The sequence below is a fragment of the Pseudoglutamicibacter albus genome (assembly GCF_031458175.1).
Lineage (GTDB): Bacteria > Actinomycetota > Actinomycetes > Actinomycetales > Micrococcaceae > Pseudoglutamicibacter > Pseudoglutamicibacter albus.
On record NZ_JAVDXX010000001.1, the window covers coordinates 1153428 to 1268770 of the forward strand.

94 protein-coding genes, 1 tRNA gene, 1 other RNA gene and 2 pseudogenes (2 of these 98 cut by a window edge) are annotated in these 115343 nt (G+C 60.3%); 38 read left to right on the forward strand and 60 right to left on the reverse strand.

Translation table 11 applies throughout. The annotated features are described in order from the left end of the window. From atpD to argS, 19 genes are all read right to left on the reverse strand, one after another. Positions 1-222 carry the 5' end (the start) of a F0F1 ATP synthase subunit beta gene (gene atpD / locus J2S67_RS05050; protein ID WP_035754601.1) on the reverse strand. Its footprint begins 1236 nt before the window's first position, so only the first 222 of its 1458 coding nucleotides appear in the window; it begins with the start codon at positions 220-222; the stop codon falls past the left edge of the window. A gap of 48 nt (positions 223-270) precedes the next feature. Beyond that, a complete protein-coding gene (locus J2S67_RS05055; RefSeq protein WP_310246881.1) occupies positions 271-1161 on the reverse strand; it encodes a F0F1 ATP synthase subunit gamma in 891 nt (296 codons plus the stop codon). Between the two features lie 84 nt (positions 1162-1245). Next, the gene (atpA, locus tag J2S67_RS05060) at positions 1246-2883 is read right to left on the reverse strand and encodes a F0F1 ATP synthase subunit alpha (RefSeq protein ID WP_035754597.1); all 1638 of its coding nucleotides are present in this window, start codon (positions 2881-2883) and stop codon (positions 1246-1248) included. A gap of 91 nt (positions 2884-2974) precedes the next feature. Beyond that, complete coding sequence (locus tag J2S67_RS05065; protein ID WP_310246883.1) at positions 2975-3787, reverse strand: F0F1 ATP synthase subunit delta; 813 nt, start codon at positions 3785-3787, stop codon at positions 2975-2977. Then, positions 3787-4332, reverse strand: coding sequence for a F0F1 ATP synthase subunit B (locus tag J2S67_RS05070; protein ID WP_070490414.1), 546 nt, complete (start codon positions 4330-4332; stop codon positions 3787-3789). The genes J2S67_RS05065 and J2S67_RS05070 overlap by 1 nt, the downstream gene beginning before the upstream one ends. Before the next feature lie 82 nt (positions 4333-4414). Beyond that, positions 4415-4627 carry an ATP synthase F0 subunit C gene (atpE, locus tag J2S67_RS05075; RefSeq protein ID WP_035754591.1) on the reverse strand — a complete coding sequence of 71 codons (213 nt, stop codon included), beginning with the start codon at positions 4625-4627 and terminating at the stop codon, positions 4415-4417. A gap of 110 nt (positions 4628-4737) precedes the next feature. After that, positions 4738-5547, reverse strand: a complete 810-nt coding sequence (gene atpB, locus J2S67_RS05080) for a F0F1 ATP synthase subunit A (RefSeq protein WP_035754589.1) — start codon at positions 5545-5547, stop codon at positions 4738-4740. 95 nt (positions 5548-5642) lie between these two features. Then, a complete protein-coding gene (locus J2S67_RS05085) occupies positions 5643-5897 on the reverse strand; it encodes a hypothetical protein (protein ID WP_310246891.1) in 255 nt (84 codons plus the stop codon). A gap of 13 nt (positions 5898-5910) precedes the next feature. Continuing rightward, a complete protein-coding gene (locus tag J2S67_RS05090; protein ID WP_310246893.1) occupies positions 5911-6345 on the reverse strand; it encodes a hypothetical protein in 435 nt (144 codons plus the stop codon). Continuing rightward, positions 6346-7494, reverse strand: a complete 1149-nt coding sequence (locus J2S67_RS05095) for an MraY family glycosyltransferase (RefSeq protein ID WP_035754586.1) — start codon at positions 7492-7494, stop codon at positions 6346-6348. Continuing rightward, positions 7491-8273: an L-threonylcarbamoyladenylate synthase gene (locus J2S67_RS05100; RefSeq protein ID WP_310246895.1), complete on the reverse strand. Its 783-nt coding sequence runs from the start codon at positions 8271-8273 to the stop codon at positions 7491-7493. The genes J2S67_RS05095 and J2S67_RS05100 overlap by 4 nt, the downstream gene beginning before the upstream one ends. Before the next feature lie 33 nt (positions 8274-8306). After that, a complete protein-coding gene (locus J2S67_RS05105; protein ID WP_310246898.1) occupies positions 8307-9317 on the reverse strand; it encodes a N5-glutamine methyltransferase family protein in 1011 nt (336 codons plus the stop codon). Positions 9318-9335: 18 nt separating this feature from the next. Continuing rightward, on the reverse strand, positions 9336-10427 hold the full coding sequence (gene prfA, locus J2S67_RS05110; RefSeq protein ID WP_083285372.1) for a peptide chain release factor 1: 1092 nt from the start codon (positions 10425-10427) through the stop codon (positions 9336-9338). 157 nt (positions 10428-10584) lie between these two features. Beyond that, positions 10585-12738, reverse strand: coding sequence for a transcription termination factor Rho (gene rho, locus J2S67_RS05115; RefSeq protein ID WP_407682065.1), 2154 nt, complete (start codon positions 12736-12738; stop codon positions 10585-10587). Positions 12739-13082: 344 nt separating this feature from the next. Further along, entirely contained in the window at positions 13083-14141 is a 1059-nt protein-coding gene (gene thrB, locus J2S67_RS05120) for a homoserine kinase (protein WP_310246903.1), read from the reverse strand. A gap of 44 nt (positions 14142-14185) precedes the next feature. Then, a complete protein-coding gene (thrC, locus tag J2S67_RS05125) occupies positions 14186-15352 on the reverse strand; it encodes a threonine synthase (RefSeq protein WP_310246906.1) in 1167 nt (388 codons plus the stop codon). Continuing rightward, entirely contained in the window at positions 15353-16663 is a 1311-nt protein-coding gene (locus J2S67_RS05130; protein WP_310246909.1) for a homoserine dehydrogenase, read from the reverse strand. A gap of 106 nt (positions 16664-16769) precedes the next feature. Further along, on the reverse strand, positions 16770-18221 hold the full coding sequence (gene lysA / locus J2S67_RS05135; RefSeq protein WP_310246913.1) for a diaminopimelate decarboxylase: 1452 nt from the start codon (positions 18219-18221) through the stop codon (positions 16770-16772). A gap of 58 nt (positions 18222-18279) precedes the next feature. After that, positions 18280-19920, reverse strand: coding sequence for an arginine--tRNA ligase (gene argS, locus J2S67_RS05140; protein ID WP_310246916.1), 1641 nt, complete (start codon positions 19918-19920; stop codon positions 18280-18282). 154 nt (positions 19921-20074) lie between these two features. On the opposite strand from argS, the gene J2S67_RS05145 reads away from it, so the two are divergent. The 3 genes from J2S67_RS05145 to J2S67_RS05155 all read left to right on the forward strand — a co-directional run bounded on the left by J2S67_RS05145 (position 20075) and on the right by J2S67_RS05155 (position 25208). Further along, positions 20075-20147, forward strand: a tRNA-Arg gene (locus J2S67_RS05145). Positions 20148-20194: 47 nt separating this feature from the next. Further along, complete coding sequence (locus J2S67_RS05150; protein WP_310246919.1) at positions 20195-20989, forward strand: NAD(P)-binding domain-containing protein; 795 nt, start codon at positions 20195-20197, stop codon at positions 20987-20989. 73 nt (positions 20990-21062) lie between these two features. Continuing rightward, positions 21063-25208, forward strand: a complete 4146-nt coding sequence (locus J2S67_RS05155; protein WP_310246922.1) for a DUF3418 domain-containing protein — start codon at positions 21063-21065, stop codon at positions 25206-25208. 51 nt (positions 25209-25259) lie between these two features. Here the strand turns inward: J2S67_RS05155 and J2S67_RS05160 are convergent, their stop codons facing one another. Further along, the gene (locus tag J2S67_RS05160; protein ID WP_310246925.1) at positions 25260-25685 is read right to left on the reverse strand and encodes an HIT family protein; all 426 of its coding nucleotides are present in this window, start codon (positions 25683-25685) and stop codon (positions 25260-25262) included. A gap of 89 nt (positions 25686-25774) precedes the next feature. Beyond that, on the reverse strand, positions 25775-27133 hold the full coding sequence (locus J2S67_RS05165; RefSeq protein WP_310246927.1) for an NAD(P)-dependent alcohol dehydrogenase: 1359 nt from the start codon (positions 27131-27133) through the stop codon (positions 25775-25777). Positions 27134-27351: 218 nt separating this feature from the next. Here J2S67_RS05165 and efeU point away from each other — a divergent pair, with 218 nt between their 5' ends. The 5 genes from efeU (at position 27352) to J2S67_RS05190 (ending at position 32510) form a co-directional block, all read left to right on the forward strand. Then, entirely contained in the window at positions 27352-28329 is a 978-nt protein-coding gene (gene efeU / locus J2S67_RS05170; protein WP_035754572.1) for an iron uptake transporter permease EfeU, read from the forward strand. Continuing rightward, entirely contained in the window at positions 28326-29576 is a 1251-nt protein-coding gene (gene efeO, locus J2S67_RS05175) for an iron uptake system protein EfeO (protein ID WP_310246932.1), read from the forward strand. Before efeU ends, efeO begins: the two co-directional genes overlap by 4 nt. Further along, positions 29576-30883: an iron uptake transporter deferrochelatase/peroxidase subunit gene (efeB, locus tag J2S67_RS05180; protein ID WP_310246935.1), complete on the forward strand. Its 1308-nt coding sequence runs from the start codon at positions 29576-29578 to the stop codon at positions 30881-30883. Before efeO ends, efeB begins: the two co-directional genes overlap by 1 nt. Before the next feature lie 95 nt (positions 30884-30978). Then, positions 30979-31947 carry an IS481 family transposase gene (locus tag J2S67_RS05185; RefSeq protein WP_310245531.1) on the forward strand — a complete coding sequence of 323 codons (969 nt, stop codon included), beginning with the start codon at positions 30979-30981 and terminating at the stop codon, positions 31945-31947. A 149-nt stretch (positions 31948-32096) separates the two neighbouring features. After that, positions 32097-32510: a Fur family transcriptional regulator gene (locus tag J2S67_RS05190; protein WP_070490436.1), complete on the forward strand. Its 414-nt coding sequence runs from the start codon at positions 32097-32099 to the stop codon at positions 32508-32510. A 69-nt stretch (positions 32511-32579) separates the two neighbouring features. On the opposite strand, the gene J2S67_RS05195 is transcribed toward J2S67_RS05190, so the two are convergent. From J2S67_RS05195 to J2S67_RS05215, 5 genes are all read right to left on the reverse strand, one after another. After that, positions 32580-33455, reverse strand: a complete 876-nt coding sequence (locus J2S67_RS05195) for a metal ABC transporter permease (protein WP_070490438.1) — start codon at positions 33453-33455, stop codon at positions 32580-32582. Further along, positions 33418-34269, reverse strand: a complete 852-nt coding sequence (locus J2S67_RS05200; RefSeq protein ID WP_310246942.1) for a metal ABC transporter ATP-binding protein — start codon at positions 34267-34269, stop codon at positions 33418-33420. Before J2S67_RS05200 ends, J2S67_RS05195 begins: the two co-directional genes overlap by 38 nt. A 66-nt stretch (positions 34270-34335) precedes the next feature. Continuing rightward, the gene (locus J2S67_RS05205; protein ID WP_310246944.1) at positions 34336-35454 is read right to left on the reverse strand and encodes a metal ABC transporter solute-binding protein, Zn/Mn family; all 1119 of its coding nucleotides are present in this window, start codon (positions 35452-35454) and stop codon (positions 34336-34338) included. A 147-nt stretch (positions 35455-35601) separates the two neighbouring features. Next, a complete protein-coding gene (locus tag J2S67_RS05210) occupies positions 35602-36690 on the reverse strand; it encodes a hemolysin family protein (protein WP_310246946.1) in 1089 nt (362 codons plus the stop codon). Then, a complete protein-coding gene (locus tag J2S67_RS05215) occupies positions 36690-38033 on the reverse strand; it encodes a hemolysin family protein (protein ID WP_035754564.1) in 1344 nt (447 codons plus the stop codon). The genes J2S67_RS05210 and J2S67_RS05215 overlap by 1 nt, the downstream gene beginning before the upstream one ends. A 424-nt stretch (positions 38034-38457) precedes the next feature. On the opposite strand from J2S67_RS05215, the gene J2S67_RS05220 reads away from it, so the two are divergent. From J2S67_RS05220 to J2S67_RS09850, 3 genes are all read left to right on the forward strand, one after another. Beyond that, positions 38458-42201 (forward strand): multifunctional oxoglutarate decarboxylase/oxoglutarate dehydrogenase thiamine pyrophosphate-binding subunit/dihydrolipoyllysine-residue succinyltransferase subunit, encoded by a 3744-nt coding sequence (locus J2S67_RS05220; protein ID WP_310246950.1) that lies wholly within the window; start codon positions 38458-38460, stop codon positions 42199-42201. A gap of 383 nt (positions 42202-42584) precedes the next feature. Beyond that, a complete protein-coding gene (locus J2S67_RS05225) occupies positions 42585-43187 on the forward strand; it encodes a GDSL-type esterase/lipase family protein (protein ID WP_176744689.1) in 603 nt (200 codons plus the stop codon). A gap of 152 nt (positions 43188-43339) precedes the next feature. After that, on the forward strand, positions 43340-43417 hold the full coding sequence (locus J2S67_RS09850) for a 50S ribosomal protein bL37 (protein ID WP_370977432.1): 78 nt from the start codon (positions 43340-43342) through the stop codon (positions 43415-43417). 124 nt (positions 43418-43541) lie between these two features. Here J2S67_RS09850 and rsrA read toward each other — a convergent pair whose 3' ends face one another. Together rsrA and J2S67_RS05235 are read right to left on the reverse strand one after the other, a co-directional pair. Further along, complete coding sequence (gene rsrA / locus J2S67_RS05230; RefSeq protein ID WP_035754558.1) at positions 43542-43829, reverse strand: mycothiol system anti-sigma-R factor; 288 nt, start codon at positions 43827-43829, stop codon at positions 43542-43544. Continuing rightward, positions 43826-44485, reverse strand: a complete 660-nt coding sequence (locus J2S67_RS05235; RefSeq protein ID WP_310248738.1) for a sigma-70 family RNA polymerase sigma factor — start codon at positions 44483-44485, stop codon at positions 43826-43828. Before J2S67_RS05235 ends, rsrA begins: the two co-directional genes overlap by 4 nt. Positions 44486-44992: 507 nt before the next feature. Here J2S67_RS05235 and J2S67_RS05240 point away from each other — a divergent pair. The 6 genes from J2S67_RS05240 to J2S67_RS05265 all read left to right on the forward strand — a co-directional run bounded on the left by J2S67_RS05240 (position 44993) and on the right by J2S67_RS05265 (position 50023). After that, entirely contained in the window at positions 44993-45487 is a 495-nt protein-coding gene (locus J2S67_RS05240) for a DoxX family protein (protein ID WP_035754556.1), read from the forward strand. Between the two features lie 75 nt (positions 45488-45562). Beyond that, positions 45563-46942: a 3-phosphoshikimate 1-carboxyvinyltransferase gene (gene aroA / locus J2S67_RS05245; RefSeq protein WP_310248741.1), complete on the forward strand. Its 1380-nt coding sequence runs from the start codon at positions 45563-45565 to the stop codon at positions 46940-46942. Beyond that, positions 46942-48096, forward strand: a complete 1155-nt coding sequence (gene rsgA / locus J2S67_RS05250; RefSeq protein ID WP_310246955.1) for a ribosome small subunit-dependent GTPase A — start codon at positions 46942-46944, stop codon at positions 48094-48096. Before aroA ends, rsgA begins: the two co-directional genes overlap by 1 nt. A 9-nt stretch (positions 48097-48105) precedes the next feature. Continuing rightward, on the forward strand, positions 48106-49032 hold the full coding sequence (hisN, locus tag J2S67_RS05255) for a histidinol-phosphatase (RefSeq protein ID WP_310246958.1): 927 nt from the start codon (positions 48106-48108) through the stop codon (positions 49030-49032). Between the two features lie 146 nt (positions 49033-49178). Beyond that, positions 49179-49637, forward strand: a complete 459-nt coding sequence (locus tag J2S67_RS05260; RefSeq protein WP_141742440.1) for a fluoride efflux transporter FluC — start codon at positions 49179-49181, stop codon at positions 49635-49637. Next, on the forward strand, positions 49634-50023 hold the full coding sequence (locus tag J2S67_RS05265) for a CrcB family protein (protein ID WP_070490452.1): 390 nt from the start codon (positions 49634-49636) through the stop codon (positions 50021-50023). The genes J2S67_RS05260 and J2S67_RS05265 overlap by 4 nt, the downstream gene beginning before the upstream one ends. A gap of 104 nt (positions 50024-50127) precedes the next feature. On the opposite strand, the gene J2S67_RS05270 is transcribed toward J2S67_RS05265, so the two are convergent. After that, positions 50128-50448, reverse strand: coding sequence for a putative quinol monooxygenase (locus tag J2S67_RS05270; protein ID WP_035754549.1), 321 nt, complete (start codon positions 50446-50448; stop codon positions 50128-50130). Positions 50449-50453: 5 nt separating this feature from the next. After that, positions 50454-52058, reverse strand: a complete 1605-nt coding sequence (putP, locus tag J2S67_RS05275; protein WP_070507073.1) for a sodium/proline symporter PutP — start codon at positions 52056-52058, stop codon at positions 50454-50456. 811 nt (positions 52059-52869) lie between these two features. Here putP and J2S67_RS05280 point away from each other — a divergent pair. The 4 genes and pseudogenes from J2S67_RS05280 to J2S67_RS05295 all read left to right on the forward strand — a co-directional run. Next, positions 52870-53868 (forward strand): annotated as a pseudogene (locus J2S67_RS05280) (IS256 family transposase); the annotation flags it as partial. Between the two features lie 140 nt (positions 53869-54008). Beyond that, positions 54009-54362: pseudogene (locus tag J2S67_RS05285) on the forward strand (chromate transporter); the annotation flags it as partial. Positions 54363-54542: 180 nt separating this feature from the next. Next, the gene (relB, locus tag J2S67_RS05290) at positions 54543-54734 is read left to right on the forward strand and encodes a type II toxin-antitoxin system RelB family antitoxin (RefSeq protein WP_035754725.1); all 192 of its coding nucleotides are present in this window, start codon (positions 54543-54545) and stop codon (positions 54732-54734) included. Continuing rightward, positions 54715-55203, forward strand: coding sequence for a GNAT family N-acetyltransferase (locus J2S67_RS05295; protein ID WP_035754547.1), 489 nt, complete (start codon positions 54715-54717; stop codon positions 55201-55203). Before relB ends, J2S67_RS05295 begins: the two co-directional genes overlap by 20 nt. Before the next feature lie 111 nt (positions 55204-55314). On the opposite strand, the gene ssrA is transcribed toward J2S67_RS05295, so the two are convergent. The 11 genes from ssrA to J2S67_RS05350 all read right to left on the reverse strand — a co-directional run bounded on the left by ssrA (position 55315) and on the right by J2S67_RS05350 (position 69744). Then, positions 55315-55702: a transfer-messenger RNA gene (gene ssrA / locus J2S67_RS05300) on the reverse strand. A gap of 127 nt (positions 55703-55829) precedes the next feature. Next, complete coding sequence (smpB, locus tag J2S67_RS05305; protein ID WP_035754546.1) at positions 55830-56327, reverse strand: SsrA-binding protein SmpB; 498 nt, start codon at positions 56325-56327, stop codon at positions 55830-55832. Between the two features lie 96 nt (positions 56328-56423). After that, positions 56424-57869 (reverse strand): peptidoglycan DD-metalloendopeptidase family protein, encoded by a 1446-nt coding sequence (locus tag J2S67_RS05310; RefSeq protein WP_310246969.1) that lies wholly within the window; start codon positions 57867-57869, stop codon positions 56424-56426. A 96-nt stretch (positions 57870-57965) separates the two neighbouring features. Next, entirely contained in the window at positions 57966-58898 is a 933-nt protein-coding gene (gene ftsX / locus J2S67_RS05315) for a permease-like cell division protein FtsX (RefSeq protein ID WP_310246972.1), read from the reverse strand. Continuing rightward, entirely contained in the window at positions 58895-59656 is a 762-nt protein-coding gene (gene ftsE, locus J2S67_RS05320; protein WP_070490585.1) for a cell division ATP-binding protein FtsE, read from the reverse strand. Before ftsE ends, ftsX begins: the two co-directional genes overlap by 4 nt. Positions 59657-59875: 219 nt before the next feature. Then, positions 59876-60412, reverse strand: coding sequence for a hypothetical protein (locus J2S67_RS05325; protein ID WP_035754540.1), 537 nt, complete (start codon positions 60410-60412; stop codon positions 59876-59878). Positions 60413-60428: 16 nt separating this feature from the next. Beyond that, entirely contained in the window at positions 60429-61013 is a 585-nt protein-coding gene (locus tag J2S67_RS05330) for a DUF402 domain-containing protein (RefSeq protein ID WP_310246977.1), read from the reverse strand. Beyond that, the gene (gene dxs, locus J2S67_RS05335; protein WP_310246980.1) at positions 61010-63010 is read right to left on the reverse strand and encodes a 1-deoxy-D-xylulose-5-phosphate synthase; all 2001 of its coding nucleotides are present in this window, start codon (positions 63008-63010) and stop codon (positions 61010-61012) included. The genes J2S67_RS05330 and dxs overlap by 4 nt, the downstream gene beginning before the upstream one ends. A gap of 277 nt (positions 63011-63287) precedes the next feature. Further along, on the reverse strand, positions 63288-65993 hold the full coding sequence (gene acnA, locus J2S67_RS05340) for an aconitate hydratase AcnA (protein WP_239447077.1): 2706 nt from the start codon (positions 65991-65993) through the stop codon (positions 63288-63290). Between the two features lie 155 nt (positions 65994-66148). Continuing rightward, positions 66149-67720, reverse strand: coding sequence for a class I SAM-dependent RNA methyltransferase (locus J2S67_RS05345; protein WP_310246983.1), 1572 nt, complete (start codon positions 67718-67720; stop codon positions 66149-66151). Next, complete coding sequence (locus J2S67_RS05350; protein WP_310246986.1) at positions 67717-69744, reverse strand: APC family permease; 2028 nt, start codon at positions 69742-69744, stop codon at positions 67717-67719. Before J2S67_RS05350 ends, J2S67_RS05345 begins: the two co-directional genes overlap by 4 nt. Positions 69745-69806: 62 nt before the next feature. On the opposite strand from J2S67_RS05350, the gene J2S67_RS05355 reads away from it, so the two are divergent. Together J2S67_RS05355 and J2S67_RS05360 are read left to right on the forward strand one after the other, a co-directional pair. Next, positions 69807-70526, forward strand: coding sequence for a potassium channel family protein (locus tag J2S67_RS05355; RefSeq protein ID WP_052048230.1), 720 nt, complete (start codon positions 69807-69809; stop codon positions 70524-70526). Then, positions 70523-71215: a potassium channel family protein gene (locus tag J2S67_RS05360; RefSeq protein ID WP_035754532.1), complete on the forward strand. Its 693-nt coding sequence runs from the start codon at positions 70523-70525 to the stop codon at positions 71213-71215. The genes J2S67_RS05355 and J2S67_RS05360 overlap by 4 nt, the downstream gene beginning before the upstream one ends. Here the strand turns inward: J2S67_RS05360 and J2S67_RS05365 are convergent. The 4 genes from J2S67_RS05365 to dut form a co-directional block, all read right to left on the reverse strand. Continuing rightward, positions 71194-71997 carry a DUF3159 domain-containing protein gene (locus J2S67_RS05365; RefSeq protein WP_083285404.1) on the reverse strand — a complete coding sequence of 268 codons (804 nt, stop codon included), beginning with the start codon at positions 71995-71997 and terminating at the stop codon, positions 71194-71196. The genes J2S67_RS05360 and J2S67_RS05365 overlap by 22 nt on opposite strands. 140 nt (positions 71998-72137) lie before the next feature. Then, the gene (locus J2S67_RS05370) at positions 72138-72494 is read right to left on the reverse strand and encodes a single stranded DNA-binding domain-containing protein (RefSeq protein ID WP_310246991.1); all 357 of its coding nucleotides are present in this window, start codon (positions 72492-72494) and stop codon (positions 72138-72140) included. A 2-nt stretch (positions 72495-72496) separates the two neighbouring features. After that, positions 72497-73234: a DUF3710 domain-containing protein gene (locus J2S67_RS05375; RefSeq protein WP_310246993.1), complete on the reverse strand. Its 738-nt coding sequence runs from the start codon at positions 73232-73234 to the stop codon at positions 72497-72499. A 289-nt stretch (positions 73235-73523) separates the two neighbouring features. After that, positions 73524-73988, reverse strand: coding sequence for a dUTP diphosphatase (gene dut / locus J2S67_RS05380; RefSeq protein WP_035754526.1), 465 nt, complete (start codon positions 73986-73988; stop codon positions 73524-73526). Positions 73989-74159: 171 nt separating this feature from the next. Between dut and J2S67_RS05385 the strand changes: the two genes are divergently transcribed. After that, positions 74160-74735, forward strand: coding sequence for a DUF3093 domain-containing protein (locus J2S67_RS05385; RefSeq protein WP_083285384.1), 576 nt, complete (start codon positions 74160-74162; stop codon positions 74733-74735). A gap of 129 nt (positions 74736-74864) precedes the next feature. Here J2S67_RS05385 and J2S67_RS05390 read toward each other — a convergent pair whose 3' ends face one another. Beyond that, entirely contained in the window at positions 74865-75164 is a 300-nt protein-coding gene (locus tag J2S67_RS05390; protein WP_035754525.1) for a DUF4193 domain-containing protein, read from the reverse strand. Between the two features lie 308 nt (positions 75165-75472). Here J2S67_RS05390 and sepH point away from each other — a divergent pair, with 308 nt between their 5' ends. Then, positions 75473-77059, forward strand: a complete 1587-nt coding sequence (gene sepH / locus J2S67_RS05395; protein ID WP_310246994.1) for a septation protein SepH — start codon at positions 75473-75475, stop codon at positions 77057-77059. Positions 77060-77107: 48 nt separating this feature from the next. On the opposite strand, the gene J2S67_RS05400 is transcribed toward sepH, so the two are convergent. From J2S67_RS05400 to J2S67_RS05410, 3 genes are read right to left on the reverse strand one after another with little or no spacing between them, the layout of a single operon-like run. Next, positions 77108-78391, reverse strand: coding sequence for an alkaline phosphatase family protein (locus J2S67_RS05400; protein ID WP_310246996.1), 1284 nt, complete (start codon positions 78389-78391; stop codon positions 77108-77110). Positions 78392-78396: 5 nt separating this feature from the next. Then, a complete protein-coding gene (locus tag J2S67_RS05405) occupies positions 78397-79002 on the reverse strand; it encodes a DUF5998 family protein (protein WP_052048227.1) in 606 nt (201 codons plus the stop codon). A 41-nt stretch (positions 79003-79043) separates the two neighbouring features. Beyond that, positions 79044-81782: a bifunctional acetate--CoA ligase family protein/GNAT family N-acetyltransferase gene (locus tag J2S67_RS05410; RefSeq protein WP_070507081.1), complete on the reverse strand. Its 2739-nt coding sequence runs from the start codon at positions 81780-81782 to the stop codon at positions 79044-79046. A 126-nt stretch (positions 81783-81908) separates the two neighbouring features. Between J2S67_RS05410 and J2S67_RS05415 the strand changes: the two genes are divergently transcribed. Next, positions 81909-84701, forward strand: coding sequence for a DNA gyrase/topoisomerase IV subunit A (locus J2S67_RS05415; protein WP_084590313.1), 2793 nt, complete (start codon positions 81909-81911; stop codon positions 84699-84701). A 16-nt stretch (positions 84702-84717) separates the two neighbouring features. On the opposite strand, the gene cydC is transcribed toward J2S67_RS05415, so the two are convergent. The 3 genes from cydC to J2S67_RS05430 are packed head-to-tail and all read right to left on the reverse strand — an operon-like array spanning position 84718 to position 91129. Then, positions 84718-88434: a thiol reductant ABC exporter subunit CydC gene (gene cydC, locus J2S67_RS05420; protein ID WP_310247001.1), complete on the reverse strand. Its 3717-nt coding sequence runs from the start codon at positions 88432-88434 to the stop codon at positions 84718-84720. Positions 88435-88449: 15 nt separating this feature from the next. Beyond that, positions 88450-89472, reverse strand: coding sequence for a cytochrome d ubiquinol oxidase subunit II (cydB, locus tag J2S67_RS05425; protein WP_310247002.1), 1023 nt, complete (start codon positions 89470-89472; stop codon positions 88450-88452). Between the two features lie 43 nt (positions 89473-89515). After that, a complete protein-coding gene (locus J2S67_RS05430; protein WP_310247005.1) occupies positions 89516-91129 on the reverse strand; it encodes a cytochrome ubiquinol oxidase subunit I in 1614 nt (537 codons plus the stop codon). Between the two features lie 384 nt (positions 91130-91513). On the opposite strand from J2S67_RS05430, the gene J2S67_RS05435 reads away from it, so the two are divergent. Beyond that, on the forward strand, positions 91514-92704 hold the full coding sequence (locus J2S67_RS05435; protein ID WP_310247006.1) for a glycosyltransferase family 4 protein: 1191 nt from the start codon (positions 91514-91516) through the stop codon (positions 92702-92704). A gap of 63 nt (positions 92705-92767) precedes the next feature. On the opposite strand, the gene J2S67_RS05440 is transcribed toward J2S67_RS05435, so the two are convergent. Together J2S67_RS05440 and J2S67_RS05445 are read right to left on the reverse strand one after the other, a co-directional pair. Further along, complete coding sequence (locus tag J2S67_RS05440; RefSeq protein WP_310247007.1) at positions 92768-94711, reverse strand: glycosyltransferase; 1944 nt, start codon at positions 94709-94711, stop codon at positions 92768-92770. Then, positions 94708-96816 carry a DNA gyrase/topoisomerase IV subunit B gene (locus J2S67_RS05445; protein WP_310247009.1) on the reverse strand — a complete coding sequence of 703 codons (2109 nt, stop codon included), beginning with the start codon at positions 96814-96816 and terminating at the stop codon, positions 94708-94710. Before J2S67_RS05445 ends, J2S67_RS05440 begins: the two co-directional genes overlap by 4 nt. Before the next feature lie 263 nt (positions 96817-97079). Here J2S67_RS05445 and J2S67_RS05450 point away from each other — a divergent pair, with 263 nt between their 5' ends. Continuing rightward, the gene (locus J2S67_RS05450) at positions 97080-97280 is read left to right on the forward strand and encodes a DUF7455 domain-containing protein (protein ID WP_035754512.1); all 201 of its coding nucleotides are present in this window, start codon (positions 97080-97082) and stop codon (positions 97278-97280) included. A gap of 93 nt (positions 97281-97373) precedes the next feature. Further along, the gene (locus tag J2S67_RS05455) at positions 97374-97730 is read left to right on the forward strand and encodes a DUF2218 domain-containing protein (RefSeq protein ID WP_070490494.1); all 357 of its coding nucleotides are present in this window, start codon (positions 97374-97376) and stop codon (positions 97728-97730) included. A gap of 89 nt (positions 97731-97819) precedes the next feature. Here J2S67_RS05455 and J2S67_RS05460 read toward each other — a convergent pair whose 3' ends face one another. The 4 genes from J2S67_RS05460 to J2S67_RS05475 form a co-directional block, all read right to left on the reverse strand. After that, positions 97820-99529: an RNA polymerase sigma factor gene (locus J2S67_RS05460; protein WP_310247012.1), complete on the reverse strand. Its 1710-nt coding sequence runs from the start codon at positions 99527-99529 to the stop codon at positions 97820-97822. Between the two features lie 252 nt (positions 99530-99781). Continuing rightward, the gene (locus J2S67_RS05465; RefSeq protein ID WP_310247014.1) at positions 99782-100957 is read right to left on the reverse strand and encodes a hypothetical protein; all 1176 of its coding nucleotides are present in this window, start codon (positions 100955-100957) and stop codon (positions 99782-99784) included. A gap of 200 nt (positions 100958-101157) precedes the next feature. Further along, positions 101158-102492, reverse strand: coding sequence for an MFS transporter (locus tag J2S67_RS05470; RefSeq protein WP_310247016.1), 1335 nt, complete (start codon positions 102490-102492; stop codon positions 101158-101160). After that, entirely contained in the window at positions 102482-103543 is a 1062-nt protein-coding gene (locus J2S67_RS05475) for a PAC2 family protein (protein WP_070507092.1), read from the reverse strand. Before J2S67_RS05475 ends, J2S67_RS05470 begins: the two co-directional genes overlap by 11 nt. 202 nt (positions 103544-103745) lie before the next feature. On the opposite strand from J2S67_RS05475, the gene J2S67_RS05480 reads away from it, so the two are divergent. The 4 genes from J2S67_RS05480 (at position 103746) to J2S67_RS05495 (ending at position 109333) form a co-directional block, all read left to right on the forward strand. After that, a complete protein-coding gene (locus J2S67_RS05480; protein ID WP_310247018.1) occupies positions 103746-105242 on the forward strand; it encodes a leucyl aminopeptidase in 1497 nt (498 codons plus the stop codon). Positions 105243-105462: 220 nt separating this feature from the next. Further along, positions 105463-106839: a dihydrolipoyl dehydrogenase gene (gene lpdA / locus J2S67_RS05485; protein ID WP_035754504.1), complete on the forward strand. Its 1377-nt coding sequence runs from the start codon at positions 105463-105465 to the stop codon at positions 106837-106839. 206 nt (positions 106840-107045) lie between these two features. Beyond that, positions 107046-108851, forward strand: a complete 1806-nt coding sequence (sucB, locus tag J2S67_RS05490; RefSeq protein ID WP_310247021.1) for a 2-oxoglutarate dehydrogenase, E2 component, dihydrolipoamide succinyltransferase — start codon at positions 107046-107048, stop codon at positions 108849-108851. Positions 108852-108982: 131 nt separating this feature from the next. Then, a complete protein-coding gene (locus J2S67_RS05495; protein WP_035754502.1) occupies positions 108983-109333 on the forward strand; it encodes a hypothetical protein in 351 nt (116 codons plus the stop codon). Between the two features lie 4 nt (positions 109334-109337). On the opposite strand, the gene J2S67_RS05500 is transcribed toward J2S67_RS05495, so the two are convergent. Next, positions 109338-110963 carry a protein kinase domain-containing protein gene (locus J2S67_RS05500; RefSeq protein ID WP_239446413.1) on the reverse strand — a complete coding sequence of 542 codons (1626 nt, stop codon included), beginning with the start codon at positions 110961-110963 and terminating at the stop codon, positions 109338-109340. A 186-nt stretch (positions 110964-111149) separates the two neighbouring features. Here J2S67_RS05500 and lipB point away from each other — a divergent pair, with 186 nt between their 5' ends. From lipB to J2S67_RS05520, 4 genes are all read left to right on the forward strand, one after another. Then, on the forward strand, positions 111150-111857 hold the full coding sequence (gene lipB / locus J2S67_RS05505) for a lipoyl(octanoyl) transferase LipB (RefSeq protein ID WP_275435963.1): 708 nt from the start codon (positions 111150-111152) through the stop codon (positions 111855-111857). Next, a complete protein-coding gene (gene lipA, locus J2S67_RS05510) occupies positions 111854-112852 on the forward strand; it encodes a lipoyl synthase (protein WP_035754501.1) in 999 nt (332 codons plus the stop codon). The genes lipB and lipA overlap by 4 nt, the downstream gene beginning before the upstream one ends. Before the next feature lie 124 nt (positions 112853-112976). After that, positions 112977-113678, forward strand: coding sequence for a hypothetical protein (locus J2S67_RS05515; protein WP_070507096.1), 702 nt, complete (start codon positions 112977-112979; stop codon positions 113676-113678). Between the two features lie 57 nt (positions 113679-113735). After that, positions 113736-114521, forward strand: a complete 786-nt coding sequence (locus tag J2S67_RS05520; RefSeq protein WP_035754499.1) for a DUF4191 domain-containing protein — start codon at positions 113736-113738, stop codon at positions 114519-114521. Positions 114522-114618: 97 nt separating this feature from the next. Here J2S67_RS05520 and J2S67_RS05525 read toward each other — a convergent pair whose 3' ends face one another. Further along, on the reverse strand, positions 114619-115125 hold the full coding sequence (locus J2S67_RS05525) for an RDD family protein (protein ID WP_070490512.1): 507 nt from the start codon (positions 115123-115125) through the stop codon (positions 114619-114621). Between the two features lie 200 nt (positions 115126-115325). On the opposite strand from J2S67_RS05525, the gene glnA reads away from it, so the two are divergent. Then, positions 115326-115343: the 5' end (the start) of a type I glutamate--ammonia ligase gene (gene glnA, locus J2S67_RS05530; RefSeq protein ID WP_310247037.1), read on the forward strand. The gene runs 1407 nt beyond the window's last position; 18 of the gene's 1425 nt are visible here — the first part of the coding sequence; its start codon is at positions 115326-115328; its stop codon lies beyond the right edge, outside the window.

Sequence of the window (115343 nt, forward strand, 5' to 3'; positions counted from 1 at the left end):
GGAAATTGCACGAACGAGGTTGTCGCCCAGGTGCTGGGAGGTCTCGAACGTGATCTTACGGGTCTCGCCTGCGAGGGTGACCTCACAGGTCAGTGCGTTGTAGATCGCTGGGATCGCGTCAGCCGGGAACTCGACGTCCACGACCGGACCGATCACGCGAGCGATGCGGCCGGTTGCGCCCGGCGTCGCGGTCGCTGCCGCTTCGGTAACTTGAGCAGTCATGTCTCTCACTTCGCTGTTATAGCTGGGGTGGTCTTCGGTTGAGGGGTCTTAGCCGCCGAGCGAGTCGGCGCCTGCGACGATCTCCGTGAGCTCCTGCGTAATTTCTGCCTGGCGGGCGTTGTTACGCAGTCGCGTGTACTTCTCAATCAGTTCTTCTGCGTTGTCGCCTGCGTTCTTCATTGCACGCTGGCGAGCTGCAAGCTCGGATGCTGCAGCCTGCAACATGGCTGCGAAGATACGAGCGTCCAGGTAGCGCGGGAGCAGTGCGTCAAGCACCTGCTCTGGTTCCGGCTCGTAGTCGTAGAGCGGATGGAGTTCGGATTCGTCCTGAACTTCCTCTTCAACGACTTCGAGTGGAAGCAAACGGGTCACGTTTGGTTCCTGCGTCACCATGGACTTGAACTGGGTGTACACGAGGTGGATCTCGTCTACCCCACCGTTTTCGTATTCACGCTCGAAAGCTTCGAGCACGGCGGCGCCAATTTCTTGAGCAGTATCGAATTCAGGTGCGTCAGTGTTACCTGTCCACACTCGCTTATACTCGCGTCCGCGGAAGTCGTAGTACTGCTGAGCTTTGCGGCCCACCAGATATGCGTCTACTTCCTTGCCTTCTTCCTTCAGAGCTGTGATGAGCTCTTCCGCTTCCTTCATGATGGATGCGGAGTAGGAACCAGCCAGACCACGGTCGGAGGTGAACACCACTACAGCGGAACGCTTAGCGGTTTCCTTCTCACGGGTCAGTACGTGGTCGATTTCGGACTGCGAGGATACGGCAGATACAGCGCGAGTGATCGCATTGGCATAAGGCAGGGCTGCAGTAACGGCGTTACGCGCCTTGGTAATGCGCGAGGTCGCGATCAGCTCCATCGCCTTGAAGATCTTCTTCATCGAAGATGTCGATGCGATCTTCTGGCGGTAAACCCGGATTTGGGCTCCCATGGATGTCCTTTCATGCCCCGCTGGTGGTGGGCGGCGAACCTTCGAGGTTTCGCTGGTTCGCCGCCACCTTCAGCGGATGTGCGATCAGCGCTTCTGCTTGACGATCTGCTCCTGGTTGACGTCTTCGGCAGCCAGAGCGTCATGCTCTTCGTTGCCGGCAGTCACCAGGGTGTCGTGGCCTTCACCGAAGAAGCCACGCTTGAACTCGGTCACTGCAGATTCGAGCTCTGCAACAGTCGAGTCCTCGAGCTTGCCCGATTCTGCGATCGTGGTCAGGATCGAGGTGCGGTGGCGCAGGTTCTCCAGGAACTCGGTTTCGAAACGGTTGATGTCTTCAACCGGGACGTCGTCGAGGTAGCCGTTGGTACCTGCCCAGATGGAAGCGACCTGCTCTGGGACCGAGTACGGCTGGTACTGGCCCTGCTTGAGCAGCTCCATGAGGCGTGCACCGCGGGTCAGCTGCTGGCGGGATGCGGCATCGAGGTCCGATGCGAACATCGCGAACGCCTGCATGTCGCGGTACTGTGCCAGATCGAGCTTCAAGGTACCGGAAACCTTCTTCATAGCCTTGACCTGTGCGGCACCACCAACGCGAGAGACGGAGACACCCACGTCGACAGCTGGACGCTGGTTGGCGTTGAAGAGGTCGGACTGCAAGAAGATCTGACCGTCGGTAATGGAAATAACGTTCGTTGGAATGAACGCGGAAACGTCGTTTGCCTTGGTTTCGATGATCGGCAGGCCGGTCATCGAGCCGGCACCCATCTCGTCCGAGAGCTTCGCGCAACGCTCGAGCAAGCGGGAGTGCAGGTAGAAGACGTCACCTGGGTATGCTTCACGGCCCGGTGGGCGGCGCAGCAAGAGGGACACGGAACGGTAGGCTTCAGCCTGCTTCGAGAGGTCATCAAAGATGATGAGGACGTGCTTGCCGCCGTACATCCAGTGCTGACCGATTGCGGAACCCGCGTATGGTGCGAGGTACTTGAAGCCTGCGGAGTCGGATGCTGGGGAAGCAACGATGGTGGTGTATTCCATCGCACCGTGCTCTTCCAGGGTGGACTTCACAGCTGCGATCGTGGACGCCTTCTGGCCGATTGCGACGTAGACGCAACGGACCTGCTTGGTGACGTCACCGGATGCCCAGTTTTCACGCTGGTTCAAGATGGTGTCGATCGCGATGGCGGTCTTACCGGTCTGGCGGTCACCAATGATCAGCTGACGCTGGCCACGGCCGACAGGGATCATCGCGTCGATCGCCTTCAGGCCGGTCTGCAGCGGCTCATTAACCGACTGACGCTGAGTCACGGTTGGGGCCTGCAGTTCGAGCGCGCGGCGGCCTTCAGCCTTGATCTCGCCCTGATCGTCAATTGGCTGACCCAGCGGGTCAACTACACGGCCCAGGAATTCGTCACCGACTGGCACGGAGAGAATCTCTCCGGTGCGGTGGACCTCCTGGCCCTCTTCAATACCTTCAAAGTCACCCAGGACAACAACACCGATTTCACGGCGGTCCAGGTTCTGGGCCAGGCCCAGGGTTCCGTCTTCAAAACGAACCAGTTCGTTCGCCATCACGGAGGGAAGACCCTCTACGTGGGCAATGCCGTCAGCTGCCGAGACAACGTGTCCGACCTCTACACGCTCTGCGGAATCCGGGGTGTAGGACTCTGCGAAGCTGTTGAGTGCGTTACGGACTTCCTCGGCATTGATGGTCAGCTCGGCCATCTGCCTCTCCCTGCTCTCTAGATTGGTGGTCCCTACCGGTTTCCGACCGGTCGCTGGGACGTCATGCTTTTAAAACTACTCGGTTGCGGACTTAGCTTGCGAGCTTGCGGCGCAAATCTGCCAGGCGGCTTGCAGCGGTTGCGTCAACCACTTCGTCGCCTACAACAATCCGGACGCCACCTACGACACTTGGGTCGATCACTTCGTTGAGGCGAAGTTCGCGACCGTACATCGAGTTCAGCCCGGCCTGCAGTCGCTCGCGTTGCGAATCGGTCAGCGGACGGGTCACACTCACCGTAGCGATGAAACGCTGCTGCCGGTGTGCCGCGATTTCAGCGAAACGCTCTACCAGTGCGGTAGGTCGCAAGCCGCGAGGATGAGATACCGCCTGCGCTAGCAGTGCGCGGGCCACATCAGAGGCTTGTGGTGCAAGCTTCTGTGCGAGCTCAACCTTCGCGTCGACTGGTGCTTGTGGATCAGTCAGAGCCCACTGGAGCTCGTGATCGGAAGCGACCAGGTCAACGAAACCGAGCAGCTCGGTCTGGAGTTTGTCCAGTCCGGCGGCGCCGTCTACCTTTTCGGCAACGGTCGTCGCGGTGATGGCGGCGACGAGTTCGAGGGTGTCGCCTAGGTCCCGTTCGGTGGAGAAGCGCGAGCGCGCCAGCCCCTCGAGGACCTCGCGAGCCTTATCACCGATACGTTCCCCGAACAGGGAGCGCACCAGGGCGGCACGGGCTTCCGGCTCCCGTGAAGGATCCGTCAGCGCACGACGCAAAGCTGCATTCTCGTCGATGACGTTCAGAGCGCCAAACAGGTCGGTCGCCCACGAAAGCTCGGCAGTGGATGCCGAAGACTCGAGTGCTGCCAGCGCGTTCGCCAGCGCCTCGTTCGTCGCAGTTGCCATTAGTTCGACGCCCCCTGCTGCTGTGCTTCAAGATCAGCCAGGAAGCGGTCAACAACGCGCTGCGAGCGTGCGTCATCTTCAAGGGCTTCGCCGACAATCTTCGAAGCGAGGTCGGTTGCCAGCGAGCCAACCTCAGTGCGGAGGGAGGCCTGTGCTGCAACACGCTCTGCCTGGATGCTGGCTTGCGCCTGCTCGGTGATGCGTGCTGCATCCTCAGCGGCCTTAGCCTTCATCTCAGCAAGGATCTGTGCACCTTCTGCGCGCGCTTCCTCACGGATGCGGTTTGCTTCGGTGCGGGCTTCCTGCAGTTGCTGCTGGTATTCAGCCTTGGCAGCTTCAGCTTCAGCCTGTGCGGCCTCAGCCTTCTGGATGCCACCTTCGATAGCGGCGGTGCGCTCCTCGAAGGTCTTCTCGAACATCGGGGTCGCTACCTTGCCGACGATGATCAGCAGAACCAGGAAGCCGACGAGGGTGACGAGCACCTCCCACCAGTTCGGCAGCAGCGGATTAGCGGCACCTGCCGCGAGGATCACTGCGTTATCCATGTTTCACCCGTCTTTCTTGCGTAATGGTCCATCAGCGTGGTTTTCCCTCACCCCTTAAGGGTTGGAAGGGGAATTCACGCGATTAGTTCCAGACGAACGCGAAGACGAGACCCAGAATTGCAAGTGCCTCGGTGAACGCCAGGCCCATGAAGGCGAGTGGCTGCAGCTTGTTCTGGAGTTCCGGCTGGCGTGCGACACCCTGGATGAAGGCAGCGAACACGAGGCCCACGCCAATACCACCACCGATGGCGGAGAGACCGTAGCCGATGGCGTTGAGGTTTCCGGAGATCTGCATGATTTTCCTTTCACGGTGTCCGCGGTTTGTGAACTGGTTTGTGGATCCACGGACAAGGGCGGATGGTTGTCCCTCTAGCGTCTCGCTACAGGGCAGTTTGTTGGATAGTGCTAGTGGGCTTCCGCGATCGAGCTCTGGATATACACCGCGGTCAGCAGGGCAAAGACATAAGCCTGCAGAACCATGATGAAGATCTCGAACAGGAACATACCTACTGCACCGATGAAGACGAGCACACCGAGTGGATATCCATACCACTCACCCATCTTCAGGAACATGAAGTTCATCGCTGAGCCAGCAAGCGCAACGATCATGTGACCCGAAAGCATGGTTGCGAACAGACGCAGCGAGTGCGTCATTGGACGAACCAAGAACGTCGAAACGATCTCGATCGGAATCACAAGGAAATAGAAAGGCCACGGCACACCCGATGGCATGAGTGCGACCTTGAAGTAGCCAATCCCGTGGGTCTTGAAACCCAGGTAGATCCAGTAGACGTACACGATGCCGGCTAGCGCGTACGCTGTACCGACGTGTGACGTGGTGGGCAGTTGGATGAAGGGCACAGCGCCCATCAGGTTGCTGACAAGGACAAATGCAAACAACGCCACCAAAAGTGGGGTGTATTTGCGGAATTCCTTTTCGCCGAGCATGTCACGGCCCACTGAGTTCCGGACGAAGGAGTAGAACCCTTCACCGAAGAACTGGAAGCGGCCTGGAATCATTTGACGCTTGCGTGCTGCAGCGACAAAGAACCACGAGAGGAGCAAAACAGTAAGCAGTACGACAAGCATCTGCTTGCCGAACCCGGTGCCGTATTCGGCGCCCCACGGGATGATCTCCGGAAGGTGGAGGTCATCGATGGTTGGTGGGATGAAACCGTCGGAACCGGCGGCTGTGGAAAGCGCAAGCGCGATCAACGCGTTTCCTCTCTAGAAGCTGTACGGCTGTCACCGCACGAAGAAACATCGGAATGATCTTCGTGATATTCGGAGACTCGTGCTGGGGTGTGGCTTTATTTCAGGCGTCCGGCTTCCCTACGACGGTCAACGTGATGACGCCAAGCGATATAGAGCCCGGCCACGGCACCGAATCCGGCTCCTACAAAAAGTAGCCATGAACGGTCCAGGGCCATACCCGCCAACCATCCTATCAAACCGAAGGCGATGATCCCGCCGAGCAGATAGGTCACGTATTCACGCACCGGATGTTCTGCGGCATCTGATGGACCATAGCCACGCTGGGTCGAATTAAGCTTCTTTTTTGTCATTGTCACCACTTCGTTAGTTGTAGATCCGGAGACGGATTTTCATCATCGCCCACATCTCTGCAGCCTGCCAGGCGATGAACGCCCCCACTGCACCTGCGATGGCCCATCCGCGTGAGAACCAGCTTTCATCGGGTTGGATGAGAAGCAAGAAACCGAAAGCTATCACCTTGATCACGTAGGTGATCATGAATGCGGCAAGAACCGCATCGGGCTTTGTCTTGCCCACCACGTGAGCTACGAGCAAGGAGATAGCGAAGAACACCATGACGACGGCCGCCGCGGCGAACGCTGAGAACGCGCCCGGGAAGCCCGCGAAGACCGCCCCGAGGACAGTGATCACTACCGCTACAGCTGAGCCGGCAGCCGCGGAGTAAGCCAGCACTCTCAGCCACGGAAAGGAAATGGAATCCGAGGCTTCGGTGATGAGGTGCGGCTGTTGTTGCGACATCTAGACTCGGCCCTTCCTACGTATATGTAGCTTCTTGTGTTCAGCTTCAGTGCGGTGGGCGAGCTTGCGACGGATCCACGGGTGGATCGTCAAGATCCCCGCCCCAAGCAACAGAAGGCCCCAGATCGGCAAGATGATCGGTGCGGGGACCCGGTTGATCAGGATGGCGCCGAACGCGACGATCGCGCTCCACAAATACAGCAACAAGACCGCGCCGCGATGCGTGTAGCCGCCGTCGATCAGCCGGTGATGCAGGTGTCCACGGTCTGCTGTGAAAGGTGAGCGTCCGCGTGCGGCACGCCGCAAAACCGAGAGGAACAAATCGACCAAAGGCAAGGCGATCACCGCGATCGGGAGCACGATCGGCATATATGCGGGGATGTTCCTGAAACGTTCACCATCAAGGGCACGCAAGTCTGCCGTGACAACAATCGTGGCAACAGCCATGACCAGCCCGATCATCATCGCACCGGACTCCCCCATGAAAATCTTGGCGGGGTTGAAATTATGGATCAAGAACCCAAGGGATGAACCCAACAGGATCGCCATCAGCAGCGCACCAAGGTTCGCGTGATCGTACTGATTGACCTGACGGGCAAGCGTATAGCAGTAGATGAAAAACGCGCTCGCGCCAATCGCTGCGATGCCGGCGGCGAGGCCGTCGAGACCGTCAACAAAGTTGATCGCGTTCATCATCATGATCATGAGGAACATCGCCGCACCGATCTGCCACACCGATGAATCGATCTGAACCCAACCGACCGGCAAAACCTCAAGCCTCACCCCGGAAACCGCCATGATGAATGAAGCCAACAGCTGACCTAGCAGCTTGTAGTACCACCGCAGTTCATACAGATCATCGGCGACCCCGACCACCAGGATCACGATGAGCGCCAGAACCAAGCCCGCCACCACATCGGGCCGGATGAACACGCCGGTCAGAAACGGTGCCTGAGCCGAGGCCGCCAACGCAACCAGGAACGCAACGATCATGGACACGCCACCGAGCTTAGGGATCTTCTCGGAATGGACGTCACGGGCACGGACCGGGATATCGGCCATAGTGCGTTTACCTATGGCCCTCAGAACCGGAGTCAGCGTTGTAGACACCACGAACGCTAGAGCCGCGAGCAGAAGATAGACCCTCATGGTTCGGGCGTCTCCTCTGCCACGGTGTTTGTTGCCGGTTCGGTGTTCGGTGCGGGGTTTCCGTCGATGTCGAGTATGCTCGGGTCCGCCTCACGCAGCTGTTCAACGCTCAACGCCCCGGCGCGCACAACCTTGGGTGGTGTGACCGTGTAGTCGACAATGGTCGATGGCGGAGCCGGCTCGGACTCGGACGGCGCGGATTCGGACAGCTCAGACTCGGCCGGCTCATCCTCGTTGAATGCGGCGTCTTCTTTCGTTGCAGCACCCTCAAGGTAGACGGCTACCGAGTCCCCCAGCATCTCGTGTGCCTTCTGCGCGCTCATCGCGGCCGGCATCCCGGAACGGTTAGCGCTTGAGACCGCCAACGGGCCGGTCTGCGACAACAGTTCGAGCGCATCCTTGTGATCAGGCATCCGTAACGCAACAGTGCCCCGGGTCTCTCCGAGGTCCCACGTCAGGGAGGGTTGCGCCATCAAAATGAGGGTCAGTGCGCCCGGCCAGAACTTCTCGGCAACCGCGCTCGCCCCCTCTGGGATGTCCGTGGCAAGCCCCTGAAGTGTCTCGGGGCGTGGAATGAGCACGGGCGGTGGCATGTGACGCCCCCGCCCTTTAGCGGCCAGAAGGGTCGCGACAGCTTGTGGGCTGAAAGCGTCCGCTGCGACACCATAGACGGTGTCAGTGGGCATGACGACCAGACCCCTAGCGCCAAGGGCCTCGGTTGCTCGCGCGATACCGTCAGCGCGCGCTTCAGGGTCGGTCAGATCATATGTAGTGCTCACTCTTCTATTCTTTCATTCCCACGACTGGTTTATTTACACAGCCGCTTCTGCCTCATTGCGCCACATGATCGTGACGCGGTCCCGGCCCGTCAGGTCAGTGCTCGTTTGGGTGCGGTTGAATGCCCCGGTGGCGCACGCCGCATGCCGCAAGGGTGAGCCTTGCTCTTCTGCATGCTCCATCAGTATCACTCCGCCCGGTCGCAAGGTGTGGCCAGCGAGCTCGATCAAAGCGAACGGGATGCTCAAGCCGTCTCCCCCTCCCCCATATAACGCGGTGTGAGGGTCAAAGAACTGGGTCTCAACATCACGGATCGGCGTGGCATCGGGAACATAAGGTGGGTTCACGCACACCATATCCAAGCACCCGGGCTTGGCCGCATAATGGGTGAAAACATCTTCCTCGATCAGCTCCACGCCGGTCCTGGCGAGGTTCCGGCGTGCGAAGCTCGCGGCCTCGCCGCTGGCCTCCACCGCCTCGATATGAACAGGCGCCTGCCCCTTCGCTTCTGTGACATGAGACGCGAGCGCGGCCGCGATCGCCCCGGAACCTGCGCACCAGTCAGCGATCCGCACCTGCCGCGAAGCAGCTTGTGCATCGTAGGTAGCTGGCACATCGTTCTCAGGCGCAGGTTCACGCGCCACCAACCCGTGCAAGATCTCCAAGGCCTGTTCAACGAGCGTTTCGGTTTCCGGCCGAGGCACGAAAACGCCCGGCCCCACCTCAAGCTCAAGCCCATAGAAACCGGCAGTCCCGAGGATATGCTGCAATGGCTCGCGGTGTGCCCGCCGCTCAACAAGGCGCTCGAACCCCTCTGGTGTGGGGGCACCCCGAAGCGAAGCCGCCATCAACTCACCGCGCGAAACACCCATCGCGTGCGCGGCAATCCATTGGGCATCGGCTGCCGGTGAGGCAACCCCCGCCTCAGCAAGACGGGCACTCGCCCACCCGAGCGCAGCCTTTAGATCTGAAGGCGCTGCCGATAAATCTGGAGGCGATGCTCCTGGGTTCGAAGGCGCCCGGCCGTCATCGGAAGGAAGAGACATCTCGGTACAACCTATGTTTTAGTTGCCCTCACCTACGTGGGCGAGGCGCTCGGCTTCATCCATCTCGATGCAGGAGTCGATCACAGCCTGGAGGTCGCCATCAAGCACGGCGTCGAGGTTGTAGGCCTTATAGCCGGTGCGGTGATCCGCGATGCGGTTCTCCGGGAAGTTGTAGGTGCGGATGCGCTCGGAACGGTCCATAGTTCGCACCTGCGAACGGCGCTGATCAGCCTGTTCCGCCTCGATCTGCTCCTGCTGGTGGGCGAGCAAACGCGAGCGTAGAACGCGCATCGCGGCGGCACGGTTCTGGATTTGTGACTTCTCGTTCTGCATCGCAACCACAATGCCGGTCGGCAAGTGCGTGATGCGCACCGCAGAGTCGGTCGTGTTCACGGACTGTCCACCCGGGCCGGAGGAACGGTAGACGTCGATTTTGAGGTCGTTGTCGTGGATCTCGATCTCTTCCGGCTCATCGACTTCCGGGAACACCAAGACGCCAGCGGCCGACGTGTGGACGCGGCCTTGGGACTCCGTGACAGGAACACGCTGGACCCGGTGGACGCCACCTTCGAACTTCAACGCGGCGTAGACGCCCTCGGCGGGTTCGCTGCCGGTCCCCTTGATCGCAACCTGGGCGTCCTTATAGCCGCCCAGGTCGGATTCGGTAGCCGAGAGCATTTCGGTCTTCCAGCCGCGGTTCTCCGCGTAGCGGATGTACATGCGCAACAAGTCTCCAGCGAACAACGCGGCTTCCTCACCGCCTTCACCGCCTTTGACTTCGAGGATCGCATCGCGGCCATCGTTAGGGTCACGCGGGATCAACAAACGACGCAGCTTCTCTTCAAGCTCCGGGATCTGGGCTTCGAGCTCTTTGGCTTCTGCCGCGAACTCTTCATCAAGTTCTGCCATCTCGGCAGCGGCCTCGTGGTCTTCACGCGCCTGCACCAGCTTGTTGTGCGTCTCCACGATCGGACGCAATTCGGCGGAACGGCGGCCTAGCTTGCGCGCCATCCCCTGATCTGAATACACGTCCGGATCAGAAAGCCTGGTCTGTAGTTGCTCGTATTCGTCCAGGATCGCTTGGATCGGATCGTTCGTTTCACTCATCATGTTTCCTACGTAGGTCGGCTCACGGTGATCGGCTCTTAAAACACCGGGTCTTAGAACACCCAGTCTCAAAACGCCAGGTCTTAGAACACCAGGGTAGAACAAACGCTCCTTATGGCAGGCCCTTCACGTGCCTGCCATAAGGAGCGTTGTTACGCGGCTACTTGCCGTCCAGCGTGGTGCGGTTGACCACCATCAAGAACTCCGCATTCGATTCGGTTTCCTTGATCTTGGTCGTCAAAAGTTCGAGCGCCTGCTGCGGTTCGAGGCTTGAGAGCACCCGGCGCAGACGCCACATGATCTTCAATTCCTCAGGCGAGAGCAGGTTCTCTTCGCGGCGGGTCGAGGACGCGTTGACGTCCACTGCCGGGAAGATGCGCTTCTCAGCGAGGCTGCGTGAGAGACGCAGCTCCATGTTGCCGGTACCCTTGAACTCTTCGAAGATGACCTCGTCCATCTTGGACCCGGTCTCGACCAGTGCTGTCGCAAGAATCGTGAGCGAACCACCATTTTCGATGTTGCGGGCAGCACCGAAGAAACGCTTTGGCGGGTAGAGCGCTGCAGCATCGACACCACCGGAGAGGATACGGCCCGATGCCGGGGCGGCCTGGTTGTAGGCGCGGCCCAAGCGGGTCATCGAGTCCAGCAGAACCACGACGTCGCGGCCCTGCTCAACGAGGCGTTTAGCGCGTTCAATCGCTAGCTCTGCAACAGTGGTGTGATCCTCAGCCGGGCGGTCGAACGTGGAAGCGATGACTTCGCCGTCCACCGTGCGTTGCATGTCGGTGACTTCCTCAGGACGCTCATCAACAAGAACCATCATGAGGTGAACCTCAGGGTTGTTCTTCTTGATCGAATCAGCGATCGACTGCAGGATCATCGTCTTACCGGCCTTCGGCGGGGAAACGATGAGGCCGCGCTGGCCCTTACCGATCGGGGCAACAAGGTCGATGATGCGCGGACCAACCGACTTAGCGCCGGCTTCAAGACGCAAACGCTCTTCCGGGTAGAGCGGAACGAGCTTATTGAAGTTCACTCGGTCCTTGTTCTCATCAGCCGGAAGACCGTTCACGGTCGCGAGCTTGATCAGCGGCGTGTAGCGGTTACGTTTGCCGTTGTTGGAGTGGTTGTTGTTCTCGTCCTCACGCGGAGCACGAATCGCACCAACAACAGCGTCACCCTTGCGCAGGTTGTACTGGCGAACCTGCTTCATCGTCACATAGACGTCGTTCGGGCCAGGCAAGTAACCGGACGTGCGGATGAACGCGTAGTTATCCATCACATCGAGGATGCCCGCGACTGGTGCGAGCACATCATCCTCGGTCAGCTCGGTATCTTCAACCTCGATCTGGTTACGGCCCCGGTTACGGCGGTTGTTGCGCTGACGTTCGCGGCGGTTACCACGCGAATCGTCGTTGTTGTTGTCACGATTACGGTTGCGGCGGTTGCGCTGGTTACGCGAACCACGATCATCCGAGTCCTCGTGAGAGTCCTCATTGGAGTCGTTGTGATCACGGTCGCGCCCACGCCGGTTACGGCGGTTGCGCTGATTACGGGTCTCGCGGCGGTTACGGCCCCCTTCGTTGTGCGAATCCTCGGAAGAGTCCTCACCGGATTCGTTCTCGGAGCGGTCGTTCTCGCCGTTGTTCTTCTCAGCGCTGTTTTTATCGCGGTGCTTCTTCTCAGCGTTGTTCTTATCGCCGCGGTGCTTATCACTTTCGTGCTTGCCGCCACGGTTTGTGTCGTGGCTGTGATTTTTATCGCTGTTGTTCTTGTTCTCGTCGCGGTTCTTATCATCTGCGTGCGCAGAGGATTCTTCCCCGGCGTGCTGATCGTTCTTCGACGGTGCACCGGCTGCAGCGGAGGAAGAGCGACGACGGCGGCCACGGCCCGAGCGTGAAGATTCATCCGCCGCATCGGCGGTCTTATCTGTTGCGTCAGAGCTCTTAGCGGAAGCGGAATCACCCTCAGCCGCCCCAGCCTTATCAGCCGGAGCCTTGTCGGCGTCCTTCTTCTGAGCGCCCTTGCGCGCTTGGCTCTGCGCGTCTTTCTGGGCCTTCTGAGCTTCATCCTTCTTCTTAGCGGCCTCACGATCAGCGACGGCACCACCACGCTGATGGTCCTGAATCTTGGCCACCAAATCAGCCTTACGGAGGCGACGAGCGCCGGTGATACCCAGCTGCGAAGCCAATTCCTGAAGCTGAGCGAGCTTCAACGATGCCAAACCCCCTGAAGCTTTCTTAGCTGGAGCTTTAGCTTTCGTCTCAGTCTGCTCAACAGATGCGCCGGTGTTCTCGGCGGTGGATTGGGACACGAAGGTTCCTTCCCTCGTCACATGCACACTTCACACATGAAACATTTTCGAAGCTGTGCTTATTGGGAAAAATTTGGTCATACTGCACCCCGGAACGGTGGTCACAGCAACGGGATTCTTGCCAGGAGCACCGTGACAGTAGGCCTGGAAACCAAACCAGTTACAGAAACCAAAGTATTTCCAGCAACCGCTGACGGTGGCCTCACGCCGACTCGCTTGATACCTCGACCGGTATCGAAGCCGGGATAGAGCAAGACTCCCATCCATCCGATGTACATTTCTACACACGTCAACGCACATGCGCCTTAGACACGATACTTCGGTGGAACGTGCATCTCATACGCTCAACAAGCGTTCCGATGCACCTCTACCATAGCACCTCGTTCGTCAAGACCTGGCATGAAGACATCCCAGCCGCCTCCCGATGTGACGTCTTTCAAAACCTCAAGTGCGGCATCGGCATGGTTTTCACCGTTGGCAAGCACCAACACCGTTGGACCGGCGCCCGAGATCACAGCCGCACACCCCGCGGCTCGGGCAGCACGCACCAGCCGGGCTGACTCCGGCATCGCCTCAGCACGGAAACGTTGATGCAACCAATCCCGCGTGGCCCGCATCAGATGGCGCGGATCCTTCGTGAGCGCGTATGTCAGCAGTGCTGCACGGCCAGCATCCGCGGCGGCATCCGCGTGATCCACGACCGCCGGCAACAGGCTACGGGCGGCGTGGGTGGACAACGTGGTTTGAGGAACCGCGACCACAGGCGTCAATTGCGGATGAACTCTGGCAACCACCGTGGAGAACTCAACCCCAGCGACTGGGGTCAGCGTCGCACCGCACGCAGTAACCGCTCTGTGGTCTTCACTGTCTTCTTCCCGGGCCGCATCCACGCTCACCGGTTCTGATGCATCCACCGCGTCTTCGGCAAGCGAGATCGTGTAGCCGCCGTACACGGCCGGCGCAACGTTATCCGGATGCCCTTCATAGTGGGCTGCGAGCTGGAACAAAACGTCACGTTCCCGGTCAACATCCAGCCCCAACAGGCCAGCTGCTGCGAAAACCGCGCTCACAATCGCCGCGGCCGAAGATCCCTGCCCGCGGCCGTGCGGAATATGGTTCTCGGCAATCAGCTCAAGGCCCACACAATCGAGCACATCGTCGGCCACCCCAAGGTCAGTGCATGCACGGCGCAGAGTCCTGACCACAAGGTGCGATTCATCCCGCGGGAGCGTCTCAGTGCCCTCGCCGGTGATCTCAACCGAAACACCGGGTTTGGCGAGCGTCCGGACCACCAGGCGGTCGCCGTAACCTAACGCCAAACCCAAACTGTCATAACCAGGCCCAAGGTTCGCGCTCGTGGCGGGAACGTTGACCGTCACGGAACGGCCAGCAACCAGCTTCAAGCGGCCGCACTCATCACGAACCGGCTCACATCCGCTCGCCATAACTATGCGTCGCCGGTGTTGGCGCCGTCTGCGCCGGCGGAGTCACCTGAAGATGTAGCGCCGCCGGAAGAGACCAAGCCGAGTGCTTCAGCGACCGTGTGCACATCGAACGGCAGCTTGCGCGGGGCGGCTTCCTCAGCAGGTGCGGACTTCACGGCCCACTCAGGGTCCTTCAAACCGTGGCCGGTCACGGTGATCACGATCGTCTTGCCTTCCGGGGCCTTCCCAGCCTGATGCATCTTCAAAAGGCCCGCAGCGCCCGATGCGGAGGCCGGCTCAACGAACACGCCCTCACGTGAAGACAACCAGCGGTGGGCTTCCAAGATTTCCTGGTCGGTCACGGAATCGATCAGGCCGCCAGACTCGTCGCGCGCCGCTTCAGCCTGCTTCCAGGATGCCGGGTTACCGATCCGGATGGCTGTCGCAACGGTCTCTGGTTCAAGGATTGGGTGCCCCTTGACGATGGGAGCTGCACCTTCTGCTTGGAAGCCCCACATGATCGGGGTCTTGGTCGCGACCGGTTCCATGACCTCACCGTGGTGGTTCTCGGCCTTGTTCGCGTACTCCTTGTACCCCTTCCAGTACGCGGTGATGTTGCCGGCGTTACCGACCGGCAAAAGGTGATAGTCAGGGGCGTCGCCCAAGAAATCGACCACCTCGAAAGCACCCGTCTTTTGTCCCTCAATGCGGTTCGGGTTGACCGAGTTGACGAGGAACACCGGATATGACTCCGAGAGCTTCCGGGCAACATCGAGGCAGTTATCGAAGTTGCCGTCGATCTGGATGATCTGCGCACCGTGCGCGATCGCCTGGGAGAGCTTACCCATCGCGATCTTGCCGTCTGGAACCAAGACCGCGCACGTCAGCCCCGCCTGCTTGGCATAAGCCGCCGCGGAAGCCGACGTGTTGCCAGTGGAGGCACACACGACAGCCTTGGCGCCTTCGTTCACTGCGGCCGTGATCGCCATCGTCATACCGCGGTCCTTGAAGGAACCAGTCGGGTTCATGCCCTCAACCTTGAGGTAGACGTCATTGCCCGTCTCTTGCGATAAGGCCGGCGCATACACCAGCGGTGTGCCGCCTTCTCCGAGCGTGACAATGCGATCGTCTTTACTGATCGGTAGACGGTCAGCGTATTCGCGGATGACCCCGCGCCACTGGTGAGCCATTTAGGCTTCCCCTCCTTCAACGCGCAGAACCGAGGAGATGCCCCGGACCACGTCCAATTTCTTAAGGTCTTCCACGGTCGCTGTGAAACCGGATTCCTGGGCGGCGTGGGTGATGAGCCGCAACAGAGCGCGCGGATCACCAGAGTTCGCGGTGTCAGTAGCGGCGAGGGACTCCTGTTTCATCGATTCGATCGAAACACCGTGCTGCGCGAAGGTCTGGGCGATCTGGGCGAGCACACCCGTGGTGTCCTCAACCTCGATCCCGATGGTGTAGCGGGTTACGGTTTCGTCGATCGTCAGTGCCGGGAGCCCTTCCGGCAAGGTGAACGGCTGGAGGGCAGTCCCGTTGATGCGTTGCCGCACGGCCGTCACAACATCCCCCATGACAGCCGATGCGGTAGGGGCTCCGCCTGCCCCGGCACCGTAGAACATGAGCTGGCCTGCGTTTTCGGCTTCGACGAACACCGCGTTGAACGCCTCGTGTACGGCAGCGAGTGGGTGTTCGCGTGAGATGAGTGCGGGGTGGACCCGCATGCTGACCCCGGTCTCTGTCTTGTTGACGATGGCTAGCAGCTTGATGACTTGGTTGTTCTCTTGCGCGGCTTTGACGTCAGCGGCGGTCACCGAGCGGATGCCTTCGGTGTAGACCTCATCGATCGTGTATGGGGTTCCGAATGCGTAGGTCGCAAGGATCGCGGCCTTGGCTGCTGCGTCGTGGCCGTCGACGTCGGCGGACGGATCCGCTTCGAGGTAGCCGAACGCTGAAGCCTCCTCCATCACGGCTTCCAGCGATGCGCCCTCGCGGTCCATCTTGTCGAGGATGTAGTTGGTGGAACCGTTGACGATCCCCATGACCGAGGTGATGTTGTCACCGGCTAGGGACTCGTAGATGGACCGCAGGATCGGGATCGCACCGGCCACAGCGGCCTCGTAGAACAGTTGAGCGCCCTTCTTACGTGCCAGCGCGTTGAGTTCAGCGCCAGACTCCGCGATGAGCGCCTTATTACCTGTGACCACATCCTTGCCGGCTGAGAGCGCTTCGACGATGTAGGTCTTGGCTGGTTCGATCCCGCCCATGAGTTCGATCACGAGGTCCGCATCAGCGATCGCGGCAGAAGCGTCGTCCGAAATGATGCCGCGGTCAATCCACGGGCCACGATCAGCCTCAGTGTTACGAACCACCACGTGGCTCAGCTCGAGTGCAGCCCCGGTCTTCTCCTGCAAAACCTCGTGGTCTTGACGCAGAATCCGGGCAACCTCGGCCCCAACAGTTCCGGCGCCGAGCAAGGCTACTTTCAGTGTGGTGGTCATAGGTTGTTGGTTCCTCAATTCCTCAGCAGAAGAGTGTCCGGCCCGGTATGTACGGACACGGGCCTGGTCGGTGACGGTTCAGCTGTACAGGCCTAGGTGTGCAGTCCTAGTCCTGCAAACCTAGGTCGCGCGCGTAGAGATCGTCCACTGTTTCCCCGCGCACAATCAGCCTGTGCTTACCGTCCTTAACAGCCACAATGCCAGGACGAGTGAGCATGTTGTAGTTCGATGACAAAACGAAGCAATATGCGCCGGTGGCCGGCACAGCCAGGATGTCGCCTCGCATGACGTCGTTGGGTAGATACACGTCGCGGACCACGATGTCACCGGATTCGCAGTGTTTTCCTACCACGCGAGACAGCGCACCAGGTGCATGCGATGTGCGGGAGGCTAGCACCGCTGAATAGTCCGCGTCATACAGAACCGGCCGGGCGTTATCTGACATTCCGCCGTCTACGGAGATGTAGCGGCGGGCGGCGGACTCCCCCGCCTCGGTTTCCACCGTGACGTCCTTGATGGTCCCGACGGTGTAGAGAGTCACACCGGCGGGCCCTGCGATGGAGCGGCCTGGCTCGATCGAGATGCGCGGGCATGTGATACCGAGGCGTTCGGTTTCCTCACGGATCACGTGAGCGATTCCCGCGGCGATCTCGTGTGGTTCCCGTGGGGTGTCGGCTTCGGTGTAGGCGATGCCGTAGCCGCCGCCGAGGTCGAGTTCGCCAAGCTCAACGCCGCGGGTTTCTTTGATCCACGCCATGAAGCCCAGCAAGCGGCGGGCTGCTTCTTCGAAGCCTGCGGATTCAAAGATTTGTGAGCCGATGTGGCAGTGCAAGCCGATCAGCTCGATGTTTTCGGCGTCCAGGGCCTGAGCCACCGCCTGCGCAGCTGCCGAGAGGTCGGCGCCGGGCCGTGGTGTCATCGAGAGCCCGAATTTCTGGTCTTCGTGCGCGGTCGCGATGAACTCGTGCGTCGAGGCGTGAACGCCTGGTGTGAGTCGCAGCATGACCGGCGCGGTTGCGCCTCGGCTGTGGGCGATCTGGTTGATGCGTTCGATCTCTTCGAGTGAGTCCGCGATGATGCGGCCCACTCCCGCGTCGATCGCGCGCCGCAGTTCGGCATCGGATTTGTTGTTGCCGTGCAGGCCGATGTGGGCTGGGTCCGCGCCTGCCGTTAGTGCCAGTCCCATCTCCCCACCCGAGGCGGTGTCGATGCGCAAGCCTTCCTCGGTGACCCAGCGGACCACTTCGCTGGTCAGCAACACTTTCCCGGCATAGTAGACGTCCGCGCCGCCACACAGGTCAGCGAAGGCCTCATCGTAGGCCTCTTTAAAGGCACGGGCACGGGTACGCAGTTCGTCCTCGTCGATCACATAGATCGGTGTGCCGTAGGTGCGCGCGATCGTCTCAACGGCAACCCCGCCGATCACCACCTGGCCCGAGGGGTCGCGCCGCGCTGAACGCGGGAACAAGCGTGGCCCATTAGCGCGCGCCAGGTCGCTGAAGTTCTCCGGGACTGCCAGCCAGTCAGGGGCCAGCGGCGATGGGTGTGTCGTGCTCATCAAGGTCCTTCGCATCGAATGTGCTGTCACGTCTGCTAGTGCACTCGCTCTAGTAGTGTCACATCTTTTCGGGCGCGCTCACACCGAGCAGTTCGAGTCCGTTGGCGATCACCGTGGTGGTGGCGTCGTTGAGCCACAAGCGGGTGCGGTGCACGTCTTCGACTGGCTCATCACCTACTGGCGTGATGCGGCATGCGGCGTACCACGTGTGGTAGGCGGCCGCGACGGATTCGATGTGGCGGGCTACACGGTGCGGTTCGCGGCGCTCGGCTGCCGCGGCCACGGCCGACGGATAGGCGGTGAGCGCTGCCAGCAGGTCGTTTTCGGTTGGATGGTTCAGCAGGCTCGCGTCGAACACGGAGCGGTCCACACCGCGGTCGGCTGCCGCGCGGGCGGCTTGGCGGGAGCGTGCGTGGGCGTACTGGATATAGAAAACGGGGTTTTCGTTGGTTGCGGTGCGCAGAACCTCTGGGTCGAGGTCGATCGGCGAGTCAGCCGGTACGCGTCCGAGCGAGTAACGCAGCGCGTCGGTCCCGAGCCATTCGATGAGGTCTTTGAGCTCGATAATGTTGCCGGCACGCTTGGAGAGGCGTGCGCCGTTGACGCTCATGAGCTGGCCAATGAGCACCTCAAGGTTGACAGCAGGGTCGTCGCCGGCGGCGGCTGCGATGGCTTTGAGGCGGCCGATGTAGCCGTGGTGGTCGGCACCGAGCAGGTAGATCTTCTCGGCGAAGCCGCGGTCACGTTTGTTGAGGTAGTAGGCGGCATCGGCGGCGAAATAGGTCGGCGCCCCGGTGGAGCGGATCAGGACGCGGTCTTTATCGTCACCGAATTCGGAAGTGCGCAGCCAGATTGCGCCGTCTTCTTCGAACACGTGGCCTTGTTCCCTCAGTCGGGCGACTGCTTCTTCGACCTTGCCTTGGTTGTGCAGTTCAGATTCTGGGAAGTAGACGTCAAAGTACACACCGAAGTCGGCGAGGGTGTCCTTGATGTCTTTCATCTGCAGGGTGTAGCCGCGTTCACGCAACACGGGTATCGCTTCGGCTTCGGCGAGCTCCTTGACGCTGGGGTCTTCTGCAAGGATCTGCTCGGCGATATCAGCGATGTATTGGCCTGGATAGCCACCTTCTTGGACTTCGAGGCCGTGCATGCGCCGGTAGATCGAGGTCGCGAATACGTCCATCTGGGAGCCCGCGTCGTTGATGTAGTACTCGGCGGTCACATCGGCGCCGGATGCGCGCAGCATCCGCACGATCGAGTCCCCGAGTGCCGCCCAACGGGTGTGGCCGATGTGTAGCGGGCCGGTCGGGTTAGCGGAGACGAACTCCATGTTGATTTTGTGGCCGGCGAGCGCATCGTTGTGACCGTAGGTTGCGCCCGCTTCGACGATTCCGCGGGCGATCTCGGCGGCCGCCGCGGTGTCGAGGGTCACGTTGATGAACCCTGGGCCCGCGATGTCGACGGCGGCGACACCTGGGATTGCGGTGAGCTTTTCGGCGATCATCTGGGCGAGCTCGCGTGGTGCGAGCCCGGCTCGCTTACCGAGTTGGAGGGCGATGTTGGTCGCCCAGTCCCCGTGATCGCGGTTCTTTGGTCGCTCTACCTTGACGGTTTCTGGTAGCTCGACATTCAGTCGCCCCTCGTTACTGAGGGTGTTGAGGATCTCGGTAAGGTGCGCGGAAAGCTGTTCTGGAGTCACAAAGCTCAATCCTACCGAGGCTTGGCACCGGTTGCATCGCGGATTGCGGATGTGTCAGTGCACACCGGTTATGACGGTTGCGGGTGAGGCGTATTCGCTCGGGCGCCCGCTGGGGTGCTATTGTCGAGGACGGCTTTACATTCTGTATGGCTGTGCCCCCGTAGCTCAGTGGATAGAGCGTCCGCCTCCGGAGCGGAAGGTCGAAGGTTCGAATCCTTTCGGGGGCGCTTTTTCGTTTAAGCATGGGGTTTCGTTGTTTGTGCAGGGTGGTTTCGTGACGACGGTTACGTTGTTGGGTTCTGGGTTTGCGGCTCAGGAGTTGGCTCCGTTGTGTGCCCGTGCGTTGGCGGGGCGTGGCCGTTTAGTGGTGTGGTCGCGTAACGCTGAGACGCTGGGGTGGGTTGTTCAGGATGCCCGCGATGCGGTGAAAGACAGCGTGGTTGTCGACGATGTGGCGGTTGCAGACGATGTGGTGCTTGCGGACGACGCGGTGGTCCAGGCGCCCGATGCGGCGAGCGCTGTTGCCGGTTTCACTCAGGATGGCGCGGCTGTCCCGCCGGCTGATGTTGTGTTTCTTGCTCTGCCGTTTGGTTCGGCGATCAACGACGTTGTTACTGGCCTGGGTGAGGCGTTGGCTCGTGCTGCGGTGGTGGATATCTCGAATCCTGTTGAGATGACCGCGTTGGGCCCTAAGCAGGCGATGTATGTTCCGGCTGGTTCCGCTGGCGAACAGCTTGCTCAGCGATTGCCTGCCGGATGTGTTCATGTTCACGGTTTGACTCACCTTGATGCCTCGGTGTGGGCCGAGGTTGCCGCGCTCGGGGCCGACGGCTCGGCTCCTGAGGCATTGCCGCTCGTGGCTTCCGCGCCAGCGAGCGATCCCCGGGTTCACACAGTCCTGGATCTGTTGACTCGCATGGGTTTCGCCCCGCGCATCATCGGTGGGATCGAGGAGTCCGCGTTGATCGAGGTGGGTGGCCCGTGGGCGCTCGCTCATACGCGCCGCTCCCCTATCTCTTCTGATTTCTCGTGGGAGGCCGCCGCCGAGGCTTCCCTGCCGGGCGCTTAGCGTGGTTGCGCACAGTTGCAGACCGCAGGCCTGCCGCCTTTGCAGCCCGCGCCGACCTTAGAATGGTCTCACCATGTCGATGAGCATTTCTTACCCTCCTGAGCTTCCGGTTTCTGCTGCACGCGACGAGATCGTTGAGGCACTCACGCATCACCAAGTGATCGTGGTTGCGGGCGAAACAGGTTCGGGTAAGACGACCCAGCTCCCTAAGATGCTCGCCGAGGTTTTGGGTGTTGCCGACGCCGGTCCGGGTGAGCGCGGCATGATCGCGCACACCCAGCCTCGCCGTATCGCCGCGCGTTCCGTGGCTGAGCGTTTGGCTGAGGAGCTGGGCACCAGCATCGGCAATGACGTGGGTTATCAGGTCCGGTTCACGGATGAGTCCTCTAAGAAGACCCGCATCAAGCTCATGACGGACGGCATTTTGCTCGCAGAGATCGCGGGCGATCCGCAGCTGTCGCGTTATTCGGGCATCATCATTGACGAGGCGCACGAGCGCTCGCTCAACATCGATGTTCTCTTAGGTCACGTCGCACGTCTCCTCCCCGAGCGGCCGGACCTCAAGGTTGTCATTACCTCGGCGACGATCGACCCGGAGTCTTTCGCCCGGCACTTCGCCACCAAAGATGACGCCTGTGAGCTCACTCCGGCGCCGATCATCGAGGTTTCAGGCCGCACCTATCCCGTGGAGATCCGCTACCGGCCTGTGGGTGAAGACCCGAACGACGGCGCGGATGAGTTGGATCCGGATTCGGCGGCGGCTGATGTCGATATGACCTCGGCGGTGGTCGATGCGGTCAAGGAGTTGGCCGCGGAAGGCCCCGGGGATATCTTGGTGTTTTTCTCCGGCGAGCGTGAGATCCGGGACGCGCAGCAAGCTCTCAACGGGGTCATTGGTTCTACGCCGAGGTTGCGTAACAGTGAGGTTTTGCCGCTGTTTGGTCGGTTGTCGATGGCGGAACAGCACCGTATTTTCGCGCCGGGTTCCAAGCGGCGGATTGTGTTGGCCACCAACGTCGCGGAGACTTCGTTGACGGTTCCTGGGATCCGGTATGTGGTGGATACGGGGTTGGCTCGCATTTCGCGGTATTCGACCCGCACCAAGGTTCAGCGTTTGCCGATCGAGCGGATTTCGCAGGCTTCTGCCCGGCAGCGTTCGGGCCGTTCGGGCCGTGTTGCTGACGGTATCGCTATCCGTTTGTATTCGGAAGAGGATTTCGAATCCCGTCCGGAGTTCACAGACCCGGAGATTCTGCGCACCAATCTTGCGTCTGTGATTTTGCAGATGGCGGCGATGAAGGTCATCCAGACTCCGGACGATATCGCCGAGTTCCCGTTCGTCCAGGCTCCCCCGGCGCGTGCGGTGCGTGACGGTGTGACCCTGTTGCGTGAGCTTGGCACGCTCACCGAGCCAGGGCAACAGGATCAAAGCGGCCGGCAGAACGCAAGCCAACAAAACGCAGGCCAGCAACAACAGCGCAAGCCACGCGGCCGTCGCGGCCGCGGGTCTCAACGTCCGCGGGGTCCGTTGACGCGCATCGGGAGGGATCTTGCGCGTCTACCGGTGGATGTGCGTTTGGGCCGCATGATCCTGGAGGCTGCGAAGCATTCGGCCGCAACCGAGGTTCTGGTGATCGCTGCCGCGCTGTCGATTCAGGATCCGAGGGAGCGGCCATCGGAGGAATCTGGCAACCGCGCTAAAGCCGCCGAGATGCACTCGCGTTTTTCGGATCAAACCTCGGACTTCACGGGCTTGCTGAATCTGTGGCGTTATGTGCAGGAGCAACAGCGTGAGTTGTCATCTTCCGCGTTCCGGCGTTTGTGCCGCGCGGAGTTCATCAACTTCTTGCGGGTGCGTGAGTGGCAGGACCTGTTCGAGCAGTTGCGCAAGCTTGTGAAGCCGCTACGGATTTCGGTACCGAACCGGGATGTGGACCCGGTCGGCAAGCACGATGCGATCCACATGTCATTACTCAGCGGGCTGCTCTCCCACATCGGTTCGTGGGACGAACGCAAGCGTGAATACGCTGGCGCCCGCGGTACACGGTTCTCGATCTTCCCTGGCTCTGCGTTGGCTAAACGTAAGCCGGAGTTCGCGATGGCCGCAGAACTCGTGGAGACCTCGCGTTTGTGGGCGCGCACGGTCGCTGAGTTCAATCCGGACTGGGTTGAGAAGCTCGCCCCGCACATAGTCAAGGTTTCGCATTCGGAGCCGCATTGGTCGCGTCAGCAGGGGGCGGCGTTGATCTATGAGAAGGTCACGCTGTTCGGTGTCACGGTGGTTGCTCGCCGCCGGGCGCAGTTATCCCGCATTGATAAGGCCCTTGCCCGCGAGCTGTTCATCCGGCATGCGCTGGTTGAGGGTGATTGGGATACCCGCCATGCTTTCTTCCGCCGTAATCTGAGGCGTTTGTGTGAGGTCGAGGAGATGCAGACCCGCATGCGCCGCCATGACTTGTTGGCTGATGATCATGCGCTTTTTGACTTCTATGATCAGCGGATCCCGGCCAATGTTTCTGATCAGCGGGCTCTGGACCGTTGGTGGAAGGGCGCCCGCGGCGAGGATCCTCACCTGCTGGATTTCGATCCGGAGAAGCTTCTGCAGGCCGATGGTGAGCGGCTTGATCACGATGCCTACCCGCAGCAGTGGCGTGTGGATGATGATCTCTCGCTTGAGTTGCGTTATGCGTTCGATCCCACAGGCACCGGCCGCGATGGCGTGTATGTTCGCGTGCCGATCGTGTTCTTGAACCAGCTGAGCCCCGAGCCGTTCCAGTGGCATGTTCCTGGTTTCCGGGTCGAGTTGATCACCGCTTTGATTCGTTCGTTGCCTAAACAGGTGCGGAAGGCTTTCGTCCCAGCGCCCGATGTTGCCCACGCCGCCGCTGATGCGTTGGCTGAAAGCTTTGATCCGGCCACCGATGCGTTGCTTCCGAGCCTCGAACTGGTTCTGCGCAGGCTGCGCGGCGAGGTGATCCCTGAAGGGTCTTGGGACTGGGGCCGGGTGCCGGACTATCTGAAACCGACGTTCCAGGTGATCGGTTCCCGAGGCAAGGTCCTGGGCGATTCGAAGGACCTTGGCGCCCTGCAGGCTCAGCTTGCGAGCCAGAACCGGGCAGCGATCGCATCCGAGCTCGGGGTTTCTGCCGAGCAACTCGGTGAGGTGAAGCGGCGCGCAGGCGGCAACCAGAAACAGGACGCGACCCAGAAACAGGGTGCGGGCCAGCGGGCCCGCTCTGGCGGTAAGCAAGCACCCAAACCTGCCGGCAAGCCAGCGCCTCAGCCCGGGCCCAAACCGCGCCCGGGCACCGCAACGGGGGCTGATAAGGCATCCAGCATGTGGGAGCAGCGCGGCCTCACACAGTGGCCAACCGGGCTACCTGAGAACCGCTTCCCGCACGAGGTTTCAGCATCCGTGCGTGGCCGTGACATCACCGGCTATCCGGGGCTGAGCGACCGCACGGACGCCGTGGGAGTTACGATCTACCGCTCCGAGGCCGAACGCGTCACGGGTCACCGCCGCGGGACTATCCGTTTGCTCGCGCTCACGGTGCCCTCACCTCAGCGCTACGTCATGGACCACCTCACCAGCCGCGAAAAGATAGCATTCGCACGCACACCGCACGGGGACGTGGACACGTTCGTCAAGGACGCCGTTTATGCTGCGATCGACCAGCTGACCCCACCGCACGCGCCTCTGGATGAGGCCGGGTTCACGTCCCTGTTCAACCACGTGCGTGGCGAACTGATCGAGGCCACGCTCGGGCTCATCAAGAGCCTCGAGAAGACGCTTGCGAGCGCTAACCGGGTTCAGGCGCGCCTCGATTCGATCACCTCGAACGCGCTCGCCGACACGGTCTCGGATATCCGTTCCCAACTGCGCGGGCTGCTGTATCCCGGGTTCGTTGCCGCGGCGGGCGGGCACAACGTGATGCACCTGCCGCGCTATATGGAGGCGATTGAGAAGCGGCTGGAGAAGGTTGAGGCCGGGGCGCTGGCCCGCGACCTTGAGAACACAGACATCATCCAAGAGCTCGAAGACGCCTACGACGACGCCCTCGATGCCGTCCCGCAGGGTGCGGAACCTTCCGAGAAGCTCTTGGACATCAAATGGTTGCTCGAAGAACAACGCGTTTCACTGTTCGCCCAAGAATTGGGAACAGCGCGGTCCGTATCCCCTAAACGGATCCGAACCGCGCTGCGAGAAGCCCAACGCTAACCAAGGCAACGCCACGCCTTATTGCGGTAGTTGCCGCGGCAATCCGCCACGCTACTGAGGCAGATTAGCCTCGTGGCCCGCCGCTTTGAGCGCATCGAGGATCTTGCGCTGTGCTTCATCGAAGACCTCGTCCGCGACATCGTTCTGGACGTTATCGAGGCTGTAGTCCTCAAGCGAGTTGGTCGGCCACACGTGCACGTGCAAGTGATCGACTTCGAAGCCAGCGATCATGAGGCCCGCGCGTTCGGCACCGAAGGCCTTGAGCTGCGCCTGACCGATCGTCTGCGCAACCGCAGACAGATGCGCGATCAACTCCGGCGAGGCATCCGTCCACTTATCGACCTCTTCACGCGGGACCACGAGCGTGTGCCCCTGGGTGATGGGGCCGATCGACAAGAACGCCACACACGTTTCATCCGACCACACAAAACGGCCGGGAAGCTCTCCATTGATGATGCGGGTAAACAACGTTGCCACGGAACGTCCTCTCCAACAACCCGCCCCCGCGGGCCGTCTAGTTTTTAGTGTCTACTCTGAATTGCGGGCTGTGAACCCTCGCGCCCTGGCTAGGCGTTCAGGTTGGAATCCAAGCTACCGATATCGAGCACCCCACGGTAGTGGAGCTCACCGGCGACCATCCGGTCCCATGCCTCGTTCATGTCCGCTGCGGTCACAATCTCGACGTCCGGGACAACACCGTGGGCGGCACAGAACTCAAGCATCCGCTGAGTCTGCTCGATCCCGCCGATCTTAGTGCCAGCCAAACGCAGGCCCCGGTTCACTAGCGTTCGCGGATCAACCAACGGCATCGCCGCCCCATCCGTATCTGCCGGCAGGCCCGCGAGCACCACGGTGCCTCGCGGAGCCAACAGATCCAACAGTGCACCCACATCGTGCGGCGCAGAAATCGCGTCCACCAGCACCGTGAATCGGCCACGGGCAGCATCCAGAGCGTCTTCATCCGTTGTGAGCACGACCTCGTGGGCACCTAGCCGACGGGCGTCCTCAGCTTTCGCTGGAGTCCGCGTCAACGCTGTGACCTCCGCACCCATCGCGGCTGCCAGCTTGATCGCCATATGCCCCAAACCGCCGATACCAGCTACGGCAACCTTGTCCCCCGGCCCCACACGCAGATCCTCAAGTGGCGCATACATCGTGATCCCTGCGCACAGCAGCGGCGCGGCGTGCGCTGGGCCGATCTGCTCCGGGATGCTCAGCACGAAATCCTCCGGCACCACGATGCTCGTCGCATACCCGCCCTGCGTCCGCTCCGAATGCGGGGCATCCCATGCACCGTAGGTGCCCACCGCGTTATGAATGCAGAACTGCTCATCTTGACGTTTGCACGGTTCACACACACGGCACGAACCAACCATGCACCCCACGCCCACGCGCTCGCCGACCTGCCGGTTGTAGACCTCAGAACCGATCGCGCACACACGCCCGACCATTTCATGTCCCGTCACCAGCGGTAGCGCGCGGGAACCCCATTCGCCGCGGGCGGTGTGGACGTCCGAGTGGCACAGGCCGCAGTATTCGAGGTCGATCACGATGTCCCGAGGCCCGGCCGCACGACGCGGGATCGCGAACTGCTCGAGCGGACCACCCAGTTCCCGCACGCCCACGGCGAGCGCTTCGTGTGCGTGGCCTTGGAAGGCGGCGAGCCGCTGGGCCTCCCATTCCTGAGAGGTGAAGAGTTGCTGTCCTGCTTGGGCGAAACGGGCTGGCAGAACCTTGTCCTTACGCCCGATGCGCGGGTCAGGTTCGTCTTCGTGCTCCCCTGCCGCTGGGCTGGGTTTGTCTTGTTGCGCATCAACGCTCGTGGCTTGAGTGCTGTTGGCGGCGTCGGCATCGTGGGCGGCTTGTTCAGCGCGGCGGCGCGCTTCAGCGAGAACGGCTACGGAAGGGATCTTCGCAGGAGTCATGTCTCTACTTTATTTGATTCCACCCGTGCATAGTCGTTGCGTTGGACCCACAACTCGGCTCTGAGCTTGGTAGCCCTTGGGCTGTGTAACGTAACCGACTTTTTTCACCCAACAGCCTGATATAGGTTAGCCTCATCTAATTAGCGAATAGAATCATCCGCTAATTAGATGAGGCTGCGGGTTTTGACCCCGTGCCCCGTTCTCGAGTTCGGATTTCAATGTTCTTAGCTTCACTGTTGATTGGATTGCGCGAAGGCCTGGAAGCCTCGCTCATCATCGGCGTTTTAGTTGCCTACCTCGGCAAACTGGGTCGCCGTGACAGCCTGCGCCCCATGTGGAGCGGAGTGATCATAGCCCTCGTGCTCACCGCAGCAATTGGTGCAGTGAGTACCTTTGGCCGTTCGCGTTTGACCTTCCGCACGCAGGAGATCATCGGCGGCTCGATGTCGATCCTGGCCGTTGTCATGATCACCGGCATGATCTTTTGGATGCTCAACGCGGGCAAGAAAATGAACTCGATGCTCGAAGGCGACATCGACAAGCTGCGTGCCCGCCGCAAAAGTGTGGGATATGCCGTCTTCTTTGTCGCGTTCATCTCCGTGGGCCGCGAAGGGATCGAAACCACCATTATTTTGTGGGGGTGGGTCAACGAACCACTGGCGATCATGGGCGCGTTGACAGGTGTGATTGTCGCGGTTGCGCTGGGCTGGGCGCTCTTCAAAGGGCTCGTCCGCTTCAATCTAAGCACCTTCTTTACGTGGTCAGGCGCCGCCCTCATCGTGGTGGCTGGCGGTGTGCTGGCATACGGCATCCATGACCTGCAGGAAGCCGCGGTGCTGCCTGGACCGTTTTCCGGTGCACCCATCACACCTACGCACCCGCGTACCGGCGAAGTCCTGACCGGATTCTTCACCTACCCGTTCTGGGGTGCGGCTTTCCCTTTCGGGTGGGCCTTCGACATCTCCGATGTGCTTGACCCCTCCGGTGTGCTCGCCACATTCCTCAAAGGAACAGTCGGATTCGTTCCGCAAATGTCGTGGCTCGAAGTACTCGCATGGTTTATCTACATGGTCCTTGTGATCCCGAGGTTTATTCGGCGTGCACGCGAAGCCAAGAACCCGAGGCGCACTGAGGCCAACGAGTCCAAACCAGTTCCACATCCCCAATCAGTCTCAACGAGTGAGGACAACCTATGAAAAAGATCATCCGCGTTTCTTCCGTGCCTGTTATAGCCCTGACGATGGCCGCGCTGACGGCGTGTGAGCCTAACGCATCTGATGGTGCGCTCAACGTCAAGGCAACGAATACGGAATGCTCGGTATCCAGCGATACTGCGGAGTCAGGTTCTCGCCAATTCACGATCAAGAACGAAGGCGATATCGTCACTGAGTTCTACCTCTTAGGCGAAGACAAATTGCGCATCGTGGCGGAAAAGGAAAACATCGCTCCCGGCGCCGAAGCCACACTCTCCGTTTCACTCCAACCAGGAACATATTTCACGGCGTGTAAGCCTGGGCTACGTGGAGCCAATATTGGTGAAGCTCAGTTCACAGTCACCGGTAAACCTGTGGAGGTCTCCGGTGAGGACAAGGAACTCTTTGACAAAGCCGTTAAAGACTACGTCGCGTTCGTGAAGAAGGAAGTCACCGAGCTTGAGCCTAAAGTGACCGAGTTCGCTGAAGCCTACGCAGCCGGTGAAGACGACAAGGCGCGCAAGCTGTACGCGCCAACCCGCACGCACTACGAACGCATCGAACCTATCGCGGAAGCCTTGGGCGTGCTCGATCCGCGCATCGACTACCGCGAAATCGACTACCTTGCCGAAGCCGACATCCTCAAGAAGGATGACCCGACATTCACTGAATGGCTCGGCTTCCACCGCATGGAGAAAGACCTCTTCCCACCTAAGAAGGGTGAGAAGAACGCAGACGGCTCTGATGCGTTTGCCGAGTGGAAACCATCCACCGCTAAGGACCGCAAGCGGATTGCGGATTCTTTGAAAGCCGATGTAAAGAAACTTCGCAAGACCGTCGAGGCCGATACTTTCATCAAAGATCAGCAGATCAACATCGCAACTGTTTCTAACGGGGCCTCAGATCTGTTGGAAGAAGTAGCCGTCAGCAAGGTCACCGGTGAAGAAGACTGGTGGTCGCATACCGACCTCTACGACTTCGCAGCGAACGTCGAAGGCTCCAAGATTGCGTTTGACCTCGTGAAACCCATCGCTGAACGCAAGGGTGCCGAAGGCGAAAAGCTTATAAAAGAAATTGAGGAGGAATATACCGAACTCAACCGTCTACTGGGTAAATACGGAAGCTTGGACAAAGGCTTCGTCAGCTACGACACCGTCACAGCGGAACAGCAAGCCGAGCTGACCCACCAGATCGACAAACTCCGTGAACCCCTATCCAAGCTCACCGGAACCGTCTTGGAGATCAAGTGATGACCGAACCGGATAAGAAATCGGCGGAAACCGAACAGTCAGAACCGAGCCGAAACGTTGGACGTCGCAGTCTGCTCGGCGCGATCGGCGCCGGGGCCGCCGGACTGGCCCTGGGAGGCGCTTCAGGGTTCACCTGGGGAAAAACTCGTTCCCAGACAGAACCCACCGAGATAGCGAGTACATATCCTTTCGAAGGCGAGCACCAAGCCGGAATCACCACCGAAGCACAAGACCGCATGCACTTCGCCACTTTCGACATGGTGGACGGAGCCACACGCGAGGACGTTATCGCGGTCTTAAAAGACTGGACCCAAGCGGCACGTCGCCTCGTCTTGGGTGGTGAGACAACAGCGCGAGGCGCTTTTGGGGGCGGGCCGAACTTCCCGCCAGATGACACCGGTGAAGCATACGATCTCGACCCGGCCGGCCTGACGCTGACTTTCGGGTTTGGCCGCTCACTGTTCGTTACCGCAGACGGGAAAGACCGCTTCGGATTGCGTAAGCACATGCCCAAAGAGTTCATCGACATGCCCGTGATGACCAATGACTTTCTGGATCCTCACCGCTGCGGAGGCGACCTGTGCATCCAGGCTTGTGCGGACGACCCCCAAGTGGCGGTGCATGCGATCCGCAACCTCACCCGGATAGGGGTAGGCAAAACCCGCATCAAATGGTCACAGCTAGGGTTCGGGCGCACCTCCTCAACCACGCGTAGCCAGGAAACGCCGCGCAACCTTTTCGGGCAGAAAGACGGTACGGCCAATATCAAAGCCGAAGACACCGATGCCCTCAACGAGCATGTGTGGATTACCTCCGGGCCCGAATGGGCACGCGGTGGCAGCTACCTGGTCGCCAGGCGTATCTATATGACGATCGAAATATGGGACACACTCCAACTAGCCGAACAGGAACGGGTCACCGGCCGTTTCAAGCATGACGGCGCTCCCCTCTCTGGCGGCGACGAGTTCACTGCCGTGGACTTCCACAAGCTCGATAGCCAAGGGAATCCGTTAGTCGAGGAGACCTCGCATGTGGCTCGTGTGCACCCAGACAACAACAACGGCATTCGCATGTTGCGCCGCGGCTACAACTTTGTGGATGGCAACGACGATCAAGGACGCCTCAACGCAGGCCTGTTCTTCATTGCGTTCGTCAACGACCCCGCTCGATTCGCTCAGGTACATAGAAACATGTCACGCGATGAGATGTTCGTCGAATACCTTAAAACCACCGGCTCCGGAGTGTATTTGATACCACCCGGCGTTGGCCCGGAAGGATATGTGGGACAAGCCCTGTTTGAAGCCTAGGTGTAGTTCCTCGGGAGGTTGTGAACGTTCGCGGTAGGTGAAGACCTCCGGGCAGTATGGGGTTACCACAACTCCTGCCTGACCCGGAGGTCTTCATGTCTCACCCTAATGCACCCTTGACTGCTGAGGGTCGCCGGCGTCTTGCCGTGCTTATCGTCGAGGAAGGCTGGACGATTCGTCGAGCCGCCGAACGTTTCCAAGTCTCACCGGCTACCGCATCGAAATGGGCCAAACGCTACCTCGTCGGCGCCCCACTGACGGATCGGTCCTGCAGGCCACGTCGCTGTCCTAACCGGTTGTCTGTTCGCCGAGAACGCCGGATTATTGCGCTGCGGTTCACCCGCCAGTGGGGCCCACACCGGATCAGTTACCACTTGGGTATCCCACGGTCCACGGTTGGTAGAGTCTTGGCCCGGTACCAGATGCCGTTACTGGCCCATATCGATCGAGGAACAGGACTGCCCATCAGGACACCGCACATCGCGCGGTATGAGAAACAAGCCCCAGGTGAGCTGGTGCATGTTGATATCAAGAAACTTGGGCGGATCCCCGATGGTGGTGGCCACCGTATGCTTGGACCCGAGGCGCGCAAGAACGGTGGGTATGGAAAACACGGCAGGGGCTATGCCTTCTTACATCACGCCATCGATGACTATTCGAGACTCGCGTATTCAGAGATCCTTACCGATGAGAAGAAACAGACCGCGGCCGGGTTCTGGCAACGCGCTCAGGAGTTTTTCGCTCAAGCTGGGATCACCGTACAGGCAGTGATGACCGATAACGGCGCCTGCTACCGCTCACGCCTGTTCAACAACACGCTCGGGACAAAGATTAAACACCAGTTCACCAAGCCCTACCGGCCTCAGACCAACGGCAAAGTCGAACGCTTCAACCGTACTCTGACCCAAGAATGGGCCTACGCTAAGACCTATTACAGTGACGAAGCCCGAGCAGCGACCTACGAAGCCTGGCTACATCACTATAATCACCACCGACCCCACACCGGAATCGGAGGCCAAACCCCCGCCCAACGCGTTCACAACCTCACGGGGAACTACACCTAGGAGTGTTGCAGAACTCCCAGTGCAAGCACGTGCACTACACGGGCGCACTAAACTGGTGGCACCTGTAGATGACTGTCATGCTGAAAGAGCATCGAGGCTGTAACCTATGCAGCTGTAACCCTGACCAGGTTGTGAGTTTAGGAGAACGCATGTCGAAGAAACCGGCAACAACTGTGCGTCGTAACACTCGTCAACGCGCGCTTCTTGAGGAAGAGCTCCGCCGTCACGAAGACTTCCGTACCGCACAAGAGATTCACCAGTGCATGCTCAGCCATGGCGATACGGTTTCGCTGGCAACCATCTACAGGTCGCTCACCCAAATGCATGAAGACGGGGTTGTTGACCAGGTCCGTACTGAAAGCGGCGAGATGGCTTTTCGCCGCTGCCACGACGAAGGCCACCATCACCACCTCGTATGCCGCCAATGCGGCGCCGCGGAAGAAGTTGACGCCCCCGAGTTCGAAGAATGGGCCGACGAGCTCGCCGCCGCCTACGGTTTCACCGGCGTAGACCACAACCTCGAGCTCAACGGCTACTGCCCTGAGTGCTCCCGCAACCGATAAACGACGTGCTCCCGCAACCGGTAAACAACGCCGGTGTTGTTGCCTCCAGTGTTCCGCCCGCGTTCAGCGTTACTGTTTCCACGCCATCGTGCGTGACCCCACGGCCCTGGCGATCAGCCAGATCACAAACGAAATCGTTGTGATGTAGGGGCTCACCGGAAGCGATCCTGCCAGGGAAAGCAATATCCCTCCTACGAGCGAAATTTCAGCGAATATAACGGAGAGCACCACGACTTTCCCGGGGCTAGCCGTCAGCCGCATCGCCGCCGCAGCCGGGGTGATCAGCAACGCCAAAACCAACAGCGCACCCACGACATGGATCGACAACGCGACCGCTACACCCAACACGATCATGAACGCTGTGGACAAACCCGCTACCGGAACACCGCGGGCGCGAGCAACCCACGGGTCAGTCGAAGCGAACATCAATGGCCGCCACATCAGCGCTAGCAAAGCCAAGACAACGAAGGTTCCGATCGCGATCGACGGCAGACGCGAATCATCCACCGCCACAATCTGGCCAGTCAGCAAACCGAACTTATTTGCGCTGCGTCCCTGATACAGGGCCAACGCGAGGATGCCAAGACCCAAGCCGAACGGCATCATCACACCCGTGATCGCGTTACGTTCACGCGCACCAGAACCCAGCAAGCCCATGATGAGGGCCGCCATGATCGAGCCGACCATCGAACCTGTCACCACGTCGTAGCCGAGCAACAACGCGATCGAGGCTCCAGCGAAACTCAGCTCCGCGATCCCGTGGACCGCGAAACCCATATCGCGGGTCATGACCATGACGCCGACGACACCGCCCATCACCGCGAGCAGTGCGCCCGCGATAATGCTTGGCCACACGAGCGCGAGAAGCTCGCCGTAATCCTCGAATGAAAAGATCCGCTCCCATAACTCAGGCCCCACGGCGCAACTCCTCACCGTAGTGACCATGGCTGTGGCCGTGATCGTGATGGGCGTGATCCTCGCTGCCTAGGATCGCGACGCGCCCACCCAGACGAACAACATCGATCCTGCGGCCGAAAAGCTCAGAGAGCGTGTGCGTGTTGATGACGTCCTCCGGGGCACCGATGCGGTGCTGGCCTTCAACCAGGTAAAGAACCCGATCAACATAAGGCAAGATCGGGTTAATCTCGTGTGTTACGAAAATGATCGCCGAATCCTCTTGGCGGGCCTGCTCCGCAATCAGCTGGGTCACTTCCTGCTGACGGACCACATCCAAGGACAACAGAGGCTCATCGCACAACAGCAACGCCGGATTACTCGCCAACGCTTGCGCGGCACGTAGCCTCTGCTGCTCGCCACCCGATAACTGCCATACAGGCCGCATCGCGTATGAGGACGCATCGACCCGTTCAATCAGGTCATCCACGCGTTTCTTCAACTTACGCCGACGGGGATCGAACAGCCGCGGCCCCCACCTCTGCCCATCCAACCCCTGGGCAACCATGTCCCATCCCCGAAGAGGAGTCCCCTCGGGGATGGGACGCTGCTGAGGGATCACAGAAACATCGTGGGCGTTCGCGCTCACTCCATGCCCGGCAATGCGCGCTTGACCACTCGTGAGGTTCTGCATTCCCAGCAGAACCTTCAACAGTGTGGTCTTCCCGGCGCCATTAGGCCCCAAGACTGCGACGAACTCCCCCGCCTCGATCGTGAGATTGAGCCGATCGAAAATGACGCGGTCCCCAAAGCGCAGGTGAGCATCGATCAGCTCAACTGCGGGAGCTTTGGTGTTCTCGGACATAAGTGAGGTGTACTCCAGATTTCCTAAGTCATGACTAATCCAGTTCAGGACTAGTTCAGGTGAAGACTACTTCGCGTCCACAGCCTTCGCGATGGCAGCGATGTTGTCCTGCATCCATTCAACGAACGTTTTACCTTCCGGAATCGTCTCAGTGACATCAACCGTTGGCACGCCCGCCTTCTTAGCCGTTTCGTACAGCTTCTTGGTCTGCGGGTCAGCAGTCTGCGAGTTGAAAGCGAACAGCTGAACTTTACCCTGCTTAAGTGAATCTTCAGCACGCTTAATCACCAGGGCAGGGATCTCCTGGCCTGCTTCCACCGCGGCCGAAAGCCCTTCTGGAGTCGCATCCTTCATGCCGAGCTCCTTCAACAGCGCCTCCGGAACTGGCTCCGTCATCATAAAGGACTTACCGTCAAGGGCCTTCTTAGCGGCCTTGAACTCATCCGAGTCAGTCAGGCCAGCGATCTCCTCAGCCAGCTTGCCGGCGTTGGCCTCATAGGTCTTGGCGTTATCCGAATCAGCCTTGGCAAGCTCCTTACCAAGGTCCCCTACGAACTCCTCCATGTGATCCAAGTCGTACCACACGTGTTCGTTCTCCCCGCCGTGATCGTGGCTGTGGCCCTCATGACCGTGGTCGTGCTCTCCATGGTCATGGTCGTGGCCTTCTTCGCCGTGATCATGATCGTGGTCATGGCCCTTCTCGCCATGATCGTGGTCATGGCCCTTCTTATCATGGCCCTTCTCGCCGTGGTCATGGTCACCGTGGTCATGGCTGTGGCCTTCGCCATCGAATGATTTGATCAAGGTTGGGGCCTTATCGCCCAGTTCTTCAATGATCTGTTCAGCGAAGTAGTCGTAGCCGCCGCCGTTAATAACCACGACGTCGGCCTTCTTGATCAGGAGCTTGTCTTTCGCGGTGGCTTCATACGAGTGAGGGTCTTGCGCCGCATTGCTGATGATGCTGGTGACCTCACCGTGATTACCCGCGATGCTCGATGCGATATCGCCGTAGACGTTGGTGCTTGCCACGATGTTCAGCTGATCAGTGGAGTTTTCCTCCGTAGCCGTCTCGTCGCCAGTTGCTGAGCAACCGGAGACAGCCAAGCCGAAACCGATAGCGGTAGCCAAGCCGATCAGGCCTTTGACTTTAGCGCCTCGAGTGCGCGTTGGGGTTGCGAACGCCATGCGTGAAACCTTCCGTGTGAGCGCGATGGACACCACAAGGCCCCACATCGCTATTGCAAACTATTCTCAGTAACAATAACGCACGCCGCCAGGGCATAAGCAAACTGAGGAAAGTGAAATGCCTTACCCACACCGGAAACAACGGGTTCAGGAGGCGTCGGCCGACTCCTCCGATTCTGTAGGCACATTCCGGCGGCGCTGGCCCTGTTGCTGGGTCGCATCTCGAATCTCACCAACAAGAGTCTCCAAGACGTCCTCGAAGAAAAGAATCCCGGTCGCCTCCCCTGCTTCGTCCAGGACGCGCGCCACGTGAGAACCTGTTCGTTGCATCACGGCTAACGCTTTCTCAACATCCACATCGGCGCCCAGGTTGACCAACGATCGAACGCGAGTGATCGGCATCGGCCGGTGCGAATCCTCCAGCGGGACCCCCATAACGTCCTTCAGGTGCAGATACCCCATCAAGTCGCCGTCCTCGTCGACCATCACGAAACGGGAAAAGCCCGTACGGCCAACGGCACGCTCAAACTCCTCCGGAGTGATGTCCACATCGAGAGTCACAACCTCGTCGATAGGCACCGCAAGGTCACGCACCACCTGATCGGAGAACTCGAAAGCCGAAGAGAGCAACCCGGCCTCGTCATCCACCAGGCCAGTACGCGTGGATTCTTCAACGATCCGCTGGACCTCATCCACCGTAAAGGAGGAGGCAACCTCATCCTTGGGTTCAAGGCCCAGAGCCCGGACCGAGTGATTGGCGATCCCGTTCAAGGCGAGGACGATGGGGCGCAACGCTTTATCGATCAACATCAGCGGCGGCGCCAGAATCACAACAGCCTTATCAGCCATCGAAACCGAGAAGTTCTTAGGAACCATCTCACCGAGCGTCACGTGCAAGAACGTCACCACAATCAACGTGATAGCCAGCGCGATGATGGAGATCGCCGCATCCGGCACACCGATCGCATGCAACGGAATCTCAAAGAGGTGATGCACCGCAGGCTCGGCAACAATGAGGATCAGAAGCGAACACACCGTGATGCCAAGCTGGCACACCGAAAGCACGATCGTGACGTGTTCCATCGCCTGCAGAGCCGTCTTCGCACGCTTATTTCCGGCCTGAGCTTTCGGTTCGATCTGGGCGCGGCGAGCCGACATCACAGCGAACTCACTCGCGACAAAGAACGCGTTAGCCGCTAAGAGAACCACAAGCCATACAAGACCCCACCAGTCCATTACGCCTGCACCTCCTCAGCATCGGCCTGCTCATCCGTCTCGCAAGGCTCCGGCGCGGGAGAGAACTCGAGCCGATCCACCCGCCGTTTCTCCATGCGCGTCACCCGAAGCACGCCACCTGTAACGCCCAGCGTGTCGCCCACAACCGGCAGACGCCCCAGCGTCGACATCACAAAGCCGCCCACCGTCTCATACGCGTTACCTTCTGGAACCTTCAGCCGCGGAATCTGATCCGTTGCCTCATCCGGGCGCAACAAGCCAGGTAAGAACCAGCGGCCATCGGCAGTCTGCAGAACACCAGGAGACGTGCGGTCATGCTCATCGGCGACCTCACCGACAATCTCCTCAACCAAGTCCTCCAACGTGACCATGCCGGCGGTGCCGCCATACTCATCGACCACAACAGCGATCTGCAGCGGGGCCTCACGCAGCTCACCGATCAGGTCATCCAGTTGCACCGTCTCCGGAACCCGGATCACATCCTGCATGATCGTTCCGGCAACCAGCTCATCGCGGCGCTCACGCGGAACCGAAACAGCCTTCTTCACGTGCACCGCGCCCAGTACATCGTCAGCATCCTCACCGATCACCAAGAAACGGGAGAAACCAGTGCGGCGTGCAAGATCGATCAAGGCGGGCAATGGGACCTCGTCCTCGATCATCTCGACCTTGATGCGAGGCGTCATGACATCGGCTGCCGTACGTTCCGAAAAGGACAAGGTGCGCGCCAAGAACTTAGCGGTCTTGGCATCCATAGTCCCTTGCTGAGCAGAACGCGCAAGCAAACTCTGAAGCTCAGCAGGCGTACGGGCGCCAGAGAGCTCCTCTTTTGCTTCGATCCCGAACAAGCCCAGAATCCAGTTCGAAAAACCGTTCAGCCCCATCACCACAGGCTTGAAAACCGCTGTGAAAATCAGTTGCGGGCGAGCCAGCGCGCGACCAATCCGATACGGATCAGCGATCGCCATGTTCTTAGGGATCAGCTCACCCAGAATCATCGACAACAGAGTCGCAACCACCATCGCGACCACCAGCGATATAGCGCCCGCGGCAGCCTGAGGAACTCCCCACCCGACTAAGACAGGACCCAACAACGCACTAAACGCAGGTTCAATGACATAACCGGTCAGCAACGTCGTAATCGTAATACCCAGCTGAACCGCAGACAATTGAGTGGAAAGCGACTTCAACGCTTTATAGAGCGGGCGGGCTTTCGTATCGCCTTCGTCGATGGCCTTTTTAACAGAGGTGGAATCTAGTGCGACAAGCGAGAATTCAACAGCAACAAAAAACGCGGTCCCCAAGACCAAGAGAAGACCCAGAAGAAGCATGAGCCACGACATCAGATGCCGGCTCCGCACTCAGCGCAATAGAATGATCGGGCGCTGGGTAAAACATTAGCGTTATAGAAGAAACATCCGGAGCCCGGACTAGAAGGCTCCGATCGTTGAGCAGTGCCGGCCGCGGAGGCTCGCACACCCAGGTAATTCTTATGCGTCATAGTGGCTCCACTATACAGGAAGCACCCCACCCCAAACCGGGGAAAGACCCTCGGAATTACCTGAAAATCTAGCCGCGAAACATCCGCTGCAACCAGTGGCGAAGATCAACTGCGCTAGCGCGCGGTGTTCGGTATGATGTTGAGTCGAATAATCACGCTCCTGAACTGTGCGCTCACAACACGTGTTCCCAGAGAACACTGCTAAACAGTCTCAGAAGCACCATCAAACACTCCGAGCCGAAACATCGGAAAGAGGCGTATCCCTAGTGTCTGACGTGTCTATCGACCAGCTCAAAGAGGAATTCGGGGGAAACGAGTGGCTCGTTGACGAGCTCTACCAAAAGTTTCTCTCTGACCCGTCGTCGGTCGATGAAAAGTGGCGTTCCCTCTTCGAACAGGTGAAACCCGAGAAGAACGAAAAGAACACCGCAGCGACTTCTACCAAGCAAGCGGCACCAGCCGCTAACAAGCCAGCCAAGAAGGAACCGACGAAGCCGGCTTCCACGTCAAAGAAGGCTAGCTCCGCCTCCAAGAAGGATGCCCCAGCCGCAACCCCGGCGCAGGCCTCCCCAGCAGTGCGCCCGTCGCGTCAGAAGAGCCAGTTGCCAGCTCAGCCGGCTAAGGAAGAATCTCCGAGCGAGCCAAGCGCAACCAAGGTTGAGCGTCTGCGCGGCCCAGCACGTGCGATCGCCAAGAACATGGACGAGTCCCTCAGCGTCCCAACCGCAACCACGGTCCGCGCTGTCCCAGCCAAGCTGCTGATCGACAACCGCATCGTGATCAACAACCATCTGCGCCGTGCACGCGGCGGTAAGGTGTCCTTCACCCACCTGATCGGTTACGCGATCTGCCGGGCACTCAAGCTCAACCCAGCGATGAACGTCAGCTATGACGAAGAAGACGGCAAGCCAGTCGCAGTCCACAACGCACAGGTGAACTTCGGCATCGCAATCGACCTGCCACGCCCTGACGGCTCCCGCCTGCTTGTGGTACCGAACATCAAGAGCGCTGAGAACATGACGTTCTCGACCTTCTGGGAAACCTACGAAGACATCGTCAAGCGCGGCCGCGAAGGCAAGCTTACTGCCGAGGACTACGCCGGCACCACCGTCTCACTGACCAATCCAGGCGGGCTCGGGACGGTCCACTCCGTCCCGCGCCTGTCCAAGGGCCAGGCCACCATCATCGGTGTGGGCGCTCTCGACTACCCGGCCGAATACCGCGGCACCAGCGAAAAGGTCAAAGCACGCAATGCCGTGGGCAAGATCATCACGCTGACCTCGACCTATGACCACCGCGTCATCCAGGGTGCAGCATCCGGCGAGTTCCTGCGCGAGATTGAAAACCAGCTGCTCGCTGACGAGTTCTGGGATGAGATCTTCGAAGCTCTGCGCATCCCATACGTACCGGTTCGCTGGGCGGTTGACCACCAGGTTGATATTGACTTCCAAATCAACAAGGTGGCTCGCATCCAGCAGCTCATCGAGTCTTACCGCTCCTCTGGTCACCTCATCGCGGACACCAACCCGCTGACCTACCAGATGCGCTTCCACCCCGACCTCGATGTCCAGACCTACGGCCTGACTCTGTGGGACCTGGACCGCGAATGGGTCACCGGAGGCCTCGGTGGACACAACCGCCTCCCGCTACGCGACATCCTCGGTATTCTGCGTGACGCGTACTGCCGCACCACCGGCATCGAGTACATGCACATCCAGAACCCGGAAGAGCGCGAATGGTTCCAGTCCAAGCTTGAGCGCCCCTACGAGAAGCCGACCCGCGAAGAGCAGATTCGTATCCTCGGCAAACTCAACCAGGCTGAAGCGTTCGAAACCTTCCTGCAGACCAAGTACATCGGTCAGAAGCGTTTCTCGCTTGAGGGTGGCGAATCGCTGATCCCACTGCTTGATGCGATCATCTCCGACGCCGCAGACGCCGGCCTCGACGAAGCCGCGATCGGCATGGCTCACCGTGGCCGCCTCAACGTACTCACCAACATCGCGGGCAAGACCTACGGTCAGGTCTTCCGCGAGTTCGAAGGCACCGTTGACGCCTCGACCGTCCAGGGGTCGGGTGACGTGAAGTACCACCTCGGCACCGAGGGTTCCTTCACCTCCGAATCCGGTAACACAACCAAGATCTACTTGGCCGCAAACCCGTCCCACCTTGAGGCAGTCGACCCGGTCCTGGAAGGCATCGTCCGCGCTAAGCAGGACATCATCGACCGCGGCCCAGAAGGCTTCACGGTCCTGCCGATCCTCGTCCACGGCGATGCGGCGATGATCGGTCAGGGCGTAGTCTCTGAGACCCTCAACCTCTCGCAGCTGCGTGGCTACCGCACCGGCGGCACCATCCACGTTGCTGTCAACAACCAGGTTGGTTTCACTACCCCACCAAGCTCGTCCCGCAGCTCGATCTACCCGACCGACTTCGCGAAGGCTATCCAGGCCCCTGTCATCCACGTCAATGGCGATGACCCAGAGGCGGTTGTGCACGCTGGTCGCCTAGCGTTCGAATACCGTGAGAAGTTCAACCGCGACGTCGTGATCGACCTGGTCTGCTACCGCCGTCGTGGCCACAACGAGGGCGATGACCCATCGATGACCCAGCCACTGATGTACAACCTGATCGACGGTAAGCGTTCGACCCGCAAGCTCTACACCGAAGCTCTCGTGGGCCGTGGCGACCTGACCCAGGAAGAAGCAGACGGCGCGCTCAAGGAATACCAGTCCCTTCTTGAGGCCGCGTTCTCTGAGACTCACAAGGCTCAGACAACCCCTATGCCAGCGATCGACGCAAATGGTACCCTCGGTATGCCGAAGGCTCAGGCTGAAGACGCTGACGTCTCCGATCCACGTGCTGATAACACGGCGATCACCAAGGAGTTCATCAAGGCTGTCGGGGATGCTCACACGGAGATTCCAGAGGCTTTCCACGTTCACCCGAAGCTCAAGACCTTGCTCGAGCGCCGCGCGGACATGTCTGTCAATGGCGGCATCGACTGGGGCTTCGCAGAACTCACCGCATTCGCGTCGCTGACCGCCGAAGGCATCCCTGTGCGCCTTACCGGTCAGGATTCCCGCCGCGGCACCTTCGTTCAGCGTCACGCAGTCTTCCATGACCGCACCAACGATGACGAGTGGACACCTCTGCACCAGGTCAGCGAGAACGCCGCGAAGTTCATGATCCATGACTCCTCGCTTTCGGAGTACGCGGTTCTCGGCTTCGAATACGGATACTCGGTTGAACGCACTGACGCACTCGTCTTGTGGGAAGCGCAGTTCGGCGACTTCGTCAACGGCGCCCAAACCATCATCGACGAGTTCGTCTCCTCAGGTGAACAGAAGTGGGGCCAGCGCTCCTCCGTCGTGATGCTGCTACCTCACGGCTACGAAGGCCAGGGCCCAGACCACTCCTCGGCACGCATCGAGCGTTTCTTGCAGCTGTGCGCTGAAGACAATATGCGCGTGATCAACCCGACCACGGGTGCAAACTACTTCCACGCTCTGCGTCGCCAGGCATACCTGCGCCCACGCAAGCCGATGGTCGTGTTCACGCCTAAGCAGCTGTTGCGTTTGAAGGCTGCAGCTCAGCCGGTCGAGGCGTTCACCGAACAGACGTTCCAGCCAGTGATCCCAGACAACGATGTCGAAGCCTCGAAGGTCAAGCGCGTCATGTTGGTCTCTGGTCGTCTCTACTATGACCTGTTGGCACGCCGTAAGAAGGACAAGGACGAGACCACCGCGATCGTCCGCGTTGAGCAGCTCTACCCGCTGCCGCAAGAGCAGATCGCAGCTGAGCTCGCGAAGTACCCGAACGCGGATGTCCGCTGGGTTCAGGACGAGCCAGAGAACCAGGGCCCATGGCCGTTCATGGCTATCAACCTGGTACCAGGCCTGGATCGCGAGGTCACCGTGGTGTCCCGCCCAGCTGCGGCAGCACCATCGACTGGTTCTTCCAAGGTGCACGCCCAGGAGAACTCGGACCTTCTGGACCGCGCGTTCAGCTAGAGCAGCACCGGAGGCACTGCACATGTCACCGGCTTGGTGGGCCCGCCACTTACCTTGACAGGATGTGGCGGGCCCACCGCTTTGACACCACCGCTTTAACGCCAGTGGTCTAACACCTCCGGTTGAGGCTCACTGTTTTCACAGCGCCGTTATACCTTGGTCCTGTATCGTGACTGCGTTAGCGCTCTATCGTGACTGCTTTAGAGAAAGCATCACCGTCTGGGCCGCTTTACTGCGGCTCCTGAGGGTTTTGTGATGCTCTTCTCCGCGCCGTTGCACGTTTGCAGCCGAGCACGCCGGTAGAGTGAACACGGCGGAGCACATAGTTTCGCTCTTTCCGTTGAAGTAGACGGAACATGAGACCCAGTCGAAAGGATGTTGGCGTGGATTCCCGAGCCATCCGTTTAGTCGCTGTTGGCGATGAGTTGCTGGCCGGCCACGGCGACCCCCGTGCATTGGGGTGGTTTGGGCGTGTGCTTGCCAGCACGCCGTCTGAGTCAGCGCAGGTGACCCCTTTTGCTCTACCTGCGCCTGCCGAGACCACCGAGCAGCTTGCCGAGCGCTGGCTGGGTGAAGCGCAGCGCCGCTTCGATGATGATGGCGAAAACCGTTTGGTGCTGGCACTCTCCGATGCGGATGCAACCTACGGGGTGACCACGGCACGGTCTCGACTGAACTTGGCGAACATCTTGGATGCATCAACCCAACTGGGATTGAGCACGTTTGTGGTGGGCCCTCCCCCGCGGCTTGACCCTGACCACAACAAGGAGATCGCCCGGTTGTCTGCTGCGTTCGCTGACGTTACGACGCGCCGCAACCACTTCTATGTGGACACGTTCCGTCCGCTGGAGAAGCATGAACAGTACCGCGCGGATTTGACGTCTAATAACGGCGAGGTGGGCCAGCAGGGCCACGGTTTGATGGCGTGGCTTGTGATGCACCGCGGCTGGTTCACGTGGCTTGGTGTTCCCGAGCCGACCCGCTAACTTTCATACTCGCCCCCGAATCATGCGATAATGGACGGAATCGCCCTGTATCGCAGACGCAAACGCTCTGTGTCGCAGATGCAAGCACTATGTGCGCGGTACATGAGCGTCACGAAGTGTTCACAGATGTATGAGGTTGTAAGGAGGACGCGATGAGCAGCAAGCGTGCACGTAAGCGCAAGGATCGCCGCCGGAACAAGGCGAATCACGGTAAGCGCCCTAACACCTGATCGTGATTGATCATTAAACGCGTGTGGGTCTGCGTTCCACTTTTCGTGGATAATGCAGACCCACACGCGTTTATTGTTGGCGCTAGCTGTGAACGGCGCTACTGCCGTCTGCTACACCTATTCGCTAGGCGCTTTCTTGCATCGAACCTTCTTGCACCGGGTCCTTGATTTCTTCTAGCCGGTCCAAGATGCGCGTCTTGAGTTGCTCTGGGGCGGCGTCGTGGCAGCTGCGGCGCACGACGTTGCGTATGATGCATTCCAGGTCATAGACGCTACGGCATTCTTCACAGCCTTCGAGGTGGGCGCGCACTGCGTCAACGCCGTCGGCTTCCAGCACACCATCGAGGTATTCGTAGATGCGTTCAAGCCGGGCTTCAGTGCAACCACCGAGTTCGTTGCAGCCCTGAGTCATGATTGCTCCTTATCCGAGACCTTCTTGGTCGACTTCTTTCCGTTCTTTTTAGCCCCTGTAGTTGATTCGGTTCTGCCCACCGCATAGTCGCTGAGCATCTCTCGCAGCTGTCTGCGGCCCCGATGCAGCCGGGACATGATGGTGCCGATGGGCACACCGAGGATGTCAGCTGCTTCCTTATAGGGGAAACCTTCTACGTCCACGAAGTACACGGCGAGCCGGAACTCTTCCGGGATCTCCTGCAGAGCCCTCTTGACTTCTGAATCCGGTAACGAGTCGAGTGCTTGGGCTTCTGCAGAACGCAACGCTTGATCGCCGCGTTCGATCTGCGCACCTAGTTGCCAGTCCTCCACCTGGTCAGTTCCGGAGCGGATCGGTTCGCGTTGCCGCTTCCGGTACAGGTTGATGTAGGTGTTGGTGAGGATCCTATATAGCCAGGCACGCAAATTAGTTCCGGGCTTGTACTGGTGGAAGGAGGCATACGCTTTAGCGAACGCCTCCTGCACGAGGTCTTCAGCATCAGCCGGGTGCCGGGCCATACGCAAAGCAGCCGAATACAGCTGATCAACATATTTGAAGGCGTCGCGTTCAAAACGTTCACGACGCTCTTCAGTAGTCTCCTGGTCAGGATCCACCGGGCCCGAATCCGCCTGCATTGGATCAGGCTGCGCTGTTGGCTCGGTTTGCTGTGTTTCTTCAGCGTGCGTGGAGTGGTGTTCCGAGGCGCCGGCTTGTGAGACATCGCCTGGTTGGATGTCTTCGGCTTCGTAGCTTTCGAGCGCTTCGTGGTTGTGTGTGCGTGCCATCCCGGCTAATGCTACTTGGTTTGCCGGAGTTCCAGCGTGAGCTGGCGCCGTTGTCGTCACTGCCTGTACTGGCAACGCCGGAGGGGATGTTTCTGGTGTTTCCATAGTTGAAACCATGTGCACTCCCCTTCCTTATGCCGTCGCTGGCACGAACACCGCCTTAGTTGTCAATGCACATAACGGAAACATGGTGCAAAGTATTCCCTAACGCTGTGTGGCGGCCCTATTGTTGCTGGGTTTGTGCGTGGATTATGTGCTTTGCGGGGTGTGCTCATGAAAAGATGGAGCACATATCTACCCTGCGGGTGGTGAGTGCACGTTGCATGCGTGCGCCGGCACCTGCGTATTGGAGGAAATATGAGCCTTGTACGCCGTGTGGCCCGCCCGTTGTTGGCGGCTCCGTTCATTACTGCTGGTGTGGCGCATCTTCGTGCACCAGAGCGCACCGGTAACGGCTTGCGTCCGCTTTTGGACAAGGTGTCAGATGTTGTGCCGCAGGCTCAGTCTGTAGCTGAGAAGCCTGAGCTGGCTGCCCGGGTTTTGGGTGGTATTCAGGTGGGTGCTGGCGCGTTGTTGGCGATGGGCCGTATGCCGCGTTTGGCTTCGGCTTTGATCGTTGCGGCTCAGTCAGCCACGTTGTTGGCTGACGGTGTTCCACAGCATAAGGATGGTTCGCGTGCCCTGGCTGTGACCACGCAACTGGGCCTGACAGGTGGCGCGCTATTGGCTGTGGTTGATACTGATGGCAAGCCGTCACTCGCCTACCGCACACAGAAGGCATCGAAGAAGGCTTCGAAGAAGGCGCGGAAGCAGGCTAAGAAGGCTGCTGACGCGGCTGGTTTGTCGTCCTAATCATGGGGTGTCCCCTCGGCTGGCGGTTGCTGGTTGAGGGGACGCTTTTTATTTGAAGGGTTTTATTTGGCTTCCATGCACTCGACGTTGTGGCTGGCTCCCGCTAAGGATGGCCCGCTGGATGCTGTTGTTGAGATCCCGGGTTCTAAGTCTCTAACGAACCGTCACCTGGTTCTGGCGGCGTTGGCTGATGCGCCAACGCGTGTGGTGGGGGCTTTGCGCTCACGTGACACCGATTTGATGGTTGAGGCGCTCTCAGCGTTGGGTGTCGGTTTTGAGTGGGTGGATTCTTCAACGTTGTTGGTCACGCCTCTGGGTGAGGAGGCGTTGCAGGAGCGGTCCCCGGTTTCGATTGATTGTGGGCTTGCAGGTACGGTGATGCGTTTTGTGCCGTATGTGGCGGCGTTGTTGCGTAGGCCAGTGACGTTTGATGGGGATGCGGCTGCTCGTGTACGCCCGATGGATGCTGTGATCGCGGGTTTGCGTGCCCTTGGCGCGGATGTCGCGGGTGGTGAGGATGATTTCCTTCCGTTCACGGTGACCGGCTCTGACCGGGTTGCCGGTGGCGAGATTTCCTTGGACGCATCGGGTTCGAGCCAGTTTGTATCGGGCCCGTTGTTGGTGGGTGCGCGTTTGCCGCGTGGTTTGGTGGTGCGGCATGCCGGTGGCGCGGTGCCCTCGCCGCAGCATGTTGAGATGACGGTTGAGACTCTGCGTGCTGCCGGCGTGGATGCTTCGGTGGGTGCTGACGGTGTTTCGTGGTCGGTGGCTGCTGGCTCGATCTCGCCGGGTGATGTTGTGGTGGAGCCTGATTTATCGAATGCTGGCCCGTTTTTGGCGGCGGCGTTGGTGTGTGGTGGCCGGGTTGCGATTCCGCGCTGGCCTGCGTCGACTACACAGATTGGCGCTGAGTGGGAGAGGCTTTTACCGCGTTTTGGGGCACGCGTGCACCGGGAGCCGGATGCGTTTGGGACTGAACAGTTGGTGGTGACTGGCGGGGAGAGGATTTCTGGGGTTGAGGCCGATGGCCTAGCTGAGTTGGCGCCGACGGCTGCGGCTTTGTGTGCGCTGGCTGATGGGCCGAGCAGGTTGGGTGGTATTGCTCATTTGCGTGGGCATGAGACGGACCGTTTGGCTGCGTTAGCGACGGAGCTTTCGAAGGTGGGTTCGCCGACTGTGGAGACCGAGGATGGGTTGGTGATCAGCCCTACAGGCGAGCTGCGGCCCACCGTGTTTGGCTCGTATGAGGACCACCGGATGGCTACCGCGGGCGCGATCATCGGCTTGGCCGTTGATGGCCTCAAGGTCGAAAACATCGAGACCACTTCGAAGACGATGCCCGACTTCCCTGGAATGTGGTCTGACATGCTCTCACAGAAGGCTATCGACTTCCCCGGCACCGAGGACCCCTCAGCCGGCCAAGCGTCAGTTGACACCCAGGGCGGTGGGCAGTGATGGCGCGGCGCGAATGGTCTGAGGAGGACGTCCGCATCCGTCCGAATAAGCGTGGAACCAGGCCGCGGACCAAGGACCGGCCGGCACATGCTGATGCGGTGTTGGCGATGGTCGTGGGCGTTGATCGCGGCCGCTACCGTTGCGTGCTCTTAGATGAGCCCGGCGCAGGTGCTAGTGGGTCCGGGTCGAAGAAGGCCCAGCGTGCGCGCCAGAAGCAAGTTCAGGCTGAGGGTGGGCGCCGCATCGTCGTGACGGCGATGCGTGCTCGTGAGTTGCGTAGGCAGGCGATCGTGGTGGGCGATCGTGTGCGGCTCGTAGGGGATGTCTCTGGCCGTGAAGGTTCGTTGGCGCGTTTAGTCCGTGTTGAGGAACGGTCCTCGTTGCTGCGGCGTAGCGCGGATGATTCTGATCAGGTTGAGCGCGTGATTGTCGCCAACGCTGATCAGCTGGTGATCGTGGTGGCGGCGGCGAATCCGGAACCGCGGACGGGTTTCATTGATCGAGCGTTGGTCGCGGCCTCGGATGCGGGGATCGATGCCGCGTTGGTGATCACCAAGACGGATCTTGCTGACCCGTCGCTGCTGGTTGAAACGTATGAGGGGCTGGGCGTTCAGGTTGTGACGTCCGGTTCGGCCGAACACCCAGACGACGTCGCCTCGCGGCCCCTGGATGCGGCGGCACAGCAGCGGCTGCGTGAGTTGTTGGATGGTCGGCTGTCTGCCTTGATTGGGCATTCGGGTGTGGGCAAGTCCACGCTCATCAACGCCCTGACCGATGCTGAGCGTGAGACGGGGGCTACGAACTCTGTGACGGGCCGCGGCCGTCACACATCTTCGTCCGCTGTTGCGGCTCATTTGAGTGGCGGTGATCCGGGCTCATGGATCGTGGACACGCCTGGGATCCGCTCTTTCGGGATGGGGCATGTGGATGATGAGAACATCCTCAACGCGTTCACTGACCTTGTGCCCGCGACGGTAGACTGCCCGCGCGGGTGCACGCATGCGGCTGATGAGCCGGAGTGCGCGCTGGATGCGTGGGTTGCCGCTGGGAAGGCCGGCCCGAGCGGCCACGCCCGTTTGGCTTCGTTGCGTCGCTTACTCGCGTCTCGTCAAGGGGATGTCAACGATGAGGACCTCAAGACGTTGGGTGGCTAGGGTATGAATATGACCCACACAACCGATAACCCCTCCCTATCTGGGGGTTCTGCCTCGCATAACACCGTTGCCTCGCATGATGCCACTGCCTTGCCTGACGCCGCTACCCTAGCTGATGATCTTGCGTTGGCGCATGAGCTTGCCGATGCCGTGGATGCTTTGACGATGGAACGTTTCGGCGCCGCTGATCTGTATGTTGAGACCAAGCCTGACGCGACGCCTGTCACGGAGGCAGATCGACAGGCTGAGCAGCTGATCCGTGAACGCCTTTCCCAGGCGCGTCCGGGGGACGCGGTGTTCGGTGAGGAGTTCGGTTCCACGGGGGATTCGAACCGGGTGTGGATTATTGACCCGATCGATGGCACCAAGAACTTTATGCGCGGTGTTCCGGTGTGGGCCACGCTGATCGCGTTGGTTGAGGACGGCGAGGTTGTGGTGGGCCTTGTTTCGGCCCCGGCGTTGGGCCGCCGCTGGTGGGCTTCTGTAGGCGGCGGCGCGTTCACGGGTGCTTCGCTGGATGAGGCTCGCCGCATCGGGGTTTCAGGTGTTACGAAGCTTGAGGATTCTTCGTTTTCGTATTCTTCGCTCACGGGTTGGAAGGCCCGCGGGTGGCTTGATGGCGTGCTGGCTATCAGCGATACCGTGTGGCGTACGCGTGCTTACGGTGATTTCTTCTCGTATTGCTTGGTCGCTGAGGGGGCCGTGGACTTCGCGGCCGAGCCAGAGCTGAATCTATATGACATGGCCGCGCTCGTGCCGATTGTGCGTGAGGCTGGTGGTGTCTTCACTTCCTTACAGGGCGAGGATGGCCCGTGGGGTGGTAACGCGATCGCCTCGAATGGATTGTTGCATGATGCGGCGTTGGACGTGTTGGGAACCCGCGGGGCGGAGCGCACCCCTACTCCCCTGCCGAACCATCAGCACAGCGCTGAATAACGGTTCTCCGAGTTCTCTTCTGACCTGCCGTCCCTTGTGCCACGCAGTTCTTGCCCCACCGTGCCTTGTGCCCCGGTTCCGTCTCTGACTTTCTTCCAGACCCCACCTTCCCAGATAAGCGTTCCCACGTAAGCGTTCCTAGTTACATGAGCTCTCCCCGTCGCGTTACTACTGCTGCATGGCCGATCTATATGGCCGTGTTCTTCGGTGGCGCGTTGGGTGCGGCTGTGCGTGAGTCCCTAGTTTTGTTTGGCGAGGCAGCGCAGTGGCCTGAGAACCTGATGATTCTTGTAGTGAATTGCGTGGCCTCACTGTTTCTGGGGTGGGCTACCGGCATGTGGGATCGCGGCCGCGGCATCGGCGGGAACTCGGCGGCCTTGAGGTGGCGTTCCTTCATTAGCCCGGGTTTTGTGGGCGGTTTCGGTTCGGTGTCCGCGGTGACGCTGCTCGCCTCGGATATCGTGGGCGATCTCGGTGTGCTCTCGCTTCACGTCGGCGCGGCCCTCGTGTGCGCTGGTATCGGTTTCTGGCTTGCCAGGTTCTGGAAGCCTCGCGGCTCTTATATGCGGCCAGAACTGTGGACTTCTGGTGGTGATGACCGGTGAGTGCGTGGTTGACCATTCTGACCGTGAGCGTGGCTGGCGGGCTGGGTTCTGTGGCTAGGGTGTGGTTTATTCGCCAGGAAGAGCAGGCGCGGGCAGACGGGAGGATCACTTCGAAGTTCCCATGGGGGATGTCAATTGCCAACACGCTGTCGTGTTTCATTTTTGGCGTGTTCACGGGTGGGTTCGCGGATCAAGCGTGGGCTGTGCCTGTTTTGGCGGGGTTCTGCGGCGGGTTCTCCACGATCGCATCCGTTGCGACCACCGCTATTTCCTCGGCACGTGAGAGAGCGTGGCTGAGGAGTTTTGCGATTCTTGCCGCGATCCTTTGTCTGGCTGTTCCGGCGGCGTATCTCGGCCTAGTGATCGGTAAGGCTGCCTTCCTGTAAGCGCACCGTACGTGTTTGCTTGATGCATATAGCGCGAGGGCGGGAACGTGTCTGGAACACGTTCCCGCCCTCGCGTATTGAGCCGTGGCTAGCAGGCGTAGAGCCTAGTCGATGCGCAGTTCGCCCATCTTGTCCCAGCCTTCGCCTTCGACTTGCCGGGAGACGATGTCTGGGGTTTCAACCAGGAATGGCTTCATGGATTCCAGGCCTTTCGCGAAGTGTTCGGAGTTCACGTGGGCTTCGCCCGCATCGTCCTTGAACGCTTCAACGAGCAGGAACACGGTTGGGTCCTGCGGGGCCCGGTACCACTCGAACCAGAGGTTGCCTGGCTCGCTGCGGGTTGCCTGGGTGAACTCCGCGACGGCGTCGAGGAAGTCTTCGGCTTTCTCGGGCTTCACTTTGTATTTCACGTTGATGAGGATCATGGTCCCTATGCTTTCATGCCAGGCTCGGCTTGGCCAGGGTTCGCAGTGTCACCGGCCGCATTGGCGCCGGCGGCCTGCACGATCGGCACTGCCTGGGTTGGGGCTTCCATGTGGCGGAAGCCGGCGAGTTCCTTCTCACCTGGTGCTGGCGTGAGCAGGGAAACCACTACCGCGAGCACGAGGCAGGTCAGGAAGCCTGGGACGATCTCGTAGAGCGGCTCGGAGAGTGCTCCGCCGAAGGTGGAGAGGGTTTCGCTCTTGCTCCAGACGAACGCGACGGTCGCGCCGCCAACGATGCCGGCCATCGCACCCCAGTTGGTGAGGCGCTTCCAGTAGAGGCTGAGCACCACGACTGGGCCGAATGCGGAGCCGAAGCCTGCCCACGCGAATGCGACGAGGCCGAGCACGGTCGCGTTTTCTTCCAGCGCAAGCACTGCCGCGATGATCGCGACGATCAGGACTGCGAGGCGACCCAGCCACAGCTTCGTGGTCTTGGACATGCCTGGCTTGAACACCAGCGCGAGGTCCTCAACGAGTGCAGAGGAGGTCACGACCAGCTGGGAGGAAATGGTCGACATGATCGCTGCGAGAACAGCTGCGAGTACGAAACCTGCCAAAAGTGACGGCATGAGGTTCTGCGCGAGGTCGAGGACCACGGTCTCAGCGCTCTTGGTGTCGGTGAGCTGCTTGTCTTGGTTGAGGTTGAAGTAGGCGATACCGGCCATCGAGGTCACGATGACGCCGATCACGGAGAGCACCATCCAGCCGACACCGATCGCGGCACCCCAGCGGGCGTCGCGGGAGGAGCGTAGCGCCATGAAGCGGATGATGATGTGCGGCTGGCCGAAGTAGCCAAGCCCCCACGCGGCGGCGGAGACTGCACCGACGATAGTCCCGCCCTTCATGAGGGAGCCGAAGTCTGGGTTGACGCTCAGCACGCCGTCAATGACTTGCTGTGGCCCGCCAACGGAGATCACGGCAAGCACTGGGACGACGAAGAGGGCCGCGAGCATGATGAGGCCCTGAACCGTGTCGGTGTAGGTTGCACCGAGGAAGCCGCCGAACATCGTGTAGGCGAGCGTGATGCCTGCGACGAGCAACATACCGGTCAGGTAGCTGCCGTTGAACGCGGACTGGAAGAACTTACCGCCAGCGGTCATACCGGAGGATACGTAGAAGGTGAAGAACACTAGGATCACGATGCCGGAGACGATGCGCAGGATGCGTGACTTATCGCCGAGGCGGTTTTCGAAGTAGCTCGGGATGGTGATGGAGTCGTTGGTGACTTCGGTGAAGCGGCGCAGGCGTGGCGCGACGAAGATCCAGTTGAGTGCCGCACCAATGGTGAGGCCGATCGCCATCCACGCCTGGAACATACCCATCATGTAGAGGGCACCAGGCAAGCCCATCATGAGCCAGCCGGACATGTCTGATGCGCCGGCGCTCAGTGCTGCGGTGAAGGGGTGTAGGCGGCGGCCGCCGAGCATGTAGTCGTCGCCGTCGTCGGTTTTCTTGAAGGCGTAGTAGCCGATCAAGAGCATCGCTATGAAGTAGATGATGACGGCGATGAGTTTGTATGAGCCGTCAGGACCCAATCCGAATAAGTCCATGTGTTCCTCCGGTTTATCCTCTCGTCATGCTTGATGCATCGGGTTTTATTCCGTTGGTGACTGGACAGACGCGTCATCGTTTCCGGACAACCGTCCAACAGCCTTTGACAATATTTCCAATGTTCAGTTCTCAGCGTCCACACTTGAGGAAGCACTTGTGCTGAGGCCAATGAGCCACCTTACAGTCATTGCGTTAATGATGCACGCTCATCGGCAGTATTTGATCCTGACATTCCTCAACCGTTGAGAGATACACTTCAGTTTTAATGCATCTTGCTATCAACTGATCTTGTTTATTGGATCTTCAAACCCTGCTTTAGATAGGTCTCACCTTCCTGAATATTTTTCGTGATATATGTCATACTACTGCCATTCTGGGCACTTTCGAGGGTTGCCCCGCGTTGCGATATGTCTTAACCCTCGGAAACTTGTACAAGTCAGAATTGTGTCATCAACGCTTAGGAGTTTCCGCTCTTCATACCCATGATTTCTTTATGAAGAAAACTGGATCAGTGGCAGCATTTCCGCTTGCGTAGCATTCTCCCTTGTACTGGGCTTATCCGCTTGCAGCGCTGAGAGCAAACAAGGGCACTCCCCCGACACTCCATCTCCAGAAAACTCGGCCACTGAAACTTCAGCTTAGGATGACCCCTTCTATAGTGATTCCTCGGAGAATCCAGCTTCTGACTTTAACGACCCCTTTGCGACCTATTCATTCGAGAACTCCGGCTCGGATTCTGTAGACGATTCTGCTGATCTACTGCAAGAGGACGACAACAGGGTCGAAACTCACAACGTCGGAGACGTAATCAAATCGCCGTCAGCCGACATCACCGTCGTGGCCGACTGCTACCTCGCAGGCGTCTCCACCAGATGGCTGGATAAACTCGTCAAAACCCTCGGCATTGACTCCCTGTCGAAGTCGCAGGTTTCACGCATGGCCACCGAGCTCGACGAGCACGTAGACCAGTTCCGTCACGAACCCCTTGATGAGGCCGGTCCCTTCACCTTCGTTGCTGCTGATGCGCTATCCATTAAGGTCCGTGAGGGCGGACGGGTGATCAACGCGGTCGCCCTCATCGCCACCGGTGTTAATGCTGACGGCCGTAGGAAAGTCCTCGGCCTACGGGCCCAACCAGTAAGACTGGGGCAGCGCGGACCAGCTTCTTAGCCGACCTCGTCGCGCGCGGCCTGACCGGTGTGCGTTTAGTGACTTCTGATGCTCACCCGGGCCTGGTCGAGGCGGTCGCGGCAAACCCGCCTGGAGCTTCGTGGCAGCGGTGCCGCACGCATTACGCGGCGAACCTCATGAGTGTGCGCCCCAAGAGCTACTGGCCGGCAGTCAAAGCGATGCTGCACTCGGTCTACGAGCAGCCCGAGGAGGCCAGTGTTCATGCCCAGTTCGACCGGCTCTTGGACTACGTTAGCGACAAGCTGTCTGCTGCTCATGATCATCTGGATGCCGCACGTGCCAGTTATCCTTGCGCTCACTGGATTTCCAATCGCGGTGTGGGCCCAGATCTGGTCCAACAACCCCAACGAACGCCTCAACCGTGAGATCCGGCGTCGTACCGATTCGGTGGGGATCTTCCCCAACCGCGATGCGATCATTCGCCTTGTCGGCGCAGTCCTTGCAGAGCAGACTGATGAATGGGCCGAAGGCCGACGCTACCTCAGCCTCGATTTCCTCACCCGAAGCCGCTTCCAAGCCGTAGATAATTCCAGGATCGAAGTCAGCGACGAATACACACACACGAACTCAGCGCTGACCACCCCCTGCGTGTGCCCGTCTCGAAGACCGCTGGTCTGATCAGCGCTGGTCTGTTTACGGTCCTGCTGATGGGGCTTCCCCTGCTGGCCGGCATGGCTGCGAACCCGTGGGTTGCAACTGCCGAGGCGTTCTACAGGTCTGGCGCGCTGGTTTTCGGGGGTGGGCATGTGGTGCTGCCGATGCTGCAGGGAGAGCCCGCAATTGCCGAGGCGGTAAGCCAAGATCAGTACCTTGCTGGCTATGGGGCGGCGCAGGCAGTTCCCGGTCCGCTGTTCACATTCGTGGCATTTTTGGGGTTCAACATGGAAGCCGGGGCCTAGGCGTGGCTCAGCTCCGCACTTGCGCTGATTGCTGTTTTCCTCCCCGGAGTGCTGCTGGTGGTCGCCGCGCTGCCGTTCTGGGCTGCGGTACAGACAAGCCCGCTGGCCCGCTCTAGTGTCGCGGGGGCGAACGCCGCTGTTGTCGGGATCCTCGCAGGCGCTCCCATCACCCCGGTTGTCACTTCAGCTATTACGGGGCTCGCTCCCCTGCTGATTGCACTGGCTTGTTTGGCACTGCTCATGCTGGCTAAGTGGCCGGCGTGGGCTGTTGTTGCTGATCGGCGCAGTGACAGGGCTCGCAGCACACCTCATTGGGGCGTAGGTGGGCGGCTTTCGAACGGTTGTGTCAGTGCTGCTGAATACACTTTCTTCGAACAGCGAGAGGAACACGGCATGAACACGATAACTGTCGAACTGTCCGATGAAGACGCAGCCCTTGTTCGCAAGCATGCCGACTTTGAAGGCGTCACGATTTCTGACTTCGCCCGGTCAGCGATCTTGGATAAAATCGAAGACTCCTGCGACCTACAAGAACTCCGCGAAGCAATTGCGGAGGAAGGGAACAATGACTGCACTCACGACTGAGCGGCTGATACTTCGCCCGCCCCAGGATGGAGATGAAGACGCCGTCTTCACTATCCATTCGGACCCAAGGACCTACCAGCATCGCCCTGAACTGGCGATGAAGAATCGCGAAGAAGCCTCCGAGCTGCTGGCCGCATGGCAGCGCAACTGGTCAGAGGACGGAATCGGCTACTTTGTCGTCACCCGCGATTCAGCCGACATCATCGGCTTCACCGGCCTGCGCTTCTCAGAAGAACAGGGCGAACAGGTGCTCAACCTCTACTACCGTTTTGCGCCCGAATCCCAAGGAAAGGGATACGCGGCCGAGGCCGCGGCCGCCGCCAGCGACTGGGCACGGCAGATGCACCCCGAGCGTCCAATTGTGGCGATCATCGATCCAAGCAACGCCCCGTCTGCCAAGCTGGCTGAAAAGCTCGGTCTACACTTGGAAACTGCAGACCATGAACAAGGCCACCTGTACCGGCTTTGAGCACAACCCCTTGCAGGGCTTAGGCGTACTGGAACGCTGGCCGACGGCTGTTGAATAGCGCCAAATAAAAAGTCTCGGGACACCGCATAAGCGATGTCCCGAGACTTATCAGAGTGGAGGCGGCGAGAATCGAACTCGCGTCCGATGTGGTGTTGCCAGGACTTCTCCGGGCGCAGCACTGATTCAGGGCTTCTCAGTCCCAGAGACCATCACCAGTGCAAGTGGTCTGTGGTTACCCTGTGGACTCAGCCGCTAGAAGTTGTCGCGAGCGCGCTCACGGCAAGCGTGCTCACCAGTGGCTATCTAGCTGACGTCAGAAAACCGGGGCGATAGCAGCCCCGGGCTGACGGACTCGGTCACTGAAATTAGGCAGCGAGAGCGAAGTCAGTGCGCTTAGATTCGGCACTTATTGTTTTGCAGAGAACGTTAACGAGATGACTCTACATTCTCGGCCCGCTTCCCCTGTCGCGACTCACATCGTCGAAACCAAGTCGCCCCCATATTCAATTACCCCACCTACACAACCAACATCACACACAAAACTCGTGCGCCTGTCGGATGCCTCGGTGGGCTGAACATTGCACTCACCGCGATGAGTGCAGGAATCTATACTACACGATGCTTCGCTAGGCGACACCCGCACGGCGGTTCCGTGCACGCAACGCGCGCAGCGCCTCACGGTTGTCCTGCTTCTCCTTCAAGGCGTGGCGTTTATCCCACTCCTTCTTACCGCGCACCAAAGCGATCTCTAACTTGGCGCGGCCTTCCTTGAAATACAGGCTCAGCGGCACAATCGTCAGTCCCGCCTCGTCCACGCGGCGCTCGAGCTTGACAAGCTCCTTACGGTGCAGCAACAACTTCCTGCGCCGCCTCGCAGCATGATTAGTCCAGGAACCATTCAGGTACTCCGGGATATAGAGCAACTCAGCCCACAACTCACCCCGGTAAAAGGTGCAGAAACCCTCCGCGAGAGACGCTTTCCCCTCACGCAAAGACTTCACCTCAGTACCCGTCAAAACCATCCCGGCTTCATAGGTATCCAGGATCTCGTAATCATGCCGCGCCTTACGGTTGGTCGCGACCACGTGATTACGTTGATCTTTAGTCTTCTTCTTATTCGCCATGATTGATCAAGCTTAGCGAATCCCGCACCCCACCGCTGACACGGCGGTGCTCCCCGGCCAATCGCTCACCCCACAAGCCGGGGCGTAGCTCGTCTGCTACCAGAGCAAGCCGGCTGGGTTGCGGTGCTGGCCATCGACCACCGTTTCAAAGTGCAAGTGGCAGCCCGTCGAGTTACCCGTGGTTCCAACGTAGCCGATCACCTGGCCCTGCTTGACCTGCTGCCCCACCCGAACCGCTGTGCGGGTCATGTGGTTGTAGTTGGTCGTCAACGCATGCCCGCGCACGATGTTGTGGTCAACAGACACGGTGATGCCGTGGCTGCCGTTCCAGCCTTCCTGCATGACGCGGCCGGAAGCCGAAGCAACAATTGGCGAGCCACACGCTGAACCCCAGTCGATACCTGCGTGCAGGTAGCCGCCCAAGCCGCCATAATCAATGGTCCCAGCAGGGGTTGGCCGCCATCCGAAACCTGAGGTGATCGGTCCACTCGCAGGCACTATGAGGCCCCAGGTTCCTTTCGAAACGGTCTTCGACGGCTTCGTGTTAGTTGTAGCAACCGTCGCCTTCTTTTGCGCGGCTTGAGCCTTAGCCCGCAACGCGGCAGCGTTCTTAGCCCGGCGCCGCTCTGCAGCAGCTGCCTCACGCTTAGCCCTCTCAGCGGCCTCTCGCGCCTTCCGGGCCCGCTCCTCCGCTTCACGCTTCAAACGTTCCTGGCGTTCCTTGATCGCTTGGTTGATCTTCTGCTGTTCAGCCTTCTGATCTTCAAGCTGCTGATGCGCTTTGGACTTCGCGTCCTCAAGCTCGCTCTGCGCGCTCTCCGTATCAGCCAGCAACTTCTCCAGATCAGCCTTCGCCGCATCGGCGGCTTCACGCGCCTGTGTCTGACGCACGAGTGCAGCATCAGCTTGCTTCTTCAAACCAGCGATCTCATCTTCAACAGCACTCAAACGGGCGGTAGCGTTCCGCTGCTCCGCGCCGCGGCCCAGAAGTTCGTTGAGTTCACGGTTCTGGGCGCGAGCTAAACGCGAGGAAACCTCAACCGAGTTCGCCCACTTATTCAAATCATTGCCGCGCACCAACAACCCAAAATCGGAGCCCTCAAGCCCACCGGACTGATACGCGCGCGCCGCAAGCTGGCCGGTGAGCTTGCGCTGTTCATCGGTCATGGCCTTGGTCTTCTCCTGGGCCTCAACCATTTCCGCACGGGATTTCTCCGCGGCCGCTAAACGCCCCTGGAGCTGCTGGACTTCCGAACGGGCAGCGGATTCGGCCGCCTCAGCGTCCTGCACCGCCTGTTCAGCCGAAGGAAGCCTGTCCTGGAACTTCCGCAGCTTCTCCCCGTTCTTCTGCAGCATCGCATTGACACTCTCGAGGTCCTTCTCGGTACCTGCGATCTGTTTCTCGATGCGGTCCTTACGGTCATCAAGCTTGTCAGCGTTAGCCGGCACAATACCCAGCGATACTGTCAGGCCGGCCACCACACCAGCCGAAATCACCGCGGCGAGCTTGCCGCGGCCAGTCAGAGAAACATCATGTTTCATAAGAGCTAACGTCCTTCCATAAAATGCCCCACTCGGAGAAGACATTCACCTTGTACGCAACGGCGCCAACAGAACTGGTTTCTGCGTGCACCCGAACTAGACCTTCAAATAACGGCGCAGCGTTATGAGCGAACTCAAGCCGGCCAATACAACACCAATCAGAATCAACAGTGGCGCAAGCCAGAGCATCACGGAGGCGTCAATGTACGCGATCGTCGGATTAGCCACGGCCAACCGGTCCTGGATCACAAACTGGACAACCGCCCACAGAACACCCGACGCCAAGAGGCCACCGAGCGCTGCCGCGATCATGCCTTCAAGCACAAACGGCAACTGAATCAGCGTCTTCGAGGCACCCACCAGGCGCATAATCCCGGTCTCACGGCGGCGCGTGAAGGCCGAGAGACGAATGGTTGTAGCGATCAGCAGCACCGCAGTCACGATCATCACGATCGCAATCACGATCGCCACGATCGATGCCCCATTCATCAAAGAGAACACGCGTTCAAGGATCTGGCGTTGATCAGCAACCGAATCCACGCCGGCAACCGTGGAGAACCTCTCGTTGATGACCTCGTACTTCTCAGGGTCCGTCAACTTGATCCGGTACGAACTCGGCAGCTGATCCGCTGTCACGTTCTCTGCCAGCGCGGTGCCGTCGTATTGCTCCCTGAAGTGCTTGAGAGCCTCGTCTTGAGACTCGAAATAGAACTCATCAACATACGGCTTCATGTCCGGCGACTTCAGGATCTCTTCGATGCTTTCCTTCTGAGCATCCGTCACCGAGGCAACATTGCCATCGCCATCCACCACGCAGTTACGCGAATCGGAAGACGAATTACACAGGTAAACCGCTACCTGCACTTTGTCGTACCAGTAGCCCTTCATCTTCGAGACCTGGGACTGCAACAAAATCGCAGACCCCACAAACGTCAACGAAACCAAGGTCACCAGAACAACCGAGACGATCATCGTCACGTTGCGACGAAGACCAGAGAAAATCTCACCGAGAACGAAAGACAACCTCACAGCTCGTCCTCCTCAGAATCAAACGGCGCGAACGCCTGCGATGCTTGAGACGGGATCGCAGGCACGTCATCGCCCTTCGCGTGGTACACGCCGCCGTGCTCGTCGCGGATCACTTCCCCATTGGATAGCTCAATCACGCGCTTACGCATACGGTTGACGATCTCGTCATCGTGGGTAGCCATCACCACTGTGGTGCCGTTCTGGTTGATCTTGTCCAAAATATCCACGATGCCGCGGCTGGTTTCCGGGTCGAGGTTACCCGTGGGCTCATCAGCCAGAAGGATCGCAGGGCGGTTCACCACGGCGCGTGCAATCGCCACGCGCTGCTGTTCACCACCCGAAAGCTCATGCGGCAGACGGCTCCCCTTGCCTTCAAGGCCCACCATCTTCAAGACCTCAGGGACCGTCTGGCGGATCATGGCGCGGGAACGGCCAATCACCTGCATCGCGAACGCGACATTCTGAAACACCGTCTTATTCGGCAACAGCCTGAAGTCCTGGAACACCACGCCAATATTGCGGCGTAGCTTAGGCACCTTCCACTGTGGGAGGCGATCAACATTGACACCAGCAACGTGAACAGACCCGCGGGTTGTGCGCTCTTCACGCATCACCAAACGGATAAACGTCGATTTACCGGAACCCGATGCGCCCACCAGAAACGCGAAATCGCCGCGATCGATCTCCAGATCGACATCACGCAACGCCGGGTTATCGGGCGCGTCATAGACCTTAGTCACATGGTCAAAACGAATCATTAAAGGCTCGCAACCGGAACCGGCCGTCGGCGCACGGCCCTCATGGTCCGGCGATGGGTCGGGGAAGCTCACGCCGAGCTTCAATCATAGATCGAAACTGTAACCATTTTGTGACCCACCCAGGCGTGTTGAGCTGGAACCTAGCTCATTCACACCAGAAATACAGCTTTGATGTGACCCGTCAGAACTTCACTGCACTGTTAGAGCTTCACCGCGTTTTTAGAAGTTCACCGTGCGTTGCTTGCCGGGTTCAGCGGCTGGCGCCTGGGTCATCGTCATCTTGTTGAAGTCGGGGCGTGCATTCTCACGCACACACGTCGCGATCGCCTTGACCGCGGGCTTCGGCGCGGTCGTGACCACGCGAATCAACTGTTCCCGGCCTTCGTATTCTGGTTCTTCAACCGTGCCTAAGCCTCGCCATGCCAGATGCCCGCGCAACGCGTCAGCGACCTGTGCGCCACGGGTCTTCTCTCGCACGCCCGGCTGCGCGGCTTTCAGTGGGAAGCGCACCACAATATAGAACTGCTCAGACTCCGGGATTTCGCGGTAACCGTCTTCGGCGCACTGCTGCGCGAACGCCGCCAGTAGCCGCTCCCCTTCTTCAGGCTCCACACTGTCCTGAACGATCGGGGTGTCCGATTCAAAACCGACCTTGCCTGCGTTCACCACAAACTGGCCTGTTTCTTCATCCCACCAGGCCTCACGGAACAGCTGCGGTCCGGACTCTGGAATGTTATAAGCGCGAATGATCGGCATGCTTCTCCTCGTTGCCCTAAGCCTTGACCATGGCCCGCCCTTGCGAGAACCGTTCCTCAACACGTCCATCAAACGGAGCCAGCTTCTGTCCCACTTGCTCCAGGAGCCCGGAAGCCTCACGTGACATCGCCGCAATCAAGTGCCGCGGATAGCCCATGCTCACCTGGTGCTCGGCGAACTCGTCTTCGTCATCAAGATACACGCCAGTCGTAGTGCGGTCGATGACATCCAAATCCATGTCAATCGAGTTGACTTCCCAGCCGCCATCACTCAAGCGACGCCAGCCGATCCCCGTGGACACATCGATATACAGCTTCAAGCCACGACGATGCCCGCCCGGATAGAAGGTCGCGACCCACTCACCGGTGCCTGGAATCAAAACCACGGCATCCTCGTGTGCGAAGAACGCGACCCCGGGCTTGGACACAAAAATCCCGTGGGGCTGATACACCCACACACCATGCTCATCCTGGCCTAAGCACATTCCATACGTGACCCAATGCGGGGAACCATCGAATTTCCACGCACGCGTCACAATAGGTTCGCCCACAACAACATCTTCCGGGTTGCGGGCTAAACCTTCCGGGATGCCCGCCTTCACTCGCGCCGCCCGCGGTCCATGGCGGTAGCCTCAGCCTCCGCCGTGCTAGCTTCCGCAGCGTCGGCTTCGCGTGCTCGAGGCACCCTCTCGCCGCGCATGGATTCCAGGACCTGGTTCACCACACCATCGACCGTGATACCCGCGTCTGCGAGTATCTGGTCCCGGGTTCCGTGCGCCAAGAACTGATCCGGCACACCCACCTCGTTCAAGCCAGTGTCCACGCCCACAGCGCGCATCTCTTGCCGGTAGCGTGAACCCACGCCACCGGCTCGGATACCGTCCTCAAGCGTGACCACCAAGCGATGCCCAGCCGCCAAGTCAGCGATGCTACGGGCGAACGGAAGCACCCAGCGCGGGTCCACCACCGTCGCGCCAACCCCGTGCTCACGCAACCGTTGCGCGACCTCGACCGCCATGGGAGCCAACGCACCGATACCAACCAACAGCACATCGCGCTGGCCCTCAGCCGGCTCAACCAAAACATCCACGCCGTCTTCGGTGCGGCGCACCGGCGTCAGCTCCTCAGTCACTGCACCCTTAGCGAAACGCACCACACTCGGAGCGTTCTGCACCGCGACCGCTTCCCGCAACTGCTCACGCAGACTCGAAGCATCCCGCGGGGCGGCAAGCCGCAATCCCGGGATCGACTGAACCAACGCCATATCCCACACGCCGTGGTGGCTCGCCCCATCAGGGCCCGTGACACCCGAACGATCCAGCGTGATCGTGACACCCGCCTGATGCAAAGCGACATCCATCAGCAACTGGTCATACGCCCGGTTCATGAACGTCGAATACAACGCGACCACCGGATGCGCCCCACCGAACGCAAGGCCAGCGGCACTAGCGATCGCGTGCTGCTCGGCGATGCCTACGTCGATGACCCGCTCAGGGAACTCTTGCTTCATAGCGGTCAAACCAACCGGCTGAAGCATCGCCGCAGTGATCGCCACGATGTCCTCACGCTCTCGAGCAAGCGCGAGCATCTCAGAGCCGAACACATCCGTGAAGCTCTGCGCGTCAGACTTCTTGACCGGAAGACCCGTCTCTGGGTCGATCACCCCGACAGTGTGGAACTGATCCGCCTCATCCTCACGGGCCGGTGCATAGCCGCGGCCCTTCTGTGTCAGCGCATGCACCAGAACCGGGCCGTTGAACGCCCGAGCGGCTTTCAACGCGTCTTCAAGATCCTCAATCGAGTGCCCGTCGACCGGGCCAATGTACTTCAAACCGAGGTCAGCGAACATCGGCTGCGCTGCCCAATAGTCCTTGAAAGACTCCTTGATCGCATGCAGAGACTTATAGGTTCCTCGCTGGAACGCGTTGCCGTGCTTGAGTTTCTCCTTCAAGAACCGCATGGTCTGCACATACTTGCGTGAGACCCGCACCTGGTCGATCTTCTTACGCACCTGAGCGGTCACGCCATCCATAGTCTTAGCGAGCCCACCCACCGTCGGTGCATACGAGCGGCCGTTATCGTTGACCACGATGATCGCTTTCCGGCGCTCATCGCCTGCGATGTTGTTGAGCGCTTCCCACGCCATACCGCCAGTCAACGCGCCGTCGCCAATCACACCCACAGTCCAGCGGTCGTCTTGACCCGCCAGTACTCGGGCACGGGAGATTCCATCAACCCACGAAAGCGAGCTTGAGGCGTGGGAGGACTCCACCACATCGTGCTCAGATTCCTCACGCGAAGGATAGCCAGACAAGCCACCTTTTTGGCGTAGCTGATCAAAATCCTGGCGGCCCGTGAGCAACTTATGGACATAGCTTTGATGGCCCGTATCGAACACGAGGGTGTCTTTCGGGGACTCGAAAACGCGGTGTAGCGCCATCGTCAATTCAACGACGCCAAGGTTAGGGCCTAGATGCCCACCGGTTTTGGCTACGTGCGTGATGAGGAACTGCCGAATCTGTTCCGCGACATCAATCAGCTCTTCCCGATCCAAGGCCCGCAGATCTTCAGGTGAGGTGATGCTGCTGAGGTGTGGCACCCGGCTCGTCCTCCACTTCTGTTGTCTAAATTGCCGCAAGCCGAAAACCTGCAAGGCAAGCGGCGCGGCTGAGAGGCATCCGTACTAGTTTAGCCCGCCGGTGGCTTGAATATGACTGCCAAATGAACACAGCGCTTAAACGCGGGGATGGCCCAAGCACGTAGCTTGGGCCATCCCACTGCTATGCGTCGCTACCTATGAGCGATACCGGCTCTATGGTGGCGGGCTCACTTGCTTTAGCCTGCCACCACGCCAGCCAGTTGTGCCCTCAAGTGAGTTACTTGTTGGCGGCGATGTTGCGCAGAACGTACTGCAGAATACCGCCGTTACGGTAGTAGTCAGCTTCACCTGGGGTGTCGATGCGCACCACTGCATCGAAGGTGGTTTCCTTACCGTCTTCACCGGTAGCGGTGACCTTGACGGTCTTAGGTGTGGAGCCGTTGTTGAGCTCGCTGATGCCCTCGATTGCGAAGGTCTCGGTGCCGGTGAGGCCCAACGATTCAGCGGACTCGCCTTCAGGGAACTGAAGCGGCAGAACACCCATACCGATCAGGTTGGAGCGGTGGATGCGCTCGTAGGAGACGGCGATGACTGCCTTGACACCCAGAAGGGCGGTACCCTTCGCAGCCCAGTCACGGGACGAACCGGAACCGTATTCGGCGCCAGCCAGAACAACGAGCGGGGTGCCCTGCTCCTTGTAGTTCATAGCCGCGTCGTACACGGTGGACTGTGGGCCGTCAGCCTGGGTGAAGTCGCGGGTGAAGCCACCTTCGACGTTATCCAGCAGCTGGTTACGCAGGCGAATGTTCGCAAACGTACCGCGAATCATGACCTCGTGGTTACCGCGGCGGGAACCGTAGGAGTTGAAGTCCTTACGTTCAACACCGTTCTCCAGCAGGTACTTACCGGCTGGGGTGTCAGACTTGAAGGAACCTGCAGGCGAAATGTGGTCGGTCGTGACCGAATCACCGAGCTTGAGCAGAACGCGTGCGCCCTCGATATCTTCAACTGGCTCTGGCTTCTCGCCCATGCCTTCGAAGTAAGGAGGCTTACGTACATAGGTGGACTCTGCGTCCCACTCGAAGGTGTTGCCTTCAGGGGTGTCCAGGGACTTCCAGCGCTCGTCGCCGTCGAAGACGGATGCATAGTCCTTCTTGAACATGTCCGAGTCGATCGACTCAGAGATGACCTTCTCAACCTCGGTTGGGTTAGGCCAGATGTCCTTCAGGAAGACGTCGTTGCCGTCTTTGTCCTGGCCCAGGGCTTCGTTCTCAAAGTCGAAGTCCATGGTGCCTGCCAACGCGTAAGCGATCACCAGCGGCGGGGACGCCAGGTAGTTCATCTTCACGTCAGGGTTGATACGGCCTTCGAAGTTACGGTTACCGGAAAGAACCGAAACCGCGGTGAGGTCGTTGTCCTGAACAGCCTTGGAGATCTCTGCCTCGAGCGGGCCGGAGTTACCGATGCAGGTCGTGCAACCGTAGCCGACCACGAAGAAGCCGAGCTTCTCGAGGTACGGGATCAGACCGGACTTCTCGTAGTAGTTGGTGACAACCTTGGAGCCTGGAGCCACGGACGTCTTGACCCATGGCTTGGAGGTCAGGCCCTTCTCTACCGCGTTGCGTGCCAGCAGCGCTGCCGCGAGCATCACGGATGGGTTGGAGGTGTTGGTGCAGGACGTGATCGAGGCGATCGAGACGAAACCGTGGTCGAGGGTGAACTCGCGGCCGTCGTCCATCTTCACATCCACTGCTGCCGATGGGCGGCCCTTGCCAGCCTGATCGCGGCCATCGGAGTAGTTCTCGATGTCCTTGCGGAACTGCTCCTTCGCGTTCGTCAGCTCGATGCGGTCCTGTGGGCGCTTCGGGCCAGCGATGGACGGAACAACGGTCGAGAGGTCAAGTTCGAGGTACTCGGAGTACTCCGCCTCGTTCTCTGGGTCATGCCACAGACCCTGCTCCTTGGCATAAGCCTCAACCAGGTCGATGTTCTCCTGTGGCCGGCCGGTCAGGCGCAGGTAGTCCAGGGTGACTTCGTCGATCGGGAACATCGCCGCGGTCGAACCGAACTCTGGCGACATGTTACCGATGGTCGCGCGGTTAGCCAGCGGAACAGCGGAAACACCCTTGCCGTAGAACTCAACGAACTTACCCACAACACCGTGCTTACGCAGCATCTCGGTGATGGTGAGCACCACGTCGGTAGCGGTCGCGCCAGCTGGGATCTCGCCCGAGAGTTTGAAACCAACAACGCGTGGGATGAGCATCGAGACCGGCTGGCCGAGCATCGCGGCCTCAGCCTCAATACCGCCAACGCCCCAACCCAGAACACCCAGGCCGTTGACCATGGTGGTGTGGGAGTCAGTACCAACACACGTGTCTGGGTATGCGCGGACAACGCCGTCAACCTCACGGGTCATGACGGTGCGTGCCAAGTATTCGATGTTGACCTGGTGGACAATACCGGTGCCTGGAGGGACAACCTTGAAATCATCGAACGCGGTCTGGCCCCAGCGCAGGAACTGGTAGCGCTCGCCGTTGCGTTCGTATTCGATCTCCATGTTGCGCTCGAGCGCGGCTTCGTTACCGAACTTGTCGATCTGCACGGAGTGGTCAATAACCAGCTCTGCCGGTGCGAGAGGGTTGACTCGCTTGGCGTCCCCACCCAGATCCTGGATGGCTTCACGCATGGTTGCCAGGTCCACGATGCACGGGACACCGGTGAAGTCCTGCATGATGACGCGGGCTGGGGTGAACTGGATCTCCGTGTTTGGCTGTGCCTTTGGATCCCAGTTGCCAAGGGCCTCGATGTGCTCCTTGGTGATGTTCGCGCCGTCTTCGGTACGCAGCAGGTTCTCAAGCAGGACCTTGAGGCTGAATGGAAGACGCTCAGAGCCCTTTACGGCATCCAGGCGAAAAATTTCGTATTCGGTGCCCTTGACGTTGAGTACGTCCTTGGCGCCGAAGCTGTCCACGGTTGTCATGGATCTCCTCTCGCAAGTGATCTGTCATGAGCGGCGGCGCTGGTGTTGGCGCCGTTCGGCTCAACGCAGTTATGTCTAAGCCTACCGTTTCGCTCGGGCTGTTTGGTTTCTGTGACACAAACTAGCCGCGTGCGGGCAGGCACATTTCCGGGTGGCTATGGGGTTGGGGTGAAGAGCGCGATGATTTCGATGTGGTGGGTGTGCGGGTAGAGGTCGCGGCCGGTGAGGGATTCGAGCCGGTAGCCTCCGCGGACCAGCTGGCGTGCATCGCGCGCGAATGCCGCGGGATCGCATGCAACATAGACGATGCGACCCGGCTCAAGCGCGAGCATCCGGTTGATCGCTGACTTGCCTGCCCCGGCCCGCGGCGGGTCAAGCACGATGCCGTCGATAGCGGCCTTGCGGTGGCGTCGGTTTCTTCCGCTGCCTCGGCTTCTTCCGCCGCCACCGTTGTGGCCCAGCTGTGCGAGGGCGCGTTCTACTCGGTCTTGCACGATGCGGGCTTGTGGGGCGTCCTTGAGGTTGCGTTTGGCGTCCCTGTGGGTTCCTGGGGCGCCTTCGATCGAGATAACTTCGCCGCGCTCCCCTATCGCGTCGGCGAGCGCGGCGGTGAACAGTCCTGCTCCTGCATAGAGGTCGAGCCAGCGTTGCCCAGGTTGGGCTTGGGCATAGGTCATGACGTCGTGCATGAGGGTTTCGGGCGCGGAGCTGTGGATTTGCCAGAACCCTTCGCCTGTGACCCGGTAGCTGTAGGAGCCGGCGGTAGGTCTCTGGCCCGTCTGTCTCTGCGCCAGCTGTGTCTGGGCTGTTTGCGTGGGCACGGTTTGGGTGAGCCACGTGCGGCCGGTGATGCGTTCGACGCGGCCGCGGCCGTCGCTGGCTGCTCCCCTAACCTGGTTGAGCAGAGCGATCGAGGCGGCTGGCGCATCGTGGTCTTGGTTGGCGGTGGTGTTGCTAGCGATGTGGTTGCTGAGCCGTTTGATCGCTGAGCGTGCTGCGCGGGTTTCTTCCCCGGTCTCGGTGAGTGTGGGTACTGCGAGGATGAGGGGTGGCTCGTCGGTGTTGGAGACGGCGAGCTCTATCTTCTCTAGCCCCGTCAGATCAACCTCGCCGAGTTTCAGCGCCGCAAGTTTCGGGTGTTCTAGCGGCATGGTGGGGGTTGGGATGAGTGCGTGGCTGCGGGCTTGGCGCATTGCGATGCGGCCTTGTTCATCGATCGCATAGGCCATGCGGGTGCGCCAGCCGAGCCCGCCAGCGGTGTCGGTCAGTGGCGGTAGCACGCCGCTGTATTCGGTTTCGTTGACGTCGATCCCGCCGATGCGCGCTAGCTGTTCTGCCACGATGCGGGTTTTGAGCTCGCGTTGGTGAGCTAAGTCGATGTGCCCGAAGTCCGCACCGCCCGGCACGGCCACCCTGCCCGCTTCTGTAGTGCCGCGGCTGAGCGGGTCGGCTGCCGGCCACACGTGTGGGACACGGTGCGGGGAGGCCTCATGCGCGGCTACGACGTCGCCGCGCCACATGCGAGCCTCGGGGTCCGGGTTGCTAACCCGCACGGTGACCCGCTCCCCCGGAATCCCGTAACGGGCGAACACCACGCGGCCATCATCGGCGCGCCCTACGGACTCACCGCCGTGGGCGATCCCCGTCAGGACCAGGTCAAGTTCAACCGGTAACGGCTCAACCGGTGACGGCTCGGCTTGTGACAGCTCATTGTCATTATGAGTCATGCTTGTGAACCTTCCTGTGCGGCACCGACCTGACCGGCAGTTGAATCAGAGATATCTTGCTCCAGCCCGATCTGCCACGGGACTGTAGCGATCACAATCCCCGGTTCAAGCCGCAGATGTGAATGCAACCGTGCAACAACCTGGTTGTGTACCAGCCGTTCCCACGCGTGCTCAACCACGTACTCCGGAACAAACACCGCAACAATTTCCCGCGGCTTCTCTGCCCTGATCCGCCGGATGTGATCCACGAGCGGGCCCGCGACATCACGGTACGGAGAAGCAAGAACCGTCAGCGGGACCGGAAGGTGTGCCTCCTCCCAGCTGTCGATGAACCGGGCGGTCCGCTCAGGCTCGGTGTCCACGAGGATGCATTCCAGCCGCGCCGGCCGCATCCCCCGGGCATACGCGATCGCCCGACGCACAGGCCGGTTGGTATTCGATGCCAAGACCAGCGCATGCACACGGCTCGGCAAAACATCATCAGAACACGCAAGCTCATCCGGCCGAGCGGCCGCCTGATGTGCCGGCGCCTTCAACCTGCGATCAACACGCAAATAATGCCTGCGCATCGCAAGCATCAACCCCGCCCCCATAGCAATCAGTAGGAAAGCAAGGAACGCACCATAGGCCAGGCGGGTCGCCACAATCGTCACAAGCACCACACACGACAACGCCGATGTGAACCCGGCCAGAAGCATGTGCCTAATATCCCTACGCCGCGTAGCGCGCACCGCGTGCCGGCGATGCTTATTCGCACGCCTCGCAAGCCCCAACTGACCCAACCCGAACGCCATGAAAATACCCACAACATACAGCTGAATCAGATCAGTCACACGCGAACCGAACGCGACCACCAAAATGCCCGCGAAACCACCCAGCAACAAAATCCCGTTAGAGAACACGAGGCGCTCGCCGCGGGTGCGCATCTGGCGTGGAAGCAAATCGTCTTGGGCGAGTTGATATGCAAGACGTGGGAAGGACGCGAACGCGGACATCCCCGCCCCGAGCAGGATCACGACTGTCACCAACGCAACCAGGATCGCAGGCCAGTGGGCCCCCACGATCGACTGCGCTAACAGGACCGTGACAGGTGTGGGCCACGTGCCTGGCTCGACGGCTCTTTGCGCCTGCGTTCCGGAACCAGTCAACCCGCTTGCGGCAGGCGCGAGCCCCGAGGCGTGAGCCAACAGGAGAATCCCCACCATCCCGATGGCGGAGACGATGCCGATGAACATGAGCGTGCGCCCGGCCGTCTTAGCGCGTGGGGAACGGATCGATGACGCGTTCGTCACGGGTGTTTCCAGGCCAGTCACGGCAGCCGAGCCGGTAGAGAACGCCCGCAGCACCAGGATCACCGCGGCCCAGCCCTCAGCCGGGGCAGGCACCCGGGCCTGCCCGCCCGTCGTGGACGCGCTCTCGAAAGGTTGTAGTTGCCCAGTGACCATGACCATGACGGTGCCGGCCACCAGAATCAGCACAAGCATCGTGAGGAATACATACACGCTCACGATGCGGATGCGCACCGCCCGCGTCAGCCCGCGCAGGCTCAGAAGCGTCAACAGCACGACGCCACCCAACGCGATCCACGGCTGTGCCGGCTCAAGCGAGGGAAAAGCGATCACGATATAGCTCGCGGCGACCGCCATCGAAACCGCGACTGTGAGCGTCAAGTCAAGGAGCAGCGCGGCACCCACTGACGCACCAGCACGCATCCCGAGCTCGGAACGCGCAATCTGGTAGTCGCCCTGGCCTGGGGCACGCCGCACCGTCATCCGATACGCGGCAACCAGGATCAGCGTCACCAATGCGACCGCAACACCCACCCACGGCGCGAACGCGACCGCCGCAACGCCACCGGCTGCCAATGTGAAAAGAATCTCATCAGGGGCGTACGCCAACGACGAGATCGCATTCGTGGAGAGCGCGGGCACAGCATCCTTAGGGGCAAGGCGGGCCTCAGGGCTCTTACCCGTGGCGACCGCCGTACCCACAAAGGCGCGTTTCACCGCATCAAAAAACGTCACCCATCCAGACTAGCCCCGAACGTGGCACACTGAGATCAGTCAAGAAACGAGGCGCATCAAACATGGCTCACTTTGTCATCATGGGGTGCGGGCGCGTGGGCGCCCTGCTGGCCCACTCGCTTGAAGACGGCGGTCATTCCGTGGCTGTGATCGACAAGGACCCCAACGCATTCCGCAGGCTTCCCGCCGGTTTCAACGGCCAACGCGTGACAGGCGTCGGGTTTGACCTGGAGGTGTTGAAAGAGGCCCGGGTGGCTGAAGCGTACGCGTTTGCGGCGGTCTCCTCCGGGGATAACTCGAACATGCTCGCAACGCGTGTGGCACGCGAAGAGTTCAACGTCCCCCACGTGGTTGCCCGCATCTATGATCCGGGGCGTGCTGAAGTGTTCCAACGCCTCGGCATCCCCACAGTCGCAAGCGTTCGGTGGAGCGCCGACCAAGTGCTGCGTCGCATCCTGCCCGCCCACACCCTCTACGGTGACTACCGCGATTCGACCGGCACCGTGATGCTGCGCGAACTCAACGTCGCACCCGCGTGGCGTGGGCAGCCGCTAGCCCGCATCGAGGAACTCACCGGTGTGCGCATCGCCTACATCACCCGCTTCGGGGAAAGCATCATCCCGAACACGGGGATGCTGTTCCAAGAAACTGACACGCTACACGCGATGATGCGGGTGGATGCAGCCGATGATGTAGACCGGATTTTGTCAGAAACACCGCAGCGGGCTGCGAAACTTGCAGAAGAACTCACTGAAGACGTCACGGATGAGGTGGAGCAATGAGAGTCATCATCGCCGGCGGAGGTTCGGTGGGCCAGTCGATCGCCTCAGAACTTTTGGGCCGTAAGCATCAGGTGTGCATCATCGACGAGGACCCCGCTAACCGCGAAGCCGTGACATCTGGGGCCCTCGATGGGGTTGAATGGCTCATCGGGGACGCGTGCGAGCTTTCCACACTGCGCCGCGCCCGCCCCGAAAACGCCGACGTGGTCGTGTCCGCAACCGGCGACGACAAAGCGAACCTCGTGGTGTCACTGCTCGCAAAATCCGAATTCGGTGTTCTACGCACCGTGGGGCGCGTGAACAACCCCCGCAACGAATGGATGTTCACCCAGGCGTGGGGTGTGGATGTCGCGGTCTCGACCCCGCGGCTATTGACAGCGTTGGTTGAGGAAGCCGTTGAAGAGGGAGACCTCGTGCGGCTCATGTCGTTGCGTTCGGATTCCGCGGACATCGTCGCGTTCACCGTTCCCGCGGATTCGCCGATGGTAGGGCTACGTTTCGCTGAAGTCCCGTGGCCGTTGCGCACGGTCCCGGTGGCTTTGCTACGCGATGACGCACCAATGGCGCCCACCGCCGACGACACGTTAGAGGCCGGCGATGAAGTCATCTTCCTCGCCGCACCCGCTGCGGAGAAGGAACTGCGGAAACTGCTACGGGAAGGCTGGGATCAAGCCGAATCCCTCGCCTGATGCCGCATCAGCGCATTACCGGTGTCGGCGCACGTGCTTCTGGGGTCGTTACCGGCAGTCTCGACGATGCGTGGGCGGGTGATGAACCACGCCAACACGAGCACACCAACATAGAGAGGCACGCCCATCACGAGCCGTGCCGCGCCGAGCGCGTTGACCTGGTCCGTGAGATACAGAGGCACCTGGACGGCGAGCCGGAACACAAAGAGGCCTAAGACCAGAAGGTTGGCCGTCTGATACACCCGCATGCGGGCACGGCTCTTGCGCCATTCGAGGTCTTCACCATGCAGGAAACCGAAAACCACACCCACCAACGGCCAGCGCACTAACGCTGAAATACCGAGCACGAGGGACGAGACGATGTTCGTGATGAACCCGGGCACATAGTAGTCCCGCGCATTGCCTCCCGCTTTAGCGAAGAAGGAGCACAACACGATCCCAAGCAGACCCGTGATCGCAGGCGTGACCTGCGTGCGGGTCACCAAACGAGCCACGATAAACACTAATCCCGCCGCCAGGGATGCGATCAGCGCGATATCGAGTTGCTGCGTGAACGCAAAAATCATCATGAACAAGAAACCCGGAACCGTCGACTCCGTGAAACCGCGGATACCGCCGATCGAGGCCAACGGGTCGATGTTCCCGTCCTCTTTGCGTTTGATCGAGCTTCCAAGCGAACCCGCGACGGTGGCCGCCGCCTGATTGCGTTCACGCCCCTCTGTTGGCGGTGCGGACTGGGCAGGCTGCTCAGGTTGTGGAGACTGTTTGGGTTGTTCAGACATCCCGGCCCCGTTCCCTGTTTTAGAGTTGACCGCCCCTGCGTTCAGCAACCCAGCGTTTCTGAGTTCACGGCGAGTCGGTCGAGGATTCGTGGATCCGTTACGGTTCGGGTCAGGGCTGTGGGATGTCGGGATAGGCATGCCTAGGTTTCCTTGTCTGTCCGGTCTGGAGCCGCCTCGAGGACTTCATACCGGGGATTGAAGATGACGTTGCGGCCTTCGCGCCGACTCACGGGCCCGGAGAATCTCAGTGTCGCCCCCGGGTGGATGCCAGCAACATGCTGCTGGCCAAGCCAGATCAGAACAACGAACTCGCCGGCGTTAGCTACCGGGAGCCGCTGCCCCGGACGAGGTTGCTCAGGAACCACGACCGCTTCGAAGCTCGCCGCGTGGCCTGGCGCGGGGCGCGTTGTGGCCGTGATCCATCCGGTCAGCTGGATCTGCTCACCAGTGACTCGTTCAGGCCACGGATGAGGCGTCCGGCGCTGGCTTGTGGGCACGCTTAGCCGATCTGTGTGATCTCAGGGCCACGACGAGGGTCGTGGTTATCCCTGTTCGTTTCCGCATCATGCCGGGATCGGGCGGCTTCAGCGGCCTTCTCTGATCCGTCTGGGACACGCAACGGCAACAGTTCGGTTGGGGACATCGGTTCCTGGCCGCGATCCACAATCACCGCCGCCAGGAACGCCTCGAGCTCTTGGGCTGCTTTATCGTTGATCGCGGCAGGGCCGCCGAATACGGCGCGCAAGAACCAGCGCGGCCCGTCGATGCCCACAAAGCGAGCCACCATGTGGCCCCTCTCCCCGTTCGGTCCTGTGGCTTCAACGCGTGCCAGAAGTTCAGGGCCAAAGCGTCCGTCGCGGCGGTCCGTGCGGCCGCCCTGCTGGGTGATCGCGTCATCGATCTCAGAGGAAATACCGTCCCACAGGCCCCCAGATTTCGATGCGGCGAAAGCCTGCAACTGTACGCGTGAGTCTTCATACTCAACGGCAGCAGAGACCACAGCGCCCGAGGTTTCTTCAACCTCAAGGTTGAGGTTCATGCCCTCAACCGCGGGGATCTTCAACGAGCCGAGGTCGATATAGGCTTCGGTGGGAGTGCGCTCGGAGATATCGAAAGGACCGTCAGTCCGGTCAGTTTTACCCTCAGCAACGCTAGGAGTCGGTTCAGCAACCGTAGCCTGCTCCGGTGCGGCATCCGCTTCCTGCGTCTTACGCTTACGGCGGGAAAACAGACCCATCGAAATACACGTCCTTCCAGATCACTCACGATCACGAGATCACGAACACCGCGCCAAGGCCCGCATCATCGGCTTGGCCAGGTTCTTTATCGAGTCTAGTCCTGTCATGAGCCCAAACACGGGAATATCACGCCTGAACTCATGTGCTTTCACTCTCAGTGGATTCCGCCTGGACTGAAGCTGTGGGTGAGCTAGTCGCTAGGTGAGTTGGTCAAGGGCTGAGTTGGTCAATGGGGTGAGCGAGACAATGGGGTCAGCTCGCCAAGGGGCGGGCTAGCCGCAGGACGGGTTAGGCGGTGAACCCGCCGGTGCTACCGTGCCCGCCGAAACCTCGCTCGGACTCCCCCAGCTCATCGGCTTCGAGAAAACGCGCGTGGCTGACCTGCTGGATCACCAACTGACCGATCCTGTCACCCGGGTTCAGCGTCACAGCTTTGAGCGGATCGAGGTTGATGAGGTTGACCTTGATCTCGCCGCGATAGCCCGCATCGATCGTTCCTGGGGCGTTCACAATGCTCACGCCATGCTTATGCGCAAGGCCTGAGCGCGGGTGCACAAAACACGCATACCCAACCGGTAGCTCAATCGCGATTCCAGTAGCAACCAGAGCCCGTTCACCTGGCTGCAACGTGACGGTTTCTGCGGCCGCGATGTCAGCTCCCGCATCGTCATGATGCGCATACGCAGGCAAAGACGCAGACGGGACCAAACGCTTGACCTTGACCACCGGACGGTCCACCCCGGCAGAAGCCACTTGTTCCTGATCCACGAAAACACCCCGCAACTTACGAAGACACACTCAAACCAGTGACAGTCTAGCCGTTCGAGCCCAGCGCAGGGGCCTCAACACAGCCCAGCGCCGGAGCTTCAACCCCAGGGTAGGAGCCTCAACACAGGGCGCGAAGGCTCTCGATAGAATGGCACCATGTCCCAGCCTGATCCAACGTCCGAGTCTGTTCCGGCCCAGCCTGACCCATCCGAGCCACGCGACGATGCCGCGAGCACTACCGCGCCTAGCGCCGCGCCGTCCGCAGCAGGTAAGCCCCTCTTTGAAGAGAAGCTGCCTTATCCGTGGTGGATGTGGGTCGTCTCCGCTGCATTCGCGGTAGCCATCGGCTTGACCTTGGCCCCAACCAACATGGGCCTCCTTGCACTGATCGCCGCGATCGTATTCATCATCGCTGCCGTACTCATGATCAGCACAACCCCCAAAACCGTGGTCACCGAGGATGTTTTGCGCGTTGGCCGGGCCGCAATCGAGCGCCGCTACCTCGGCGAAGTCACCGGCTACCGCGGCTATAAAGCCCGCTATCAGCGAGGCCCAGGCCTCAACGGGCTCGCGTATATGAGCTTCCGCGGCTGGGTTGACCCAGTGGTGAAAGTTGAGATCACGGACGAACGCGACCAGACCCCGTACTGGCTGTTCTCCACCAAACGCCCAGAAGAACTCGTCGAAGCGCTCGGCGGCGCGATGGCCGCAGAAGACGCCCCTGAGATTTAAGAACCCAGCGATCTAAGAACCCAGAGATCTAAGGATGAGGACGCCCCAGCAGCGGTAGCGTTCTTAACGTTTGTGGGGTGCACACCAACATTTTGGTGTGCACCCCACAAACGTTAAACCTTGAGTGTTCTAGCCCGCGCAATCCTTGCAGTACAGCAGGCCGTCTTCTTCCTCAGCGATCTGGGAACGGTGACGAACCAAGAAGCACGAGTTGCATGTGAACTCATCAGACTGTGCAGGAAGAACCGTCACGTTGAGTTCTTCTTCCGAGAGGTCAGCACCCGGAAGTTCGAACCCTTCCGCCGCTTCGGTCTCATCCTCGTCAACTACCGCCGACTGACTGTCATTACGGCGACCTTTGAGTTCTTCAATCGAGTCTTCGCGGTTGCCCTCGTCGTTCTTACGAGGAGCATCGTAATCAGTGGCCACTTCTCACCTTTATTCTCGGAGGGGTCTCTGGCAGGGACATATGAGCCGATATGCAGAGAATATGTGCATTACCTATGTCGCACGTATCTAACACCATTACGAGGCCTCTTTGCAACACCTGCGTTCAGACCTGCGTCAAACACGACACCCCTGCAGACTACAAAGCGGCGCGCCGCAACGCAATATGGCCGCATTGTAGCTCAGACATGAAAGACTAGGCCAAGAATAGGCTGTGCCCGGCACCCGCACCCAACAACATCAACTCATGGTGGCAAGGCATAGCCCAAAGCCACCCACCGGGAGGAAACATGCGTAATCTTCGCGTGATTCGCGTTGACGCGGCAAACGCGACGCTGTACCTAAGCGATGCCGACGGTCACGAATACAGCCTCCCCATCGATGACGAACTTCTCGATGTCGTAATAGATCTCACATCACCGACCTCCACCAACGCAAGTAAGCCTGGCACCACAAGCAAGCCCGCTAAAACAGGCAAGCACAGCGCCGAATCCAACAGCACGGAAACGCCCACCACCGGGCCGAATGTGACTGTCACGGAGGCAGGTATCGCATTTGGGCGTGACCGCTTGCCGGCAACTGACAAGCAGAGAACCGGTACACAGAACAACGCCGGTTCGCGGAGATCATCTCGAACCTCCGACGCTTCTTCCGCGGCCACCGCATCGGGTTCAGCCGCATCAGCCAGTGGCGCTTCCGGTGGCACTGCCTCCACCTCCGGCACAGCAGGCCCAGGCTCCGCGGGCTCTGGCTCAGCTGGCTCCGCGGCGGCTGCACGGCGTGCACCCGAGGCGCGCCCGCTCAGGCCACGGGAAATCCAGGCTCGCATCCGCGAAGGAGCGACAGCCCAGCAGCTCGTCGAGGAGACTGGGACTGACATCAAGCTGATCGAAAGCTACGAAGGCCCGATTCTGGCCGAACGCCGTTACCGGGCACAGCAGGCCCAGGCCATCGAGGTGTCTGCACCTCAAAACAATGAGGGCTACCGTGCCGCTTTCGGCGACAACCCAGCCAACCTGGGTGACATGGTGCGGGCACGCTTACGTGCCAACGGGATCGACGTTGAAACGCTGCGCTGGGATTCTTGGAAGGTCAATGCTGGAGCGTGGACCGTCATCGCGGACTTCGTGCTCCCTGAGACTGCCCCCAACGTGGGCGGTGAACCGCCGGCTGAATGGATTTTCCACCCGACCCGCCGCCACCTGGAGAACCGGAACCGTTGGGCCCAGGTGCTCTCCGAATGGGAGCCGTGGGACTTCTCTGCCCCACCGCGCCGGCTTGTGCCCGTCGCTGATGAGCCTGATCAACCGTTCAACGTCGAAGACGGCCCCTTGCGTGAAGTCCCCCGCCCCGTTGCCGCGACAGGCTCCAGCGCGGGTTCTGAAGACGCCGGCGCCTCGGCTCCGGATACGGCACCGGGCAAGGACGATTCGGACCAAGAGCTGCTCGATGTTTTGACCCGCCGCCGCGGAACCCGTGTAGGCGAGGACGCCGAAGGCGACGATGCGCTAGCCCACCTCATCGCCCAAAGCCACCAGGACCGCGAACATTCCGGCGCTGACGGCGAAGCCCCAGACCGCACTGACGGCCAACACCTGCCAGACATCAAGAACGTCTCCTTCCCGCCGCTACGCCGCGTCCCAGACCCAGCCGCGGGACGGTCTCGGGCGAAGAACGAGGACAGCGGCCGCAAGAGCGGCAACAATCTTGAACCGCATCCACTGTGGGGCGATCCACGCAACTCTGGCCACGGCCGCGCCTCTGAAGACGAGGGCGAGACGGATGCCGAAACCACCCACCGGAAGCGCCGCTCCAAGATGCCGTCCTGGGATGAGATCGTCTTCGGTCGCGGCGCCCGCCACCCCGACGAAGAATAACCCCGACTCAGCTAGGCGGGCCTCAGGCTGGACCCGCCCCCATTAGGGCTACGCGAGCACGGCGAACGGGATCCGACGTTCCGCTTCAGTGAGCGATCCGTGCTGCCCGATCATCTGGAACGCGTGTGGCGAAACCCGTCGCCCGTCATAGAGTGCGATCGGGCCGTGCGCGGCAATCACAACGTCACCGGCACGCTCTAACACCCCGTCACGGAACGAAGCGCCGAACCAGCCGAGCTCAACGTATTCCTCACGCGTGAGAATCCACGCATCCGCCCCGAAGCGTTCCTTCCACGCCGCAACCACCGCATCGCGCTGAACCTGCGGAGTGTGCTGTTCAAAATGCAGCTGAACCGCGCGAGGCTCCCCCGCCGTCAGCTCGACCCCATCGATCAGCTCAGGGAACTGCGAATAATCGATTCGCCCCTCGCGCGGAATATCCACCATCCCGTGATCAGCGGTCAAAACCACCAGCGTGTCCGCAGGCAGCTTAGCGATCAGCCGGCCCATCGCCGCATCGAGCTCTTCAAGCTCATGCAGCCATTTCTCTGATGCGACACCGTAGGCGTGGCCGGCTTTATCGAGGTCGTCCCAGTACAGGTACACGAACACGTCTTTGTGTTTCAACTCAGCCAACGTAGCGGCAACGCGCGCATGCGGTGTAGTCACGCCCACGAACTCTCCGCCGCGCAGGCTAGAACGAGTCAGCGCTGAGTGCTCGAACTTATCCCGCGAAACGGTCACCACGCGGCGCACGGTCTCCATGCGCTCGAAACACGTCGGATTCGGTTGCCACTGCCCCGGGTCAAGATCTTCCGGCCAACCACCCAGCTGGTTGACTAAACGCCGGCCCCCTGCAGGATCCGGTGCCACCGCGTCATAACCCACGATGCCGTGCTCAGCTGGGGCGAGCCCGGTGCCCATCGCTGTCAGGGCCGCGGCGGTCGTGGTCGGGAACACCGTGGATAGCGTCCGCGAGCTTTCATGCTTCATCGCCTGGCGGATCACCGGGGCGTGCCCGCCGTAACGTTCGATCAGCTCAGAACCAAGGCCATCAACCATGACCATGACCGCCCGGCGAGCGGGTTCAAGCCCCGGGATCAGCCCGTCAGCGTTCGCTTCGCTGAAAGACGCCGAACACACAGGCACGACGCCATGCCATGCCGACAGTGCCGCATCGATCGTTGGGACCACCATGTTCAGGGTTCCGCGGCCATAATCTGGGGCCGCAGGCAGCTCAGTATCACCTGCGGGGATGCTTTGAGCGTCCGCATCCACGCCGCCGTGAGCATCAGCACCGCGACCGAACTGTGGGATCGAAAAATCAGTCATAGCGCTTACCACGTCCGCCCGTAGGCAGCGGCAGAGCACGCACGCCGAACATCCCTAGCGAACTGGCGGGCCGCATCGAGCGCTTTCTGGCCATCGGCATCCGCTGAAACACGCATCGCAAGGTCTTCCTTACTCAGCTGCCCCGTGAGGCCGTGATCAGCGATGCATTCAGGGTCACCACACTGTGCCGGAGCGAGCTCGGCTCGGGCACTGCCTGACCATGAAAGCGAAAACGTGAGCTCCCGCGGCGACTGCCCCGGCTTATACTCGGCAGGCCGCGCAACAACACCCGAAAGCACCACGGTATGCAAACGCTGCAACGGAACCGACTCAACCGAGAACGTCGCGATCGGCTGGCCATCAGCCGCGTACTGCGCGTCATCGATATGCAGAATGATCAGCTCTGCGTCAGTGAGCACCAAAACGATCGCATGCCGGTGAACCTCAACCGCCTCAACGTGCGTCTCAAGATGCAGATAATGACGACGCGGCACCGCACCCTCAAGCTCCTCGTTAACGATGTCCGAGGTCAGGTCCGGATAGAACCCGGCCCGCTCTAGTTCCAGACGCAGCGCTTGATCAGCCGGCAGTGAAGACGAGGTATCAGACATAGACCCCAGTCTATGTGCCGGGCTAAGCATGCGTGGACTCGCTAGCGTTGCGGGATGCTCATCGAGCGGCGTGCCGAATCGGTGCGCTGATCCGGGTTCCCCACATAAATCGCCGCAGAGAGCACCGCAACGCCGTCTTCCATGACCTGGAGCGGGACGAACTCCATCCGCACAACCTCCGGGTGTTGTTCCTTCAACTCAGAGATGCGGTGCAGAGTGTCTTTGAGCGCTTCGGTATCGAAGTGCGGCAACCCGTGATAGCCGGTCAGCTTCTGCGCGGTCTTAGGCCTAGACACCATGTCCTCAAGGATTCCCGGTGAAAGCGGAGGTGTCGCGTGCGCCCAGTCATCGAGCAGATCCACGGCATCTCCGCTCAAACCGAACGAAACCACTGGGCCCATCAGCGGGTCCTCGATCGAAATCACCGTGCACGCCTGACCGCGGTCCACCATCGGCTGGACTTCAAGCCGTGTTTCACGCGTCACCGCGATGTCTTCACGCATCTGTTCAACCGCTTGGCGCAACTCCTCCTCAGACGTGATGCCCAGCCGGACTCCGCCCATGTCCATGCGGTGCCGAAGGTGCCCCGAGGCGACCTTAAGCGCAACCGGATATCCGTACTCGTTAGCGGCAGCCACACCTTCTTCGACGTCTTCGAAGGTCGTGGCCGGAACCACCGTCAAACCGTAGTGGCCCAGAAGCTCCGCGGTCTCATCAGCGGAAAGCCGCCCCATCCCGGTACCCTCGATACCCTCGACAGCTTTATCAACCAAGGCACGCGCCGCCGCGATATCGATGCCTTCCGGCGGGGCTGGAACACCCCAATCGCGTTGTTGCCACGCCGAATACTCAGCGCCGTGCCCCAGTGCTCTGAACATCGTGGACAAGGTCGCAAACACCGTGACGCGCCCGCCCCGGTCAGTACCTGGAGTCTCAGCACCCGAAACACCGATCAGGCACGCGACAACCGGCCTATCAGTAGAGCCGAGGCTCTCAGCGACCCGGTCGGCGAGCGCCTCATGATTCACGCCAACAGCGGGAAGCAACACAACAGCTACAGCGTCGGCCTCGTCGTTCTCAAGTGCCTTCTGGATCGCTTCCGTCACGAGCGCGGCCGGGTCCGAAACACCAGCCAGCAACAGCGAAGAATCCGTGCTGATAGCCTCTAGGCCGTTCTGGCCAGCCAAATCCGCCGCCGTCATCGCAAGTGCCGCCGAATTAGAAACCAGCGCGACCTTATTACCCTTCGGAACACCGGCGGTAGAGAACAACAGCGCGGTATCCATGAGCTCGTCCTGCGTAGCGACACGTACAACGCCGGCCTGCCGCAAAATCGCGTCCACCACACCTACCGGGGCGCCGAGCTGACGCACCGCATGCCCAGGAGGCAAGACCAGGCCCATCGTCTCCGACTTCGCGACAATCACAGGTTTCGTCGCTGAAAGACGGCTCGCCAAACGGGTGAACTTACGCGGATTACCGAAGCTCTCCAGATACATCGCGACCACGCTGGTCGCTTCGTCATCTTCCCAGTACTGCATCAGGTCATTACCCGAAACATCCGCGCGGTTACCGGAATTGACCCAAGAAGAAATACCGATGCCACGGCGCTGAGCGGCCGCTTCAAGCATGATCCCGGAAGCCGCCGAATGGCTGAAAAGCCCAACCCCGCCAGCAGGCGATACCGGTGTGGAAACAGATGCGTGCAGACGCACATCGGAAGCATTATTGCCATAACCCAGCGATGCCGGGCCAATCACGCGCATACCGTAGTTACGTGCCGCATGCACCAGCTTTCGCTGAATCTCAAACGCTTCAGGAGTGTGGAAACCAGACGAGATCACCACAAGACCGCGGGCATTCACCGCAGCGGCATCCTCAACAACCTCCATCACATCAGCAGGCCGCTGCACGGCAACCACCACATCGACGGATGCCTCGATATCTCGCAGCGAGGCAACACAGCCAGAAGCCACCGCCTCATCCCCAGCGGACGAATCGAGGGCTTCGAGCTTGTCAAGATACGGGTCAACGCAGTACAGCGTCCCCGTGAAACCTGCCGAACGGATATTCTGCGCAACAGCACCTGCCACCGAACCCGGCTTGTTGATCGCACCCACCACAGCAACCGATTCAGCACGCATCAAAGCAGCCAGCGACAACGCCTCAGCACGGTGCTCGCGCGCCTCCATGACCTCACGCGAACGATCCGTAGGGTCAATCGGGAAATCGACCATCACAACGCCGTCTTCAAAACGCCGCGAAATATCGAAACCGGCCTGCATGAACACCGTGAGCATCGCACGGTTCTCCGGAAGAACCTCCGCTGTGAAACGCTCGATACCCAACTCACGGCCCGCCGTCACCAAGTGTTCAAGCAGAATCGAGCCCAGGCCACGGCCGTGGAAGTCATCGCGGATGTTGAACGCGACCTCAGCCTCTGACTCGCTACCGCCGAACTTGGCCCCGAGCCGATCGAAACGACCAACACCTACAATCTCGTTGCGCCGCTCCACCACGAGGCACACACGGTTATAGTGATCAACCTCCGTGAAGTTCCGCAGCTCTTTATCGGTGAGCTTGGACTTATACGTGAAGTAACGCAAATAGATAGATCGTTCAGACTGCTGGGAATGCATTTGCTGCAAACCATCAGCGTCCGCGGGCGTCACAGGACGCACATGGGCGGTCGAGCCGTCGCGAAGCACCACATCGGCTTCCCAATGCGATGGATACGTCGACGGAGTGTCAGATCCCGGGTTCTGCGCTACGGAGGCCATAAAGTGAATATAGCGTGATCATCTGAGCGTTGGGTGAACTTTTCCCATTTTTGGGAACCCGCCCGCCAGCTGCGATGGTTAGCATGCACGCGAAACAAGACAAATCAACGGTGAGTGAAGGACAGCATGGCGACCTCGTCGAAGAGTTCCAAAGGCGCAACGCGTTCCAAGGGAACAGCGGCCGCGCAAGCGAAGGCTGCGTGGGAAGAGGTTGAGGAACACATCATCGATGTGGATGTCACCAGCGAGATGGAGGCGTCCTTCCTCGAATACGCGTATTCGGTGATCTATTCGCGCGCCCTGCCGGATGCCCGCGATGGCCTCAAACCGGTTCAGCGCCGCATCCTCTACATGATGCGGCAGATGGGCCTGGCGCCGAACAAGGGCCACGTCAAGAGCGCGCGTGTGACCGGCGAGGTCATGGGTAAGCTGCACCCGCACGGTGATGCCGCGATCTACGATGCGATGGTGCGCATGGCGCAATCGTTCTCGTTGCGTTTGCCGCTGGTTGATGGGCACGGTAACTTCGGCTCGCTCGATGACGGTCCGGCCGCTGCCCGCTATACGGAGGCGCGGCTGGCTGATTCCGCGATCGATATGACCGATGACCTCGATGAGGACGTGGTCAATTTTGTTCCGAACTATGATTCCCGGCTTGTGCAGCCGGAAGTGCTTCCGGCAGCTTTCCCGAATCTTTTGGTCAACGGTTCTTCCGGTATCGCGGTGGGTATGGCCACCAATATCGCCCCGCACAACCCGGGCGAGGTGATCGCTGGTGCACGGCATTTGATCGAGAACCCTGATGCGAGCCTGAAAGACATCATGAAGTTCATCCCGGGCCCGGACCTGCCTTCTGGCGGGACCATCGTGGGCTTGGATGGGGTGAAGAAGGCCTATGAGACGGGCCGCGGCGTGTTCCGGACCCGCGCCAAGGTTGAGTTGGAGAAGGTCACCGCCCGCAAGCAGGCGCTGGTGGTCACCGAGCTGCCCTATGGTGTGGGCCCGGAGAAGGTCATCGAGAAGATCAAGGACGCCGCGGATGCGAAGAAACTCACCGGTGTCTCCGATGTTGTGGACCTGACGGACCGGCACCACGGTTTGCGTCTGGTGATTGAGCTGAAGACCGGCTTCAACCCCAACGCCGTGCTTGCGGCTTTGTATAAGCACACGCCGATGGAAGATTCCTTTGGCATCAACAACGTTGCGTTGGTGGATGGCCAGCCGCGGCAGCTCGGTTTGCTTGAGATGCTGCAGGTGTATGTGGATCACCGTCTGGATGTGGTGCGCCGCCGCACCCAGTTCCGCCACACTAAACGCAAGGATCGGTTGCATCTGGTTGAGGGTTTGCTGATTGCGATCCTCGATATCGATGAGGTGATCCGGATTGTCAGGGACTCTGAGGACACCGCGAGCGCCCGCGCCGCATTGCGTGAGCGGTTCTCGCTATCCGAGCCGCAGGCTGATCACATCCTTGAGTTGCGTTTGCGTCAGCTGACCAAGTTCTCTCAGGTTGAGCTTGAGGCTGAGAAGAAGAAACTTGAAGAGGAGATCGCTTACCTCGAGGGGATCCTCGGTTCGGATGCGAAACTGCGTGAGCTGGTTTCCGGTGAGCTCGCCGAGGTTGCTGAGCGCCACCACTCCCCTCGCCGCACGGTTCTGATGGCTAAACCGAAGGATGTTCCACTGGCTGGCACGGTGATGCCGGAGCCGGATGAGGGCGCGGGCTCGGCGAAGAAGCCGATGTCGATGCAGGTTGCTGACACCGAGTGTTTCGTTGTGCTCTCTGCCACCGGCAAGCTGGTGCGCACACACGGCCGGGACGAGGTTTTGGGTCAGCGGCGTTCCCGCCATGACGTGATCGCTTCCCTTGTGCCGACAACCGCGCGCGGCCACATCGGTTTGCTCACGAACACGGGACGGATGGCGCGCATCAGCGTGGTTGAGATCCCGCAGGTTCTGCCTGGCTCTAACGGTGTCCCACTGGGTGATGGTGTGGCCGCGACCGAGTTCATGGCTGTTGAGCGCCGCGAAAAGATCATCGCCGCGCTCCCGCTGGATGAGGTTTTCGCTCTGGGGACCGCCCACGGCGTTGTGAAACGTGTGAACCCGGACTACCCAGTCACAACCGATGAATGGCCTGCGGTCACGTTGAAGGCCGGCGACGAGGTGATCGGCGCCGCCACGTGCCCCGATACCGCGGAGCTCGTGTTCGTTTCGCGTGAGGCTCAGCTGTTGCGTTTCGGCGCGGATAAGGTCCGCCCGCAGGGCCGTACCGGTGGCGGTGTTGCCGGCATCAAGCTGGGGGCTAAAGATACCGCGTTGTTCTTCGGTGTTGTTCTTAACGAGGCCGATGCGGTGGCGGTCACGATTGCGGACGGCCCTGAACCGCTCCCTGGTGCCGAGGGCGGTTCCGCTAAAGTCACGCCACTGGTGGAGTTCCCGGCGAAGGGTCGCGGCACGATGGGTGTTCGCGCGCACCGGTTCCTTAAGGGCGAAGACCACCTTGTGGCCGCGTGGGTCGGTGCTGGGCCTGCTCGTGGCGCTTCCAAGGGCGGTATGGCCCGCGCGTTGCCGCTGGAATACGGCCGCCGCGACGGTTCCGGTGTCCCGTTGACACAAGCCGTTGACATCATGGGCCCGGCTAGTTCTTCGGTTGCGCTCAAGCCGGCCGACGACGCGGTTGCGGCCGGCGCTGAAGCCGCAGCTGGCACCGCTTCGGCAAACACTGCGGCGGCTGACACTGCCGAGACTGAGTCGGTCAAACCAGCTACGAAGCAACCGGCGCCGTCGCAACGTTCCGCCTCATCGCAACGCCGTGCCCCGGTCCAGCCGGAGATGGATTCGCTGCCGTTCGATGACGATGGCGTATCGATCGAACCCGGCAACCGGGTGGACCTACGCGGGAACAAAGAGAAGTAGCAAACCTGCGTGGACGTTATAGCCGCGTGATGCTCTCCGCCTGGGCTGCCAGCTCCTGATCGTGGGTCACCAACACCAAGGCGACGTCGTGGGCGCCTGAGCGGACATCGTCGATGAGGGCTTGGCCTTCGTCCTCGCCAAGGTGGGCGGTCGGTTCATCGAGGATGATCGCGCGCGCACCAGCAAGCAGTGTTCGAGCCACAGCGAGCCGTTGCCGTTGACCGCCAGACATGAATCTGCCGCCAGCACCGGTGAGGGTATCCAAGCCGTCGGGCAGGTGAGCGGCCCACGGCCCCAGGCCTACCCGCTCTAGAGCCGCGTACATTTCCGCATCCGAGACCGGATTACTTTTATCGCGGCCAAGCGCGAGGTTACCGCGCACCGTGGAGTCGAACACGTACCCGTCCTGCGGACACCACGCGAGGCCAGCCAAAGCCGCCTCGGATACGTTCCCTGGGGAGCCAGCTGCCGCATCGGGGGCCTGGGCAAGGGTGACCCACGCGCCATCCGTACGGGCCTGGACCGTGCCCGTGCGGGGCGTGAGGAAACCGAGCATCACAGCGATCATCGTGGACTTACCGGAACCTGAAGGCCCCGTGACGGCCCACATTTCGCCTTGTTCGACCCCACCTGAGACCGGCCCGAACACCGGCGGATCCTCTGGAGCGTAAGCGGCACTCAGATCCCGCACACGCACACTATCCACACGATGCGCAGCATCAGCACCGGCCGGCGCCTCTTCATGAGGCTCTGGTTCAGTCTCGATAGCCGTGACCGAACGGTTCTCCAGGTATGGGGCGACTGAAGCGAGCATCGAGCTGAGCACCGGTACCTGTCTCAGCGCTTCAGCGAGCTGGCCGAGCGGCTCATCAACCGCGAGCAACAGCAACACCGCGAGTGCGAGCAGGCGCGGATCAGCGCCTGCGGCGGCACCCAGTACGAGCGCGGCCATCGCGGCGCATCCGCCCAGGAGGGAGGCGAGTCCCTCCCCCACCCCCGAGCCGAGCGCCTCGCGGCGGACCGCGCGGCTGACCAACTCATCGCTGCTTCGGAACCACGCAACGTGGCGAGCCACCGCGTTGTGTGCCGCGATGTCTGGGGCTGCCGCCATGATGCGGCCGGTCTGCTCGGCGACCCGGACCCTGTGTTCAGCCATGACGGCTGTAGCCCTGCGCTCAACCGCTAGCGTGGTGAGCGGGGCAACCACAAGCCCTAACACCAGGAGCGTGAGCAACATCCACCCCAGGGACGGGATCACGAGCCAGGACGCCAAACAGGTTGCGAGCACCGCAGCGACCGCCGCCGGGATCGGGACGATGACGCGCGGGACCGTATCGCGAATCTCATCGACCTCAGCGATGAGCGTGCCCGCCGCCCCACCTGGCCGGTTGAGCCGCTGCCAACCCAGAATATTGGAGCCTAGGGCGTCCCAGACCGCAACGCGGAGCCGTGAAGCCCACGCGAGCACCGCGTTGTGTGTCACGTTTCGTTCGGCATAACGCAGCGTGGAACGAAGCAAACCGAAGAAGCGCACACCCACGATCGCAACCATGAGGTACATGATGGGCGGTTGTTGGGAGGCATAGACGATAAGCCAACCGGACACCGCCGTGAGCGCCCCGCCGGACAGGACCGATAGCGCACCAAGTGCCGCCGCACCCCATAGAGCGGCTTTACCCCACGGCAGGATCCGCCACGGAAGGCCCCAGCGAGGCGTACTCGCCGGTTGGGCGTCCGTGGTTCGTGTTTGCTTCGGGAACGTGCCCGTGGAGTCTGTCGCAGCGCCGGCGTCGTTGGCAGCCTTGGCACCGTTGGCATGGACAGCGTTGGCCCCGTTGGCCTGGGCAACGCCGTGCCCGACGGGTCGCCCCGGAAGCGCTTCCGCTGGTGTCCCTGCGGTGTAGATGGGTTCGGCTCCTGCCCTCTCCCAGGTGAGGAAGGCATCACTGATCGCCCTCGCGGCCGGGTCGTGGGTCGCGATCACCACGATGTTGCCGCTGTCTGCTTCTGCCCGGATCAGCTGCCGTACGCGCTGGGCCGAGACCGGGTCAAGATGGGCTGTCGGCTCATCCAAAGCCAGCAGGCCAGGCGCTTGCCCGTCGCGTGTTCCGCCAGCGGCCGTGCCGTGCGCCGCGCTCGAGGCTTGACGTGCCGAGCGCAGATTCGTGACCGCCCGCATCACCGCAAGCCGGCGCTTCTCCCCCGGCGAAAGCTCCGAGATCGGCCGATCCCACGCGTGGCTTGGTAACAGCGCGGCCACATCCTCGCCGACACCATCAACGCCCGCTTCCGTAGCGGTAGCTCCTAGCTGGACTGGTTCGGCCAACGCTAAGGCTAGTTCAGCCCGCGGGGTCTCTTGCGAAAAATTCGGCGCCTGGAACGCGACACCTCTAGGCCTCGGCTGCGCGGCATCGTGCGGTTCGGATTCCGTTCCGCTTACCACGTCGAGGCCTGCGACACGGCCCTCACAAGCCGTGGCAAGTTGCGCGTGAGCGACCCCGGCGAGCACAGCGAGCACCGAGGACTTACCGCAGCCAGAAGGCCCGGCCAGAGCCGTGACAGTCCCCGGCAGAGCGTCGAAGGTCACCGGCCCCACGGATTCACGCCCGCCACCCCGGACCACCCGTAGCCCGCTCACCGAGACGCCAGCATCTGGGGCCGCAGGCGCTGTGTGCAAGCCATGTGCCGTGCGCGGGCCGGCGGGTGCATCCTCCGTGGAATCGCTCACGGACTCCTGCTCAAGGATCGCATTGACGCGCTTGAGGGCCGCGACCCCGTCTTCGGATGCGTGGAAGCCGGCACCCACGGCTCGCAAGGACATGTAGGCCTCCGGCGCGAGCATCAAAGCGACCAGGCCGTCTTCAAGACTCAACTGGCCCCACACAAGCCGCACACCGATGAACACCGCAACCAACGCAACCGAGATGGTCGCGATCAACTCAAGCGCGAAGGAAGACATGAACGCCGCGCGCAAAGTCTTAGCGGTACTGAGGCGGTATTTCTCCGAAACATCGAACAGGGCGCGCCGCTGAGCATCGGCGCGGCGCAAACCAACAAGAACAGGCAGCCCGCGCGCGAGCTCACTGAGGTGATGCGATAGACGGTCCAACCCGTCTTGGGCCTGCTGGATGCGCTCTTCGGTATGCCACCCGATCAGCGCCATGAACACTGGCACGAGCGGGATCGTCAACACGATGATGAGCGCGGAAACCCAGTCCGCCCACACAACACGGGCCAACACGGCCAGTGGGATCACCGCGGTTGCCACGAGGGCCGGCAGATAGTCCCGGAAGAAGGAATCCAAGCCATCGAGCCCGCGGGAAGCGACAACCGTCGCGGAGGCCTCGCTGTGGCTGGTAGCACTTCCTTTCGCTACCCCACCGGATTCGCCTGCCCCGGCGTTGTTGCTTGATCCGGCATTGCTACTTGATCCTGCGTTGTTGCTTGATCTTGCATTGTTGAGCTGGTGCTCAACGAGCCGGGCTCGCAGCGACTCTTTGACATCAACTGCTGCCCGCACCGCGATCACACGCGAGGCCCACGTAGCCGCGGCCCGCAGGACAACGCCGCCGAGGCCGTAAAGCAGAAGGCTCGCGACGTCGAGTTGGTGGCCTGCCGCCACGTGCGCGATGCCCGCCGCGAGTGCGGACATCAACGCGATCAACCCGACGGCGCGAGCCGCCGCTACGGCCCCGAGCGCCAGAAGAGCACCGCGAGAGGTACCTTGAGGCAATTCAGGGCGCAAGAATCACACCACGCTCGTGACAAAGTGCTGAGGCGGAATGTGGTGCGCCGAAATGCGCTTGCGGAACACCCAATAGGTGTAGCTCTGATATGCGAGAGTGATCGGGACACCGATCGCCGCCACAATGGACATGATCAGCAACGTGTTCTCGGTCGAGGACGCGTTGTAGATCGTGAGGTTGAACGCTGGATCAACGGTGGATGGCAGCACGTTCGGAAACAGGCTGCCGAAGATCGCGGCGACACCAGTAACCAGGGTGGCGCCGAGTGAAATGAACGTCCAGCCTTCGCGCCGCTTGAACGCAAAGAAGGTTGCCGCCAACGCACCCACAACAGCAAGTACAAGTGGTGCCCAGGCCCACGTGGTTCCGGTACCGACCACAACCACAACAGCCCACGCGGCCACCGGGATCAAAGCCCACGGCAACATGCGCGCCAAACGGGCCTCTGCGCGTTGGCGGATGTCGCCATCGGTCTTGAGCGCAACGAAGGTGAGGCCGTGGACGTAGGAGAACAGAACCACTGCGAGTCCACCGAGCACGGCGTAGCCGTTGAGCCATACGAATGCGTGGCCCACACGGTTGCCGTGTGCATCCAGTGGCAAACCGGTTGAGGTCAGTGCGAGCATCGCGCCCACACAGAACGCCGCGAGGAACGACCCTCCAGCCATGCACCAGTCCCAGAAAGCTCGGCCACGTGTCGAATTGGTTTTACCGCGGTACTCGATCGATACACCGCGCAGAATCAGTGCGAGCAACGCAAGCGTCAGCGGTAGGTACAGGCCGGAGAACAGTGCCGCATACCAGTTCGGGAACGCAGCGAAGGTCGCGCCACCAGCTGTCAGCAGCCACACTTCGTTACCGTCCCACACCGGACCGATCGTGTTGAGCATAACGCGGCGGTCGCGCTCGTTCTTCGCAAACGATTTGAACAGCATTCCGACGCCGAGGTCGAACCCTTCAAGGAAGAGGTAACCGATCCACAGGACGGCAATCAGGATGAACCAGAGAGTTGGTAAAAATTCCATGGTGTTTATTCCTCAGTGTCCAGATTCCTCAGTGTCCAGGTGATCAGTACGCGAACGCGAGGACGTCGTCGTCAGCGTTACGCTTCGGTGCGTCGTCGTTGTGCTCGTCGATATTCGGATCGTAGTTGTGGTCATTTTCCGGCATCGCGGACGGTGTGCCGCCGCGTGCGTAGCGGAAGAGGAACACGCATTCAACGACTGCGAGCACGCCGTAGACGGCGGTCAGCAGGATCGTCGATGTCAACAGCTCGCCCGCGCTGACCCCTGGGGACAGTGCTGCGGCGGTGAACATGAACACGCCGTCGTTACCGTCCGGTGCTGGGGCGACCACGAATGGCTGGCGGCCCATCTCGGTGAAGATCCAGCCAGCGCTGTTCGCGGCGAACGGGGCACCGATCGAAAGTACTGCCAAACGCGAGAGCCACTTATTATCCGGGACCGTGCCCTTACGTCCCAGCCACAAGCCAACGGCCGCAGCAACTGCTGCGAGGCCACCGAAGGTGATCATGAGACGGAAGCCCCAGTACGTCACAGCCATGATCGGCTGATAGTCGATCTCGGTACCCGCGTACTTGCCATACATCGGGTTATCCGGCAGGTGGGTTCCGTATTTCTCCTGGTATTCAGGGATCAACGTGTTCACGCCCTTGACCGGGGTCGTGAAGTTGTCGTGAGCCAGGAAGGAAAGCAGTCCAGGGATTTCGATGGTCGTGGTGACGTTCTCACAGGTCGTCTTACCGTCGGAGCCGAGGTCACCGAAAGACAAAACGGAGAAGCCGGTACCGTCGTGGCATGCGGCTTCCGCGGAAGCCATCTTCATGGGCTGCTGATAGATCATCAGCTGAGCTTGAGAGTGGCCCGAGAATGCGACACCTAAGAAAGCGACGAGGGCAACCCACCCGCCAAGGCGGAAGGAACTGCGCCACACCTTGTAGTCGGTCTTATCGCGGCCGGCACCCTTGGCTGGGTCTTCACCCACCACGACGTAGCCCTTGGCGTCCACGGTGTCGATGCCGTCGCGGCGGCGACGGTAGAGGTGGAACCAGGAGATACCGAGCAGGAAGCCACCGGCTACAGCGAGGGAACCGAAGATCGTGTGGAGCAGGGTCACGATCGCGGTGTTGTTAGTGAACACCGCAACTGGGTCAGTCATCACGGCGCGTCCATCGATGAGCTCAACGCCCACCGGGTGTTGCATGAAGGAGTTCGCGACGAGGATGAAGTAGGCGGACAGCCATGTGGCCAGTGCCGCGATCCAGATAGTTGCGAGGTGGAAACCTTTCGGCAGGCGCTTCCAGCCGAAGATCCACAAGCCAAGGAATGTGGATTCGACGAAGAACGCCAGCAACGCTTCCATAGCGAGCGGGGCACCGAAGACGTCACCGACGAACTTGGAGTATTCGCTCCAGGCCATACCGAACTGGAATTCCTGGACGATACCGGTGACAACACCCATGATGAAGTTGATGAGGAATAGCTTTCCCCAGAACTTCGTGGAGCGCAGATACTGCTCCTTGCCCGTCTTGTACCACAGCGTCTGAAGTGTGGCTACAAGAACACCCAGACCAATGGTTAGAGGGACCATCAAGAAGTGATAGACGGTGGTGATGCCGAATTGCCACCGGCCGATCAAGACCGGATCTAATACTGGGTCCATAGTGGAGCCCGTCCTCTCGCATGAAGGTGCGGTTCAGCAGGTCTAGAAACCTGTCCATCCAGACAGTTCCACGCTAATTATCACGGCTGATTTCTACAAGTTGTAGAACCATGATCAGCAGGCAACGCTGGATGCCCTATTAACTGCTAATTATAGGGTTTTTCTACCTATGTTTCCGCTTTGTAGCTTCCCCCGAGTGCGTCCATGGCATACCTCACATATACGTTTATGCCCACTGCTGCATGGATTCTCACGCAATTCACTGGTAACCCGTGTGCGCAGCGTCACTCACCCCGTCCACAGCCCGTCGCCGCGGGTCAAAAGTTCACGCATCTTTCACATCGAACTGAGCCTCAAGCAACCTAGCTCAGCGAAGATCAAAGCGTGAGGATTTGCATTATCACCGAGTCCTATCCACCCCACGTCAACGGCGTATCGAATACAGCCAGACGAGCCGCCCATCACGCCCGTGATGCCGGCCACGACGTACTCGTCATCGCACCATCCCCCACGCCCTCCTGGGTTGCACGTTTTACGCGCATCGAAGACATCGACGTGTATCAGGTCCCCGCACTCGCTGTCCCCGGCTACAACAGCTTCACGGCATCAACCGTGACCAACATCGCGTTGCGGCCGGTCATTTCCCGCTTCAACCCCGATGTGGTCCACGCGGCCTCCCCCATGTGGCTGGGGCACGCTGGAACCTCTGCCGCCAAGAGCCTGGGCATCCCTATCGTCGCGGCGTATCAAACCGATATTCCCGCATATGTTAGCCGCTACGGCGCCGAGGCGCTGCGCACACTTGCTCTATCTCAGCTGCGTCGCATCCATTCCCGCGCGCACACGAACCTGGTGCCAAGTTCGGCTTCAGCCCAACAGTTGAGTGCATTAGGCGTTGGCCGTTTGCGCATGTGGGGACGCGGCGTGGACCACGCGAACTTCTCCCCTGCCCGCCGTGCGGAGGGCCGCGTTTGGTGGAACAGCCACGGGATCGGCCTGGGCGGTCGCCCGATCGTCGGCTTCGTGGGCCGGTTAGCTCCCGAGAAGCAGGTCGAAGATCTCGCGGTCTTACTTGGCGCAGGAGCACATGGCGGTTCAGGCTCGCGGGCACGGCTCGATGCGGACCTCGCCGTGATCGGTGACGGCCCAGCTCGCAGCCTGGTTACCGCCGCGTTGCCTGGGGCGCACATGATGGGCCTGCAGCAAGCGCACACGGTCGGGGCGGCTATGGCAGGGCTCGATGTTTTGGTCCACACCGGCCCGTACGAAACCTATTGCCAGGTGATCCAGGAGGGCCAGGCCGCTGGGGTCCCGGTCGTCTCGGTCGCAGCCGGAGGGCCGCTTGACCTGATCGAAGACGGGATAACCGGCCTGCTGTATGAGCCCGGGAATCTGTTAGGGCTACGGCACCACGTCGAAGAGCTTCTGGCCAGGCCAGAGTGGGCCGCGAAGATCGCGCAGGCAGGCTCCGAATCGGTCGCGGACCGCACGTGGGATGCGATCAACGACCAGCTTCTAGGGCACTGGTCCACAGCCGCCTCAACCGGCAAACGGCTCAAGACCTGGACTCAGTGAACCTGTGCTCTAGTAGACCTCTACCCCAGTAGGCGGGCCGACCCACCACTAGGTTGACCTAGATCAGGCTGCAGCGCTGTCGCTTGACTCAACCGCACGGAGCCGGACGCTCAGATTATCCTGTTCCGTTGAATAGGCTCGCATCCGGCCGGAATCCAGCGGTAGCTTCACGTTGCCGGCTGCCACGCGTGGTTGATACAGGCGCCGTCCGGTACGGAACACGAGGCTGAAGTCGACAACGCCTTTCGGCAACCGTGCGAAGGTTTCCATCGGGATAGTAGCGGTTACGGTATCGCCTTCGATGCGCGCAGGCACACGGCGGTAGAGCTTAGTGCCACGGAAAGTCCACGCGAGCGCAAGATCCTCAAGCTCAGGCACATCGATGGCTTCCCCGCGTTCAGTGGCCTCAACCTTGATCTTGACCTCGAATGAACCCTCTGGATCGATGCCCACGGGCTCCGCTTCGGTCGCGCCGGTGAACTCGACCGATTCAGCGTTGGCGGTGAAGGCCGCCCGGTTGATCGCACCGAAGGGTAACTCAGCGAGCACCTGACCCCATTCGCGCACAATGTTTGGCTCGAAGAAGTCTGCGGCACGCTTGCGGGCCGCCCTCCTCATCGTGGTGAGTTCTTCCTGGCTCATGGTTGCCACTTTGGCCACCGTTTGGGCCAATGCTTCAACATCGCCGGGCGGGACTAGGAAACCGTCCACGCCGTCGGTAATGATTTCGGCTGGCCCGTATTTGATGTCGTAGACGATCGGGATGCAGCCGGCAGACATGCTTTCGAGCACGACGAGCCCTTGGCCTTCGAAAACGCTCGTCAAGAGACTGAACGAGGCGTCCAGATAAACCTTTTTGGCTTTCTGATCGTGTCCCTTCAACGTGATCGTTGCCGACGTATCTGACTCTTCGATCAGCTCAGCCAGAGAATCGCGTTCATCGCCCTCACCGTAGATATCCAGCTTGAGTCCCGGGACGTCGTGGCCTGCAAGCGCTACCGCCTTGATGCTGTGGTCCACGCGTTTAACCGAAACCAGCCGCGCCAGCGTCGCCCCGAACCGCGGATCACGAGGCTTTTCGGTATCCCCGTCGAGGTCTTCGGTGGGGTTTGAGATACGGTGCAAGTTCCCGGCTGGGAAGCCGATCTCAATCAGATCGCGGCGTTGATTCTGTGTCAGCGTGATCAAAGCATCGTAGGCGCCGATGTTTTTGAACAGCGGGAACTTGCTCCTATACAGCTCCCCCTCAACTTTGGGATCACGCGCCAAGTGGTTGTTGTGCAGAACGCTCGTCACAACCACATTCTTGCGGCGGTAGCGGTGGAATAGGTTAGCGGCGAATGCCGAATCCACGTTGATGTAGCTGCGTTTGCCATCAAGTACGACGTCCATCCAGGCCATATACATGCTGGTCGCGGAAGTCCACTGAGCGATGACCTCGCCCTTGCTGTTGAACAGGGCGAGGCGCCTGCCGGCTGGCTCGCCCTTGGTTTTCATATCGAGGCGGTCACTGAGCACAATATTGCCCTGCTCGGAATAGAAGTCGCGTTGTAGCAGCTTCCCTTCAGCGTTGCGGCACTCCAACTTAATACCGCGTCGGTCACGCTTTTTAGCAGGCGCTTCCAGAATGTCCGATGCACTTGCTTGGTCCGGTTTCTGCTTACCGGCCATCCGTTGCAGCATCGCATCTGGCCAGGCGCGCAGGTCATGCCACACGTTACGGATCTGGACACGCTCATCCAGGAACCCCTGGGAACGCAAACGTTCGCCGCGTTCTTCCGGATCCAGCTTGGGGTCAAACGTCAGAATCGTGACGTAGCGGTTGTCTTCGCGAGCGAACGCGCTCGTGCGTTCAAGTGAGACGGTCGTCATACCGCCGTACGAGTCAGCGATGCCCCATAAGAGCGTGTAGTACTCACCCTCGGGAAGCACACCGTTGGGCGTCAACGGTAGACGTTCCTCGCGTTTGTTGAACAGCTTGTTAAAAAGGGGTTTTATGGGGCTCATGCGTCGATCTGTTCCTTCTCAAGTCGGTCTGCAGATTCGATCAAAAATTCCTTGCGCGGTGCAACATCTGAGCCCATCAACAAGTCGAAGATCCGCTCGGCTGATGACGCTTCTTCAAGTCGCACTCGGCGTAGTGTGCGGGTATGCCGGTCCATGGTTGTTTCCGCTAGCTGCTCTGCGTCCATCTCGCCCAAGCCCTTATAACGCTGGATTGGCTCTTTATAGGACAGGCCCTCTTCTTCGATACGCTTCAAAACCTGGTGCAGTTCAGCTTCCGAATAGGTGTAGAGCACCTCATTCGGTTTTGAACCGCGGTGCACAATCTCAATCCTGTGCAACGGAGGGACAGCGGCGTAGACACGGCCGTCCTCGACCATCGGGCGCATATACCGGTAGAACAGCGTCAACAACAGCGTGCGGATGTGAGCGCCATCAACGTCAGCATCCGTCATGATGATGACCTTCTGATACCTCGCCTGATCGAGTTCAAACGTGCGGCCAGAACCCGCCCCAACCACCTGGATGATCGCTGCACACTCAGCGTTAGAGAGCATGTCCGCAACCGAGGCTTTCTGAACGTTGAGAATCTTTCCTCGGATAGGCAACAGGGCCTGGAACTCCGAGGAACGCGCCAAACGCGCGGTGCCGAGCGCGGAGTCACCCTCAACAATGAACAGTTCGGAACGCTCAACGTCTTTAGTGCGGCAATCCAGAAGCTTGGCCGGCAACGATGAGGACTCCAGGGCGGTCTTGCGCCGCTGAGTTTCCTTATGTTTGCGCGCCGAGATGCGGGACTTCATCTCGTTGACGACCTTCTCCATCACGGCCGTGGCTTGCGCCTTATCTTGGCGGCCCCGCGCTGAAAGTTTCTCCTTGATGCCCTGCGTCACCACACGGGAAACAATCTGGCGCACCGCGGATGTACCCAAAACCTCCTTGGTTTGGCCTTCGAACTGCGGCTCAGCCAAACGCACGGTCACGACCGCGGTCAGCCCAGCCAGCACGTCCTCCTTATCAGGCTTGTCATCGCCTGCTTTCAGCCGGCGCGCATTCGTTTTGATCGCGTCACGAACAGCGCGCGTCAACCCGTTTTCGAATCCGGCAAGGTGCGTGCCGCCCTTCGGGGTCGCGATGATGTTGACGAAAGAGCGCACGGTCGTGTCGTAGCCGATCCCCCAACGTAGCGCGATGTCAACATCGCAGGTCCGCTCGACGTCTTGCATGCTCGCATGCCCCTGCTCATCCAGGACCGGCACGGATTCCGTGAAGGTCCCGCTGCCCTGCAGCTTCCACGTATCAGTTACGGAAGCGTCCACGGCGAGGTGATCAACGAACTCGACAAGTCCGCCGTCATACTGCATGACCTCTTCGGTGATCTCAGCCCTGGTTCCGTCAGCCTGTTGGAGGCGGCGTTCATCACGCAGCACGATGCGCAGGCCCGGAACCAGGAACGCGGTCTGGCGGGCGCGACGCTCAAGAGCGGTCACATCGAACGCGGCATCCGGGGTGAATATTTGCGGATCGGCCCAATAACGGACCCGAGTTCCAGTGACCCCGCGCTTAGCTTTACCAACCACCTCGGGCTGCCGTGGCTCACTGTAAGCGGTGAACGGGGCATCGGGCTTCGGCTGCCCCTTATCGGTGTAGGCGCCTGGTTCTCCGCGGCGGAACTGCATCCGGTAGGTCTTCCCACCCCGGTCAACCTCGACGTCCAGGCGCGATGAGAGCGCGTTGACAACGGATGCACCAACACCGTGCAAACCACCTGATGCGGTGTAGGAACCGCCGCCGAACTTACCGCCAGCGTGCAACTTAGTGAAGACCACTTCCAGGCCAGAGAGCCCCGTGCGAGGCTCAACATCCACCGGGATGCCGCGGCCATCATCGGACACTTCGACTGAACCGTCCGCGTGCATCGTGATGGTGATTGTCGAGGCGAAGTCAGCCAGAGCCTCATCGACCGAGTTATCGATAATCTCCCACAGGCAATGCATGAGGCCGCGCGAATCGGTTGAGCCGATATACATGCCCGGGCGTTTACGAACCGCCTCAAGCCCTTCAAGGACTGACAAATGGCGGGCCGAATACTCGGATCGCTGGGACACGATAATGCCTTTCGCAGGGAACTGTACTGAATCTGGTGAGAACTTCTATGTAGCCTCTTGTGAGGCCCTCTACCCTAAGGAACCTACACTTCAAGAATAAGGTTCGGTAGCGTCAAGGAAGTGCAACTAAAGTCGCATAGCCGAGTCGCACTACAGGCCTGGATACGCCAGTGGTGAAATTCGGCACGCCGCGGGACTGTGTTCTGGGCTCGCATGGTTACAGTAAGTAGCTACAGATTCTGCGTTAGCTATAGGAGGATCTTATGAACGCGACAGCAACTCGAGAGCTCACTACCGCTGATCGTTGCGATAAGTGCGGCGCTCAAGCCTACATCCGCGCCACATTGGCTTCCGGCGGGCAGCTGTTGTTCTGCGCGCACCACGCCCGCGCGGTTGAAGAATCCCTGCGCCCACAAACCAGCGAATGGCTGGATGAATCGGATCAGCTGACCGTCAACGCCTAGTTAATGCCTCAACGCAGGCATAAGCAGTGCCAGCGGCGAGCTTCCGTACCCAGTCTTATCCCAGCAAGACTCCTATCCCATTAAGGTGAACCCGTGCTGACGTCCTCCCTCTTCGTTGAGACCGAGCGGCCCGAACGCTACGTAAAGCAGCTGCTGTCCCACTTGACCCGGGTCAAGCCTGACCCGGATGGCGGGCCTGACCGTGCACGTTTCGTAAGTTCCGATGCTGAGGCTGGCACAAGGCTGGCTTTCACTGATGACGGCACAACGCCCGATGAATCGAACTACACGTTGCTGGTGTGCGAGCCGGAACGTGGCGTTGCGGTGACGCACCACGCTTCAAACGAGGAGTCCCTTGAACGCTTGGAGAAAGTCGTGACGGGTCATTTGTGGCGTTTCATTCACGGGCGTGAAGCGCACTACCCTGAGCATCAGCGCGCAGATATGTAACTGTTTTAGTTCTTTGGTTAACGCTTCGGGGCGGGCATCCTGTTGGATGCCCGCCCCGAAGCGTCTATTGCGCCCGTTGCCTCTGGTGTCTAGTCGAGGTAGTCGCGTAGCACCTGGGAGCGGGATGGGTGGCGCAGCTTAGACATCGTCTTGGATTCGATCTGGCGGATGCGTTCGCGGGTCACGCCATAGACCTTGCCGATCTCATCGAGGGTCTTCGGCTGGCCGTCGGTCAAGCCGAAGCGCATAGCCACAACCCCTGCTTCGCGCTCGGACAACGTATCGAGCACAGTGTGCAGCTGCTCCTGCAGGAGGGTGAACGACACGGCGTCAGCTGGGACGATCGCCTCGGAGTCTTCGATGAGGTCACCGAATTCGGAATCGCCGTCTTCGCCGAGCGGGGTGTGTAGCGAGATCGGTTCGCGACCGTATTTTTGAACCTCAACGACGCGTTCCGGGGTCATGTCGAGCTCTTTAGCGAGCTCTTCCGGGGTCGGTTCGCGGCCGAGGTCCTGCAACATCTGTCGTTGCACGCGTGCGAGCTTGTTGATGACTTCAACCATGTGCACCGGAATACGGATGGTGCGGGCCTGGTCTGCCATAGCGCGGGTGATCGCCTGACGGATCCACCAGGTTGCGTAAGTCGAGAACTTAAAGCCCTTGGTGTAGTCGAACTTCTCGACTGCGCGGATCAAGCCGAGGTTGCCTTCCTGGATGAGGTCCAAGAACAGCATGCCGCGGCCGGTGTAGCGTTTGGCCAGCGATACGACGAGGCGCAGGTTCGCCTCCAACAGGTGGTTCTTGGCGATGCGGCCGTCGTGAACAATCTGTTCGTAGTCGTAGCGCAGGCGCTTATCCATGCGCTTGCCTTTTTCTTTCGCTTCGTCGAGCTTATGTTGGGCAAACAGGCCCGCCTCGATACGCAACGCGAGATCGACTTCTTCCGCCGCGGTCAGCAGCGCGACTTTACCGATCTGTTTGAGGTAGTCCTTGACCGGGTCAGCGGTCGCGCCGGCGACGGTAACCTGCTGTTGCGGTGCGTCGTCTTCGTCGCTGGTGGTGAGGGTGAAGCCCTTAGACTCTTCGTTTTCTTTTTTCCCGGACTTGGATTCGCCTTGCTTTTCCTGGCCGTGACGCTGCTCGGCCTCGTCCTTCTCGGCGTCCTCGTCTTCCTCATCGACGTCGTCTTCGAGGTCGTGATCCTCATCGACGGCATCGTCGTCGTCTTCGAGGTCTTCGTCTACGAACTCGTCCGGTTCTTCTTCGTCTTCAACTTTAGCTTTGGACTTCTTTGCAGCCGATGCGGCGGCCGTCTTCTTAGCCGCCGGCTTACGGGTAGCAGTCTTCTTGGCCGTGACTTTCTTGGCAGTGGTCTTCTTAGCGGTGCTAGCCGTTTCTTCTTCGGTCTCTTCCGCTTCCTCGGCGGCTTTCGCTGCCGCGGCCTTGGTCTTGGCGGCGGTCGAGGTCTTCTTAGCCGCAGCGGTAGCCTTCGCAGCCGTGCTCTTGGCGGCGGTCTTCTTGGTAGCCGTCGTCTTTTTTGTTGCCGTGGTCTTCGTTGCCGCGCTCGACTTAGCCGCGGTGCTCTTAGCTGCGGCCGTCTTCTTCGTTGCAGTCTTGGACGAACCGGACTTAGCGGTAGAAGCCTTTGTCGCTGCGGTCTTGGTTGCGCTCGCCTTCGTCGCAGTCGACTTTGTTGAAGCAGCCTTCTTAGTTGGCGTCTTCTTCGCCGTGCTCGACGTAGTGGCTTTCGGCTCCGCCGTTGCGGTGTCCGTTGACTTCGAGGAGGTCTTCGCTGGCACGAGTTCCCTTTCTGGTCAGCAAGATTCGTGCGTGGCTAAGGGGTGCTCACGCTACTAAGACCCTGTCAAGTCCCAGGTAAGTTGGCGCACGCTCAGCCGCGTTATAGCCCCTGAAACTGAAGGGTCGTTAAGGTTCAACCACGGCTATACCGTTTTTGTTCCCGTGACCCGAAAGATTTTTTATACGACCCTCCGCTGCCCCGTTTATACAACTCGCCGCTGCCCCGCCTCGCACCGGGAAGAGCGCCCCGCTCACCCGCCTGGAGGTCTTTCTATCCATCGCGGATAAGCCCTAGCTTCCAGCACCTCTTTGACGTGGCGGACAAACGTACTCAGCTCCGGAGTTTCTTCTAAGCTCGTGAACTGACTTTCGTACCGAAGGGCCTCCTCGATGTTTCGCATAGCTTTGTCCCTATTCCCGAGTGCCCATTCGATCCATGCCAGCATCGCGAGTGCTATCGCTAGCGGGCCCCGGCCAGTAGCCGTGATCATCGTGCATGCATACTCGATGATGGAGCGGTGGGCACGAAGCCCATCAGCTGACATCGGGCCGCCCCACTGCCCCGTGAAGACCTCCCTGTATTCGACCTCGGATACGTGTTTGCACGGCACCGTGATCTGCTGGATCATGCGTTCACGCTCTGTTGTGACTTCAAGCTGCGCGCATACGGCGGCGACCACGTGCACGAGTGAATGGGTCCACACCCCAACGTATTGATCGCTCGTGTGTGAGTGTGGCCCAGGTTGTGTTTCGCGGATCTCATGTTGTTTGAGCACCCACTCCCACACATCCACCATGTGCCATATGCCGGTCATGAGCGCGCGGTCCCGTTCCCGCTGCGCACACGGGTGCGCCTCGCGGAAAAGCTCTTTCGCGCATTCAGGCACCTCGTACGCCTCTTTCACGCCGCCAACGCTGGCGGCGCGGGCTGCGGTTGAGTAATGTGCCGTGGCATGGCTGACCGGTTCCGTGGAGCGCACCGCAGCGTAGTGCGGTGCCCAGTGCCCGCCTTCCTGAAGAGCACTGTTTGAGAACCACCGGGATTCTTCGACCGCGTAGGCCATCACGATGTTCGGCCACCGCTGCGCACAGGCTTCAGCCCATCTGCGCCCCGCTGCTGCCGTGTCATAGAGCCCTATGATGATGCGGTGGGCTTGGGAGGCGCTTCGTTGCACAACGCGTTCGCACCGTTCAAGGTCTTGCAGTGTCCACGCATCACACCGAACGGTTGAAGTCCAGACGTCATGTTCATCAGTCAGGATCAAAACCACCGCGTGATGCGGCTGTTGCTCACAACGCTGTTCAACACCGCGTATCAGGTGGGGGAAATGCCCAATGCGCCTGCGACCAACGCTGGTTTCTTCGCGTGTTTCTTCACGTGGCCCTGCGCCTTCATGTGCTTCTGGGGAAAGATCGGAAATACTCATAGACCGATTCCAGCCGGTCTATGAAGCCCGTGGTGCGCTCACGATAAAACAGTGGATATCGAGCCGAGGATTAAGAGTGTGTGGATTCCCGAACCCCCGGCAACCAGCCGGTGCGAGGCTTTCTATCTGAGCCTTGCCACCGCTAGGTAGACCTGTGGCCTCTAGCCTTGATACCTAGCCCTGAGCTGTCTAGCCCTGCCTTATTTAACCCGGCGGCGCGCGCGTATTTGCTGCATGAACACTCGCCTCAGCGGCGCATAGTCCGGGTAGCGGCGCCGTACCAGGCGCAAAGAGATGAAGAACCCGATATTCCCGATCACAAAGATGGCCAGCACCACGGTGAACGCGAGTTGGAAACCTTCCAACGTATAGAGGGCACCGCCGGCATCCGCCCCCGCGGCATCGGGGTGGCCAGCCACCGCATCGAGCACAAAACCCACGCCGCCGATCGCGATAAGACCACCGGAGAAAGAGCCCACGTTCGCAACGCCGGTCGCCGTTCCTGCAACGTGGGCAGGGTTCTCCGTGCGCGTGAAGTCGAACGCGATCATCGATGCCGGGCCACCGCAGGCCAAAACGAAAGCGGCAAGGAAGTTCATCCACAGCGGCGCCCCGCCAGGCCACACGATCAACGCGACCCAGCACGCTAACCCTGCCATAGAGATCAGGATGACCATGAGCGAACGCCGGTACGGGAAGCGGGCAACCAGAACACCGAGGATAGGGCCGAACACCATCGCGACGAACACGAACATACTCATCACAGTGCTCGCTTGCGCTGGCGAATAGCCCATCCCGGAAACCAGGTATGGATAACCCCATACGAGCAAAAACACGTTGATTGAGAACGCGCCCAACCAGTGTGTCCAGAACCCAAGCCACGTCCCCGGGCTCACGGCTACCGCTTTGATCTGGCTCAGAAGCGAGAGCCGTTGCCCGCCGGAATGGCTAGGCCGCTTACCTGCCGGGAAGTCTCTCACCGCGATGACCGTGAGCGCGCACGCCAAAACACTCATTGCTGCCAGGGAAACGAACGTTGTGGTCCAGCCGCGCCAGCCCAAAAGGAATGCGACCGGGAAGAGGGACACCAGCTGACCAACTTGCCCCAACGTACCCGTCAGTTGAGACATCACAGGGTTCATTCGCGGCGCGAACCAGGCCGGCACCAAACGCATCACGGACACGAATGTCATCGCGTCCCCGGCACCCACTAAAACGCGCCCCACATAGCCCTGCACAACATCGTTGGCTAGCGCCAGAACAAACTGACCAGCCGCCATGAGTACCGCGCCGATCGCGATCATCCAGCGCGAACCGAACCGGTCCACCAGCGTACCGACCGGGATCTGTAGCGCGGCGTACACAACCAGCTGCACGACGCCGAACGTGCCCAGCACGGCAGCCGTTGCGTTGAAACGCTCTGTTGCATCCAAACCCGCAACACCGAAAGACGTGCGTTGCGTGACAGAAACCATGTAGGCGAAAACAGCAACGCCCCACACGAGCCATGCGCCACGGCTCGTCTTATTCATCATCAGCCTGCTCGCCCGCCTGCTGGTCTGTAACATCCGTGTGCTCGTCTGCAGCAGCCGTGTGCTGGCCTCCAACGTCCGAGTGCTCGCCTGAGGTGTGTGGCCCGGCTTCTGATGTTTGTGGCGCGGCTTCGAGTTGATCCAGGGTTTCTGCGTCTTCAACGAAAGCGTCAGATACGTTGCTCAGATACTTTTGCGCCGCAGCCGCGATCTGGTCGCCATCCGGTAGTTCGGATTCGTCTTCGGCGAGCGCGGTGGAGGAACGCAGCAGTGGGGTTTCCATGTCGTAGCGTTTCTCGAGGCCTTCGATCATGGTGGTCGCCTCGGTGTTGTTGTGTAGTTGTTCTTCGATTTGGGCGTCTACGGCGCGCCCTAGTTCGCGTAGTTGTTCGCTGGGCGCGGAGATCCCGGCGTGGGCCGCGATGGCGTCCAGGCCGGCTACTGCGGCGGCCGGATAGTCGGATTCAGCGATGTAATGCGGGACCTGGATGGTCATGCCTTTGACGTTGAAGCCGTGTTCGGTCAGCCGGGTTTCAAGCAGGTGTGAAAACGATGCGGGAAGCCTGAATGGCCCGCTTTCTAGCCCGCCTGAGTCACCGTGTTCGCGCACCACAACTGGGCGTGTGTGTGGGACTGGTAGCGGCATCGAGTGCACAACGGATACTTCGTTGGATCCGACTGATTCCAGCAGGTCGGTCACCGCCATCACGACGCGTTCCCATGCGATCACCGGTTCGGAGCCGCAGAGCAGGATCGCTTGGTTGCCGAGTTCATCGGTGACGATGTCGACGCCGAGGCGTGGTGCCCGGTAGTCCTTGAACGTGCCGTTTTCGAAGGTGATGTGGGGGCGGCGGGCGCGGTGGTCGATCAGGAGGTCGGAGTCGAATTCGGCTAGAGGTGTCACATCCATTTCACTACGGATTGTCCGGCGCATCATGCGCACCCCGGAGCCGGCATCGAAGGCACCATCTACCAGGACGACAACAGGCAGGTTGGCCCCTGCTATCTGTTGTTGTGCCCTGCCGTGCACATCGATGATGTCATCTCCTAACACCTTGGTGAGACGCTCCTTCCGTGCCGTGCCCTCGCTTGAGAGGTATTCGTTACTGCTTCTATAACACAGCGGGAACATCATTTGTTCCCGCGACCTGCGTGCATGGTGCGCATATGCTGGAGATAGTGGCCCAATTCACGTGCTACTACTCGTGGCCGAGATCTCTCGGCCTCCTCGATTCATACAAGGAGATTTCACACCAGTGCACGCCATCGATGATTTCACGCTTTCAGTCATTGCCCCGGACGAGTTCGGCCTCAAACCTGATGCGACCGTGTGGGTTGCTCGCGCCGAGAATGATGCGGCAGTGGTTCTGGGGGATGCTCCAGAGGGTCTGGATCAGGCCCTTGAGGAGCTGGCTTTCAGTGCTGATGCTGGCAAGGTAGCCCAGGTTCCGGGTGCTGGCGATAACGGTTCGCTCGCGGTTGTTGTTGGTTTGGGTTCTGTGACGGACCCAACACCGGAGGACCTGCGCCGTGCGGCTGGTGTTGCGACCCGCGCTCTTTCCGGGCGTGAGACGGCGCTGTTGCGTTTCCCTGCTGAAGAGCCGGAGTTGCTGGCAGCCGCCCTTGAGGGTGCCTCGTTGGGTTCGTGGGCTTTCCGCGCCTACAAGTCTTCCAAGCCAGCTAAAGGCAACCCGCTCGAGCAGGCTGTTGTCGCAACGAGCCTGGCCAACGATAAGTCTGTCAAGAAGATCGTTGAGCGTGCTGCTATCGTGACTCGCCACGCCAAGCAGGTCCGTGCTCTCGTCAACACCTCCCCCGCCGACCTGTTCCCGGAGACTTTCTCCGAATACGCTCAGGAGCAGGCCTCCGGCACCAAGGTCAAGGTTGAGGTGTGGGATGAGAAACGCCTCGTCCAAGAGGGTTTCGGAGGCATCATCGGTGTTGGCCGCGGCTCCGAGCGTGGCCCGCGCCTGGTCAAGGTTTCCTACACGCCGTCCAAGAAAGCTAAGCACCTGGCGATCGTGGGTAAGGGCATCACGTTCGATACCGGCGGCATCTCCCTCAAGCCAGCACCAGGTATGGAAGAGATGAAGTCTGACATGACCGGTGCGGCCACTACCCTGCATGCGGTCTTGGCTGCTGCTGAGCTCGGCCTGGAAACCCGTGTGACCGGCTGGCTGTGCCTGGCAGAGAACATGCCTTCCGGTTCCGCTACCCGCCCAGGTGACGTGCTGACCATGTACAAAGGCACCACCGTCGAGGTCACAAACACCGATGCCGAGGGCCGCCTTGTCTTGGGCGATGGCCTGACCAAGGCCTCGGAAGAAAACCCAGACCTGCTGCTGGACATCGCTACCTTGACCGGCGCGCAGCTGGTCGCTCTGGGGCAGCGTACCGCGGGCATCATGGGCGATGAGGAAGCGACCTCCGCGATCGAGGCAGCTGCTGAGTCCACCGGCGAACTGCTGTGGACCATGCCGATCCCAGAAGAGATCCGCAAGGACCTCGACTCAGTCACCGCAGACCTGCGCAACTCAGGGGACCGCAACGGCGGAATGCTCAAGGCAGCTGCGTTCCTGCGCGAATTCGTGGGCGCCAAGGACGATGATGATTCCAAGCCAACCTGGGGCCACATCGACATCGCCGGTCCATCCTTCAACAACAAGGCACCGTGGGGTCATACGCCTAAGGAAGGAACCGGCTACGCGCTGCGCACCCTTGTTGAAGTAGCGGCCAACCTCGGCAACAACTAACCCGTAGCGCCGCAGCCCACACGGCTGGGGCAATCCAACAACGGACACGAGAGGCCTGGCGGCCCACCCAGCCATCCCCTAGCCAGAGAAAGGCCAGGTGAGGGCACGAAATTGGCTCGTGGCTTATTTCACCGGCCGCCAGGCCCTCTTCTGTCCACAAACATCGCCGCAGGGGCTAACATAATAGAAGCATCTCAACACCGACCTAAGGGAGCATTCCGTGGCCGAATCGGCAACGACAGAATTTGACGTGTTGGTCCTCGGCGGAGGTTCCGCCGGCTACTCAGCAGCTCTTCGCTCAGCACAGCTGGGCATGAAGGTTGGCCTGGTTGAGCGCAGCAAGCTGGGCGGCACCTGCCTGCACACCGGCTGTATCCCAACCAAGGCGTACCTGCACTCCGCAGAGCTCGCAGACGAAGCTCGCACCTCATCCAAGTACGGCGTCAACACGACTCTTGACTCCATCGACATGGCTACCGTCAAGAAGAACAAGGACGGTATCGTCCAGGGCAAGTTCCGTGGCTTGTCCGGCCTGATCAAGATGCGCAAGATCGAGGTCATCGAAGGTGAAGGTAAGCTCACCGGCCCTGACACCGTGACTGTGGACGGTACCGAATACAAGGGCAAGAACATCGTCCTGGCTACCGGTTCCAAAACCAAGACCATGGGCATTGACATCACCGGCCGCGTCATCACCTCCACCGAGGCACTCGAGATGGATTACCTTCCGGAGTCCGCGATCGTACTCGGCGGCGGCGTGATCGGCGTCGAGTTCGCATCCATGTGGAACTCCTTCGGCGTTGACGTGACCGTTGTTGAGGGCCTCCCATCGCTGGTACCGAACGAAGACCCGGCGATCATCAAGGTCCTTGAACGCGAGTTCAAGAAGAAGGGCATCAAGTCCAAGACCGGCGTCTTCTTCGAAGAAGTCACCCAGGATGACGAGAAGGCGACCGTCAAGCTCGCTGACGGCACCTCGCTCGAAGCAGAGCTCGTTTTGGTTGCTGTTGGCCGCGCACCTGTCACCGAAGGCTTCGGCTACGAAGAACAGGGCATCGAGGTCGACCGCGGTTTCGTGATCACCAACGAGCGCCTCCACACCGGGGTCGGTAACATCTACGCGATCGGTGACATCGTCCCAGGCGTCCAGCTGGCACACCGCGGCTACCAGCACGGCATCTTCGTTGCCGAAGAGATCGCCGGCCAGAACCCGATCATCGTTGAAGACATCAACATCCCGAAGGTCACCTTCTGCGAGCCACAGATCATGTCTGTTGGCTACTCGCAGCCAAAGGCTGAAGAGAAGTTCGGTAAGGACAACATCGAGGTTTCCGAATACAACCTCGCCGGCAACGGTAAGTCCTCGATCCTCGGCACCGGCGGCATCGTGAAGATGATCCGCGTCAAGGAAGGACCTATCGTGGGTGTGACCGGCATCGGTGGCCGCTTCGGTGAACAGATCGGTGAGGCACAGCTGATTGTGAACTGGGAAGCATACCCAGAAGACGTCGCTCACCTCGTCCACGCCCACCCAACCCAGAACGAGTCCCTGGGCGAGGTTGCCCTGGCATTGGCCGGAAAGCCTCTCCACGGCTAGCTCTTACGCTCTATAGTTGCCGGTGAGCTCGAACACAAGAGGACATCGCACGTGCTTTCGGGCTCACCGGCGGCTTAGGCTTATACGTATAGCGTTATCACCACAACCATTGACGGCCCGGGGACATCACAGTTTCTTGGGTAACGTGATCAAGACAGCTCCGCCGGTTGCAGAATTCGCGGGGCATAGAACAGGAGTGAGTTCCGATGTCTGAGACCGTGAACCTGCCCGAACTGGGCGAATCAGTTACCGAAGGAACCGTGACCCGCTGGCTGAAATCCGTCGGCGATTCCATCGAAGTAGACGAACCGTTGGTGGAGGTCTCCACCGATAAGGTCGACACCGAAATCCCATCGCCAGTAGCTGGCGTTATCCAGGAGATCCTCGTTGATGAAGACGAAGACATCGAGGTAGGCGCCCCGCTGGTCGTGATCGGCGATGGCGAAGGTAGCTCCGATAGCGACTCCGACGATTCCGGTGAAGACTCCGCCGAGGAGGCCGAAGAATCCACGGCAGAGGAAGAGTCCGCTGAAGAAGACTCCGCTGCTGAAGACAACGAGGATTCCGGCTCCGATGAGTCTGGTTCCAAGGATTCCGGGGCTGAGGATTCTGGCGAGAAGACCGAGATCAAGCTCCCTGAGCTTGGCGAATCCGTGACCGAAGGTACCGTGACCCGTTGGCTCAAGGAAGTCGGCGACTCCGTCGACGTTGACGAGCCACTCATCGAGGTCTCCACCGACAAGGTCGATACCGAGGTCCCTTCCCCTGTGGCAGGCACCTTGCTTGAGATCAAGGTCGAAGAAGACGAGGACGTCGAGGTTGGCCAGGTCCTGGCGGTCGTCGGTTCCGGCTCCGCTTCCTCCTCCGATGATTCGAAGGAAGAAGCTTCCGAGGAACCAGCTGAGGAAGAATCCTCGGCAGACGAGGCTACTGAAGAAGCAGCTGAAGAGTCCAAGCCAGAGGCCAAAGACGAACCTCAGGAAGAGGCTCAGCCTGAGCCTGCTTCGAAGGAAGAAACGTCATCGGCACCAGCTAATAAGTCCGCTGCCGGCTACGTGACCCCGATCGTCCGCAAGCTCGCCAACGACAACGGCGTTGACTTGAACTCGATCGAAGGTACCGGCGTTGGCGGCCGCATCCGCAAGCAGGATGTTGAAGCAGCGATTGAGAAGCAGAAGTCCGCCTCCGCTTCGCAGCCAGCAGCTTCGGCGGCTGCATCCGCTGGCTCGGCATCTTCCGGCTCTGCAGCGAAAGCACCTTCGAATGTTCCTTCGTCTGAGGCGCTCAAGGTTCGTGGCACCACCGTCAAGGCGCCACGTATCCGTCAGGTCATCGCTTCCCGCATGCGTGAGTCGCTGGACATCTCGACCCAGCTGACCCAGGTCCAGGAAGTCGACATGACCCGTATCGTGCAGTTGCGCAAGCAGGCTAAGGCTTCCTTCCAGCAGACCCACGGCGTCAACCTGACCTACCTGCCGTTCATCACGAAGGCCGTCACGCACGCTCTGACCCAGATCCCTGCGTTCAACGCCTCCTACGACGAGGAGAAGCAGGAGATCACCTACCACGACGCCGAGCACATCGGCATGGCTGTGGACACCGAACGTGGCCTGTTGGTTCCGGTCATCGCAGACGCCGGCGACTTGTCGCTGGCCGGCGTGGCTAAGAAGATCGCCGAATCCGCTGAGAAGGCACGCACCAACAAGCTCAGCCCGTCTGACCTGGCTGGTTCGACCTTCTCGATCACCAACATCGGTTCGGTCGGTGCGCTGTTCGATACCCCGATCATCAACCAGCCAAACGTCGGAATCCTGGGTACCGGTGTTATCGAGAAGCGTCCACGCGTTGTCACCGACGAATACGGCAATGACGCGATCGCTATTCGCCACATGATGTACTTGTCGTTGACCTACGATCACCGACTCGTTGACGGCGCTGACGCGGGTCGCTTCCTGCAGACCGTCAAGGCGCAGCTTGAGAACGCAGAGTTCGCGTCAGAGCTCGGCCTCTAAGACTGCTAGCCGTCCGCGTATTGACATGATCCCGGGGCCGCAACCGTCAGGTAGCGGCCCCGGAGCCATGTACCGCGGATCCCACATTCCTAGATTTCTACCTAAGCTCCCGCTTGGACAAGGACCTTTTCATGCACGTACTGCAAGATATTCTCCTGGCCCTGCACATGGTTGGCCTGGCCGCGATTGTTGGTAGCTGGCTCACTCATTTCAAGCCAGCAACCGTGACCGTGTGGCAGGTTTACGGCGCGATCATCCAGGTAGTCACCGGCCTTGGCATGTTCGGCACCACAATGGCCATCGGCGGCCAGATCAACCACATGTGGTTCGGCATCAAGTTCCTGTTGGGTCTAATCATCCTGGTGTGCGCACTCATCGGCTACGGCAAGGCAAAGAAGGGCCAGGAAGTCCCAACTGGGCTCGCCCACGGTGTGGGTGGCCTCGGCTTCCTCACCATCTTCTTCGCTATCTTGGGCCGCTAAACCGCTATCCTTTAGGCTTGGCCGCAGCTGCGATGGTTTCTATCTTCCAGCTGCGGCCAACGCGTTTAAAGCCCACATCAAGAACATCCGTACGGCCTGCTTCGCGAGAAACAACGCGGCCAGTCTCCGTTTCTATCGAGTGAGCCTTCAGCTTCACTTCAACAACCGCTGAAGCAAGCTTGCCTTTCTTCTGCTTGGTATCGATGCTCACGCGTTCCAGCTTCATCTCGACACCTGCAAACCGCTGCTTCTCTGCTTGCATCTTCTCAAGCATCTGCCGATCACTCTTCAAACCGGCGGCCTTTACGGTATAGACCTTGTCTAAAGCCGCTACGTCACGCTGCTTGAGCGCAGCCATCCGTGCTTTAAGCTGTTTTTCGACATCGGCCCGTGTGAGTCGTTCATCCTCTGATGCACGCTGACTCGATCCGGCTTGTTTGCCTGGCGCGTCCTCGGTGCTGGATGCGCTCGCTACAGGCTTCGCTACGGTAGTCTGCGTAGCTTGCGCGGCATCCTGCGAACGCGGGCCAGCGAAAACCATGAGTCCGGCAACTGTGAGCATTCCGAGTGCTGCGACCCCGATGATCGCCGTGGTTGGCGTGATCTTCGCTCCACGTAAACGCGAACCAAGCCTGGCGCCAGCTGCGCGTTTGCCAGGCCTGTGTTGAGTCAGCATCAAGGCCCGCCCCTCGGCACGTACAGCCTCGTCAATGTTCAACGGCTCTGGTTCTTGAACAGCCAAAACCTCCGGGGCAAGCTCCTCTGCGGCTGGGCGTTCGCGCGGATCAACTGATAAGCAATCATCGATCAGTTGCGCGAAGCGTTCGTCGATGCCCTTGACCGTGAGAGGCAACGGAACACGGTGTTCGGCTGCAGCTGGTGGCTCCCCTGTCACAACGAACCAGGCGAGAGCTCCCCAACCCCACACGTCGCGGGCTTGATCCGCTACTTCCTCTGCTGGTGCGAACCCTTCAGTGAAACTTTTGGCAGGCGCCGCCCCGAGGGAACGTGCGTTACCCGGATCGATCAAAACCGGGGCTCCGTCGGCCCGGAACATCACGTTCTGCGGGCTCACATCTCCGTGCACCGCGCCGTGCGCGTGAAGGTGTGTCAAGGCTTGGGCGATCGGCACGAGCAACGTCACCGCCTCCCCTACCGGAAGCGAGCCTCGCGCCTCGATCAGATCAGCCGCTGACCCTCCAGGGACAGCTTCCATCACGAGCCGCCGCGTGTCTTCAGCAGCCGTCCCAGCTGGCGCCTCCTCACGATAAACATCTTCGGCGTCGGAAAGAATCTTGACCAGGTGCGGGTGATCCCACGCCGCCGGAGGGCTCGGCATATCGTGCTGGGCGGTTGCTCTGACCCTCCGTACGGCAGCCGGCAGGCCGTCATAGTTTTCAAAATGCACATCCGCTTCCCCACCTGAGCGAAGGTACTGGCGGATGTCACGGCTCAAATCCGGCGAGGTATCAGAACCTGTAATGACTCGCATGAACGGGTCATCCCGGCTCAGTGGAGCATCCTCATGCTCTGAGTCTTCAAAATCAGTGGCTTCAGGCTCACTGGCTTCAGGCTCACAGCCTTCGGGATCGCTACCGTGAGCGTCTGGGTCTTGGGGCTCGTATGCCATGGTGCCCTCACTCTCCGCGTCATAAAACTCAATCCGTGGACGTTCTGGATTCAGTGTGCAGCATTTCCCGCCTTCCCTGCTCGGTTGTCCACAGGTAGGGCGTCTAGACACAGATTTTCCGTTATTCACAGGCCACGTAGTCCCCGGCGTTATCCCCTAACTCCGGTGTGCGCGGTCGTGGGGATTATGCTGGAGAGCATGAGCATCAACGTGTTGGAACCCGGTTATGGCAAAGACGCCGTGGAGTATATGAAGGCGTGGAGTCTGCAGCAGCGGATCCATGACGAGGTAGTTTCCGGGAATGTTCAGCCGACCGTGATCATGCTGGAGCATCCGCCAACGTACACAGCGGGCCGCCGCACACAAGATTCCGATCGCCCCACTGACGGAACCCCGGTAGTCGATGTTGACCGCGGCGGTCTCATTACGTGGCATGGCCCCGGCCAGCTGGTGGCCTACCCGATCGTTCCTCTACGGGATCGTGCCGCGATCAAATCCTTCGTGTGGGCGTTGGAAGAAGCGATCATCAAGACTGTCGCTGATTTCGGGATCACCGCCCAGCGCGTCGAGCATCGCGCGGGCGTCTGGGTGCTGAAAGAGGGCGTACAGGATGAGAAGATCGCCGCGATCGGCCTCCACATCGATAACGGTGTTTCGATGCATGGGCTCTCCCTCAACGTCAACAACAGCCTCGCCCCCTACGATGTGATTGTTCCGTGCGGTATCCAGGATGCCGGAGTCACCACGATGGCGTTGCAGGCAGGCAGGAACATCGAAGTGGCCGATGTGGTTGAGTCCTTAAGCGGGCACCTCTTGGAGGAGCTTGCCCCCGTGGTTACCACACCCGAGAACGAATCTGAGCAGCAAAACATCAAGGAGAACACTCAAGCATGAGCACCCCAGCACCAGAAGGCCGCCGTCTTTTGCGCGTCGAAGCACGCAACGCGGCTGTCCCTGTGGACCGGAAGCCTGAGTGGATCCGCGCCGAGCTCAACATCGGCCCTGAATACGTGAGCCTCAAGAAAGACGTCCATGCTAAAGGCCTGCACACCGTGTGCGAGGAAGCCGGTTGCCCTAATATTTTTGAATGCTGGGAAGACCGCGAAGCATCGTTTTTGATCGGCGGCTCGCAGTGCACCCGGCGTTGTGATTTCTGCCAGATTGACACCGGCAAACCACAGCCGCTCGACCCAACCGAACCGCTCAAAGTCGCTGAGTCGATCCGTGAGATGCAGCTACGCTACGCGACCGTAACCGGTGTGGCACGTGACGACCTCGACGATGGCGGGGCATGGCTGTATGCGGAAACCGTACGTAAGGTTCATGAGCTGAACCCGAACACCGGCATCGAACTGCTTATCCCCGACTTCAACGGCGAGCCGGCCGCCCTCGATCAGATCGTGGAATCCGGCCCTGAGGTGTATGCGCACAATGTAGAAACCGTGCCGCGTATCTTCAAACGCATCCGCCCCGCATTCCGCTACGAGCGTTCCATGGACGTGATCCGCTACGGCAAGGACCGCGGGCTCATCACCAAATCCAACTTGATCCTCGGTATGGGTGAAACCCGCGAAGAGATCTCTGAGGCCCTCCGTGATCTGCACGAGGCCGGCACCGACATCATCACGTTGACCCAGTACCTGCGCCCAACACAGCTGCACCTACCGGTAGACCGGTGGGTCACCCCTGCTGAGTTCGTTGAGCTCAGCGAAGAAGCAGAAGAGATCGGTTTCGGCGCCGTCATGGCTGGGCCGTTGGTCCGTTCTTCCTACCGTTCTGGGCGTTTGTGGGCTCGCGCCATGAAGAACACCGGCAGGGAGATCCCGTCCCACCTCAGCCACATCGACGACACCGGTTCGGCACGTCAAGAAGCCGCCTCGCTCGTCTAACTCAGCAACCGCCGAAGCTGAATGCGAAGGTCTAAGGCAACGGAATCCAGAGCGACGGGGTCTGCCATCAATGTTTGAAACGCCCACCAGCCAACCCATACCGCGGATAGCTACCGTTACCGTGGTGGGTTTGCTTGCCTTGGCAGCCCTGGGTGCGTGCGGATCCCAGGAAAACCCGGCACCGGCTGAACCGACACCGACCACGTCTGCGAGTACATCGGCAAGCCCTACACCGAGCGAAGAACCCTCCGAGGAGCTCGATGCGTGGCCGAAAGACCTCACCCCCGTGAGCGCGCATACACTCAAGGACCCGGTTCTTGAACACGCGTTCACTATCAAACAGGTTCTCGTGAACCCACAAGGGCTACCTGATCCGCCGAAAGGCACGGGATGGCTCCTGGCGCAGGTTGAGGTGACACCAGGCGAGACCACGATGAACGAACCGAGCTGTTCGTGGATCCAGGTCTCGCGCGCATCGAGCTACGTACCGGGGGTATCGCATCAGGTCATTGCGGCCTATGCTGAAGATCTCAACAAGGTCGATGCATACGAAGATTTCGATATCACCCCGTTGTCCGCGCCTGAATCTGGGGCTCCAGTCACGGGTTGGTGCTTGTATCAGGTCAAGGACCTCAACTCGAAAAAAGCTGCATCCGATAAATCTAAGAAATCTGACAAGCCTTCCACCGTGGATGGCACGCAGTTGTGGATGCATGTGCGCCGCCCTGCCATGAAGGACCCGGGGAACCAGAGCTACCCTGAATACGTCGAATCTTCCCGGATCCGTTTCCAGACACATGAATCGACAGCCGGCGCTAAAGAATAGAGCACAGTCCCGCGTTAGCTCAAGCATTACCGGCGTGACCGTCTAGAATGGTGCATTATGGCCAGACTTGATCAGAACGCTCGCGAGCAGATCGCGAAGCTGCGTGAACAACAAAAAGCGGAGAAGCAGGCGCTTAAAGACGCCAAGAAGCGTGCCCGCGCTGAAAAGAAAGAATCGGGACGCGGCGGTCAGATCCGTGAAATCTTCCGGATGACCCGCGAAGCGAAGCCAGCCCTCCCGTGGATCATGCTGGCTATCGTGTTGGGTTCCGGTGCGATCGGTTTCGGTATCGGCTGGTTGCTGAAGAACTGGATCACGTTCCTGATCCTCGGCCTCGTGATTGGCCTCATGCTCGCGATGTTGTACATGTCGCGCAGCGGTGAGAAGGTCGCGTTCCAGAAGATCGAAGGCCGCCCCGGTGCCGCCGGTGCGGCGATGTCTGTTCTGCGCCGAGGATGGGTTTTGAAGGAAGAACCGGTCGCGGTCTCTCCTCGTACCCAGGACCTCGTGTTCATGGCTATTGGCCGCCCTGGTGTTGTCCTGGTCACGGAAGGCCCTAACGGCCGGGTCCGTTCCCTCGTTGAGGGTGTTCGCCGCGACGTTGAGCGCGCGGTCCGCGGCGTTCCTGTAACGATCATCAACTCAGGCTCCGGTAAGAACCAGACTCCGTTGCCTGAGGTTTCCAAGACGATGAAGAGCCTGCCTAAATCGATCTCCCGTCAGGAAGTCCGTGCTGTTGATCAGCGGCTCTCAACCTTGCGTTTGTCCAAGCCACCTATCCCTAAAGGTATGGACCCTAACCGTCCACCACGCATGTCCCGCCGTGCATTGCGCGGCAATTAACGGCTAGCTCGGAAGCCAACCAGTTGGTCTCCTAGCGTGGAGTCCTGCCCTCTAATAAGCCGATGGCGGTGGAGTTTTCCTCTCCACCGCCATCGGCTTATTTGCGGACGATGCGGCCGCGCTCCCCGCCGCGAACCACAGTGAGCACGAGGCCGCGGACGCGGTCGTGAACACCTCGCTGGTCCGCGTCCATCACCACGGCAGGGATGACCAGAAGCAGCAAGACAGTGCGGATCAGGGCGTCCAGCGGCGAGATTGGGGTGCCGTCGAGGCGCTGGACCTGCATGCCTAGAATCCAGTGGCCTATGGTGCGCCCAAAGATCGTGAGCATGACCAACGTCATGACCACGAACACCACAAGGTTCAGCCACGGCAGCTGGTCGCGGCTGATGAGCCAAGACACGCCCATCGCAAGCCCCCAGTCGATCAACAAAGCCAGGATGCGTGGGCCCATGCGCCCTACCGCGCCAGGGCCAGATTCTGGGCGGCCAAGCCCCGCACCGGGATATTCGCTGTTATGGGTTTGTGGGGGTCCACTAATCCACGAACCGATATCGGCTCGCGTGACGCGGGTCTCGCGTTCATTCTCAGGTTTCTTGGCCATAGGCCTCATTCTACGTGGCGAGCCCACCGCCCACTGCGCCTAACCGCCCTGGCTTCTGCATGGGTGAAAACCTGTTCATCTCACAAAACCAAGCCCCCGCCCCGGCAAAACCACCAAGGCGAACGAGTTATTGACTAAACTGGGATGTGAGGACCGCTCATTCTCAACGGACCACACACCATGCCTAGGAGGCTACAGACGTGTTCACGTCAACCGAA

Excerpts from the sequence above, each read along its gene's own strand:
- J2S67_RS05055 (WP_310246881.1), bottom strand. The coding sequence starts at position 1,161 with ATGGGAGCCCAAATCCGGGTTTACCGCCAGAAGATCGCATCGACATCT.
- atpA (WP_035754597.1), bottom strand. The coding sequence starts at position 2,883 with ATGGCCGAGCTGACCATCAATGCCGAGGAAGTCCGTAACGCACTCAAC.
- J2S67_RS05065 (WP_310246883.1), bottom strand. The coding sequence starts at position 3,787 with ATGGCAACTGCGACGAACGAGGCGCTGGCGAACGCGCTGGCAGCACTC.
- J2S67_RS05070 (WP_070490414.1), bottom strand. The coding sequence starts at position 4,332 with ATGGATAACGCAGTGATCCTCGCGGCAGGTGCCGCTAATCCGCTGCTG.
- atpE (WP_035754591.1), bottom strand. The coding sequence starts at position 4,627 with ATGCAGATCTCCGGAAACCTCAACGCCATCGGCTACGGTCTCTCCGCC.
- J2S67_RS05085 (WP_310246891.1), bottom strand. The coding sequence starts at position 5,897 with ATGACAAAAAAGAAGCTTAATTCGACCCAGCGTGGCTATGGTCCATCA.
- J2S67_RS05090 (WP_310246893.1), bottom strand. The coding sequence starts at position 6,345 with ATGTCGCAACAACAGCCGCACCTCATCACCGAAGCCTCGGATTCCATT.
- J2S67_RS05095 (WP_035754586.1), bottom strand. The coding sequence starts at position 7,494 with ATGAGGGTCTATCTTCTGCTCGCGGCTCTAGCGTTCGTGGTGTCTACA.
- J2S67_RS05105 (WP_310246898.1), bottom strand. The coding sequence starts at position 9,317 with ATGTCTCTTCCTTCCGATGACGGCCGGGCGCCTTCGAACCCAGGAGCA.
- prfA (WP_083285372.1), bottom strand. The coding sequence starts at position 10,427 with ATGATGAGTGAAACGAACGATCCGATCCAAGCGATCCTGGACGAATAC.
- thrC (WP_310246906.1), bottom strand. The coding sequence starts at position 15,352 with ATGGCTCACCAGTGGCGCGGGGTCATCCGCGAATACGCTGACCGTCTA.
- J2S67_RS05130 (WP_310246909.1), bottom strand. The coding sequence starts at position 16,663 with ATGACCACCACACTGAAAGTAGCCTTGCTCGGCGCCGGAACTGTTGGG.
- lysA (WP_310246913.1), bottom strand. The coding sequence starts at position 18,221 with ATGAGCACGACACACCCATCGCCGCTGGCCCCTGACTGGCTGGCAGTC.
- J2S67_RS05155 (WP_310246922.1), top strand. The coding sequence starts at position 21,063 with ATGTCGATGAGCATTTCTTACCCTCCTGAGCTTCCGGTTTCTGCTGCA.
- J2S67_RS05165 (WP_310246927.1), bottom strand. The coding sequence starts at position 27,133 with ATGACTCCTGCGAAGATCCCTTCCGTAGCCGTTCTCGCTGAAGCGCGC.
- efeU (WP_035754572.1), top strand. The coding sequence starts at position 27,352 with ATGTTCTTAGCTTCACTGTTGATTGGATTGCGCGAAGGCCTGGAAGCC.
- efeO (WP_310246932.1), top strand. The coding sequence starts at position 28,326 with ATGAAAAAGATCATCCGCGTTTCTTCCGTGCCTGTTATAGCCCTGACG.
- efeB (WP_310246935.1), top strand. The coding sequence starts at position 29,576 with ATGACCGAACCGGATAAGAAATCGGCGGAAACCGAACAGTCAGAACCG.
- J2S67_RS05185 (WP_310245531.1), top strand. The coding sequence starts at position 30,979 with ATGTCTCACCCTAATGCACCCTTGACTGCTGAGGGTCGCCGGCGTCTT.
- J2S67_RS05190 (WP_070490436.1), top strand. The coding sequence starts at position 32,097 with ATGTCGAAGAAACCGGCAACAACTGTGCGTCGTAACACTCGTCAACGC.
- J2S67_RS05195 (WP_070490438.1), bottom strand. The coding sequence starts at position 33,455 with ATGGTCACTACGGTGAGGAGTTGCGCCGTGGGGCCTGAGTTATGGGAG.
- J2S67_RS05200 (WP_310246942.1), bottom strand. The coding sequence starts at position 34,269 with ATGTCCGAGAACACCAAAGCTCCCGCAGTTGAGCTGATCGATGCTCAC.
- J2S67_RS05205 (WP_310246944.1), bottom strand. The coding sequence starts at position 35,454 with ATGGCGTTCGCAACCCCAACGCGCACTCGAGGCGCTAAAGTCAAAGGC.
- J2S67_RS05210 (WP_310246946.1), bottom strand. The coding sequence starts at position 36,690 with ATGGACTGGTGGGGTCTTGTATGGCTTGTGGTTCTCTTAGCGGCTAAC.
- J2S67_RS05215 (WP_035754564.1), bottom strand. The coding sequence starts at position 38,033 with ATGTCGTGGCTCATGCTTCTTCTGGGTCTTCTCTTGGTCTTGGGGACC.
- J2S67_RS09850 (WP_370977432.1), top strand. The coding sequence starts at position 43,340 with ATGAGCAGCAAGCGTGCACGTAAGCGCAAGGATCGCCGCCGGAACAAG.
- rsrA (WP_035754558.1), bottom strand. The coding sequence starts at position 43,829 with ATGACTCAGGGCTGCAACGAACTCGGTGGTTGCACTGAAGCCCGGCTT.
- J2S67_RS05235 (WP_310248738.1), bottom strand. The coding sequence starts at position 44,485 with ATGCAGGCGGATTCGGGCCCGGTGGATCCTGACCAGGAGACTACTGAA.
- J2S67_RS05240 (WP_035754556.1), top strand. The coding sequence starts at position 44,993 with ATGAGCCTTGTACGCCGTGTGGCCCGCCCGTTGTTGGCGGCTCCGTTC.
- aroA (WP_310248741.1), top strand. The coding sequence starts at position 45,563 with ATGCACTCGACGTTGTGGCTGGCTCCCGCTAAGGATGGCCCGCTGGAT.
- rsgA (WP_310246955.1), top strand. The coding sequence starts at position 46,942 with ATGGCGCGGCGCGAATGGTCTGAGGAGGACGTCCGCATCCGTCCGAAT.
- hisN (WP_310246958.1), top strand. The coding sequence starts at position 48,106 with ATGACCCACACAACCGATAACCCCTCCCTATCTGGGGGTTCTGCCTCG.
- J2S67_RS05260 (WP_141742440.1), top strand. The coding sequence starts at position 49,179 with ATGAGCTCTCCCCGTCGCGTTACTACTGCTGCATGGCCGATCTATATG.
- J2S67_RS05270 (WP_035754549.1), bottom strand. The coding sequence starts at position 50,448 with ATGATCCTCATCAACGTGAAATACAAAGTGAAGCCCGAGAAAGCCGAA.
- putP (WP_070507073.1), bottom strand. The coding sequence starts at position 52,058 with ATGGACTTATTCGGATTGGGTCCTGACGGCTCATACAAACTCATCGCC.
- relB (WP_035754725.1), top strand. The coding sequence starts at position 54,543 with ATGAACACGATAACTGTCGAACTGTCCGATGAAGACGCAGCCCTTGTT.
- J2S67_RS05295 (WP_035754547.1), top strand. The coding sequence starts at position 54,715 with ATGACTGCACTCACGACTGAGCGGCTGATACTTCGCCCGCCCCAGGAT.
- smpB (WP_035754546.1), bottom strand. The coding sequence starts at position 56,327 with ATGGCGAATAAGAAGAAGACTAAAGATCAACGTAATCACGTGGTCGCG.
- J2S67_RS05310 (WP_310246969.1), bottom strand. The coding sequence starts at position 57,869 with ATGAAACATGATGTTTCTCTGACTGGCCGCGGCAAGCTCGCCGCGGTG.
- ftsE (WP_070490585.1), bottom strand. The coding sequence starts at position 59,656 with ATGATTCGTTTTGACCATGTGACTAAGGTCTATGACGCGCCCGATAAC.
- J2S67_RS05325 (WP_035754540.1), bottom strand. The coding sequence starts at position 60,412 with ATGCCGATCATTCGCGCTTATAACATTCCAGAGTCCGGACCGCAGCTG.
- acnA (WP_239447077.1), bottom strand. The coding sequence starts at position 65,993 with ATGACAACCGTGGACAGCTTCGGCGCCAAGGACGTACTCAACGTCAAG.
- J2S67_RS05345 (WP_310246983.1), bottom strand. The coding sequence starts at position 67,720 with ATGACTCATAATGACAATGAGCTGTCACAAGCCGAGCCGTCACCGGTT.
- J2S67_RS05355 (WP_052048230.1), top strand. The coding sequence starts at position 69,807 with ATGGCTCACTTTGTCATCATGGGGTGCGGGCGCGTGGGCGCCCTGCTG.
- J2S67_RS05360 (WP_035754532.1), top strand. The coding sequence starts at position 70,523 with ATGAGAGTCATCATCGCCGGCGGAGGTTCGGTGGGCCAGTCGATCGCC.
- J2S67_RS05365 (WP_083285404.1), bottom strand. The coding sequence starts at position 71,997 with ATGTCTGAACAACCCAAACAGTCTCCACAACCTGAGCAGCCTGCCCAG.
- J2S67_RS05375 (WP_310246993.1), bottom strand. The coding sequence starts at position 73,234 with ATGGGTCTGTTTTCCCGCCGTAAGCGTAAGACGCAGGAAGCGGATGCC.
- J2S67_RS05385 (WP_083285384.1), top strand. The coding sequence starts at position 74,160 with ATGTCCCAGCCTGATCCAACGTCCGAGTCTGTTCCGGCCCAGCCTGAC.
- sepH (WP_310246994.1), top strand. The coding sequence starts at position 75,473 with ATGCGTAATCTTCGCGTGATTCGCGTTGACGCGGCAAACGCGACGCTG.
- J2S67_RS05400 (WP_310246996.1), bottom strand. The coding sequence starts at position 78,391 with ATGACTGATTTTTCGATCCCACAGTTCGGTCGCGGTGCTGATGCTCAC.
- J2S67_RS05405 (WP_052048227.1), bottom strand. The coding sequence starts at position 79,002 with ATGTCTGATACCTCGTCTTCACTGCCGGCTGATCAAGCGCTGCGTCTG.
- J2S67_RS05410 (WP_070507081.1), bottom strand. The coding sequence starts at position 81,782 with ATGGCCTCCGTAGCGCAGAACCCGGGATCTGACACTCCGTCGACGTAT.
- J2S67_RS05415 (WP_084590313.1), top strand. The coding sequence starts at position 81,909 with ATGGCGACCTCGTCGAAGAGTTCCAAAGGCGCAACGCGTTCCAAGGGA.
- cydB (WP_310247002.1), bottom strand. The coding sequence starts at position 89,472 with ATGGAATTTTTACCAACTCTCTGGTTCATCCTGATTGCCGTCCTGTGG.
- J2S67_RS05430 (WP_310247005.1), bottom strand. The coding sequence starts at position 91,129 with ATGGACCCAGTATTAGATCCGGTCTTGATCGGCCGGTGGCAATTCGGC.
- J2S67_RS05440 (WP_310247007.1), bottom strand. The coding sequence starts at position 94,711 with ATGAGCCCCATAAAACCCCTTTTTAACAAGCTGTTCAACAAACGCGAG.
- J2S67_RS05450 (WP_035754512.1), top strand. The coding sequence starts at position 97,080 with ATGAACGCGACAGCAACTCGAGAGCTCACTACCGCTGATCGTTGCGAT.
- J2S67_RS05465 (WP_310247014.1), bottom strand. The coding sequence starts at position 100,957 with ATGAGTATTTCCGATCTTTCCCCAGAAGCACATGAAGGCGCAGGGCCA.
- J2S67_RS05470 (WP_310247016.1), bottom strand. The coding sequence starts at position 102,492 with ATGATGAATAAGACGAGCCGTGGCGCATGGCTCGTGTGGGGCGTTGCT.
- sucB (WP_310247021.1), top strand. The coding sequence starts at position 107,046 with ATGTCTGAGACCGTGAACCTGCCCGAACTGGGCGAATCAGTTACCGAA.
- J2S67_RS05495 (WP_035754502.1), top strand. The coding sequence starts at position 108,983 with ATGCACGTACTGCAAGATATTCTCCTGGCCCTGCACATGGTTGGCCTG.
- J2S67_RS05500 (WP_239446413.1), bottom strand. The coding sequence starts at position 110,963 with ATGGCATACGAGCCCCAAGACCCAGACGCTCACGGTAGCGATCCCGAA.
- lipB (WP_275435963.1), top strand. The coding sequence starts at position 111,150 with ATGCTGGAGAGCATGAGCATCAACGTGTTGGAACCCGGTTATGGCAAA.
- lipA (WP_035754501.1), top strand. The coding sequence starts at position 111,854 with ATGAGCACCCCAGCACCAGAAGGCCGCCGTCTTTTGCGCGTCGAAGCA.
- J2S67_RS05520 (WP_035754499.1), top strand. The coding sequence starts at position 113,736 with ATGGCCAGACTTGATCAGAACGCTCGCGAGCAGATCGCGAAGCTGCGT.
- J2S67_RS05525 (WP_070490512.1), bottom strand. The coding sequence starts at position 115,125 with ATGGCCAAGAAACCTGAGAATGAACGCGAGACCCGCGTCACGCGAGCC.